The organism is Streptomyces sp. NPDC033165 (assembly GCF_055577965.1).
Genome location: NZ_JBVIPK010000009.1, coordinates 113,981 through 229,323 on the forward strand (window position 1 = coordinate 113,981; position 115,343 = coordinate 229,323).

Genomic DNA, 115,343 nt, shown 5'->3' on the forward strand with positions numbered 1-115,343 from the left:
GCCCACCCGCTGGGCTTCGCCCGGGAGGTCCCGGCGGGCACCGGACTGGACCGCGCCGCGGACGCCTGGGCCGAGACGCCGGGCGCCGCGATGCTGCTGCCGGTGGGCCGCACCTTCGACGTACTGGAGGTCGCGGAGCAGGCCGGGCGGCGGGCGCTGGTGCGGATGGAGCGGATGGGGCTGCCGCTGGGCCCGGTCGCGGTGACGCCGACGGGCCGGGCGCAGTTCCTCGTCGCCCCCGGGGCCGCCGCGGAACTGCCCGCGCTGCTCTACCGGATGGGCTGGGACGACGCGGACCTCGATCTGCGCGCCCTGGGCCCGGGCACCCACATCACCGCCCCGCCCTCCGACCTCGGCGGCCTCGGCCCGGTCCGCTGGCTGCGCCCCCCGGTGCTGGACACGGCGGCCGCTCCCCCGCAGGCGCGGCTGCTGCTGGGGACGCTGGCGTACGTCTGCCACCGCTCGTGACCCGGTGACCCGTCGACAGTCAGCGGCCGGAAACGGCGGACGGGCGGCAGGCTCCCCGTGGGAGCCGCCGCCCGTCCGCCGTACGGAGCGGTTCACGACCGCGCGTCAGTCGCCGATCAACGCGTCCACGAAGGCGCCCGCCTCGAACGGGGCCAGGTCGTCCGCGCCCTCGCCGAGCCCGATGAGCTTCACCGGTACGCCCAGCTCGCGCTGGACCGCGATGACGATGCCGCCCTTGGCGGTGCCGTCGAGCTTGGTCAGGACGATGCCGGTGATGTCCACGACCTCCGCGAAGACCCGGGCCTGCACGAGGCCGTTCTGTCCGGTGGTGGCATCCAGGACGAGCAGGACCTCGTCCAGCGGGCCGTGCTTCTCCACGACGCGCTTGACCTTGCCCAGCTCGTCCATGAGACCGGTCTTGGTGTGCAGCCGACCCGCGGTGTCGATGAGGACGACGTCGGCGCCCTCGGCGATGCCTTCCTTCACCGCGTCGTAGGCGATCGACGCGGGGTCGCCGCCCTCGGGCCCGCGGACCGTACGGGCTCCGACGCGCTCGCCCCAGGTCTGGAGCTGGTCGGCGGCGGCGGCGCGGAAGGTGTCGGCCGCACCGAGCACCACGCTGCGGCCGTCGGCGACGAGCACCCGGGCGAGCTTGCCGGTGGTGGTGGTCTTGCCGGTGCCGTTGACGCCGACGACCATGACGACGCCGGGGGTCTCGGCGCCGCCCTCGGTCTTGACCTCGCGGTCGAAGTCCGGGCCGAGCAGGGTGATCAGCTCTTCGCGGAGCAGGGCACGCAGATCCTCGGGAGTGCGGGTCCCGAGCACCCGGACGCGCTCGCGGAGCCGCTCGACCAGTTCCTGGGTGGGGGCGACGCCGACGTCGGCGGTGAGGAGGGTGTCCTCGATCTCCTCCCAGGTGTCCTCGTCGAGGTTGTCCCGGGACAGCAGGGCGAGGAGCCCCTTGCCCAGCGAGTTCTGCGAACGCGCGAGCCGGGCCCGCAGCCGGACGAGCCGGCCCTCGGTGGGCTCGGGGATCTCCAGCGCGGGCGGCGCGGGGGCCTCGGGTTCCTCGGTGACCGGGGCTTCCCCGACGGGCGCGGCGGCCTCCGGGAGGCCGACCTCGTCGATGGTGCGCCGCGCTTCGTCGCGCGGCGTCTCGGCCTCCTCGCCGACGTGGGGCTCGGCGGGAGGGGTGATGGTCGGCGTGCTCGGCGGAGGGGGCGGCAGCTGCTTCTTCTTGCGGCTGCTGACCACGAGCCCGCTGATCAGGCCGACCGCGACCAGGGCGATGACTACAGCAAGGATCAGGATTTCCATAACGGGTCCAGTATCGGCCACGCGTAGCGGGGAATCGCAGAAGCTGCGAACCCGTGACGATGCGCGTACGGGCGATCACGGGTCACCCGAGTCCGTCCGGCATGCCGCCTCCGGGCCGCCTGTCCGGTGGAGCCGAGGGTGCTCGCACCCGCCGGCGCAGGGCCGCGGCCGGTCCCTCAGCGTCCATGTGCGGCGGGTGCACGGCGGGTCCGGAACCAGTACGAGCGGGCGGCCGCCATCAGCGCGAGGCCGTATACGGCGAATGCGGCCATCCCGATCCAGCCGACGAGGTGCGCGTCGCCCGACGAGGGGAAATCGCCGGGCCGTATCGTCACCACGCCCGTCGTGGCCAGAGCCACGTAGCTGAGGCCGAGCACCCCGTACGGGGCGAGGGTGGCAGCACCGATCAGGGCGGGAGCCAGGGGGAGCCAGCGCGGCACGCGACGTCCGCGCAGGAACGGCGTCCAGCGCGGGAACACCTGGCCCCAGGGACGGACCAGGCCCCACAGCAGGAAGACGCCGAGTGCGGCCAGGAGCACGGTGGCGTCCAGGCCCCAGGACTCCAGGGTGAGCCAGATCCCCGAGGCTCCGTTGCGTTCGGAGATCGCGCGCATCTCGGCACCGGACATCCCGGCGAAGGTGCCGCCGAAGGCCCAGGTCAGCTTCATCACCGCATACGGGAGGAAGGCCACCGTGCCGGCCCAGGCGGCGAACTGGACCGGCCGGGACGCGGCGGAAGGCGCCCGGACCGGGGCCACGACGGGCAGGCGCCGATCGGAGCGGGCGGTCGCCGCGAGCAGGAGCGCCCCGGCCGCCGCCAGGGCGCGGTGCGAGGCCGAGGCCCAACTGTCCACGCCCTGGCCGAACATCAGCGTGATCACATCCATCAGCAGGCTGAACGCGGCGAGCCCGGCCACCCCGCACACCGTCCACAGTGCCGCCCGCAGCGCGGGCCGCATCCCGTACCGCGACACCGCCGCGCAGGTCAGCGCCGCCAGCACCCCCACCACCGTGACCGCCCAGCCGGGCGCGGAAGGCGCCAGGGTGTCGCCGACGGGGAACACCGGGGTCTCATGCAGCGCGCAGACCAGGCCGAAGCCGGCGTACGCCACCGCCCAGAACACCGCCATCCGGCCCACCCAGCGTGGCCACTGCTGCCACCACGCGCGCCATGACGTCTTCACCATCGGTATATCAGCGGTCATGTCCTCAACGTCGCATCGACGGCATCGGCCCGACGTCAGCCACGGGAACGATCTCCCTCCTCCTGCCGGGGGAACACCGTGAAGACTCCGGTGCGGCTCACCGGGCGTGAGGCATCAGCGGGCAATGCGCGGGGAACTCGAAGTGGCCGCTGCCGGCCGCCGAGGGCGTCCAGCTCAAACGCACGGAGGAGCCGGCGCGCCCCGGCCTACACTTCTGACGCTACGTCAGTTACGGTGCGCCCCGCCCTGCCCGCCCGGCGAAAGGGACGCCCATGGCCTTCACGGTGATCCGGTTCAATCTCGTCGATCCCGACGCCACCCCCGTATCGCACTCGGTCCGCTACCGCGCCGCCCTGGAGATGGCGGCGTACGCGGACGAGCACGGGATCGACACGGTCCAGACCGAGGAGCACCACGGGGCGGCGAACTCCTGGCTGCCGTCCCCGTTCACGTTCGCCGGGGCGGTCTTCGGCGCCACCCGCCGGATCGCGGTGACGGTCTCGGCGATCATCGGGCCGCTGCACGATCCGCTGCGCCTGGCGGAGGACATCGCGGTGCTGGACCTGCTGAGCGCCGGGCGGCTGGTGACGGTGGCGGGCATCGGCTACCGCCCCGAGGAGTACGAGCGGGCCGGGGTCGAGTGGGGGCGGCGCGGCCGGCTCCAGGACGAGCTGCTGGAGACGCTGCTGGCGGCGTGGACCGGGGAGCCGTTCGCGTACCGGAGCCGTACGGTACGCGTCACCCCGCGCCCGTACACGCGGCCGCACCCGATGCTGCTGGTCGGCGGCAGTTCGCGGGCGGCGGCGCGGCGGGCGGCCCGGCTGGGGCTGCCGCTGTTCCCGAGCGCGCATCTTCCGGAGCTGGAGGCGTACTACCGGGAGCAGTGCGCCGAGCACGGGACGGAGGGCTTCTGCATGATGCCCGCGGAGCGTACGCCGCTGCTGCACGTGTCGCAGGACCCGGAGCGGACGTGGGCGCTGCACGGCGAGCATCTGCTGCACGAGGCGCGGACGTACGCCTCCTGGCAGTCCGGGGACATCCGCTCGGCGGTGCGCTCGGCGGCGACCACCGTGGCGGAGCTGCGCGAGGAGGGGGTGTACCGGATGGTGACGCCGGACGAGCTGAAGGCCCTGGAGGCGGACAGCCTGGTGCTGCATCCGCTGTGCGGCGGGATGCCGGTGGAGGAGGGGTGGCGGAGTCTGCGGCTGTTCTGCGAGGCGGTGGGAACGCCGACTGCCCCGGCTCGGTGAGCCGGGGCAGCGCGGTGTTGAGGAGATGGGCAGCGGGGATTCAACCCATCTCCTCCAGCGCCTTGCCCTTGGTCTCCTTCACGAACTTGAGCACGAAGGGGATCGAGAGCACGGCGAAGCAGGTGTAGATGATGTACGTGCCCGACAGGTTCCAGTCGGCCAGGCTCGGGAAGCTCGCGGTGATCGCCCAGTTGGCGATCCACTGCGCGAAGACGGCCACGCCGAGGGCCGCGGCGCGCAGGCGGTTGGGGAACATCTCGCCCAGGAAGACCCAGACGACGACACCCCACGACAGGGCGAAGAAGAGCACGAACGTGTGGGCGGCGATCAGGGCGACGGCGCCCTCCGTGGTCGGCAGCTTGCCGTCGACCAGGTCGGCGGAGAAGGCCCACGCCTCGACGGCGAGCGCGATCGCCATACCGATGGAGCCGACGAGGGCGAGCGGCCTGCGGCCCACCCGGTCCACCAGCACCATCGCGATCACCGTTCCGATGATGTTGATGATCGAGGTGGTGAACGAGTAGAAGAACGAGTCGGTCGGGTCGACACCCACGGACTGCCACAGCGTCGCCGAGTAGTAGAAGGCCACGTTGATACCGACGAGCTGCTGGAACATCGAGAGGCCGATACCGACCCAGACGATGGGCAGGAAGAAGAAGCGGTTGCCGAGCAGGTCCTTGAAGACCGGCTTGTGCTCTCTGTGCATGGCCGTCTCGATCTCGGCCACCCGGGCGTCGAGGTCGATGTTCCTGCCCTCGACGTCTTCGAGGATCTTGCGCGCTTCGGCCTTCTTGCCGACCGAGATGAGGAAGCGCGGGGACTCGGGGATGGCGAACGAGAGCAGCCCGTACAGGATGGCCGGGATCACCTCCACGCCGAGCATCCACTGCCAGGCTTCCAGGCCCAGGATGTCGCCGCGCTGGTCGCCGTCGGCGATCTGGAGGATGGTGTAGTTGACCAGCTGGGAGACGGCGATGCCGATGACGATCGCGGCCTGCTGGAAGGAGCCGAGGCGGCCCCGGTAGGCGGGGGGCGAGACCTCGGCGATGTAGGCCGGGCCGATGACGGAGGCCATGCCGATGGCGAAGCCACCGATGATGCGCCACATCGCCAGGTCCCAGAGCGTGAACGGCAGGGCGGAGCCGATCGCGCTGGCCGTGAAGAGCACCGAGGCGATCTGCATGCAGCGGATGCGGCCGATCCGGTCCGCGATCCGCCCGGCGGTCGCGGCGCCGATCGCACAGCCGATCAGCGCGATCGCGATGACCTGGGCGAGCGCCCCGGAGCCGACGTCGTACCGGTCACGGACCGCCTCGACCGCCCCGTTGATGACGGAACTGTCGTAGCCGAAGAGGAAGCCGCCCATCGCCGCGGCCGCGGTGATGAAGATGACATGGCCGAGGTGGTCCGGATGGGCCGCTCGGGCTCCGGACGCCGGTCCGTTCGCTGTGCTGGTCACGTGAACTCCTGATGCCTGGCCGCAAGTCAGACGTGGGGGTGAGCCTTCCCAGTGGGGCACAACATCCGGCCCGCCACCACTTGAAGGCGAAATCAACTTTGGAGAGGTTATGCGTTCAAGAAGCGAAGTCAAACAGCGGGTCTGGTCCCGTGTACCCAGGAGTGCACAAAAGGTGCGTTGGACCTCTGATGGTTCGGTGGAGAGTCAGCGCAGCCGCTGGCTGATGACCTTCGAGACCCCGTCGCCCTGCATGGACACGCCGTAGAGCGCGTCGGCGACCTCCATCGTCCGCTTCTGGTGCGTGATCACGATCAGCTGGGAGCTCTCCTGGAGCTCCTCCATGATCCGGATCAGCCGCTGGAGGTTGGTGTCGTCGAGCGCCGCCTCGACCTCGTCCATCACATAGAACGGGCTGGGCCGGGCCTTGAAGATCGAGACCAGCAGCGCCACGGCCGTCAGGGACCGTTCGCCGCCGGACAGCAGCGAGAGCCGCTTCACCTTCTTGCCCGGCGGGCGCGCCTCGACGTCCACACCGGTGGCCAGCATGTTGTCCGGGTCGGTCAGGACGAGCCGCCCCTCGCCGCCGGGGAAGAGCCGGGCGAAGACCCCCTCGAACTCGCGGGCCGTGTCCCGGTACGCCTCGGTGAACACCTGCTCGACCCGCTCGTCGACCTCCTTGATCACCTGGAGCAGATCGGCCCGGGTCTTCTTCAGGTCTTCGAGCTGCTCGGAGAGGAACTTGTGCCGTTCCTCCAGTGCCGAGAACTCCTCCAGGGCGAGCGGATTCACCTTCCCGAGTTGCTGGTACGCCCGTTCGGCCGCCCGCAGCCTCTTCTCCTGCTCGACCCGGAGATACGGCTTCGGCAGGTTGCGCGGGTGCTCCGGGTCCTCCGGCAGCTCCTCGCCCTCGGCCGCGGGCGACGGCGGCACGGGCTGGTCCGGGCCGTACTCGGCGACCAGCCCCGCCGGCTCGACCCCCAGCTCCTCCAGGGCCTTCGTCTCCAACTGCTCGATACGCAGCCGCTTCTCCGCGCCCAGCACCTCGCCCCGGTGGACCGAGTCGGTGAGCTTGTCCAGCTCGCCCTTCAGCCCCCGGCCCCGGTCGCGCTCGGCGGCCAGCTCGCGCTCCCGTTCGCCCTTCGCCGCCTCGGCCGACGTGCGTTCCTGGTCGGCCCGTACGAGGGACACCTCGACGTGTGCCAGCAGCTGACGGGCGCCCGAGGCCACGGCGGAGGCCACGGCCGCCTCGTGCCTCAGGCGTGCCCGGAGCTGCTCGGCGCGGGCGCGCGCCTCCCGCTCGGCGCGGGCGGCCCGGTCCAGCGAGTCGGCGCGCCCGGCCAGTGCCTTGACCCGCTCCTCGTGCGTACGCGCCTGGAGCCGGGCCTCCATCTCGGTCTGGCGGGCGTTGGCCCCGTCGGCGGCGAGCCGGTCCCGTACGGAGGTGTCGGGCTCCTCCTCGACGGGGGCCTCCTCGGCCACCAGCAGCCGTTCGGCCAGTTCCTCGGCCTCCTCGGTCGCCCGCTCCAGGGCCTCCTGGGCGCGGGCCGCGGACGCGGTCATCCGCTCGGCCTCGCCCGCCGCGCCCCGGGCCTGCCCGGCGAGCCGCCCGAGCTGCTGGGCGACCCCGGACTTCTCCCGCTCGGCCGCCCGGCGGCGCTCCCCCAGCTCCTCGACGAGCGCGGCCGACTCCTTGCGCCGCTCCCCCGCCAGCCGCTGGGCCTCGGCCAGTTCCCCGCAGCGCACGGCGAGGTCGGCCAGCTCGGCGGCGGCCTCGTCCACGGAGGCCTGCACCTCCAGGAGGCTGGGCGCCCCGGCGGACCCGCCGTGCGCGAAGTGGGCGGAGAGCACGTCCCCTTCCCCGGTCACCGCGGTCAGCCCGGGGTGCGCGGCGACGAGGGCTTCGGCGTCCTCCAGGGAGGCGACGACGACGATGTCCCGTGCGAGGCGGCGTACGGCGTTCACCAGGGCGACCGGGCCGGAGACCAGGTCGGCGACGGCGGGGGCGGGGGCGGCGGTAGCGCTTCCGGTACGGCTCGGAGCGCTGCCCCCGGTCTCCGTACGGCCTCCCCCGCCACCCGGCGCACCGCTCTGCGCGGGCAGCGGGGCGGGGTGGGCGGCACCGGGCACGTGCGAGGGGCCGGCGCCCGGGGGACCGGACTGCCCCGGTACGTGCCCGGCCCCGTCCCCCAGGAGCATCGCCGCGCGCCCCGCGTCCCGTTCGCGCAGGAGCCTGATCGCCTCGGCGGCCGCGGCCGGGCCCGTGACCGCCACCGCGTCCGCCGCCGCGCCGAGGGCCGCGGCGACCGGGATCTCGTAGCCGGGCGAGACGGTCAGCAGTTCGGCGGCCGGGCCGAGGAGGCCGGTCAGCCGGTCCCGGGCCCCGAGCAGCGCCCCCGTACCGTCCTTGCGGCGCAGGCCCAGGGCCAGTGCCTCGTGCCGGGCCGCGACCGCCGCCCGGCGACGCTCGGCGGCGGTGGCGTCCTCGCGGGCGGCGCTGTGGGCGGACTGGGCCTCGGCCAGGGCCTTCTTGGCGGCCTCGTGGCGGGCGGCGAGCTCCTCGTCGTCCGCGTCCAGGCCGTCGACCTCGGCCTTGAGCTGTTCGTACTCCTGCTGGGCGGCTCGTGCCCGTTCCTGGGCCTCGTCGCGGGATGCGGCCAGGCGGTCGATCTCCGCCTGCGCCGAACCGGCCCGGCTGCGGGCAGCGTTGACCTGGCCGTTCAGCCGGGCGAGCCCCTCGCGGCGGTCGGCGATGGCGCGGGCCGCGTCCTTGAGGCGGCGCTCCTCGGCGGCCAGTTCGCGTTCCAGGTCGGCGCGGTGGGCGACGGTGTCCTCCAGCGCGTGTTCGGCCGCCTCCAGGGCCGCAGTCAGCTCCGCCTCCTGCTCACGGATGCGGGCGGCCTCGCGCTCCAGGTCCTCGGGGTCACGTCCCCGGCGCTCCTCGGTGGGGGCCTGGGTGGTGCTGCGGACCCGGGCGTCGGCCAGCGAGATCGTGCCGCGTACCCGCTCGGCCAGCTGCGAGAGCTCGTACCAGGTCTGCTGGGCGCGCTGGAGCCGGGGCGCGAGCCGGCGCACTTCGCCCTCCAGCTCCGCCTCGCGGTCGAGCGCCGCTTTCAGTTCGGCCTCTGCCGCGTCCTTCCGCTTCTTCAGCTCGGCCTCGTCGGCGATCTCGTCGCGCAGCGCGTCCCGCAGGGTCACCAGGTCGTCCGCGAGGAGCCGGAGCCGGGCGTCGCGCAGGTCGGCCTGGATGACGGCCGCGCGGCGGGCGACGGCGGCCTGGCGGCCGAGCGGCTTGAGCTGGCGGCGCAGTTCGTCGGTGAGGTCCTGGACGCGGGCCAGGTTGGCCCCCATCGCGTCCAGCTTCCGCAGCGCCTTCTCTTTCCGCTTGCGGTGCTTGAGGACGCCCGCGGCCTCCTCGATGAAGGCCCGGCGGCCCATCGGGTCGGCGTGCAGGACGGAGTCCAACTGGCCCTGGCCGACGATGACGTGCATCTCGCGGCCGATGCCGGAGTCGGAGAGGAGTTCCTGGATGTCCAGCAGTCGGCAGGTGTCGCCGTTGATCTGGTATTCGCTGCCGCCATTGCGGAACATGATCCGAGTGATCGTCACTTCGGCGTACTCGATGGGCAATGCGCCGTCGGAATTGTCGATGGTCAGCGATACTTCGGCGCGGCCGAGCGGGGGCCGTCCGGTGGTCCCGGCGAAGATCACGTCTTCCATCTTGCCGCCGCGCAGGGATTTGGCTCCCTGTTCCCCCATGACCCAGGAGAGCGCGTCCACCACATTGGACTTTCCCGATCCGTTGGGACCGACGACGCAGGTGATCCCCGGTTCGAACCGCAGGGTGGTGGCGGACGCGAACGATTTGAAACCACGCAGGGTCAGGGCCTTGAGGTGCACGCCGCCGGACTCTACCTTTCACTCTCGGTTTCACTGATGAAGGTGCAGGGCACATCAGACGGTAAGCGAAGGCCGGTACGCCCGGGGCGGGGTCGGGCGGAGGGGGACACGGCAAAGAAAAAGGGACGCCGAAGCGTCCCTGTAGATCTTGCTACGGTCCTGCGCGGCACATCTCTCTACCGTGACGCAGGACGAATCAGAGGTGTTCCGAGGCTACTGAGCCGTAGCCGACCCGACCGGCCCCCATGAGGGCCACCGCGGTCAGGTCAGCGCCGGCTCGCCCTGGGGTACGTCGATGTCGATGCTGTCGAGCAGTGACTCCTGGTGCTGAGCGGCGGCGTTCAGCGCGTCGTTCTCGCCCTGGATCCGGGTGAGCTCGGATTCCAGGTCCTGGACGCGCTGCTGGAGCCGTCGCATCTCGGCGAGGAGTCGCGGGTCGGAACCGCCGACGTAACCGAGAAGCGCCTTTGCCATGATGGATGGTCCTCCACAATGAGTGACCGACCGATGCGGTGTGGGTCGTCAGGGGATCGCACCCGCGGTGCTCGGCAGGGCTCTTCACTACTGCGGTTCTGCTGATTGTCAGCTCTACCGAACAGCTGAGGTGCGCGGGGTTTTCAGCGTCTCACCAAAAAGTTTGACGGTCAACACGATCACACCCTGTGGACTCGGGTGTCCCGGGGGCGCGCGGCCGGACGATCACGCGGCGCGGCTCTCCTGCGGGACCCCGAGGGGCGTGCAGATCTTCGTCAAGGCCGCAGCCTTGCATGACATTCGATATCTGGCAACCATCGGCCGTCGCCGGGTCCCTTCGCAGGTCATTTCGGGTGCGGGGGTCCGGGCGGGCACCGCGGTGACCGTTCGGCGCACTCCGTTCACCGAGCGGATCGACGGGCCCCGGGCGACGGGATCAGCGGACGGCGAATCCGTCGTATCCGCCGCGCGGCGTGTCCCAGATCTCAGTGACGCCGTCCACGCGCCCGGGTGTGTCGTCGGAGCGCAGCCAGTCCAGCAGACGGTGGCAATTCTCACGTGGTCCCTCGGCCACGATCTGCACCCTGCCGTCGTCGAGGTTGAGGGCGAAGCCCACGAGGCCGCCGACCTCCAAAGCATTTGCCCTGGTGAACCAGCGGAACCCTACTTGCTGTACTCGGCCGCGTACCCAGACGACGAGGCGCGCATCTTTGTCCATGCCCGAACGCTAACCGGCCAATTGCTCTCGAAGCACGCCGCCCCCTTTCACCCATGGGCTACAGTCCGGTCGCAATAGCCTCACTCGATCGGGTGAGTGGTGAGTATCGGATGGACGTCGACGAATAGTCGATCATCCGGCATTCGATCACCAGAGCAGTCGAACGGCGTCGCAGGGACGTCCGGAGCATCAGGAAGGCACAGCGCATGGGACGCCACCGACGATCCGCCGCAGGCCCCGCCGCTGAAGAACCCGTGACCCGGGACGCTTCCCGGCACAAGGGCGCGCGCCGCCGGAAGAGGTCCTCCGTCCCGGTGCGCACCGGCCTCCTCGGCGCCTCGGCCGCCGTGGCCGCCGGCGCGGTCGCCGTCGCCTCGGGTCTGCTGCCCGGCGGCGGAACCACCACCTCCGGCGGGGTCACCGCCGCCGACCAGGTGCGCACCGGCGTACCGGACCTCCTGACGCAGGGCGGCAGCTCCACCGCGCCCGCCGACCGGTCCGCCGCCCCCACCAGCCGGGGCGGCGAGCGCCCGGAGGCCCCGTCCGCCGAGACCCCGTCGAAGACGCCGTCCAAGAGCGCTTCCGCATCGCCCTCCACGAGCCCGTCGAAGACGCCCTCGAAGACCCCCTCGAAGTCGGCGTCGCCGTCCAAGGCCCCGTCCCAGAAGCCGTCCGCCACCCCGTCCGAGAAGACGAAGGCGCCCACCACGGCCCCGAAGAAGAGCGCTCCCCCGGCGAGCAGGGCCCCGGCGCCCCCGAAGACCTCCGCCGCCCCGCCTCCGAGCCAGAAGCCCTCCCCCTCGCCCACCGACGCCTCCGCCCGCTCCGAAGTGCTGGCCCTGGTGAACCAGGAGCGTGCGAAGGTCGGCTGCTCCCCGCTGGCCACCAGCGCCCCGCTGACCTCCCTCGCCCAGAACTTCAGCGAGGACATGGCGGCGCGCGGCTTCTTCGACCACACCGACCCCGACGGCGACACCCCCTGGGACCGCGCCGCGCAGGCCGGCGTGCAGGGGCTCGCAGCGGAGAACATCGCCCGCGGCCAGGCTGACGCGAAGGCCGTGATGGAGGCCTGGATGAACAGCGACGGCCACCGCGCGAACATTCTCAACTGCGACTACAAGACCATCGGCATCGGTGTGCACGAGGGCTCCGGCGGTCCCTGGTGGACCCAGAACTTCGGCTTCTGACCCACCGGCACCCCCGTAAGCTGGTGATATGGCCAGCGATACGGACAGCCTCGCCTTCGACGTCTTCTCCCGGCAGTGCCCTTCGCGCTCCACGCTGGAGGACGTCACCGGCCGCTGGGGCGCCCTGACGCTCGGCGCGCTGTACGAGGGCGGCTTCCGGTTCAACGAGCTGCGCCGCCGGGTGGACGGGGTGAGCGAGAAGATGCTCTCCCGGACGCTGCACGCGCTGGAGCGCGACGGTCTCGTCCTGCGGGAGGCCCAGCCGGTCAACCCGCCCCGCGTGGACTACGAACTGACCCCGCTCGGCCGCGAGGTCGCCGGACGGCTGCTCGCGCTCATCCGCGTCGTCGAGGACCGGATGGACGAGGTGCTGAGCGCCCGGGCCCGTTACGACGAGGCGCGCGGCGGCCGCTGACAGCGCGGGCAGTAGTAGCTGGACCGGTTCATCCAGGCGCGGCGGCGCATCGGCGTGCCGCAGCGGTGGCAGGGCTCGCCCTCCCGGCCGTACGCGTCGAGCGACCGGTCGAAGTAGCCGGACTCGCCGTTCACGTTCACGTAGAGGCTGTCGAAGCTGGTGCCGCCCTGGGCGAGCGCCGCGTTCATGACGTCCCGGGCGTGGCCGAGCAGCTCGGCCGACTTCGGGCGGGTCAGGGTCGCAGTCGGCCGGTCGTAGTGCAGCCTGGCGCGCCAGAGCGCCTCGTCCGCGTAGATGTTGCCGACGCCGCTGATGAGCGACTGGTCGAGCAGTGCGCGCTTGACGGTCGTACGGCGCAGGCGCAGCGCCTTGTGGAAGGCGGCGTCGTCGAAGAGCGGGTCGAGCGGGTCCCGGGCGATGTGCGCGATGGTGTCGGGCAGCCCGTCGGGGGTGGTGGCGTGGAGCGAGAGCCCGCCGAAGGTGCGCTGGTCGACGAAGCGCAGTTCGGTGCCGAGGGTGTCGTCGAACCGCATGCGAATCCGGAGGTGCTTCTCGTCGGGCGCGTCCGCGGGCTGCACCAGCAGCTGCCCGCTCATCCCGAGGTGGCCCAGCAGCGAGGCGCCGGCCTCCTCGATGGGCACCCAGAGGTACTTGCCCCGGCGCATCGCCGTACCGAAGCGGGCCCCGCGCAGCCGGGCGGCGAAGTCGACGCCGCCCGCGAGGTGCCGGCGGACCGATCGCGGATGCAGGACCTCGACCTCGGTGACGGTGCGGCCGCTGACCCAGCGCTCAAGGCCCCGGCGGACGACTTCTACCTCGGGCAGCTCGGGCACGATGCACCACTCCAGACACGACGACGGTGGTACGGGCGCGGCCTTGCGCAGACCGCGTCCCGGACGGGGGACCCCAGGACAGGGAAAACCCCCCGGTGCGCAGGGCACCGAGGGGTTCTCGTTCCGCTTCAGGCCGGAGCGGCGTCCGTGCTCGGCGACGGTTCGGCAGGGGTGTCGGCGGCCCCTCCGTCGGCCGCGGACTTCTCCGCGGCCTGCCGTGCCTCAGCGGCGGCGCTGATCTCGCGCCAGGCGGACTCGGCCGCCTGCTGCTCCGCTTCCTTCTTGCTACGGCCGGTGCCGGTGCCGTACGAGACACCACCGACGCGAGCAGCAGCAGTGAAGGTCTTCTCGTGGTCCGGGCCGGTCTCCGTGACGAGGTACTCGGGGACTCCGAGGCTCTCGCTCGCGGTGAGCTCCTGGAGGCTGGTCTTCCAGTCCAGGCCGGCGCCGAGGTTCGAGGACCTGTCGATCAGCGGGTCGAAGAGCCGGTGGACCAGCTCCGAGGCCGCGCTGAGGCCCTGGTCGAGATAGACCGCGCCGATCACTGCTTCCAGTGTGTCGGCGAGGATGGAAGCCTTGTCCCGGCCACCCGTGCCCTCTTCACCGCGGCCGAGCCGGATGAAGGAGCCGAGTTCGAGGCCGCGGCCCACTTCCGCTAGCGCACGCGAATTGACCACCGCGGCCCGCAACTTGGCCAGCTGGCCTTCGGGCAGGTCGGGGTGGGTGCGGTACAGCGTGTCCGTGACCACCAGGCCGAGCACCGAATCCCCGAGGAATTCGAGCCGCTCGTTGGTGGGCAGACCGCCGTTCTCGTATGCGTACGAACGGTGGGTCAGCGCACGCACCAGAAGGGCGGACTCGAGGTGATACCCGAGCCGCCCTTCCAGAAGCGTGTGGGACGAGGCTGTGTTGACGTTGTCTGCCTGCTTCTTGGCGTTGGACAACTCAGACATCGGGCCTCTCACCAGCCGCTCAGACCTCGAGGACCTGGCGCTTGTTGTAGGTGCCGCAGCTCGGGCACGCAATGTGCTGGAGCTTGGGCTCCTGGCAACGCTCGCACGAAACCAGGGTGGGGACCGCAGCCTTCCACTGCGACCGGCGGTGGCGCGTGTTGCTGCGCGACATCTTCCGCTTCGGAACAGCCACGGCTACTTCTCCTGCTTCTCGTCGACGCCCGGTTCGGCGCCGCCCATGTTGTCCTTCTCGCCGTCCTGAACGGTCTCGGCGAGTCCTTGCAGTGCCGCCCAACGAATGTCGACGGCATCGTGGTGGTGGCCCGGGTTCTCGTCCAGCCTGATTCCGCATTCGGAACACAGGCCGGCGCAGGTCTCCTTGCACACCGGCTGCATGGGCAGTGCGAGCACTACCGCGTCACGCAGCACTGACTCGAGGTCGAACAAGCCGTCCTCAAGGAAGAACCTGTCCTCGTCGTCCTCGGCGTCGTCGGCCGGGTCCGCAGTGCTGCGGCCCCGGTCATCGGCGTCAGGGTACGAGAACATCTCCTGGAAATCCGCGTCGACCTCGACGGTCAGCGGCTCCAGACACCTTACGCACTCCCCCTCGGCGGTTGCACGGGCGGTGCCTGTGACAAGCACCCCTTCCATGACCGATTCGAGTCGGAGGTCCAGCTCCACGGGTGCGCCTTCCGGCACACCGATGACGCCGTCGATACCGAGAACCGGTGAACCGGGTGCGTCCACCGAGCGGGTCAGCCGCTTCAGGGCACCGGGACGCCGACCCAGCTCGTGCGTATCGAACACGAGAGGGTTGCGGTGGTCGAGGTGGCCGTTCAGGGCTTTTCCTGCTTTCGAATCATGGGGGTCGTACTGCAAAGGGGAGGGCCGACCCGGTCCGGAGTCGAAACGGGCAGCCTGGATCGCGGACCTACGCGCGACCGAGGATTCAGGATACTGGACGGACCGCTCAGCACCCAATCGGACCAGCCCGTCCCGGGTCAGCGGCCTTCTTCGTACCGGCGCAGCTGCTCCAGGTCGATCATGCTGGTGTCGAAGAGGCTCGTCTCGTCCAGCGCCCCGCCGCCCTGCTGGCCGGGCGCCTGCGGGGGCTGCTGAGTCTGCTGGGGCCAGCCGTAGTCCGGCTGGGCCTGGGGCGGGGGCGGGTACGCGTTCGGGTCGTAGCCGGTCTGCTGGTAGGCCGCGTACGGGTCGGGTTGCTGCTGGTAGCCGTACGGGTCCTGGACGCCCTCGCCGCCTTGCTGGAGAGGCTGCTCCTGGTAGCCGTACGCCGCCTGCGCGTAGGTCGGCTCGGGCTGCGGCGGCTGCTCCTGGTAGTGCGGCTGCCGCTGGGGGGCCTGCTGCGGTTGCGGGGTGGCGAGCTCGGCGAGGCCGGCCAGATAGTCGGCGTCGCTGGTGTGGCCCTGGCCTGCCGCGGCGTCCTGGGCCGCGATGTGCGCGCCGAGGTCGTCGGTGGCGACCCGGCCGTGCAGCTTCTGCCGTCCCCGGCCGACCGCCTCCAGGGTCTTGGCGAGGACGGCTTCGAAGGCGCCGAACTTGGCGTCGACGTACGCGTCGGCCCGCTGCCGCAGGGTCTCCGGGTCGGCGCTGCGCTCGGGGGCTTCGGCGAAGTCGGGGTCCTGGTAGCCCTGCTCGTCCAGGCCCTGGCCGCGGCCGAGCAGCTTCTCGCGGCCGCGGTCCACGGAGCCGATGGTCTTGGTGAGGACGACTTCGAAGTTGGCGAGCTTGCTGTCGACGTAGTCGTCGGCCTCGGCACGCACCTCCTCGGCCTCGCGGCGGGCCTCGGACAGGATCCGGTCGGCCTCGCTCTGCGACTGGCGGGCGATCTCGGTGTCGGAGATCAGGGAGGCCCGCTGGGCGTGGGCGGACTCGATGATCCGCTCGGCCTCCTGCCGGGCCTGCTCGGCGAACTGTTCGTGGCCGCCGATCAGCTCCTGGGCCTGGGCGAGGGAGCCGGGCAGCGCCTCGCGTACCTCTTCGAGCATGGCGAGCAGCTCGGCGCGGTTGACCACGCACGAGGCCGACATGGGCATGGAGCGGGCGTTTCCGACCGCTTCGACGATCTCGTCGAGCTTCTTCTGCACGTCCACCGTGTGCTCGCCACTCTCTGCCGCTCTGCTGGAGCTGCTGTTCTGTTGGAGACGGACGGGACGACTGTAAGGCCAGTCGGCCGCCGTCCGACACCTCGTGACGGGCCGTCAGTTGTTCACTGTTCGCCCAGGCGCTCCGTGAGCGCTTCGTGGACCGTGGGCGGCAGCAGGTGGGAGACGTCACCGCCCCAGGTCGCGACCTCCTTGACCAGCGAGGACGACAGGAAGCTGTACGTCGGGTTGGTCGGCACGAAGAGGGTTTCGACGCCCGAGAGGCCGTTGTTCATCTGGGCCATCTGGAGCTCGTAGTCGAAGTCACTGACGGCCCGCAGGCCCTTCACGATCGCCGGGATCTCCCGCTGCTTGCAGAAGTCGACCAGCAGTCCGTGGAAGGACTCCACCTCGACGTTGCCGAAGTCGGCGGTGACCTCGCGGATCAGCTCGATCCGCTCGTCCACGGTGAACAGCCCCTTCTTGGACTGGTTGATCATCACCGCGACGTGCACCACGTCGTACAGCTTCGAGGCTCGGCCAATGATGTCGAGATGTCCGTTGGTGATGGGGTCGAAAGACCCCGGACAGACGGCGCGGCGCACAGTGATTCCCTCGCTCTCCGGTCCGGTCATCGTGCGTCTTCGCACGTAGCGGCGGCGCGACCGTACCAAAGCGTTCCCTCGCCGTAGCGACGGGCCCGCAGTGGCTCGAATCCGGCGGGCCAGCCGAATTCTCCGCCCCGGGTGCTGCGTTCCACGGTGACGAGCGCATCGCCGGTGAGCCACCCCTGAGCACGGAGTGTGAGCAGGATCTCGCGAAGATCGTCATCGGTGACGGCGTACGGCGGGTCCAGGAAGACGATGTCGTACGGGTCGGCGGGCGCCGGTCCTGTCACGATTTGTTCGGCTTTGCCGGTACGCACCTCGGCGCCGGGCAGACCGAGCGTGCGGACGTTGTCGCGGACGGTGCGGACCGCCTTCTGGTCGGCCTCGACGAGGAGGGCGTGGACCGCTCCCCGGGAGAGCGCTTCGAGGCCGACGGCGCCGGATCCGGCGTACAGGTCGGCGACCCTGGTCCCCTCCAGGGTGCCGAGCAGCGCCTGCCAGGTGGAGAACAGGCCCTCGCGCGCACGGTCGGATGTGGGGCGGGTGCCGGTGCCGGGCGGGACGGCCAGGCGGCGTCCGCCGGCCGAGCCGGCGATCACGCGGGTCATGGGTGTCGGGTCCTCGGGGTCGTGGGCGTGCGCGGGGGCCGGCGGCGCGCGGTGGGCGCGTGCCGTGTGTCCACGATATGGCGTGCGGCCCGCACCGGCCCGATCGGCGGGCCATCCCCCGCGCTCTCACCCCTTGTCGAGATACTCCTCGCGGTCCTTGTCCAGGAGGGCGGCCAGGGCGGTGCGCAGCTCCGGCAGCCGCTCCAGCTCCGGGTCGGCGGCGACGATCGCGACGGCCTCCTCCCGGGCGGCGGCGATGACCTCCTCGTCGTCGATGACGGTGAGCATCCGCAGCGAGGAGCGCACCCCGGACTGGGCCTGGCCCAGCACATCGCCCTCGCGGCGCTGCTCCAGGTCGATGCGGGAGAGCTCGAAGCCGTCGAGGGTGGCGGCGACGGCCGACAGGCGGGCGCGGGCGGGGCTCGCCTCGTGGGCCTCGCTGACCAGCAGACAGAGCCCGGGCGCCGAGCCACGGCCGACGCGGCCGCGGAGCTGGTGGAGCTGGGAGACGCCGAAGCGGTCGGCATCCATGATCACCATGGCGGTGGCGTTGGGGACGTTGACCCCGACCTCGATGACCGTGGTGGCGACCAGGACGTCCACGGCACCGGCGGCGAACCGGCGCATGACGTCGTCCTTCTCGTCGGGTGGCATCCGCCCGTGCAGCACCTCGACGCTCAGCCCGGCCAGCGCGCCCGTGCGCAGCTGCTCGGCGATCTCCAGGACGGCGAGCGGCGGCCGCTTGTCCCCGTCCGCCTCGGGCGCCGCCTTCTTGGCCTTCGCCTTCTTCACGCCCTTCCCCTCCGCCTCCTCGGCTTCGTCGCCGATGCGGGGGCAGACCACGTACGCCTGGTGGCCGTGTCCCACCTCCTCGCGGACGCGTTCCCAGGCGCGGCTGAGGAAGTGGGGCTTGTCCTTGGCGGGGACGACGTGGCTGGCGATCGGGGAGCGTCCGGCCGGGAGCTGGTCCAGGACGGAGGTCTCCAGGTCGCCGAAGACCGTCATCGCGACCGTACGGGGGATGGGGGTGGCGGTCATGACGAGGAGGTGGGGCGGCTGCTTCCCCTTGGAGCGCAGGGCGTCCCGCTGTTCGACGCCGAAGCGGTGCTGTTCGTCCACCACCACCAGTCCCAGGTCGTGGAACTGGACCTTGTCCTCGATCAGGGCGTGGGTGCCGATGACGATCCCGGCCTCGCCGGTGACCAGGTCGAGCAGGGCCTGCCGGCGGGCGGCCATGCCCATGGAGCCGGTGAGCAGGACGACCTTGGTCCCCCGGTCCGAGCCGCCCAGCATGCCCCCCTCGGCCAGCTCGCCCATCATCTCGGTGATCGAGCGGTGGTGCTGCTGTGCCAGGACCTCGGTGGGGGCGAGCATCGCGGCCTGGCCGCCCGCGTCGACGACGGTGAGCATGGCGCGCAGGGCAACCATGGTGTTGTGCGTGACGGTGAAGTGGTCGGTCACGTACGAACGGCTCGAGTCGGCGACGCTGATGCACTGAACCTGTTTGCGCCCCACGTACTCGACTGCCCGGATCCCCCGTCGGAAGGTGTTGCACTTCGGCCGGGCATACGTGCGACGCGCCTTCCTGGCGAGCCGGAACGGGCCGTACTCGTCGGGCAGTGCGACCGAGACGTTGAACGCCGCCTTCTTCGGCAGCACTCGCGCCCGTCCTCCCAGCGAGCGGACCAGCCATGCCACGTCGTCGGCCAGTCGTCGGGAGGCCGAGCAGAACGAGACACTCTGTCCCTGGGCGTTCACGGTCCCGTCCGTGTCCATGAGCCCCTGCAGAACGGCAAGGCGGTTCTTGATCGTCGTGTTCTTGAATTCCGAGGGCACGAACTTGTCGTGCGATGTGACCCCCCACAGGCCAAGTGACCGCAACACACTGATCACGGGATTCCGCCGTGTACCGCCCTTGGGGCCCAGCAGGCCGATGGTGTGGTCGCAGCGAGAGCCGGGGACCGGCGTCACCGCGCACTCCGGTTCCAGGATCGTGCGTACGGCCGCCAGGATCTCCTCGTCGGTGGTCGACAGGCGCAGATCGTGCCGGAAGGATCCGCCTCCCAGGAGCAGTCCGAAGAGGTAGGGGTCGAGCGGCGGCGACGTGCCGTCGGACAGGTCCACCGGCATGGCCACTGGGATGTACCACTTCGACGAACCGTCGGCCCGGAAAGTGTCCCCGCGGATCTCGCGGGTGGTCATCACCTTCGGCGTCTGTCCTCGGTCCCAGGCACAACTCGTTCCCACGATCCACAGATGTTCGTCATCGCACTCCACAGACGTGCCGTCGGACAGCACCAGGCGCCACACATCTCGCTCACCCTGGGGGTAGACCCCGTCGACCGGTGCGATGTCACCCCGGGGCACCACCACCCGGTCGCCCACGGAGATCTCTCCCATGGGCTTGAAGCCCTCGGGAGTCAATACGAGCGAGTCGAGGGGCTGTGCCTTGCCCGATCCCACCTCGCCCTGGAGGAGCCGGTGCATCGGGTGCTCGGTGGCCAGGTCGTCGAAGATCTCCTTGCTGACGTGTCGCTGGCCCTCGGTGAGGGTGAAGGGCAGCTTGGCGTCGAAGGCGTCGAGCAGGCCGTCCGCGACGGGGCGGCGGGCGACGGCGGGGAGTTGGGTGTCGGCGTAGCGGCGGCGGGCCAGCGCGACCTGGAGGACGAACGCCTCGTCCCATTTGAGGCGGGACCTGGCGTCCTCGATGTCCGCCTTGGTCTGCGGGCGGTGCACCTTCAGCAGGGCCTCGGGCAGCGGGGTGAAGCCCCGGCCCTCGCGCAGGGAGTCGGGCAGCGGGTCCACGGCGTCCCGCGCGCTGGGCAGCACGGCGTCCACGGCCTTGGCGATCCGCCAGGAGTCGAGCTGCTTGCAGGCGGGGTAGATCGGCAGCAGCCGGCCGGCGAAGGCGTCCACGGCCTCGGTCGCCTCGTCGGCGTCGGAGGCGTCGAGCAGCTGGTACGTGGGGTGGGCCAGCTGCATCTTGCGGTTGAAGACGGAGACCTTGCCCGCGAACATCGCCTGGCGGCCCGGGAGCAGCTCCTTGTGCGGCTTGTGGACACCGTGGCCGAAGAAGACGAGCTGGAGGCGGCCGCTGCCGTCGGTCAGGGTGACCTCCAGGCGTTTGCCCCGGCCGTTGTTGAACATCAGGACGCGGGCGTCGGCGACCTGGGCGACGACCGTGACGTGCTCGTCCAGCGGGAGGTCGGCCAGCGCGGTCAGCTTGCCGCGCTCCTCGTACCGCCGCGGGTAGTGGTGCAGCAGATCACCGACCGTGTGCAGGTCGAGGTGTTCGGCCATCACCTTCGCGGTGGCTCCGCCGAGCAGCTTCTTGAGGGGTTCATCGAACGAGGACACGCGATCCATTGCACACCACGGCACTGACAGCTGTCCGCCGGGCGCGGCCGCGAAGCGGATACGGGACTACTCGACGCCGATCAGCAGCGGCGCCCGCTGGTGGCCGCCCCGGTAGACGACCGTGTCCACGGCGAGATGGCCTTCGCGTACGTGTTCCTCCAGGGCGTCGGCGAGCGCGTCCGGGACGTCCTCGCCGAGGACGAGGGTGACCAGCTCGCCGCCCGCCGCCAGCATCCGGTCGAGCACGGTGCGGGCGGTGGCCGGGACGTCGGCGCCGATCACTGCCACGTCCCCGTCGATCAGCCCGAGGATGTCCCCGGCCTGGCAGACGCCCGCCATGGTCCACGACTGGCGCTCGGCGACGGCCAGTTCTGCGTAGCGGGTGGCGCCCGCGGCCGAGGTCATGGCGACCACGTCCTCGTCGAAGCCCCGGTCCGGCTCGTGGACGGCGAGGGCGGCGAGGCCCTGGACGGCGGCCCGGGTGGGGACGAGGGCGACCCGGACCCCCTCGGTCCTGGCCTGCTCGGCGGCGGCGGCCGCGGTGTGGCGCAGGGCCGCGTCGTTGGGCAGCAGCACCACCTCACGGGCGTGGGCCCTGCGGATGGCCTCGACCAGTTCGCCGCTGGCGGGCGGTTCGCCGGGGCGGGCGATCACGGTGGTGGCGCCGGCCTCGGTGCAGAGTCCGGCCAGTCCGTCGCCGGGGACCACGACGACGACGGCGCGCTGGGCGGGCTCGGTCGGGGTGCGCGCGTCGTGGCCGCTCTCAGTGGCGAAGTGGGTGATCCGGATCCGGTAGGGCCGCCCGGCCTCGACGCCCGCCTCGACGGCGGCCCCGGCGTCGTCGACATGGACGTGGACGTGCCAGAGCCCGTCGCCGCCCACCACGACCAGGGAGTCGCCGAGCGCGTCGAGCCGGGTGCGCAGCCGGGCCACCTGCTCGTCGCGGGCCTCCAGGAGGTAGATCACCTCGAACGCGGGCCCGCCCTCCCCGTCCTGCGGGCAGTCTTCGGCGTTGTCGGGCACATGGCCAGCTCCGGAAGCCACCGGAACGCCCCCCACCGGGAGCCCCACGGCCGATCCGCCGTCCACGGGAGCGGCCGCCCTGCCGGCTCCGGTGCGAGGCCCCCGTACGGGAGCCTGCCCGGTCACCGCCTCGACCAGGGCGCCCAGGACCGCGACCAGCCCCCGCCCTCCGGCATCCACGACCCCGGCCCGGCCGAGCACGGCGAGCTGGCCGGGGGTCTTCGCGAGCGCCTCGCGCGCCCCCTCGTGGGCGGCGTTCACCACGGCGCTCAGCTCCGGCTCCGCGCCCTGGGCCGCCTCGGCGGCCGCCGAGGCGACGGTGAGCACGGTGCCCTCCACCGGGTGGGCGACGGCCTGGCGGGCGGCGGCATCGGCCCGGACCAGGGCGAGGCGCAGCCGGTCCGGATCGCCGCCCTCCGCGAGTACCCCGGCCATGCCGCGCAGCAGCTGGGCCAGGATCGTGCCGGAGTTCCCGCGGGCGCCGATCAGGGCGCCGTGCGCCATGGCGCGTACGGCGTCGGCGGTGGCGGGCACGGTGGTGCCGGTCTCGTGGGCGGCGAACACGGCCTCGACGGCGGCGGCGGCGGACTCGACGGTCAGGTAGAGGTTGGTGCCGGTGTCACCGTCGGCGACGGGGTAGACGTTGATCGCGTCGATCTCCGCGCGCTCCCGGCCCAGGGCCTCCAGGGCCAGCGAGCACCAGGTGCGCACCGCGACGGCATCCAGGTCGTCGGGGAGCTGCGGCACCGATGGTCCTCCTTGAAGCGGCCGTGGCTACGGGCTGAACCGCAGGTTAGCCCGACTGCCCGGGCACCGGCAGGGACAGGGGGCGGGGCGGGGGCGGGCGAACCCGTGGTAGTTTCGTATCTCCGAAGCAGGCGTTGTATGCTGCTCCGGTTGCCCGATGAGAGTCGGGCCATTCCTCCGGTACCGCCACTTCAGTCACCTGATTCCGGCGCGCCGGATTTCACTGTAAGTGCATCTGAAGTCTTTGGAGTGACCCGTGGCTGCCAACTGCGACGTTTGCGGCAAGGGGCCGAGCTTCGGCAACAACATTTCGCACTCGCACCGCCGTACGTCCCGTCGCTGGAACCCCAACATCCAGCGCGTGCGTGCCGTGGTCGGTCGGACGCCGAAGCGGCTCAACGTCTGCACCTCGTGCATCAAGGCCGGCAAGGTCGCGCGCTGACGTTCCCGTCGTAGCGCAGCCTTCCGGTTGCCCAAAAAGCCGGTCCACCTCGGTGGACCGGCTTTTTGCTGTGCTCAGGCGGCTTGTCGGGGCGGGTCAGGAGGCCGGGCGGGCCAGCCAGCCGTGGTCGACCGGGCCGATGCCGCCGCCCAGCGGGAATCCGGCCTCGATCGCGCCGGTGACGTACGTCTTCGCGCCCCGTACGGCCGTGGGCACGTCCTGACCGCGTGCGAGCCCGGAGGCGATGGCGGAGGCCAGGGTGCAGCCGGTGCCGTGGGTGTGGCGGTTGTCGTGCCGGGGGGCGCGCAGCCAGTGTTCCGCGCTCCCGTCGGTGAGCAGGTCCACCGCCTCGCCGGGCAGATGGCCGCCCTTGATGACCACCCAGCGCGGCCCGAAGCCGAGGATCTCCTCGGCGGCCCGGCTCATTCCGCTCTCGTCGGTGACCTGCACCCCGGTGAGCTGGGCCACCTCGTCGAGGTTGGGGGTGGCGACGGTGGCGAGGGGCAGCAGATTCCGCCGTACGGAGTCGAGGGCTTCGGCGGCGAGCAGCGCGTCCCCGTGCTTGGAGACGCCGACGGGGTCGACGACGACGGGGGCGTCGGTGGTGGCGAGGAGTTCGGCGACGGTCTCGACGAGGGCGGCCGATGCGAGCATCCCGGTCTTCACGGCCTGGACGCCGATGTCGTCGACGACGCTGCGGTACTGGGCGCGTACGGCGTCCACCGGAAGCTCCCACGCGCCCTGGACTCCGAGGGAGTTCTGTGCGGTGACGGCGGTGAGCACACTCATGCCGTGCACGCCGAGGGCGAGCATGGTCTTCAGGTCGGCCTGGATGCCCGCACCGCCGCCGGAGTCGGATCCGGCGACGGTGAGCACGCGGGGCGGTACAGCGGTACGTATGGGCATACCCAGCAATCTAGCGGGAGCCTCCGGCCCGCGACCGGCTAGTGGGTGTCCTCGATGGAGCCGAAGTGGTCCCAGCCGCCCTTGCTGGTCCAGGGGGCGCCGTCGACGGTGACCTGGGGCAGGGCGGAGGGGTTGAGGACCTCCCCGATCACCTTCCAGCGGGCGGGGAGTTTCACGTCGGGCGGGAAGGTCGCCACGATCGCGTGGTCCTCTCCCCCGGTCAGCACCCACTGGAGCGGGTCGACGCCGACGGCCTGGCCGATGTCGGACATCTGTGAGGGGATGTCGATGAGGCCGGAGCGCAGGTCGATGCGGACCTTGCTGGACTCCGCGATGTGCCCGAGGTCCGCGACGAGGCCGTCGCTGACGTCGGTCATCGCGGTGGCGCCGAGCCCGGCGGCCGCCGGGCCCGCGTGGTACGGCGGTTCGGGGCGGCGGTGGGCCTCGACGAAGGCGCGGGGCGAGCGGAAGCCGCGGGAGAGCACGGCGTACCCGGCGGCGGACCAGCCGAGCCAGCCGGTGACCGCGACGACGTCCCCGGGGCAGGCGCCGGCCCGGGTGACCGGTTCGTGGTTGCGCAGGTCGCCGAGTGCGGTGATGGCGACGGTGATCGTGTCACCGCCGACCACGTCGCCGCCGACGACGGCCGCCCCGGCCACCTGGCACTCGTCGCGCAGGCCGTCCATCAGCTCGGCGGCCCAGGTGACGGGCAGGTCGGCGGGGACGACCAGGCCGAGGAGCAGCGCGGTGGGCACGGCGCCCATCGCCGCGATGTCGGCGAGGTTCTGGGCGGCCGCCTTGCGGCCGACGTCGTACGCCGTCGACCAGTCACGGCGGAAGTGCCGCCCTTCCAGCAGGATGTCCGTACTGGCCACGACCCTGCGGTCGGGTGCCGCCACGACCGCGGCGTCGTCGCCGGGCCCCAGCCGCACCGCCGGGGTGGTGGTGAGCCGGGACGTGAGCTCTCTGATGAGCCCGAACTCCCCCAACTCGCCCACGGTTCCCTTCACCGAGTCTCACCTCTCCTTTATCGCCCCGGACACCCGTCCGGGCCCCCGGTCGCGAGCCGTCACTGCTGTCGGTACCGTCAAGAGATACGTCAACTTCTGTGTCCTGTGCGCCACGCTGTGGACGTCATCCGGCTCGTAGGTCTCCCCGTCGCGCTCGGCAACGCGATAACGTGGCGTCCCTTTCCCCCACATGATCCTCGTGGCCGCCCTGGAGGTTCCGTGGTACAGGCGTACATCCTCATCCAGACCGAGGTGGGCAAGGCGTCGATCGTCGCCGAGACCATTTCCAGTATTCCGGGAGTCATCCAGGCAGAGGACGTCACCGGTCCGTACGACGTGATCGTGCGGGCCCAGGCCGACACGGTCGATGCACTCGGCCGCATGGTGGTCGCCAAGGTGCAGCAGGTGGACGGCATCACACGAACCCTGACCTGCCCGGTCGTCCACCTCTGACCCCCGTCTAGGCTGGGCCGGTGACGTCATCCGCCCGCCGGTCCCCTCGCTCGATATCCACCCTCGGTCCGTCCGCCGCCGTGCTCGTGCTGGCCGCGGCGGGCTGTTCCTCCAGCGACGCGCAGCCCTCGATCACGGTTCCCACGCCGTCTTCGGAGGCCGCCGCGTACTGCAAGGCCCTGGACGGAGAGCTGCCGGAGACCGTCCTCGACCGGGAACGCAACGACCCCTCCCCGGAATCGGAGCTGACCGCCGGCTGGGGGGACGGGGCGATCGTACTGCGCTGCGGCGTGCCTCGGCCCGCGAAGATGGACGACCCGCAGGCGGAGGCGGTCGAGGCGGACGGGGTGAACTGGATGCTGGAGCAGCCCGAGGACTCCGGGCCCCGGTTCACCACCACGTACCGCAAGGCGTATGTCGAGGTCACGTTCTCCCAGGAGTACGCGAACGACATCACCCCGCTCAGCGCGTTCGCCGGTCCGGTCGAAAGGACGATCCCGGACCGGCTCTGACGCACGGTTTCCGGCGGTCGCTCAGCGCAGTCCCGTGGAGCGGGTCAAGGCGGCCTGGATCAGCCGGTCGACCAGTTCCCGGTAGCTGACGCCGCTCTCCTGCCACATGCGGGGGTACATCGAGATCGGGGTGAAGCCCGGCAGGGTGTTGATCTCGTTGATGACGAAGGTGCCGTCCTCGGTGAGGAAGAAGTCGGCGCGCACCAGGCCCTCGCAGGAGGTGGCGTCGAAGGCGGCGACGGCGAGCCGCTGGACCTCGGCGGTCTGCTCCTCGGTGAGCGGTGCGGGCACCAGACCGGCGGCCGAGTCGATGTACTTGGCCTCGAAGTCGTAGAAGTCGTGCGCGGTGACCGGGGGGATCTCGGCGGGCACGCTGGCGCGCGGTCCGTCCTCGAACTCCAGCACCCCGCACTCGATCTCGCGGCCGCGCAGCAGCGACTCGACGAGGAACTTGGGGTCGTGGCGGCGGGCCTCCTCGATCGCCTCGTCGAGGCCGGAGAGGTCGTCGACCTTGGTGATGCCCATGGAGGAACCGCCCCGCGCGGGCTTGATGAACAGCGGCCAGCCGTGCTCACCGGCGAACTCCACGATCCGCTTGCGGACGGCCCCCGGGTCGCGGTCCCACTCGCGGGGGCGGACGACTTCGTACGGTCCGACCGGCAGTCCGAAGGAGAGGAAGACGCGCTTCATGTACTCCTTGTCCTGGCCGACGGCGGAGGCGAGGACGCCCGCGCCGACGTAGGGCACACCGGAGAGTTCGAGCAGGCCCTGAAGGGTGCCGTCCTCCCCGTACGGGCCGTGGAGCACGGGGAAGACGACGTCGACCTCGCCGAGCGCCTTGGGCACGGAGCCGGGTTCGCTGTAGAGCACCTCGCGGCTGCCGGGGTCCACGGAGAGCACGACGGTGCCGTCGGTGGACTCGGCGAGCTGGGCCACGTCGGGGACCTTGCGGTCGGTGATGGCCATGCGTTCGGGCTCGTCCGCGGTGAGCGCCCAGCGGCCGTCCGCCGTGATACCGATCGGCAGGACGTCGTACTTGGTCCGGTCGATGGCCTTCATGACGGCGCCGGCCGTGACGACCGAGATGCCGTGTTCGGAGCTGCGGCCGCCGAACACGACAGCCACGCGGGGCTTGCGGCGCTGCTGCTCAGGGCTCTCGGCGCGCTCAGGGCTCTGGGGGAGGTTCTCGCTGCTCATATCGCGATGAGCGTACCTGCTGGTAAGGGAGACGTCAGCGCCGCTCGGCCTTGGCGCTCCGCGACATCAGCTCCTTGACGGCGACGACCGGCGACTTGCCCTCGTGGACGATCGAGACGACCGTCTCGGTGATGGGCATGTCGACCCCGTGCCTGCGGGCCAGGTCGAGGACCGATTCGCAGGACTTGACGCCCTCGGCGGTCTGCTTGGTGACGGCGATCGTCTCCTGGAGCGTCATGCCCCGGCCGAGGTTGGTGCCGAAGGTGTGGTTGCGCGAGAGCGGCGAGGAGCAGGTGGCCACCAGGTCGCCCAAGCCCGCGAGTCCGGAGAAGGTCAGCGGGTCGGCGCCCATGGCCACGCCCAGGCGGGTGGTCTCGGCGAGGCCCCGGGTGATGAGGGAGCCCTTGGTGTTGTCGCCGAGGCCCATGCCGTCCGCGATGCCGACGGCGAGGCCGATGACGTTCTTCACGGCGCCGCCGAGCTCGCAGCCGACGACGTCGGTGTTGGTGTACGGCCGGAAGTACGGGGTGTGGCAGGCGGTCTGGAGGCGCTGGGCGACGGATTCGTCGGCGCACGCGACGACGGCGGCGGCCGGGCGGCGCTCGGCGATCTCCTTGGCGAGGTTGGGTCCCGATACGACGGCGATGCGGTCCGCGGAGACCTTGGTGACGTCCGCGATCACCTCGCTCATCAGCTTGGCGGTGCCCAGCTCGACGCCCTTCATGAGCGAGACGAGGACGGTGTCGGGGCCCAGGTGCGGGGCCCAGTCGGCGAGGTTGGCGCGCAGCGTCTGGGAGGGCACGACGAGGAAGGCGAACTCGGCGTCGCGCAGGGCCTCGGCGGGGTCCGTGGTGGCTCGGACCGTCTCCGGGAGCGTGATGCCCGGGAGGTAGTCCGGGTTGGTGCGGGTGGTGTTGACGGCCTCGGCGACCTCGGCGCGGCGGCCCCAGAGGGTGACCTCGCAGCCCGCGTCGGCGAGGATCACGGCGAAGGCCGTACCCCATGAGCCGGTTCCGAAGACGGCTGCTTTTACGGGGTGCGTCACGTGGTTCCCTTTCCCTGGGCCTTGCGCCGTTGTTCAGCACGGGCTTTGCGGTGATCGTAGAGCTCGGCGGGGGCCTTCTCGCCGCGCAGGTCCTCCAGCTGGCGGGTGATCGCGGCCATGATGACCTCGGTCGCCTCGCGCAGCACCTCGGGCGTCGGCTCCAGACCGTAGAAGCGGCTGAGGTCGACGGGCGGTCCGGCCTGCACCTGGAGCGTCTTGCGGGGGAACAGCCGGAACCTGTTCTCCTTGGCGTAGGGCGGCATCGCGAGGTTGGCGCCCCACTGGGCGACGGGGATGACGGGTACCTGGGTCATCAGGGCGACCCGGGCCGCCCCGGTCTTGCCCGCCATCGGCCACATGTCGGGGTCCCGCGTGAGGGTGCCCTCGGGGTAGAAGGCGACGCACTCACCGCGCTCGATGGCCTCCACGGCGGCCCGGAAGGCGTCCAGGGCGTTGGTGGTCTCGCGGTAGACAGGGATCTGGCCGGTGCCGCGGAGCATCATCCCGACGAACGGGGTGCGGAAGAGGCCGGCTTTCGCCAGGAGCCGCGGCACCCGCCCGGTGTTGTACTGGAAGTGGCCGTAGGAGAGCGGGTCCAGATAGGAGTTGTGATTGACGGCGGTGATGAAGCCGCCGTCGGCTGGAATGTGTTCCATCCCCCGCCAGTCGCGCTTGAACAGAACCACCAATGGCGGCTTGGCGATAACCGCCGCCAGGCGGTACCAGAAGCCGATTCTGCGGCGCGACACGAGGACACCTTTCTCTCTGACTTGACCTGCTGCCTGGCTACCGACGGTCAAGTCTCGCCCCAGGCCCCTGCTCTGTCGAGAACACCGTACGCCTCACCTTCGGGACCAACCCTCCGGGTTGTCGTACCGGCAGGCGAGAATAGGTCCCGATGCGTACGGAGGGGGAGATCGTCACGAACACCGATCCGGCGGGGTCCTGGTCCCTGGTCGTTCCGCTGAAGCCGCTCGCACGGGCCAAGAGCCGCCTGGGGCGGGCGGCGGGCGAGCAGGCGCGCCCCCGGTTGGCGCTGGCGTTCGCCCAGGACACGGTGGCCACGGCGCTGGCCTGTGACCGGGTGCGGGATGTGGTGGTCGTCACGGACGATCCGGCGGCCGCGGCGGCGCTCTCGTCGCTCGGGGCGCGGATCGTGGCGGACGCTCCGGGGGCCGGGCTCAACGCGGCGCTGGTGCACGGCGCCCGCTTCGTGCGGGGGCCGCGGCCGACCGCGCCGGTGGCCGCGCTGAACGCGGATCTGCCCGCGTTGCGCGGCGACGAATTGGCGCGGGTGCTCGATTTCGCCTCCGCTTTTCCGCGCGCATTTCTTCGGGATGCCGCAGGAATCGGGACGACATTTCTGTCCGCCGCCCGGGGTGCGGAATTCCGTCCGGCTTTCGGTGGTCCGTCCGGCGCCCGGCACCTGGCGTCGGGGGCGGTGGAAATCGCGCTGCCCGGTCTCGACTCGGTGCGCAGGGACGTGGATACGGGCGAGGATCTGCGGGTTGCCCTGGCCCTGGGCGCGGGGCCGCACACCGCGCGCCTGATGGCCGCGCTGACGCCGGCACGTGACCGATAGGCTGCCGCCCATGCAGGCGACCTCGTACACGTACGACCCCGAGACCCGGACCGGCAGTGTGCTGCTGGACGACGGCACGCCGGTGGACTTCGACGCCCCGGCCTTCGACGCGGGCGGCCTGCTGCTGCTGCGTCCGGGGCAGCGGGTGCGGATCGAGGGCGAGGGGACGGGCTCGGACCTGCGGATCACGCTGGTGACGCTGCAGACGTTCTGAGGGCCGCCCGGGACGGGGTCCGGACAGCCCGCGGGCCGGGGTCCCCCCGGGGGAGCCCGGCCCGGCGCGTGTGAGGAGCGAGCGGGTGCCCGGTCTCACTTCTTGCGTGCGGTGGCCTTCTTGGCCGTGGTCTTGCGCGCCGTGGTCTTCTTCGCGGGCGCCTTCTTCGCCGTGGTCTTCTTGGCGGGCGCGGTCTTGCTGGGAGAGGCCTTCTTGGCGGTCGTCGCGGCCTTCTTCGCCGGGGTCGCCTTCTTCGCGGCCGCGGTGGTCTTCTTGGCCGTGGTCTTCTTCGCGGTGGCCTTCTTGGCGGCGGCGGTGGTCTTCTTCGCCGGGGTCGCCTTCTTGGCGGTGGTCTTCTTCGCGGTGGCCTTCTTGGCGGCCGACTTCTTGGCGGCGGCGGCCTTCACCGTCGTACGGGCGGCGGAAGATCCGCCCGAGAGGCTGCCCTTGGGGGCCTTCTTGACGGCCACGTCGTTCTTGGGGAGCTTCTTGGAACCGCTCACCAGGTCCTTGAACCCCTGGCCCGCGCGGAAGCGGGGCACCGAGGTCTTCTTGACCCGGACGCGCTCACCCGTCTGCGGGTTGCGGGCGTACCGGGCGGGGCGGTCGACCTTCTCGAACGAGCCGAAGCCGGTGACCGAGACACGGTCCCCGGCGACAACGGCACGGACGATCGCGTCGAGTACCGCGTCGACGGCGTCTGCGGCCTGCTGACGGCCGCCGACCTTGTCGGCAATCGCTTCTACGAGCTGCGCCTTGTTCACGTCTTCCCCTTCGGAGACATTGCCAGAACGAAAGTGTTCAAGCTTTTTCGCACGTTAGGCAGATATATACCGCAAATCAAACACGAAACGGGCTAATCACCCTAGTGCCGCAACGAAGTCGACCGATGCGCAGTTCCACGTGTCAGTCACCTTCGGGGAATCGGCCCTCATCGAGGTCCTTCATCATCCGGTCCAGACGCCTTGCCGCGTCCGGGAGATCGTGCTTCGCCGCGGCCGTGACGACCAGCAGCTTCCGGGTCAGCGCCATCCGTACGCTCTCCGGGACTTGCAGTGCACGCACCTTCGCGTGCGCTTCCTTCAATCGGTCGGCGACTTGGCCATAGAGCTTGAGTTGGCTGTCGCGTTCCATGCACCGATTGTGCCATCTGGGGCGAGTTGTCGCCCGACGGGGTCTCAACAAGCGACTGCGCCCCCTGCCGGGAGGCAGAGGGCGCAGTCGTGGAAAAGCGCTGCTCAGGCGGCAATGGTACGCGGTTTGAAGGCGGGTCGGGCCGCCTCGTACGCCGCGATGTCCGCTTCGTTCTGAAGGGTGAGGCTGATGTCGTCGAGGCCGTTGAGCAGCCGCCAGCGGGCGTTCTCGTCGAGCTCGAAGTCGGCGGTGATGCCCTCCGCGCGGACCTGTCGGGCCTCCAGGTCGACGGTGACCTCGGCACTGGGGTCGGCCTCGGTCAGCTCCCAGAGGGCGTCGACGACCTTCTGCTCCAGGACCACGGTCAGCAGCCCGTTCTTCAGGGAGTTGCCCCGGAAGATGTCGGCGAAGCGGGAGGAGACGACGGCCTTGAAGCCGAAGTTCTGCAGGGCCCAGACCGCGTGTTCGCGGGAGGACCCCGTACCGAAGTCGGGACCGGCCACCAGGACCGAGGCACCCTGACGCTCGGGGCGGTTGAGGACGAAGTTCTCGTCCTTGCGCCAGGCTTCGAAGAGCCCGTCCTCGAACCCGTCGCGGGTGACCTTCTTCAGCCAGTGGGCGGGGATGATCTGGTCGGTGTCGACGTTGCTGCGGCGCAGCGGAACGGCCCGGCCGGTGTGGGTGGTGAAGGCTTCCATGGCTATCGGACTCCGGCGGGGGTACGGGTGTCGGACAGGTCGGCGGGCGAGGCCAGATGGCCCAGCACCGCGGTGGCGGCGGCGACCTGGGGCGAGACCAGGTGGGTGCGGCCGCCCTTGCCCTGCCTGCCCTCGAAGTTGCGGTTCGAGGTGGAGGCGGAGCGCTCGCCGGGGGCCAGCTGGTCGGGGTTCATACCGAGGCACATCGAGCAACCCGCGTGCCGCCATTCGGCGCCCGCCTCGGTGAAGACCTTGTCCAGGCCCTCGGAGACGGCCTGGAGCGCCACCCGGACCGAGCCCGGGACGACCAGCATCCGTACGCCCTCCGCGACTTTGCGGCCCTGAAGGACCGAGGCGGCGTTGCGCAGGTCCTCGATGCGGCCGTTGGTGCACGAACCTACGAAGACGGTGTCCACGTTAATCTCGCGCAGCGGCTGCCCCGCGGTCAACCCCATGTACTCCAGGGCCTTTTCGGCGGCGTTGCGCTCCGAGGCGTCCTCGTACGAAGCGGGGTCGGGGACGCTGGCCGACAGGGGCGCGCCCTGGCCGGGGTTGGTGCCCCAGGTGACGAACGGGGCCAGTTCCGTGGCGTCGATGACGACCTCGGCGTCGAACACCGCGTCGTCGTCGGAGCGCAGGGTCTTCCAGTACGCGACGGCGGCGTCCCAGTCCTCGCCCTCGGGGGCGTGGTCGCGGCCCTTCAGGTAGTCGAAGGTGGTGGCGTCGGGGGCGATCATGCCCGCGCGGGCGCCGGCCTCGATCGACATGTTGCAGATGGTCATCCGGGCCTCCATCGAGAGCTTCTCGATGGCGGAGCCGCGGTATTCGAGGATGTAGCCCTGGCCGCCGCCGGTGCCGATCCGGGCGATGATCGCCAGGATCAGGTCCTTCGCGGTGACCTCGTCGGGCAGTTCGCCCTCGACCGTGATGGCCATGGTCTTCGGGCGGGCCAGCGGCAGCGTCTGGGTGGCCAGGACGTGCTCCACCTGGCTGGTGCCGATGCCGAACGCCAGCGCGCCGAACGCGCCGTGCGTGGAGGTGTGGGAGTCGCCGCAGACCACGGTGGTGCCGGGCTGGGTCAGCCCCAGCTGCGGGCCGACCACGTGCACGACGCCCTGCTCCACGTCGCCCAGCGGGTGCAGCCGCACGCCGAAGTCCGCGCAGTTCTTGCGCAGGGTCTCCAGCTGGGCGCGCGAGACGGGGTCGGCGATCGGCTTGTCGATGTCGAGGGTCGGGGTGTTGTGGTCCTCGGTGGCGATGGTGAGGTCGAGGCGTCGCACCGGACGCCCGGCCTGGCGCAGCCCGTCGAAGGCCTGCGGGCTGGTCACCTCGTGGAGCAGGTGCAGATCGATGAAGAGAAGGTCGGGCTCGCCCTCCGCGCGCCGGACAACATGGTCGTCCCAGACCTTCTCCGCGAGTGTCCTACCCATCGCTTTCCCTCCGGCCGGCGTCTTCGCCAGCCCAACTAGAGATTCGGTGCGCCTCCGTCCGCACCCCCGAGCGGGGCGGTGGCTACGAGCCGTTGTGCGGCCGCCCCCAAAGGTTCGCAACTTCCGCGGAAAATTGAACTTGCGTTTCACAGAGTGAGACGGGAGTATCGTCGTATGGACAACTCTAGCGGCGTCGGCGTTCTCGACAAGGCAGCTCTGGTATTGAGCGCCCTGGAGTCCGGTCCGGCCACCCTCGCCGGGCTGGTCGCGGCGACAGGGCTCGCACGGCCCACGGCCCATCGACTGGCCGTGGCACTGGAACACCACCGGATGGTGGCGAGGGATATGCAGGGCCGGTTCATCCTCGGCCCCCGGCTGTCGGAACTGGCGGCCGCGGCGGGCGAGGACCGCCTGCTGGCCACGGCCGGACCGGTGCTCACCCACCTGCGCGACATCACCGGCGAGAGCGCACAGCTCTACCGCCGGCAGGGCGACATGCGCATCTGCGTGGCAGCGGCGGAACGGCTGTCCGGACTCCGGGACACAGTGCCGGTCGGCTCCACACTCACGATGAAGGCGGGCTCCTCCGCCCAGATCCTGATGGCCTGGGAGGAGCCGGAGCGCCTGCACCGGGGCCTCCAGGGCGCCAGGTTCACCGCGACGGCGCTCTCCGGCGTACGGCGGCGGGGCTGGGCCCAGTCGATCGGCGAGCGGGAACCGGGCGTCGCCTCGGTCTCGGCGCCGGTGCGCGGCCCCTCGAACCGGGTGGTCGCCGCCGTCTCGGTCTCCGGACCGATCGAGCGGCTGACCCGCCACCCGGGCCGGATGCACGCCCAGGCGGTCATCGACTCGGCAGCGCGGCTGAGCGAGGCCCTGCGCCGCAGCGGCTGACATCCCCTTCGTACGGAGCACGACGCGCCGCCCCCGCACGGGCCGACGCGCCGCTCACCTCCGTACCGCGGGGATGCGACCCGCTACTCCTCCCCTTTTCCGGAAGGCCGCCCCAGCGCCGTGGCAGCCGCTTTCCCCTTCCCGGGCTCCGGCCCGGACTCCTGCGCGGCCGACCGATGGGCGAGCCGGTCCGCCGCCCTGCGGCCCCGGGCCGTGACCGGCAGTACGCCGGTGGCCGCGGCCAGCCCGTACGCCGGCATATCGGCGTAGATGGACTCATAGCCGCCCTCGGGCACGATGTAGCTCTCGTGCCACAGCCCCACGTGCTGCCGGGACTTCTTCTCCTTGCGGTTGACCATCGCCCAGGCCTTGCGGTGGAACATGTCGGGAGCGGCCGCGTACGCGTACAGCTTCTCCTTCGACTCCCAGTACTGGACGACGTAGTACGTCCGGGGCGAGCCGGTGAGCAGCGTGTAGCCGAGCAGCCCCCGATCCTTGCTCCTGGTCAACTCCCGCAGCATGCGCGGCATCGCGGCGAAGACCGGCAGCCAGTGGTGCACGCCCCAGAAGTGGTTGATGCGCATCCCGATGAGCAGGACGACGACATCGCCCTCGGCCGCCGCCGTCGTCCGGCCCGGTATCGGTTTCGCGAACATGTGATGCCCCGTTTCGTTGGAGAGTTGCGCTATCCAATGGTGGGATAGTGGCACTGCCCAAGGCGTGGCGCAAGGGAAGGCACACGGAATGCGACTCTCGGAACTCAGCGAGCAGAGCGGCGTCTCGACGGCGACGATCAAGTACTACCTGCGTGAGGGGCTGCTGCCTGCCGGGCAGCGGGTCAGTGCGACGCAGGCGGAGTACGACGAGGCCCATCTGCGGCGGCTGCGGCTGGTGCGGGCGCTGATCCAGGTCGGACGACTGCCGGTGGCGACGGCCCGCGAGGTGCTCGCGCACGTGGACGACGAGTCGCTGGGCCGCACGATCCGTCTGGGAGCGGCGCTGTGGGCCCTGCCGCACGGGCCCGCGCCGGACGAGGACGCCCCGGAGACCGCCGTCGCGCGCAGCCATGTGGCGTCGCTGCTCGCGGAGTTGGGGTGGTCGACCGCGCTGGAGCTCGGTGACCTCTCCCCCGTCCACCGGTCGCTGGTCGCCTCGGTGGCCACGCTGGTCCGGCTCGGATACCCCTGTGACATCGGCTACTTGACCCGGCAGGCCCGGATCATGGAGCAGGCCGCCGTGCACGATCTGGACGAGATGGAGACGTACGGCTCGGAGGCCGAGCAGGTCGAGAAGGCCGTCGCGTCGGCGGTGCTCTACGAGCCGCTGCTGATGTCGCTGCGACGGCTGGCGCAGAGTGAGGAGTCGGCCCGCCGGTACGGTCTGTGACCCGGACGACGACAGCGGAAAGGCCCTCCACCGAGGTGAAGGGCCTTTCTGTTGTGCTCTGTTGTACCCCCGACCGGATTCGAACCGGCGCTACTGCCGTGAGAGGGCAGCGTGCTAGGCCGCTACACAACGGGGGCGTGGTTACTGCTGACTTGCGCTGGGCTACCAGGACTCGAACCTAGAATGACGGTACCAGAAACCGTAGTGTTGCCAATTACACCATAGCCCATGGTGGGACAAGTACCCCCGACCGGATTCGAACCGGCGCTACTGCCGTGAGAGGGCAGCGTGCTAGGCCGCTACACAACGGGGGCCCTAGCGATCCTGCATCGAAAACGTGGGTGCGACCCGGACGTTCCCGCGGGAAGGATCTGTACCCCCGACCGGATTCGAACCGGCGCTACTGCCGTGAGAGGGCAGCGTGCTAGGCCGCTACACAACGGGGGCTTGTCTTGCTTGTACTGCTGGTTACTGCTTGGTGTTGCGCTGGGCTACCAGGACTCGAACCTAGAATGACGGTACCAGAAACCGTAGTGTTGCCAATTACACCATAGCCCACTGAAATGCAACCCCTGGAGGGGGCTTCACCTCTTTCTGCGCTTCCCGGTCGGATCTTCCGTCCCGCTCGGGCGGCGCAGAAAGAACATTACCTGAAGGTGTCCGACGCTCCAAAACGGGTATTGCCTGCCAGCAGCCCGGGCAGCCGGTCGAGTCCGGTGATCGTCAGGAGATCCGGCCTTCCGCCCCGGCCCCGCCGGTCGAGCCAGATGCCGGTCAGTCCGGCGGCCACGGCCCCGCTCGCGTCGATGTCCGGCTCGTCCCCCACGTACGCCACCTCGTGGGGCTCCAGCCCGAGCGCCTCGCAGGCCGCGTGGAAGGCTCCGGGCTCGGGCTTGGAGATGCCGAGCTCCACGGCGCAGACCATCGCCTCGAACCGGTCGCGGACGCCCAGCGCGGTGAGCTTGCGGTGCTGGTGAGGGGCGCTGGAGTTGGAGAGGATCGCGTGGCGGTAGTCGGGGGCCAGCCTGTCCAGGGCCGGCAGCACGTCCGGGAAGAGCTCCCAGGCGGCCTCGTAGTGGACCCGGTGGCCGGCGAACCAGGCGTCGGCCTCGGCGTCCGTCATCGGCCGCGAGAGGAAGTCCCGCACCCGGTCCCGGCGCTGGCCGGCGAAGTCCGTCTCCCCGGCGGCGACGCGCGCCCAGTGCACGGCGGTGATCGCCCGCCAGGCGGCGAGGGCCTCGTCGACCGACGCGTACATCTCGGGCTGTCCCCTGCTCTCCAGGTGGAGCCGCATGCCGGTGTGGTCGGCACCCGTGTAGTCGAAGATCGTGTCGTCGATGTCCCAGAGCACGGCTCGGATCGGCATGTACGTCACGGTAGCCGCCCGGCGGCCGCCTCGGAGGGGAAAGCCGGGAAGGGCCGCAGCCGGTCGGCTGCGGCCCTTCCGGGGTGTCTGTCGCCTTACGCGGCCAGCTTGGCCAGGGCGGCGTCCACCCGGGCCAGGCTCTTCTCGCGGCCCAGGATCTCCAGGGACTCGAAGAGCGGCAGGCCGACGGTGCGGCCGGTGACGGCGACGCGGACCGGGGCCTGGGCCTTGCCGAGCTTGAGGCCGTGGGCCTCACCGGCGGTGAGGACGGCGTTCTTCAGCGACTCCGGGTCGTCCCAGTCGGCCGCCTCCAGGTTGGCGCGGGCCGTGGTCAGCAGCGCGGCCGGGTCGCCCTTCATCGCCTTGGCCCAGGAGGCCTCGTCCTCGACCGGCTCGTCCAGGAAGAGGAAGTCGACGTTGTCGGTGATGTCTGAGAGCACCGTGACCCGGGTCTGGGCGTACGGGGCGATCCGCGTCCACTTCTCCGCGTCGAAGGCCTCCGGCGCCCACGGGGCGAACGGGGCCTTCAGCCAGGGGCCGCAGGCCTCGGTGAAGGTCTTCACATCCAGCATGCGGATGTGCTCGGCGTTGATGTGCTCGCACTTCTTGAGGTCGAAGCGGGCCGGGTTGGCGTTGACGTCCTTGATGTCGAACGCGGCGATCAGCTCGTCCACCGAGAAGATGTCGCGGTCCTCGGCGATCGACCAGCCGAGCAGCGAGAGGTAGTTCAGCAGGCCCTCGGGGAGGAAGCCGCGCTCGCGGTACAGGTTGAGGGAGGCCTGCGGGTCGCGCTTGGAGAGCTTCTTGTTGCCCTCGCCCATGACGTACGGCAGGTGGCCGAAGGCGGGGGTGTCCTTGGCGATGCCCAGCTCGATGAGCGCCCGGTACAGGGCGATCTGGCGCGGGGTGGAGGAGAGCAGGTCCTCGCCGCGCAGGACGTGGGTGATCTCCATCAGCGCGTCGTCGACCGGGTTGACCAGCGTGTAGAGCGGGGCCCCGTTGGCGCGGACGATGCCGTAGTCCGGGACGTTCTCCGGCTGGACGGTGATCTCGCCGCGGACCAGGTCGGTGAAGGTGATGGCCTCGTCGGGCATCCGGAAGCGGACGATCGAGCTGCGGCCCTCGGCCTCGTACGCGGCGGTCTGCCCGTCGGTGAGGTCGCGGCAGTGGCCGTCGTAACCGGACGGCTTGCCCGCGGCGCGGGCGGCGTCGCGGCGGGTGTCCAGCTCCTCGGTGGTGCAGTAGCAGGCGTAGGCGTACCCGGCGGCGAGCAGCTTCTCGGCGACGTCCTTGTACAGGTCCATCCGCTGCGACTGGCGGTAGGGGGCGTGCGGGCCGCCGACCTCGGGGCCCTCGTCCCAGTCCAGGCCCAGCCAGCGCATCGAGTCGAGCAGCTGCTGGTAGGACTCCTCGGAGTCGCGCGCCGCGTCGGTGTCCTCGATCCGGAAGACCAGGGTGCCCTGGTGGTGCCGGGCGAAGGCCCAGTTGAACAGCGCCGTGCGGACCAGGCCCACGTGGGGGTTGCCGGTCGGGGAGGGACAGAAACGGACACGAGGGGGTACCCCCTGGCCGAGCGGAGCCGAGAGCTTGGGGGAGGGTGCCGCTGGTGCGTTAGCCACGCTTGATCACCTTGTTGGTGAGAGTGCCGATGCCTTCGATGGTGACGGCGACCTCGTCGCCGACGTGCAGGGGGCCGACCCCTGCGGGGGTCCCGGTGAGGATCACGTCACCCGGGAGAAGCGTCATGGCCTCCGTGATGTGGACGATCAGGTCCTCGACGGAGCGGACCATGTCGCTCGTGCGGCCGAGCTGTCGCTGCTCGCCGTTGACCGTCGCCTGGATGGTGAGGTCGTGGGGGTCCGCGTCGGTCTCCACCCAGGGGCCCAGCGGGCAGGAGGTGTCGAAGCCCTTGGCGCGGGCCCACTGCTTCTCGCGCTTCTGCACGTCGCGGGCGGTGACGTCGTTGGCGCAGGTGTAGCCGAAGACGACGTCCTTGACGCGCTCGCGGGGGACCTCGCGGCACATACGCCCGATGACCACGGCCAGCTCGGCCTCGTGGTGCAGCTCGCTGGAGAAGGAGGGGTACTCGATCGCGTCGCCGGAGCCGATCACCGAGGTGGTGGGCTTGAAGAAGGTGATCGGCGCCTCGGGGACCTCGTGGCCGAGCTCGGCGGCGTGCTCCGCGTAGTTGCGGCCGATGGCCACGACCTTGTTGGGGAGCACGGGGGGCAGCAGCCGGACCTTGTTCAGCGGGACCTTGGTGCCCGAGAGCTCGAAGTCGGCGTACGGAATGCCCTTGATGATGTCGAGGACGAGGTCACCGGATTCCACGGTGCCCTGTCCCTCGACGGCGCCGAAGGCGACGTTGCCGTCGATGGAGAACCTGGCGATGCGCACGGGATGCTGTCGCCCCTCACTTGCTGGCTGACTGAAGACTGACGCTCCAGGCTAGCGCCTCGCCCGGCGCGGACCGCCCCAGAAGGAGCGTCGTCCAGTGCGTGCGGCGGCAAGGCGGCCGAAGGCCCTGGTAGCGGAGCTACCAGGGCCTTCGGCCAACGCCGCGAGCGTGCGTGCTGGACGGCGTGACGGGGTGATCCGGGCCGGGCGAGGCGCTGGCGCCGTGAGGGGGCACAGCCTCGCCCAGCGCGGGGCCGCTACCGGGCGACCGTGACCGGGGCGTCCATGAGGATGGTGCGGCGCGGGTTGGCCGTCACGGCGGGCAGGTCGGCGGCGTGCTCCGGCTGGAGGGGCGTCTGCAGCGCTTGGGCGTCCTTGAGGTGCGCCAGCGTGGTGCGCCGGGGGTTGGCAATGTTGCGGAACATCGTCGTCGTCTTCATCTGCCGTCAGGACCCTGTTCGTACGGGCGCCGCATCGGCGGCGCCGGCTTGTCGGATTCGCCATCCCTGTAAAGCGTCAGGCTAAACATCCGGTTCCCCGCCGAAGCCGGGATGAGGCGACGATCATCATGTGAGTTTGCTCACGAACTAATCGACAATTAGCCCATTCCGGACAGCTGATCACGGCACAGGAAACGGACATTGCACCACTGAATCCACTATTCCGCTCCTGATCATCGCGACTAGGACACCCCCCACCCCTAAGGGACTCGTCCCTAATAGTCCGCTTTACCCACGATCTCTCTCCACTCCTTGTTACTCGTTCATCACAACGTGTCACCCAGGTCACAGCCCGGTACATGGGCCTTGTTGGAGATCCGGCACTGTGCTGGAATTCCACGCACCGCCGCGGGTTTCAAGTGCCGGCGCGCAGGGCGCAACGCAGCGCCGAGTGGCGGCGGGAGGGGGAGTTCGCCGGTCACTCAACGACCATCAAGGGGGCGCGTCCAGCGCCCCACGACGCCGACACCGTTCTGTCCGTTTACGCGGGTGGAACGCCTGGTCCAGAGGTTGCGACGCTAGTGCAGGGACGTTTCAAGAGGGATGGCAGCGCTCCGGCGGAACAGGAGCCGCGCGGCGGGACCGACCGCGGTTCCTCGCCCCAGCACGCCCAGAACCCCGGGCCGGCCGGCGCCGGCGACAACACCGACCGTGCGCAACGCCCGGGCTCCACGACGGACGGCGGTGCGGAGCCGAACACGTCCGCCTCCTCCCGCGGCCCGGTCGACACGGGCTCGCGAATAGCGCTCCGTAACTGGCGCATCAGTACGCGACTGGTCTCGCTCCTCGCCCTCCCGGTGGTCGCCGCGACCAGCCTCGGCGGTCTGCGGATCCAGGAGTCGATGAACGACATGCAGCAGCTGGAGCACATGCAGCTGCTGACGAAGATGACCAAGCAGGCGACCACGCTCGCCCAGGCGCTCCAGGTCGAGCGCGACCAGTCGGCCGGTCCGCTGTCCAACAAGTCCAAGCCGACCGACTACAAGGTCACCGGCCCCCGGGACAAGACCGACCGGGCCACGGACGCCTTCCTGAACGAGACCGACTCGATCGGTGACTCCGAGGGCGACGAGGCGCTGGAGAGCATCCACGCGAGCATCTCGTCGATCGCCTCCCAGCTCGGCACCATCCGTACGATCCGCAAGACGGCGTACGAAGAGGACACGCCGAGCCTCAACACCATCGACCGGTACAGCCAGCTGATCACCTCGCTGCTGAGCCTCTCGCAGGACATGGCCCAGGCGACCAGCAACCCGGAGATGATCAAGCGGACCCGGGCCCTGGCGGCGTTCTCCTCCGCCAAGGAATATGCCTCGGTGCAGCGCGCGATCATCGCCGCGGCGCTCCCGGGCGGCCAGGTCAAAGACCCGCACATGAACCCGAACGACCGGCAGTTCGGAAAGAACGCGCTCGAAAAGGAAGACCGGGCGATCCGCTCGTTCAAGACGATCTACGGGACGACCGGCGAGAGCGCCGAAGAGCTCATGAGGTCCCTGGACAACGGGAACCCGGAGATCAACGCCGGGAACATGTACGCCAAGCGCGTCCTCAACACCACGAACGAGATCGAGGGCAAGCTGGTCCGGTCGTACCTCGACTGGTACGACCAGAGCACCATCAAGATCAACGTCATGGAGAACATCGAGGCCACCCTCCTCAGCGACATGGAGGCCAAGGCCCGTGAGCTGCGGCAGGCCTCCCAGCGCGACGCGATCATCAACGGTGCGGTCATCCTCATCGTGCTCGGCGTCTCGCTCGTCGGCGCCTTCGTGGTGGCCCGCTCCATGATCCGTTCGCTGCGCCGCCTCCAGGACACCGCCACCCGGGTCGCCCAGGACCGGCTGCCCGAGCTCGTCAAGCAGCTCTCCGAGACCGACCCGCAGGACGTCGACACCTCCGTCGAGTCCGTCGGCGTGCACTCCCGGGACGAGATCGGCCAGGTGGCCGCGGCCTTCGACGACGTGCACCGCGAGGCCGTCCGCCTCGCCGCCGAGCAGGCCCTTCTGCGGGGCAACGTCAACGCGATGTTCACCAACCTCTCGCGCCGCTCCCAGGGCCTCATCCAGCGTCAGCTCTCGCTCATCTCCGAACTGGAGTCCCGCGAGGCCGACCCGGACCAGCTCTCCTCCCTCTTCAAGCTCGACCACCTCGCGACCCGTATGCGCCGTAACGGCGAGAACCTCCTCGTCCTCGCGGGCGAGGAGCCCGGCCGCCGGTGGACCCGCCCCGTCCCCCTGGTCGACGTGCTCCGCGCCGCCGCCTCCGAGGTGGAGCAGTACGAGCGCATCGAGCTGTCCGCGGTGCCCGCCACCGAGGTCGCCGGACGCGTCGTCAACGACCTCGTGCACCTGCTCGCCGAGCTGCTGGAGAACGCCACGTCGTTCTCCTCGCCGCAGACGAAGGTCCGGGTCACCGGTCACGCGCTGCCCGACGGCCGCGTGCTCGTCGAGATCCACGACACCGGCATCGGCCTCTCCCCCGAGGACCTCGCCGCGATCAACGAGCGGCTCGCGCAGCCGCCGACCGTGGACGTCTCGGTCTCCCGCCGCATGGGTCTGTTCGTGGTCGGCCGGCTGTCGCTGCGTCACGGCATCCGGATCCAGCTGCGCCCCTCCGACTCCGGCGGTACGACCGCGCTGGTCATGCTGCCCGTCGACGTCGCGCACGGCGGCAAGCAGCCGCCGTCCAAGCAGGGTCCCGGCCAGCAGCCCGGCGGCGCCCCCGGCGGCCTGCTCACGGGCAACGGCGCGGGCAACGGCCAGCGTCCGGGCCTCGGCGGCGGCCCCGGCGGACCGGGGTCCAAGGGCCTCGGCTCCGGGCCGGGCGCGCAGCGCGGCCAGGTCGGCGCGGGCTCGGGTCCGCGGGCGGCTCTGCCCGCCCGCGACAGCGGACCGGGCCGGGCGCAGGGCCCGCAGAGCGGCGGACAGCCGAACAACGGCGGCCGCGGCCAGGACTTCCCGGCCCAGGGCCAGGAGCCGCAGCGCCAGGGCGGCGGCCTCTCCGGCGCCTTCGGCAACAGCGCCCGGCTCGGCGCCCGAGGCGGCCAGGGCGGTGCCCACAGCGGTCCTCAGGGCGGCCAGGGTGACGCCCAGGGCCGCAACGACGCGGGCCAGCCGAACCTGTTCGGTCACGGAGCTCCGGCCGCCCCCGGCCAGAACGGCCGTACGAACCAGTTCGCGCCGCAGCCCCAGCAGCCCCAGCAGGGCCCGGGCGCGCCCCAGAACCAGCAGACCCAGCAGTCCCGCCAGGAGCCGGGCGGATTCCAGCAGCCCGGCGGCCCCGGCCGTCAGCTGCCGCCGCCCGGCGGTCCGCGTGCCGAGCTGCCCGGGGGCAACCCGCAGCCGCAGCGCCCGGCGGCCACCAGCTGGGGCGCCGACGCGCCGCGCGGTCACGACGAGCACGACGCGACGGGGCAGTTCGCCCGGCTGGCGGAACCCGGTCAGGACCAGGGGTTCCGTGCCCCGGGCGACCAGCCGAACCAGCGGCAGCCGCTGGACGACCACCAGGGTCCCGGCGCGACCTCCGAGTTCGCCCGGCCCGACTTCTCGGCGCCCCAGGGCCGTCCGTACCCGCAGCAGAGCCCGCAGGGCCAGGACCCGGCGAGCACCGCGCAGTTCGCGCGGCCCGACTTCGGTGCCCCGCTCCAGCAGAACCAGGACCAGCAGAACCCGGGCGCGTACGACCAGGGTCAGCAGCGGCCCGCGCCGCGTCAGCGTGGCCTGGACGGCAACGACTTCGGTGCGCCGCGTCCGGCGGGCGAGCCGACGAGCCGTCCCGCGCTGCCGGTCCAGCCCCAGCAGCCGGAGGCCCTGCCGCCCGCCGGTCCGGGAGACGGCCGTACGCCGCTGTACGACACCCTGGAGACCAACTGGTTCCACGGTCCGGGACAGGGCGGCCAGCAGTCCGCCGAGCCGCAGGCACCCGCGGCTCCGGAGTCCACCGGCGCGCCCGTTCCGCCGCTGCCTCAGCGCGGTGCGGACGACGCCGCGGTCACCAGCTCCTGGCGCGCTTCGCCCAACGACGAACTCGTACGACAGGCCGAGCGGGTCAAGAAGCCCGCCGCCGGCGGGGTCACCACATCCGGGCTGCCCCGCCGGGTCCCCCGCGCCAATTTGGTTCCGGGGACGGCTCAGCAGCAGAATCACCAGTCCGGACCACAGGTCTCGCGTGCGCCCGATGACGTACGCGGTCGTCTCACCAATCTCCGCCGGGGCATCCAGCAGGGTCGGCAGGCCAACAACGGCCCGTCGACCGGCAGTATCCATCTCGGCCCCACTCACCAGCAGGAGCGTTAGTTGAGCCCGATGAGTCAGGCCGCACAGAATCTGAACTGGCTGATCACCAACTTCGTGGACAACACCCCAGGGGTGTCCCACACGGTGGTGGTCTCCGCCGATGGCCTGCTGCTGGCGATGTCCGAAGGATTCCCGCGCGATCGCGCCGACCAGCTCGCCGCCGTGGCGTCCGGGCTGACGTCGCTGACCGCCGGGGCGTCCCGGATCTTCGAGGGCGGCGCCGTGAGTCAGACGGTTGTGGAGATGGAGCGGGGATTCCTCTTCCTCATGTCCATCTCCGACGGTTCCTCACTGGCCGTTCTCGCCCACCCGGACGCCGACATCGGTCTGGTCGGGTACGAAATGGCCCTCCTTGTCGACCGTGCGGGCACCGTCCTCACGCCCGACCTCCGCGCCGAGCTCCAAGGCAGTCTGCTCCACTAGGCGGCCTTCCAGCGGATTCACGACACGATCCCCCCAGGTAATGCCCACAACCCTCACCCGACGGGCCGCTTCAGTCCCCCCACCGGCCCCTTGCAGACGGCAAGCCGAGAACCTGCTGTCACGCCCGGAGGATTCATGACCCCGCCACCCGCCTCACCCGATCCGTACGGCGCACTGCACCACGCGTCGTACGACGGGGAAGGCGACCAGCCGCTGGTCCGTCCCTATGCCATGACCGGCGGCCGCACCCGGCCGCGCTACCAGCTCGCGATAGAGGCGCTGGTCAGCACGACGGCAGACCCGGCGCACCTGGGGACCCTGCTCCCCGAGCACCAGCGGATCTGCCACCTCTGCCGTGAGGTCAAGTCGGTGGCGGAGGTGTCGGCGCTGCTGTCGATGCCGCTCGGCGTCGCCCGGATCCTGGTGGCGGACCTGGCGGAAGCCGGCATGGTGGCCATTCACCAGCCGGGCAACGGAGAGACCGGCGGCGCGCCGGATGTGACACTGCTCGAAAGGGTGCTCAGTGGACTTCGCAAGCTCTAGCGGCGGTACGGGCCGCGCCACCACCTCGGCGAAGATCGTGGTGGCGGGCGGCTTCGGCGTGGGCAAGACCACGTTCGTCGGGGCCGTCTCGGAGATCAACCCGCTGCGCACCGAGGCCGTCATGACGTCCGCGTCCGCGGGCATCGACGATCTGACCCACACCGGGGACAAGACGACGACCACCGTCGCCATGGACTTCGGCCGCATCACGCTCGACCAGGACCTGATCCTGTACCTGTTCGGCACGCCCGGTCAGGACCGTTTCTGGTTCATGTGGGACGACCTGGTCCGCGGCGCCATCGGCGCCGTCGTCCTCGTCGACACCCGCCGCCTCGCCGACTGCTTCCCCGCCGTCGACTACTTCGAGAACAGCGGCCTCCCGTTCGTCATCGCCCTCAACGGCTTCGACGGACACCAGCCCTACACCCCCGACGAGGTACGCGAAGCACTCCAGATCGGCCCCGACGCGCCCATCATCACGACGGACGCCCGGCACCGCGCCGACGCCAAGAGCGGCCTGATCACGCTGGTCGAGCATGCCTTGATGGCACGCCTGAAGTAGCAGGTCAACCAGGCGTAAGTCGTTATCGGCATACGGAAGTTGCCGTAGTCACGCGGGGGTGGCCTGTGTCGTTTGACACGATCCGCCCCCGCGTTCATAACGTTTCGACAGAGAATTGATTGCGCACCGCCACCCGATGCATCCATTCGGTGCCGCTGCGCTCACATGAGCCCCGCCTTTTGACGGGGCTCGCTCTTTATGCCCGTTTTATCTGAGGTCTGGGCCACTCGGAATCATCGATTCCGAGTGTTTGGAACGGGGCACGTACCCGTGCTGCAATTCGACGAACTCCCGAGTAGTACGGCCCTGAACGAATCATCCGGCACAACGTAGGTGCCGACGCCGAGAGGTTGTTGGTCGAGTGAGGCGAAGCAACGAGGGCTCCGCGGCGCAGCCCGAGCGGGGCAACTTCACCCCGCCGTCGCGCGCTGGGGCGTCACCTGCCGATGTGCCCGAGACGGAACCGGCCGGTGGCAGCACCAGCCCGATGGCCCCGCGCAACTGGCGGGTGGCCACCCGGCTGAACGCCATCCTCCTGATCCCTGTGCTGGTCGGCCTGGTCATGGGCGGCTTCGAGGTGAAGGGGTCCATCGACACCTGGAGCGAGGCGCAGGAGGCCGAGAAGATCGCGGTCGTCGTGCGCGCCGCGTCCGGCTACGGACAGGCCCTGCTCAACGAGCGTGACCTCACCGCCCAGCCGCTGCTCTCGGGCGAGCGGGACGCCGAAGTCGTCGAGGAGACCCGCGCCGCCACGGACGAGGCCGCGAAGAAGTTCGACGCGGCGGTGGAGCAGATGCCCGCGAAGGCGGGCCTGGAGCGCCGTCTTCAGCTCTTCAAGGCCGAGGAGCCCAAGCTCCCCGAGCTGCGCAAGGCCGCCTACTCGCAGGCCCTGGATCCGGTGAAGACCGAAGAGGGCTACACCCAGGTCCAGCACTCGCTGATGCAGTTCGCCAACGAGCTCGGCCTCGGCACCGGCAACGTCACCAGCTACGGCCGTACCGTCTACGCGATCGAGCTGGCCAAGGCCGCAGAATCGCTTCAGCGCTCGATCGGCACGCACCTGCTGGTGCGCCCGAGCAAGAAGCCCGGCACCTACAACGAGCAGGTCAAGGCCTTCGGCTCGTACAACTACCTGGAGCAGATCGCGCTCGGCGAGTTCAACTCCGGCGGCACCCAGGCCGACGTGGACCGGCTGAAGCAGGTCATGTCCGGCAAGGCCGCCGAGGGCGCCCGCCAGCTCAAGGCCGCCAAGGACCAGGCCGAGGCCGCGGGCGAGCCGTTCGTGGCCCCGCCCAGCATCGACGGCTCGGTCTACGACGGCATGGCCCAGGAGATCGGCAAGGGCCAGGACCCCGAGGAGCTGGCCGCGAAGGGCATCACGCCCGAGACCTGGATGGCCGCCGCCACCGCCAAGTTCGAGGGGTACGCCACCGTCGAGGACGAGCTCGTGGCCAAGGCGGTGAAGGAGGCGGCGAACATCTCCTCCGACGCCAAGACCGACGCCATCGTCAACGGCCTCATCGTCGTCATCGCGCTGCTGGCCGCCTTCATCCTGGCCGGGCTCATGGCCCGCCAGATGAGCCGCTCGATGCGCCAGCTGCGTACCGCCGCCTTCGGCATCGCCGAGCAGCGGCTGCCCTCCCTGGTCGACCAGCTCTCGCGCACCGACCCGGGCCGGGTCGACACCCGGGTGCAGCCGATCCCGATCACCACGCAGGACGAGATCGGCGAGGTCGCCCGCGCCTTCGACCAGGTCCACCGCGAGGCCGTCCGGCTCGCCGCCGAACAGGCCATGCTGCGGGGCAACGTCAACGCGATCTTCACCAACCTCTCGCGCCGCAGCCAGTCCCTGATCGAGGGCCAGCTGACCCTGATCACCGACCTGGAGAACAACGAGGCGGACCCGGACCAGCTGGAGAGCCTCTTCAAGCTGGACCACCTGGCCACCCGTATGCGCCGCAACGGCGAGAACCTCCTCATCCTCGCGGGCGAGGAGCCCGGCCGCCGCTGGGACCAGCCGGTTCCGCTGGTGGACGTGCTGCGCGCCGCCTCCTCCGAGGTGGAGTCCTACGAGCGCATCGAACTGTCCGGGGTGCCGGAGGCCGAGATCCACGGCCAGGCCGTCACCGACCTCGTGCACCTGCTGGCCGAGCTGCTGGAGAACGCCACGACGTTCTCCTCCCCGCAGACCAAGGTCAGGGTCACCGCGACGCGGCTGCCCGACGGCCGCGTCATGGTCGAGATCCACGACAAGGGCATCGGCCTCACCGCCGAGGACTTCGCCGACATCAACCACAAGCTGGCCAACCCGCCGACCGTCGACGCCGCGGTGTCGCAGCGCATGGGCCTGTTCGTGGTCGGCCGACTGGCCGACCGGCACGGCATCCGGGTCCAGCTGCGCCCCTCGGGCGAGCAGGCCGGAACCACCTCGCTGGTCATGCTGCCGGACGCCATCACCCACGGTGGCGGTGGCGAACCCCTCGACGGCCAGGACGACTTCACCGTCTCCTCGATCATCCCCGAGCAGCAGCACGCCTTCGAGCCGTCCCCGCAGCAGGCTCCGATGCGTACCGCCGCGGAGCTGGGCTTCGACGACTCGCGCTACGAGGCTCCGGCGGATCCGGCGCAGCTGGACCCGGTCGGGCGCTCGCTGATGCGCGAGGAGCGCAGGGCGGCGCTGGAGGCCCAGGCCGGCGGCGACGACGCGTTCGGGGGCAACTCCCAGGAACAGCAGGGTTACGCTCCGGAGGCGTACGCCGGGCAGGACCAGTACGGCGGTCAGCAGGGCTACGCCGACGAGCAGTACGGCCAGGACCAGTACGGGCAGAACCAGTACGGGCAGCAGCCGCAGCAGGAGGCCTACCCGGCGTCCTACGGGCAGCAGCAGCACGACGGCGAGGACAGCTACCCGCAGCAGCAGGGGCACCAGCATCCCCAGCCGCGACAGCAGGACGGCTACGACGGCTATGCGGAATCGGCATATGCCACGCAGGACGGCCCCCAGGGTCAGTACGCCGACCCGTACGCCGCTTCGGCAGACCAGTCCCACCAGGACGATTGGCCTGTTCAGAGCGGTTTCCAGAACACCTTTGAGCCGACTGCTCCGGCCGAATCGGAATCTGTTCCGAGCGCTCCCGCGGAGCCTTCGGAGCGCGTAGGCTTCGACCGTCCGGGATCCACCCCGAACGTCGGCCCCGAGCTGACCGAAGCCGGTCTGCCGCGCCGCGGCGGTCAGCAGCACTGGCAGCCCGGCCCCGGCGGCCGCGGCGACGACCAGCCCGCTCCGACTCCGCAGCCGCAGCCGCAGCCGCAGCAGGAACAGCGGCAGGCACCGCAGACGGACGGGAACGGCACCGACGACTGGCGCTCGGCGAACGACGAGCGCTGGGAGCGAGCCGAGAAGCTCCGTGAGCCGAAGGCGGGCGGAATAACCCCCTCCGGCCTCCCTCGGCGCGTACCCAAGGCCAACCTGGTCGAGGGCACGGCGGAGCAGACCCAGCAGGGCGGCCCACAGGTCTCCCGCGCACCCGAGGACGTCCGCGGCAGGTTGAGCAACCTGCGGCGGGGCATCCAGCAGGGACGCAGCGCGGGGTCGGACACCAGTAATACCTACAACCAGGAGCGTTAGTGTGAGCCCGATGAGCCAGGCGGCGCAGAATCTCAACTGGTTGATCACCAACTTCGTGGACAACACCCCCGGGGTGTCGCACACGGTGGTGGTCTCCGCCGACGGACTCCTGCTGGCGATGTCCGAAGGATTCCCGCGTGACCGCGCCGACCAGCTGGCGGCCGTCGCCTCCGGTCTGACGTCGCTGACCGCGGGGGCCTCGCGGATCTTCGAGGGCGGCGCCGTGAATCAGACAGTTGTGGAGATGGAGCGAGGATTTCTCTTCATCATGTCCATCTCCGACGGCTCCTCGCTGGCCGTTCTCGCCCACCCGGACGCCGATATCGGTCTGGTTGGGTATGAAATGGCACTTCTGGTCGACCGCGCGGGCAGTGTCCTGACCCCGGACCTCCGTGCCGAGCTTCAGGGAAGTCTTCTTAACTAGTAGACAGGCAGTGCGTTTCTCGCCACCGCGCCATAAGGTGCGGTGGCGCGGCCCCACTGGGATCGGCGACCGGCAGTCGGAGGAGGAAACGTGGCAGCACCCACAGGCGGACACCCATACGACGGTGAGCAGCGGGTTCCGGGTGAGCACGGTGACAACCGTTTCGGCTTCCCCGGCGCGCCCGGCGGGCAGGGCCCCGGACAGTATCAGCCATACCAGCAGCCGCAGGACGCTCACGGCGCGCAGGGGTCCGAGTGGCCGCAGCAGCAGCCGGGGTCGGGCTGGCCGCAGCAGCCGCAGCAGCCTCAGCGATATGACGCACCCCAGCAGCAGCCCCGTGTTCAGCGGCAGGCCCCCAAGGCCGCCAAGCCCGCCGCGCACAACCCGCTCGTCCGTCCGTACGCCATGACCGGCGGCCGGACCCGACCGCGTTACCAGCTCGCCATCGAGGCGCTGGTCAGCACGACGGCCGATCCGACCCGGCTGCAAGGGCAGTTGCCCGAGCACCAGCGGATCTGCCGGCTCTGCATCGAGATCAAGTCGGTCGCCGAGATCTCGGCCCTTCTCTCGATCCCCCTCGGCGTTGCCCGGATCCTCGTCGCCGACCTGGCCGAGGCCGGACTCGTCGCTATCCATCAGCCCGGCGGCGACGAGGCCGCCGGCGGCCAGCCAGATGTGACACTGCTCGAAAGGGTGCTCAGTGGACTTCGCAAGCTCTAGCGGCGGAGCGGCCCGCTCCACTACCTCGGCGAAGATCGTGGTGGCAGGGGGCTTCGGCGTGGGTAAGACCACGTTTGTCGGTGCCGTCTCGGAGATCAACCCGCTGCGCACCGAAGCCGTGATGACGTCCGCCTCGGCGGGCATCGACGATCTGACCCACACCGGAGACAAGACCACCACGACGGTGGCCATGGACTTCGGGCGTATCACCCTGGACCAGGACCTGATCCTGTACCTGTTCGGCACGCCCGGTCAGGACCGTTTCTGGTTCATGTGGGACGACCTGGTCCGCGGCGCCATCGGCGCCGTCGTCCTCGTCGACACCCGCCGCCTCGCCGACTGCTTCCCCGCCGTCGACTACTTCGAGAACAGCGGCCTGCCCTTCGTCATCGCCCTCAACGGCTTCGACGGACACCAGCCCTACACCCCCGACGAGGTACGCGAAGCACTCCAGATCGGCCCGGACACGCCGATCCTGACGACGGACGCCCGGCACCGCGCCGACGCCAAGAGCGCGCTCATCACCCTGGTCGAGCACGCACTGATGGCCCGCCTGCGCTGAGCGGCCCCCTCCGGCACCGAGAAGGGCCCCGCACTCCCGAGGGAGTGCGGGGCCCTTCTTCGTGACCCTGGGAACGCCGGGGCGGCTGGTGTCAGCCCTGCCAGCTGTGCGGAGCGCGGAAGCCCGGCGTGCGCTCCAGGCGGCGCCAGCCCGCCGTGTCGCGGCCGCGGCGGGCGGGGGCGGCGGGCTGGGCGGCGGCGCGGGCCATCAGAACGGCGGTGATGGCGGCCAGCTCCTCGGGGTCGGCGTGCCCCTTCTCGACGCGCAGGACGGACTCGGCGGAAGTGAGGCTCATGGTGGGATGTCTCCGTCTTCTCGGCAGGTGGTCGTGGACCGGGCGGCGGATCGCGCCGCGGCGGCGGTGACTACTGCGGGGGGTTGCCGTGCTTGCGGGACGGCAGGTCGGCGTGCTTGTTGCGGAGCATCGCGAGCGAGGCGATGAGCACCTCGCGGGTCTCGGCGGGGTCGATGACGTCGTCGACCAGGCCGCGCTCGGCCGCGTAGTAGGGGTGCATCAGCTCGGACTTGTACTCCTTGACCATGCGGGCGCGCATGGCCTCGGGGTCCTCCGCGTCCGCGATCTGCCGGCGGAAGATGACGTTGGCGGCGCCCTCGGCGCCCATCACCGCGATCTCGTTGGTGGGCCAGGCGTAGGTGAGGTCGGCCCCGATGGACTGGCTGTCCATGACGATGTACGCGCCTCCGTAGGCCTTCCGCAGGATCAGCGAGATGCGCGGCACGGTGGCGTTGCAGTAGGCGTAGAGCAGCTTCGCGCCGTGGCGGATGATCCCACCGTGCTCCTGGTCGACTCCGGGCAGGAAGCCGGGGACGTCCAGAAGGGTGATGATCGGGATGTTGAACGCGTCGCACATCTGGACGAAGCGGGCGGCCTTCTCGGAGGCCTCGATGTCCAGGACCCCCGCCAGCGCCTGCGGCTGGTTGGCGACGATGCCGACGACCTGGCCGTCGAGGCGGGCCATGGCGCAGATGATGTTGCGGGCCCAGCGCTCGTGGATCTCCAGGTAGTCGCCGTCGTCGACGAGCTCCTCGATGACCTGGTGCATGTCGTACGGGCGGTTGCCGTCGGCCGGGACCAGGTCCAGCAGGACGTCGCCGCGCCGGTCGGCGGGGTCGTCGCTGTCGACGGTCGGCGGGTTCTCGCGGTTGTTGGAGGGGAGCATCCCGATGAGGTAGCGGACCTCCGCGATGCAGGTCTCCTCGTCGTCGTACGCGAAGTGCGCGACGCCCGAGGTCTCGGCGTGCACGTCCGCGCCGCCGAGGCCGTTCTGGGTGATCTCCTCGCCGGTGACCGCCTTCACGACGTCCGGTCCGGTGATGAACATCTGGGAGGTCTCGCGGACCATGAAGACGAAGTCGGTCAGCGCCGGGCTGTAGGCCGCGCCACCGGCGCACGGGCCGAGCATCACCGAGATCTGCGGGATGACGCCCGAGGCGCGCGTGTTGCGCTGGAAGATGCCGCCGTATCCGGCGAGCGCGCTGACGCCCTCCTGGATACGGGCGCCCGCGCCGTCGTTGAGGGAGACCAGCGGAGCACCGGCCGAGATGGCCATGTCCATGATCTTGTGGATCTTCGTGGCGTGCGCCTCGCCGAGCGCCCCGCCGAAGATCCGGAAGTCGTGCGCGTACACGAAGACCGTGCGGCCCTCGACCGTGCCCCAGCCCGTGATGACACCGTCGGTGTACGGCTTCTTGGCCTCCAGGCCGAACCCGGTGGCCCGGTGCCTGCGCAGCTGCTCGACCTCCTTGAACGAGCCCGGGTCCAGCAGCAGCTCGATCCGCTCCCGCGCGGTCAGCTTGCCCTTGGCGTGCTGCGCCTCGGTCGCCCGCTCGCTCGGTCCGCGCCGTGCCTGCTCGCGCAGGGCCAGCAGTTCGGCCACCCGGCCTCGGGCGTCGCTCGGCTCACCCTGGGTTTCGTCCACAACGGTCATGTACTGACCCTACGAACCCGGACCCAGAATTCGTGCCGTCGACTCCGTACAGTCTCCCGCCCGGTTTCGTGGTGGGAGTGGACAGAACCGTTGCAGCATGCAGGCGATCCACCAGCGAAACGCCGCCTTGTCTTGTAGAGACCCAACAAAGGGGAGGTGTGCGGTGGGCCACACGGCACGGAGGGGGCCGCTGGGCGTCCTCCAGTATGGCCCAGCCGCCCGGGGCGAAAGGCCGAAGGGGCGGCTCCGGTTCCGGACACCAAGGGTGTCCGACTCCGGCGCCACCCCTCCCCGTACCATCCCTCCGCGTCAACTTCCGCAGTGGAAACGGGCGTTGCCCCAGTCGGCGTGGTCGTTGCCGTTGCCGTCACCGCCGTCGTCGACGATCAGTTCGACGTACTTCGCGCCGGTGATGTCGGCGGTGAGCTTCCAGGCCGGATCGGCGGCGCCCAACACCGGTGACTTCACCCTCTCCGTGCCGTCGGCGGTGACCGAGAACCGCACACTCCCCCGGGTGGCCTGGACGTCGTCCACGCCCACCTCGGCGGTGAAGGAGGCGCATTTCCCGCCCAGGTAGTAGCGGATCTTCGCCGGGGCGTGGGTGCCCAGCCCCTTGGCGTACGCGACCCCGCCGATCTTCAGCGGGCCGCCGTCACCGGCGCCGGTCTCCCCGTTGGACAGGTCGCGCTCGACGGGCCCCCAGCCGTTCTGCGAGGCCGTCCAGTCGAGGTCACTGGCCCAGCTGTCCTCGGTGGGCGGCGGCGGGAGGGTGCGGACGGAGGTCCCCGCGCCGAGCGTGCGCCCGGCGCCCTCGACGGCGTACGTGGCCTTCGCGTCCAGCTGGTATGTCGCGTAGGGGGCGTCGGCCGGCGGGGTGACCCGCCAGCTGGCGGTGACCTTCGCGCCCGGGGGGACCGTGTCGAAGGCGACCGGGCCCGCGGGCTCGGCCCGCCACCCCTCCGGCACGGTCAGCGCGAGCCGCACGTCCGTGGCGGCCGTCGCCTCGTCGTTGCCGAAGGTCGCCTTGACCGTGTTCGCGGCCCCCGGCTCCAGGGTCTCCGCGTCGGCGGCCACGTCGAGCGTGCCGCAGACGGCCTCCTGCCCCGCGGGGGCCCGGCCCAGGTCGGTGACGGTGAAGTCGTCGAGCACGAAGTCCGCGCCCTCGGGTGCTCCGGCCCTCTTGCGCAGCCCGGTCCAGGTGTCGCCGCAGCCCGCGGTGAGCATCTGGCTGAAGTGGCCGGTGGTGCGCTGCTGTCCGATGGGGGTGGAGCGGGTCTCCGTGGAGGTGGCCCTGCCGCCCGCGACCCGGTCGTAGCCGTCGACCCAGCTGTAGGCCCCGGCGTGGCTGGACTGGTAGGCGAACTCCACCTGGTAGCGGTGGCCGTCCTTCATGGGGACGGTCCAGGGGGCGGTCCGGTGGACGAGCCCGGTGTTCTCCTCATGGGACTTCAGGGACTCCTCGCCCCCGAGCACGTCGTCGATCAGCTTCCCGTTCCAGCCGGACTGGGTGTATGGGGCGTTGAGCTGGGAGATGCTGGTGCGGGGGTCGGTCGAGCCGCCCGCGTCGCCCTTGAGGAAGGGGCCCCAGCCCTGGTCGACCGCCTCGAAGTCCTCGTACACCACCGTGCCGGGCCGGGTCGCGGGGGCGTTCTCCACGATCCGTACGTCATCGGCGCGGACCCTCGCCCCGCTGCCCGCGGCCGCCCCGATCCGCAGGGTGGTGCGGCCGTTCGCGGCGGCGGTGAAGTTGACCTTGGCGCGCTGGAAGTAGGTGCCGTGCCAGTCGGATGCGGCGACCTGGTCCTGCACCGTGGAGCGGTCGACGGCGACCGACGTCCCGCCCGCGCTCAGCACCGTACGCCGGGTCTTGCCGGGCTCGACCTCGATGAGGGCGGAGGCGGTGTAGCGCTTGCCGGGCTTGAGGCCGGTGACGGTCTGGGAGAGGGCGGCGTGCGCGGGGCCGGAGAGGGCGGCGCTGTTGCGCCCCTGCTCGTCGGTGTGCCGTACGGCGGTGCCGGTCTTCCGCCAGCCTTTCAGCGCACGGTCGTTGAAGCCGGGGTCCTTCAGGTGCGTGCCCTGTCCCCAGTCGGCGGCGGCTTCCTTCGGGGCACGGGCGTGGTAGAGGACGTACGGCTGCCCGGCGGTGGCGGTGAGCGTGATCTTCCCGTTCACCGGACGGACGGTGGCGACCTTCCCGCGGCCGTTGTCGCTCAGCTCGTAGACGGTGTACGGCCCCTTGCCGGGGACCTCCCAGCTGCTGGTGCCGCCGGACTCGCTGTAGTGGTAGAGCTTCTTGCCGGCGTCCCACGGCAGCAGGTAGCCGGTGCCGCTGAGCACCTTGCGGCCCTGCTCGTAGAAGGTGCGCTTCCCGTCCTCGACCGTGCCGCGCACCCCGCCGGTGAACGTGATGTCGTTGCCGTCCCAGCGGGTGATCCTCTGCTGCTGGAGGTACTTCGCGGGCAGGTTCTTCTGCCAGATGTTGGCGGTGAAGGCGTTCCAGTCGGTCTCGCCGGTCCAGCCCTCGAAGTCCTCCAGGGCGCTCTGGCCGAGGACCGGGTGATCGTTCCAGATGTCCTTCTCGCCGTTGCGGATGAACCGGATGATCTGCGAGTTCAGGCCCTTGTTGGTGGCCCCGCCGTAGTTGAGGTCGTTGGCCCAGTGCGACCAGAGCGAGGCGCGCTCGAACTTGTCGGACCACTCGGTGCCGACGGTCCAGCCCTGCTTCTGCACGGACTGGATGGTCTTGTCGGCGATCCAGCCGTGGGAGTAGTAGACGTCGATGTAGAGGAAGCTGAGGTTCCGGTCGGTCTCGTCGCGCAGCTGCTGGAAGCGCTTCTCCAGGTCCCCGCTGTTGATGTCGCGGCGCTGGTCGATGTAGTAGCTCTGGTTGAGCCAGTTCCAGCCGGGCTTGGTCTTGTCGACGAGCTGCTCGCTGAAGGCGTTGGCCTCCGGGTAGGACTCGGTGGCGTTGACGTGGACGCCGAAGGTGGCACCCCACTTCTGGCCTTTCCTGAGCAGGGTGTTGAGGTCCTTCAGCCCGCCCGCCCGCTTGTTGTAGTTGCCGCCGTAGTCCGGGTGGGCGGAGTCGTGGCCCTCGAAGCCGTACCCCTTGAGGACGGCGAGCTGGCCGAGGCCGTCGGTGGCCTTGGAGATCCGCTTGACGTCGTCCAGGGTGCGCAGGAAGGGGTGGGTGGCCTGGCTGGCGAAGTTGAACGGGATGTGGGTCACGACCCGCTTCGCGGTGTCCTCGCCGCCGGGCGCGGTGACGCCGATGGAGCGGAAGGCGATGGCCCCGTCCTGCCAGTCGACGGTCTTGTCGCCGTTGGCGTCGGGGGTGATGACGACCTTGGCCCACGGCAGGTTCTCGCCGCTCTCGGGCTTCGGCGCGCCCTCGCCCCGGTAGGTCCACTGGCCGGACCAGACGCCGACCCGCACACCGCCGCCCTCCTCGGTGCGCGCCTGGTGCCAGAAGCGGGCGTCGTCACCGCCGGTGGGGCCGGAGGGCTTGTCGTACGAGGAGTTGGACTCGATCGCGGCGGCCAGCGAGCCGGTGTTGAGGATCGCGTAACTCGCTCCGACGGGCGCGGCGTCGGGCCGTGTCTCCCCGGTGACCTTCGCGAACCGGTCGGCCGTCCGGGTGGAGTCCGGGTCGAGCGTCGTGAACGCGGTGGCGGCCCCGGTCTCGGCGGAGCCGACGGAGATGAGGTCGTGCCCCGGGATGTCGATCGTGCCGACCCGGAAGGCGGCGGTGTCCCGGACGGCGGTCACCTTGAAGGTGGTGGCCCGCCCGGAGACGGTGAGTGAGGCGTCGATCTCGACGCCCGGGAGCCCGTCGAAGGCGAGGGTGTAGCGGGCGGCGGAGGCGGTGATCTTCGGCGCGCGCTTGAGCTTCACCGGGTGGGCCGTGCCGTTGAGGGTGACGGCGGTGACCGGCCGGGTGGAGCCCAGGAGCCGCTTGCCGCTTGCCCTGTCGGTGTACGAGAGGACGCGCGGGAAGTCGTCGCCGACGGCGACCGTGAGCTGGGGGGAGCCGATGGTGGCGGAGCCGCTGGGCTTCGCCGCCCCGGCCGGTGCGGGGGACGGATCGGCGGCTGCGGCGGGGAGGGCGGTCCCCACGAGCGCCAGAACGGCTGCTGAGGCGACGGCGACCAGGCCGACGGAGGGGCATCTTGGCGACATGGCCCCTGAGTAGTCGCCGTGTCGGGACACCGTCAACGAACTTCGGCTCCGGGGGCCGACTCCGTCCAACAACCCCGGTGCGTAAGTCCAAGTGGGGGGGGCGCAGGCCGGAGCGGGGAGCCGGCGGGCCGGACCGGGAGTTCGTTCACCTCTTGTTCCGGGCCACTTCCGGGTGGTCATGGTCACGCTTCACACCCGCTCGGTTCCGGCAAGTGCCGCTTCCTGGCGTCGAGTTGTGAAGACCCGAAGTTTCTGAGAGCGCTCTCAGTCGCAAGTCTTGACGCTCACCCCGAGCCTCGCGAGAGTGGTGCGCACCGCAGGCACCCCACGGCCCGGCACCCCCACCCCCGACGCCCCCACTCCTCCCACCACGCCGCCCGGCCTGCGCCCCCACACACCCAGGGAGCTCCCTCGTGATTTCGCGCAGAATGTTCCTGACCGGCGCCGCCGCCACGGCCTCGGCGCTGACCTACCCCGCCTGGGGAACCGCTCTCGGCCCGCGCGCCTCCGCGGCCCCAGCGACCTGTGAACTGGCGCTGGAGAACACGTCGTTGCCGGGCACGGTGCACGCGTACGTCACCGGCCACGAGCTGGGCACCGGCCGCTGGCTGCTGCTGCGGCCGAACGGCGGGGTCTACCGCCCCGACTCCCCCAGCGCCCCGCAGACCCCGCTGCCCGTCGACTGCGCGATCCCGCTCAGAGCCGCGGGTGCGGGCCCGGTCGTGCTGACCCTGCCGCGGATGTACGGGGCACGGGTCTACTTCGTCCGCGACGACAAGCTGGACTTCTACCTCAACCCGGGCCCCGCGCTGGTGGAGCCCGCCTTCGCGACGCCCGCGGACCCGAACCACGGGCGCACCTGGTCCTTCTGCGAGTTCACGTTCAACACGGAGCAGCTGTACTCCAACATCAGCTACGTGGACCTGGTGACCGCCCTGCCGATCGGTATCACGCTGGAGGGCGACGGTACGCACACGGTGGCCCCGCTCCCGGACGGCGCGGTGCGGCGGATCGCCGACGACCTCACCGCCCAGGCCGCCGCCGACGGGCAGCCCTGGGACAGGCTGATCACCCGGGGCGACGACGGCAGCGTCCTGCGGGTCGTCTCGCCGCAGAACATCATGGCCCCGTACTTCGACCGCCCGGCCGAGATGCCGTTCCGGGACCTCTTCGCCGCCCAGATCGACGAGGTGTGGGCGAAGTACCGCTCCGAGGACCTGCGCATCGACCTCCAGGGCGGCCGGGACTCACTGGCGGGCCGGGTGCGCGGGGACGTCCTCACGTTCGAGGGCGGCCACACGTTCACCAAGCCGGAGTCGAAGGACATCTTCACCTGCAACCACGGCCCGTTCACCAACAACCCGGGCGACTCCGACGACAGGAAGGCGATCCTGGCCCGGCTGGCGGCGGGCTTCAACCGCTCGATCATGCTGAGCCACCCGAGCCAGCCGAACGGCGCGTCGACGGCGGACTACTACAGGACCGCGGTGACCAACCACTGGTCCCGGGTGGTGCACGCGAACAGCCCGATCGGTTACGCCTTCCCGTACGACGACGTCCGCCCGGACGGTGAGCCGGACGTCTCGGGCGCGGCACACGACGGGAACCCGCGCCGGTTCACGCTGAGCGTGGGGTCCTGACGGGCCGGGCCCGCTTGCCCCTTGCTCCCTTGCCCGCAGGCCCGCAGGCCCGCAGGCCCGCAGGCTCGGTGCCTCTGTTCGTCCGGGCAGGGGCACTCCTATGTCCAGGCGCAGTGACCTTTGGTCGATACCTCATTGATCGACACGGCGTGCGGCGTTCTTGACTTCGCGACGGCGCGTCGGGACGGTTCCGTATGCGAATGATCCGTATGCGGGAGATCCGTGCGGGAGAGGCCCGTATGGGCGAGGTCCGCACAGGAGAGGTCCGCGCGGGAAAGGCCCGCGAGGTCCGTACAGGAGAGGTCCGCGTGGGAAAGGCCCGTACAGGAGAGGTCCATACGGGCGAGCTCCATACGGACAAGGTCCGTGCGCGGACGAATCGGGGGAGGAGCCGACTCCCCCACCGCATGCTCTCCGCGGCCGTCGCCGGATTCCTGCTCACCGCGGCAGCCCCGGCACACGCGGACCCCGCCCCGCCGCCGTCACCCGCCCCCCAGGCCCCCGGCGCTCAGGGCCTGCGGGACTTCCAGCAGAGTTACGGGCTGCCTCCGACCGGCGAGGTGGACGCGGTCACCGCCCATCTACTCAAGACGGCCCCGGACAGCGAGCTGCGGGAGGCCTTTGCGGGCCCGTCCGACCTGGGTCGGGAGCAGCTGGCCCATGCCCGTACGGTGATCGGCGTCGGGAAGGGGGCGGACCTCTCCACGGAGGCCCAGGTGATCGCCCTGATGACGGCGATGCAGGAGTCGAAGTTCGTCAACTACACCTCCCCGGTCGACCACGACTCGCTCGGCGTATTCCAGCAGCGTCCCAGCATGGGCTGGGGCACTCCGGCCCAGATCACCCACGTGCCGACCGCGTCCAAGTCCTTCTACGGGCTGCCTTCGCCCAGCGCCAATCCGGGGCTGCTCCAGATCGACGGCTGGGAGTCGATGCCCCCGGGCGACGTGTGCCAGGCGGTCCAGGGGTCCGCGCATCCGGACCGGTACGCGCAGTGGGAGGACTTCGCCCGGGAGCTGCTGGAACAGGAGGGGCCGGACACCGACCCGATCCCGTGAGACCGGTGGCCGGCTCCCGGCGGGGGCCGCCCGCGCCTGCGCCGGGGGTGCAGCGGCTGCCGGTCCTAGGCGCGAAGAGTGAGCCCCCGAGATCCCGGAGATCCCGGAGACGTAAAAGTTGAACTTTGAACTAGATGGCGTTACAGTCGTTCTCGTTGAAGGTTAAACAACATCTTCGGCAGCCGTTCGATCCCGCCCCCGCAGGACACCCCCGAGGAGGAGCCATGGCTCTGTTCACCCGCAAGTCGACCGCCGCCCCCGTCGCCGCCGAAGCCCCCGCGGTGGACCCGGCGCTGGCCGCGCTGACCGGCACGTACACCCTGGATCCGGCGCACAGCAGCATCGGCTTCACGGTGCGCCACGCGATGGTCACCAATGTGCGCGGCTCCTTCGGCGAGCACGAGGGCACCCTGGTCCTGGACGGCACCGACCCGGCGAACTCCACCGCAGCCATCGACGTGAAGATCGCCAGTGTCGACACCGGCATCGCCGACCGAGACGGCCACCTGGTCAGCGGCGACTTCTTCGACGCCGAGAAGTTCCCCCTCATGACCTTCCGCTCCACGCGGGCCGAGCAGCTGGGCGGCGAGGCGTACCGCATCACCGGTGACCTGACCATCAAGGACGTCACGCGCCCGCTCTCGATCGACCTGGAGTTCAACGGTTCCGCCACCGACGTCTACGGCAACGAGCGCGTCGGCTTCGAGGGCAGCGCCGAGATCCTGCGCTCCGACTGGGGCCTGACCTGGAACGCGGCGCTGGAGACCGGCGGCGTGATGGTCAGCGACAAGGTGAAGCTGACGTTCGACATCTCCGCGATCAAGGCAGCGGCCCCGGGGGTCTGACTCCTCGCGCACACTACAGCGCCCCGCACCCGTGGAATTCGTCAGATCCGGAAGGGCTGGCAGCCTACTTCACTCGGCGATAGGTCCGGGGAAACGGACCGGGAGGAACCCCGGCACCGCGCCACGGGCCTACCCAGCGTCGAGGCCGACTTCTCCATGACGCCGCCGCACGCGAAGACCTGGTCCCGGCGCGGCCGGGCCCCGGTGGTGAGGGTCCGCGGACGCTCCCGCAGACGGACATCCATCGCCACCCTGGCCTGCTAAGACCAGCCACCAGTACCGGCTGATCTACCGGCCACGCCGGGACGACGACCGACGCGACGGACGCAAGAGCTCCGCGACCTACTGAGCTTTTTCAGCGTTGCCGCTGCAGGGTGAGGGCGGCTTTGGCGATTGACGTGATGCGGCTCGGACTGCACCGTGATCTGCGGGAGATGCGCCCGGATTTGAGGCAGGCGACGCCGCGTTCGACCGGTGCCCGTGCCGCGACCAAGGCCCGGTTGACGGTCTTCTCGGTGGGGTGAGGTCTTGCAGGGGCCTGCGTTTGATGCCTGTGGTCAGCCAGAGGCCGCAGCCCTGGCAAGCGAGATCGGCCAGGATGGGGACTCCCTGGCGCTCGCAGGTGCGGATGATCCGGTGGGTACGGGCGGCGGTCAGGTCGTGCGTACGGCCCGGCAGCGTGGGTGAGAGCCACAACAATCGGCCGCCGGGATTCGGTGGCCACCTGCACGTTCACTCCGTGTCGGCGGTACTTGTGGGAGCAGTCCGCGCGTGAGTCGCCGACCCGGCCGCACTCGGCGAGGGTGCCGTCCAGCAGGACGCAGCCGGAGTCGGTCTCGCGCAGGGCCTTCAGCAGACCCGGCGCACATGCAGCAAGCAGACCAATTACCGCGCTGGTGTAGGCGTGGGCGGTGGACTCGCTGATCCCGAACCCGGCAGCGATCTTCGCCAGGGTGGTGTGTTCGCGCAGGTACACCAGTGCCACGATCGCGCTGGGACGGGCGGAGCTGGCAGCGCCGGTCACCCTCCGGGGTCACGATGAGCATGGCGACCCACTCCACGAGCGCATGGGGCAGGTCGAGTGCGGCAGGATGGATGAACAACGCGGCCCCGAGCAGCGTGATTGAGATGTCAGATATCTCAATCAACAGCCCGGGGGCCGCGGTCGTTGCGGCCCGCAGGCCGTCACCTTATCGGTGGCCACCTCGAAGTAGCTCACTGAGCCTTTTTCATCCTGAATAGTTGCAGGTCAGCAGCGTGTGGACGGCTTGAACGATGGTGCCGATGCGGCGGGTGGAGCATCTGGCTCGCCGGAGCAGCCGCCAGGACGTCAGCTGCGCGAAGGCGCGTTCCCCGGGGGCTCTCAGCCGGGCATGGTCGCGGTTGAACTGCTGGTAGTGGTCGGGCTGTTCGCGGTGGTTCTTGTACGGGGTGCGGACCGTGGCGCCGGCACCCTGGTAGGCACAGTCGGCGAGGACGAGGATCTGCCGGGTCAGGCAGGCCTGGACAATGCCGTGGGCCCGGGCCGCGGTCAGATCATGGGTACGACCTGGCGTCGCGCGGGAGAACCACGGCGGTGTGCCGTCGGGGCGGGCAATGACCTGCATGTTCATGCCGTGCTTCTTGTGCTTCTGCGAGTAGTACGGTTCGTCCGCGGCAACGCGGTCGGTAGCGGTCAGGGTGCCGTCCACGATCACGTGGTCGCCCTCGCCCAGCCCGGTCGGGGCCTCGTGCAGCCCCGGAGCCCGGGCCGCGAGGATGTCCAGGGTCTCGTCGACGTGGTGCCAGGCCGTCGCGGTCGAGACGCCGAACCCGGCCGCGAGCTGGGCGAACGTCTCGTTCTTCCTCAGGTGGGCCAGCGCGAGGAGGGCCTGCTGAAGCAACCGAGCCGTCTCCACGGCGAGTTCAGTTCACGCCTTCGGGCGTAGATCAGCCAGGAGACATGCTCGACCAGCTCATACGAGACGTCGAGCATGGAAGGATACGGAACCAACAGAGCCCCCAGGCTGTCGGCAGTGTCGAGTGGAATCAACACCGCCAACGACCGGGGGCTCTGCCACGTCACCACCCCAGCTGACCAGGCCTTATAGCCCCTCGGAGATGGGATGAAAAAGGCTCACGGATCGCCACCCACCAGCAACTCGGCGGCCCGATCTTCATCCCGGTCTGGACGCATTTTCTCCGCCTGCTGCTGCGGACAGTACGTCCACGACGTTCGCCGATTCACGCCCTATCAGATCCCAAAGGGGGTCAGTTCCAGGGTTCTCACCAGTGAGCCCCCCATCTTCAATGGCTGTCTCAAATGCCGATCTCAGACGTCGGACAGCATCCACTTCATCCGAGTTCGCCAACGTAAGCCCAAGCGCGCCACGAGGATCGTGCAGGAGACCACTCGTGTCGTAGAGAAAGTTTACGAGATCATCAAAGTCCAGGTCTGACGAACTCGCCTTTTGGAGGTTCAGGGCACGCCAAGAGGGATCAGCCAACCTCGTGAGATACTCCAATATGAGCATCCTCATCTCCGGATACTGCACATTCGCGTCAGTCACGGCTCACTCCGGAGAATCCCAACTCTTCCAATTGATCCACTCACTGTACGGTATATGCCCTGCAGCGTGTCCACTCTTCAGAGTGCCACCTTGGACCTGAGGTAGCGGCCTGCCATCGCGGCCAATTATAGAGCCACCGCTATTAATCACAACATGATCTACCTTCTGAGAGTCCGCACCATTTGGATCACCTCTATCAATCCTAATACTTGCCTGCTTCGGCCCTCTCCAGACGAACCCGTATTTGATTGACCCGCCCTTCTTCACAGAAGCTCTCATGCTTCGAGTCATCTCAGGGCCGCTCCAACCGGCTCCACGCGGTACCTTCCCCGCGGCACCTTCAGGGAACCAACCGACGCCGTAAGACTTGGGGAGGCCTGCCGCGCCGCCCTTCACACCAGGTCGACGTGCTGCACCGCCCAAACCGAACACGGCAGCCAAAGCACCCGGAACCAGGTAACTATCGGACGTCGTATCCATCCCTTGTTCAGCAGCCCAAGCATCGTATTGGGCCCCGAGGTCACACCCTCCGGCCTCCTGGTTGTCACCCCAGCAGTCCTGATTCAACGACGTGTACAGAAGCTCCGCCGCGCCCGCCGCATTCCTCAGCAAGCCAAGAAGGGATTCTCCGACAGGGTCAGGTTTGTGTAGAGACACACAACCGTAGTTCCCGCAAACCATCCCGCCGGGCCCGACAACAAAAGGAGCATCGCCACCATCGCCACCGTTGGTCCCCCCGGAGCCGCCGGTAGGCACCGTGCCGTTGTAACCCGGACCGCCGTCTCCGGGCGGCGAGCTGCTGTTGATCGGGAACGACGGGTCGGGCTTGCCGCTGTTGTTGCCCGGCTGGCACCTGCCGTTGCCCGGATCCAGGCAGGTCCCGGTCGGGTCGGAGTTCGTGGCCGGGGACTGGCCGGCGTAGCTGTAGCCGTTGAGCGTCTGGTGCTTGTCGATTTCGAGCAGCGGGTCGACGCTGATGAACTGGCCGGTACCCGGGTCGTACTCGCGTGCGCCGATGTGCGTCAGGCCCGTCGCGGAGTCGGCCGGCTTGCCGAGGAACGCCTTGTCGTCCGGCCAGGTTGTCGGCTTGGCTCCGCGTGGAGCGCCGAACGGGGTGCTGTAGCGCTTCGAGACCGCCTGGGTGGTGGCGTCGGTCGCGACACTGCTGGTGCCGTGGTGGTCGGCGGCGAGGAAGCTGAGCTTGGTGCCCGCGGTGCCCGACGTGGCCGTGCGGACGGCGAGCGTCTGGCCCGCGGCGCTGTAGTAGCGGGTACCGGTGACCTTCTTCGCGGTGCCCTTGACGGTGAGGCGCACCTCGGTCGATCCGAGGTAGAGGACCGTGTCCCCGTCCCCGGTCGCGCGGCGGATCAGCAGTTCCCCGTCCGCGTCGTACAGGTAGCTGGTGCCCAGTGCGGGCTTGCCACCAGTCGCCGGTTCGGTGGTGGAGGCCAGTTTGCCCTCGGTGTTCCAGGCCAGGGTCTGGGTGGCCTGGGTGCCGGGGCGGGTGGTCGTGTTGCCGGCCTGGTCATAGCCGTACGTGGCGGCTTTCGCCCCGGTGGTCTTCACCAGCGGGTGAGGCTGGCCGGTCGGCGTCTTGTACTCGTAGCCGGTGGTCGCGGCGCCGGTTGCGGTGTGAGCGGTCTCGGTGCTGCGCTGGCCCGCGCTGTTGTACGTGTAGCTCGTCCAGTACGGTGCCGCGCCGTCGAGGTTGGCCGTGCTGCGGCCGGAGGTGGCACAGTCGGCGGACTTCGGGGTCCAGGCCTCGGTCATGCGACGGTGTGCGTCGTAGGTGAAGCACTGGTTGTCGGCCTTGGCAGTGCCGCCCAGCGTCGTGGGGTCGAGGATCGACAGGACGTTCCCGGCGTCGTCCCGGGCGAAGTTGAGGTCCTGGAGCATGTACGGGTGGGTCTGGTCCGTGACATGGCTGCGGGTGAGGCGGCCGGTGCCCGGTTCGTACTTGTTGGTGATGTAGGTCTTCTTCGCGCCCGCCCCCAGCGAGAGCTGTTCGACCTGGCCGATGGCGGAGTACGCCACGCCGAGGAGGTAGGTGCTGGCACCCGAGAGTTCCGTGACCAGGCCGGTGGAGTCGTACTTGGGCGAGATGATCTCAGCGGCAAGGCCCCCGGCGCCCGGCTCCTTGGTGTTGGCGATGCTCCCGTCCGGGAGGTAGGCCGTGCCGAAGGTGAGAGTGGACTTGACGGCCCCGGAGGTGACCAACGGATCGTCGGTCGGCAGCACGACGTCAGTGCTGGTGGCCCGGCCAAGCGTGTCGTAGGCCGTGACCTGTTTCGTGTACTTCCTGCCGGCGGTTCCGCCGACGTAGCGGGTGGACGCGTCCGGCTGTCCCTTGAGGAGCGTGTCGTACGTCCAGTCAGCGAGCTTGTTCGCGTCTGACTTCGCGGTCTGCCACAAACCCGTCTTGCGCCCCAGCTCGTCGTACTCGTACAGAAGCTTCGCGTTGCGCGAGTCCGTGGTGACGCCGATCTGGTCCAGGTCGGTGTACTCGGTGACGGTCCTGCCCTTGTCCGGGTCGGTCACGTTGGTCTCGCGGCCGAACAGGTCGTAGGAATAGGTCCACTTGGCGTCGTCGATACCGGTGATCACCGACGGCTTGCCGTCACGGGTGTAGTCGTACTTCACCCGGGTGTACGGGGTGCCAGTCGCAGCTCCGTACGCCGTGTCCGCCGGTGTCGTGCCCCCGTACGTGCGCGTTTCGGTGGTACGGCCCAGCGCGTCGGTGATGGTGCGCGTGGCGTTGCCGCCCTTGGCCGCGGTGGTGGCGATCGAGTCCCCGGTGTAGCTGGTGGTGGTGGACCACCGGTCCTCACCGAACACCGTGAACGTGGTCGTCGTGGGCCGGGCCGCCGCGTCGTATGCGGTCCGGGTCAGGGCCGGGGTGTGGGCGTAGGAGGCACGGGTGTAGGTGCCGTTCGGGCCTTTCGTGTTGTCGTAGATGTCGGCGTACGTCTCGTAGGCGAGTCCGCGAGAGTCGTAGCGGGTGTCGGTGAGGATGCGGCCGCCGAGGGGGGATTCGGTCTGGGACTGGATCGGACGCAGCAGGGCATCGGCGATGGCGAAGCTGGTCCGGTAGTTCTGGCCGTCGGCCCTGAGGGTGCTGACGGAGCTCCAGGGCTGGCTGCCACGCGCGATGTTGTAGTCGTACTTCGCCGATGGCGTGTCGATGCCCTTGGTCCGGTTGGGTGCCCAGGTGGCCGTGACGCGCCCGATGGCGTCGTAGGTGCTCTCGGTCTTCTTAAGGTTGGCGTCGAGCGTTCTGACGACCGATCCTCGTGCCGGGTCCAGGTAAGTGTACGACTTGTGGATCTTGCCGTTGGAGGAGGTGAGTTTGGGTGCCGAGACGATGGTGGCGGTCAGCGGACCTGCCGCGGCGGGGTAGTACGCGGTGGAGGTGACGTAGCCCTTGGCGTTGGTGACGGTCAGAGGGCGGCCGAGGGTGTCGTGGGTGGTCTTGGCGACGGTCTGCCAGCCGCCGTTCGCCGCGGGGTGTCGGTCACTGGTGCCTGCGGCAGCCGGGTAGGCCTTGGCCCTCCCGGACCACGTGGCGAGCCCGCGGGTCGGGCTCTGCGAGGCGGACCAGCCGGTCGCGGACGGGGTGTCATAGACGACCGCGGTGTCGGAGAGCACGTCTCCACGGGTCTTGGAGTTCGCGGGGAGGTTCAGCTTGTCATCGGTGATGGGCGCCCGTGCGGAGTCCAGGCAGGCTGATCCGACGACGCGTGTGCGGGAGACGAGGTTGGTCAGCCCCTTGGCGGGATTGCGGGCGTACCACGTACGACTGCATGTCTCGTCGCCGGTCTTGGCCTGGTCGCCGATGGCCTCGGTTCGAGTGACCATTCCGTAGGTGGCGTCGTAGGTATGGGCGGTGTAGCCGCGACGCCAGGTGTTGCTGACAGGCAGGTAGGTGTACTGGGTTGTGCGGGAGGTACGTACGAAGTACGCCTTGGTGTTGGCATAGGACCGCTGCTGGCTCGCGGTCACCTTGTTCCAGATGCTGTTGAAGGCTACGGACACCGGCTGGCTGCCGTTGTAGGTGATTTCCTGACGCAGGAATCCGGCGTACTGCTCATAGTCGGTGGCATCCGAGGCGTTCAGGCCCGCGACGTCGATTCCCAGGACCTTCGCGCTACGGGTCGTGCCGTCGAGGCGCTTGTCCTTGTGCATGCCCTGCATGTAGAGACGCACCGTCTTGGACTGCGGGTGGTCGGTGTCACCGGTGTACGTGGTGACCTTCTGGTAGCCGCGCCAGTTGGACCAGGTCCGCTCGTCCTCGGCGGTGAAGGGGTCGTTGTTGTAGTGCCAGCCGGGGTTCTCGTAGGTGTACGTGTTCTCCACCGCCGGGTTCTGGCCCGCGGGGTCGGATGTGGTGACGGCGAGGACGTTGTACTTGTGGAACCAGTCCAGTTGGGGGTCGCCGCCGTTGACCGGCCAGTACACCGGGTAGCAGGAGAGGTTGTTGTCGTCCTCGGCCTTCGGCATCTTGCTGCCCCGGACGCATTGCGGGTCGGAGAGGGTGACCGTGGTGATCGCGCCTGTCTCGGTGGTCACGGTGTTGATACGCGGGCGGGTCAGCGGGCGGATGTCGTCGGTGGCGTCGACCCGGTTGGGCCGCATGTGGTAGCCGAATTCCACCGGCGGCACGGTGACGGATCCGCCGTTCTTGCCGGTCCGCTGGAGCGACTTGAGGACCAGCGTCTTGTCCGAGAGGTTGCCGATGTCCCCGCCGTCCAGGAACTGGTACGCGAGCGCGTAGCTGTCCACCAGCTTGTACGCGTCGGGTTCGGCAGCCGTGGACCACACCCTCGTCTCGATGGAGGTGAGCATCTTGCGGGTGAAGAAGGACGGTCCGGTGGCCAGGCAGTCGGTCTCACCAGCCGTGCAGATGGCGTCGAACGGAACGTCCGGCCACCGCTTCGCGGTGTCCTCGGTCAGCGAGGAGCAGTCATCGGCGGTGCAGCGCTCGCTGTAGTCGAAGGACACCTTCCCGGACGCGTTGCCGGTGAACAAGGTGTCCGAACGCTGGCCGTACTTGATCTCGCGGAGGTAGCCGCCGCGCGTGTACTCGGCGAGCTTGGTCTTGTCGCCGTTCTTGGCGTAGTGGTTCGCTTCCGCCTTGTACCAGTAGGTGGAGGCGTTGCCGTGGACGTCGGTGACGAGGTCGAGGTTCCAGCGCCACGCCTGGGTCTTGGCACGGCCGGAGAAGCTGGTGCCGGAGGAGTAGCCGGGCTCGCCTGAGTCATCGCCGAAGACGGGGACGGTCCAGACGGAGTTTGTCCGCTCCGTGCCCGCACCGGGCAGCTTGTTCAGACCGAAGGTGTAGACCGTGCCGTCACCGGTGACGACCTTCCAGTACTCACCCTTGCCGTCGCCCTTGCCACCCGCGATGTCGTCGCCGTCGTCGCCGTTGGCGGCGCCCGTCTCGTGGGTGACCTGGGAGGCGTCATCGTTCTTCAGGCGCCAGACACCCGTGGTGTCGTCCTTGACGAGTTCGGTCGCCTTGCCGTTCAGAACGAGGGAGGCGTTCTCGTACTTCCAGCACTGGTCGGACTTGTCGTCCTGGCCGTCGTCCTCGCACGAGCCGTACTTGCGCTCGATGTAGGAGGAGGTGAGGTCGAATCCCTCACCCAGCATGGAACCCTGGTTGTTGGTGTTCGAGGTCCGGCCGTCGACGCTGCCCGAATCGTAGGAAACGGACAGCGAGGGCGCAGGACCGGCGGCTGCGGGCGGCACGCTCAGGGGGTAGGACCAGGTGAACGATCCCGACGAGCCGCCGGCCTCCCAACTGGAGGAGGAGGCGAGCGGCGTCGCCTTGTAGTCGCCCGCGCCGGACGCCGCAGTGGCGGAAGCCGTCACGGCGAAGACGGCCGCCGAGGACGTGCCGCCCTTGGCAGCGGCAGCCCGGGGTACGGCCACCTGTGCGGAGACCGTCTGCGCCACGGCGTCGTTCCGGGACGGCACGGCGGTCTGTGTTCGGCACTCCCGCTTCTGCGGGCTGGTCAGCACACAGGCGGGAAGGGACACGAGCCCGAGGCGAGAACCCCAGTTTCCGCCGATCGCGTCGGCGAAGGAGGAGTAGTCGACGGTCAGCCCGGCGGCGCCCGGCGAGTCCACCGCGGCGGTGAACACCACACCGGTGATGCCCGCGTTGCGAGCGGTCCTCTGGTCGAGAACGCTCACCTTGACGGTGCCGTCAGCAGTCGGTGCCGGCTTCGCCGCGCGGGCCGAGGCCTTGGTGAGGCGAGGCGCGGTCAGAGAGACGGGCCCGGCACCCGGTGCGCCCTGCTTGCCGGATATCTCCTGGTCGCTCCGGGAGGGCTTGGGCCAGCGAGCCGCGTGTTCACTGCGGGCCTGTGCCGCCTGCCTGGCGTTGAGGGCCTTGTTCTTCGCCACGCGCTCGCGCGCCTTGCTCGTCCCCAGGGCAGGGACAGCCGTGACCTTGCTGACCCGGGGTGCCGGAACGTCGGGACGTCCCAGGGGGTCTGCGGCTATCGCCATCGGCGTGAGTCCGGCGGGTACGGAGAGGGCGAGTGCCAATGCCCCGACCAGGGGTACACGGAACTTCCGGGTGCCACCGGAGCCGGAGCGGCCTGGCGTGGTGCGCCTCATGAAGGCGGGAAGGGATCGGGACACGGACACGTCTTCTCTCCGGGAGCGGCCGAACCGCTCGAAGGCGGGACAGCAGGGTGGAGTACGGGGAGGGAGGGCGTGGCCGGCTCGTACGGAGCCGGCCACGCCCGAGGTTTCGGGGCGCGGGGCGCAGAGTTCAGGTTCCGACGACGTCGGAGACCTGCTCGCTGTCGCTCAGCGCTCCCGCCCAGAGGCGGATGTCGCTGAGTCGGCCGGGGAGGAAATTGCCCCAGGATCCGAGATAGCCCTTGCCGACCGCGAGTTCACCGGTTCCGACCTGTGCGGAGTAGGCGATACCGTCGCTGGTCTGCTGGTCGGACGTGAGATACAGCTGGATCGTTCTGTCCTGCGCGTTGTAGACGCCGGTGAGGCGGGTCTCCGTATCCACCAGGGCTTCTTCCATGCTCTGCACGGATGCGCCGCTGCCGTCCGCGGTCAGGCGTCCGAAGTTCCAGCGGCCGACGGGAACGGTGACGGTCTTGGGGTTGCCGTTCTCGTCGATGACCGGATCGCCGTTCGCGTCGTACTACGGTTCCTGCCTCGTGCCGGTCTTCTCGAACCACAAGCTCCATGAGGAGCCGGTCGCGGTGCGCTGGCCCAGGACCTGGGCCTTGTAGCCGTTCGGCTTTGTCAGCACCTTCGCCCCATCCACCATCGCCTGTGTGGTCACGGTGAAGGAACCCGAGTCGTCGACCACCGGTCCAGGTGTCGTACCCGCTCCAGCAGTGCCGTCCAGCACCAGACCCTCATCGGTCAGCGAAGCGCCCGAAGAGAGGGCCAGGGCGCGGCCGTAGCCCGAGACACCGTCCGCGAGGGACGCCCCCGGCGCTCCGGCCGGGTTCCACGCGGCGACGAGTTCGACCGAGGCCTTGCCGTCGACAGCCAGAAGGGCGCTTTCCTGCGCTATCTGCGCCCCGGTCAGGGCCTCCTGCCATACAACTGCCTCGTCGATCACTCCGGGGAAGTAGTCCGTGTAGACGCCCGACCAGTGAACCCGGCCTATCTGCAAGGGTCCCTTGGCTGCCCATGGCGTGGTGAAGGCGGTGGATGCTTGCAGCTCGCCGTTGACGTAGAGGCTGATGGTCTTGTCGACGGCGTTGAAGACGCCCGCAAGGTGCGTCCAGACCTTCGGCACTGCCTCGTTCTTGGAAACGACGCGCTCGTACGGCCAGCTTCCTCCTGCGGGGGCGTCGACTGTGGCCTCCCTGAAGGTCCACTTCTTGAGGTTGTGCTCGTAACCCAGCAGGAAGGGGCTGCGGTTGACGCCGTCCTGGCCCATCACGGTGGCGTTGCGCGAGGGGGCGTCGATCCGGACCCATGCGGCGACGGTGTAGGAGGCTCGGGTGTCGATGACCGGTCCGGTGGTGGCCGCGTAGGACGTGGTGCCGTTCAGTTTGAGGCCGCTGTCGGTGGTCCTGACAGCAGGAGCGGTCTCGGTCGCGGGGGTGACGGTGACCTCGCCCCGGCGTCCCTGGTCGGCACGGGCCGCTCCACCGGTCAGGTTCGCGTTGTCCCGCAGACTCGGATCAGCGGTGGACGTGTCCAGAGCCGCGCCGGAAGCCTCGGCGAAGTTCCAGCGGGCGACGGGTCCGTCGCCTTCCTTCACCACGAAGTCGACGGAGTTGCCTGCGCCGGGGCCGTAATTGTCCTTCGCTTCGACGAACAGGGTCATCGTGCCGGAGACAGGAGGTACCGGGCTGATCTTCGCGGTGGCTCCCGGCAGGTAGGAGGACCAGCCCGAGCTGTAGGACCCGCTGGTCAGCTTGTAGCGGTAGCCGGTGTTCACATCGCCGGGCGCCGGGCCGAGCGTGAAGGAACCCGCCTTCCCCGGCTTGCCGTGCGGGACGCAGTCATTCGGCGTGCAGGGCGTGTAGGAGTCCATCCCGGTGCTGTTGAACGTGATGGTCGGTGGCTTCGGCGCTTTGCTGTCGATCTTGAAGTAGCACCAGCCCGTGGTGGACCCGTTGGAAGGCCCGGCCAGCCACTCGGAGCCGTAGTGGGACCGTGTCCATGCACGCATGCGCAGGAGTGTGTTCTCCGGCAGAGCAGGGGCAGTTGCTGTGACCTTCACATTGTCGCCGACGTATCCACTGCTGGGACGGACGATCTCGCTCATGGCGTTGACCCAGGTGCCGTCGCTCTGCTTCTTGTCCACGTCCATGGCCACCCGCAGCTTCGCGCCGGACTCACCGCCGGACACCGTCTGAGGTGTGGCTGTCAGATCGGGGGTGGCGTCGGTGACGATCGCCGGAGCGGACTCGACCGTGTTGCAGTCGTGGGACGTGCCCACCATGGGACCGATGTTGCTGGGCTTGGCCGGCTTACCCACGTAGTCGACGCTCAGGACGGCATCGTCGTCGAACCGCTTCCATGCGATCGTGTCGGACTCGTCCTTGGCCATCAGCATGAGCGTCAGCCGGGAGATCTTTCCGTCGGCGAAGCTGCGGACGGTCGGCGTCAGGTTCTCGTCGGGCTCCGGCGCGTAGTCGTGGAACTCGATGGGTGCGCGCGGCTGGGACGGTGAGCAACGGCTGCCACGGCCCGCCGACACCTTACGGTCGCCCATCTGGTCCAGCTTCTTGGGGCCGGGCCACTTCGACGACGACGAGATGTTGTTCGTACGCTCCAGGTCGACCCAGCGCGCGTCGCAGGAGAACGACCACGTCTCCGTGACGGCGAAGGTGGCGTCCAGGACGTGCTTGCCCTTGAGCTTTCCGGGGGCGAACTCGAAGTACATACGGTTCACATAGCCGTTGCCGCAGTAGTACGAGACGCCTCCGATGACCGCCGATCCGCACTTGCCGACGCTCATACCGTTCTTGCCACCGGAGAAGTTCCAGAACACATCACCGTCCGAGGAGAGCACCGTGCGCTCGGATTCGTTCAGTTCGACCGGCGGGTCGATGTAGAGGGGGAAGTCCTTCTCTTCGGTGCTGGACAGCATCTCGGCGTCTGGCTCGACCGTCATCGTCGAGTTCGTGAGCTTCAGGTCCATCACCGAGGAGTCGTCACCGGGCTCGGGACCGGCCAACCGGTCGCCCTCTTCGGTCGGGCCAGCAGCGACGGGCTGATCCGTACCGGATTCGGCGGGAGCGGCGAGGTAGAGCGAACGCCGGGCCGGGGCGGGGGCAGTGCCGTCGCCGGCGGAATTCCACATACGGGCCGCGGGTGAACGGAACACCGGTCGGCCGTTGCCGTCCAGAGCGTCCAGTCCCCCGCCGGCTCCGGCTTGGACCGTGAGGTTCTCCGCCCCGAACTGGTACTCGATGGCCTTGAGCGCCGGGTTCGCCGCCGCTTGGGGGGTCTTCACCTCCAGTACCTGCCGGAAGCCCTCGACCGTCGCGGTGAGAATCAGATTCACGTCCGGCAGGACGTCCTCGTAGACCGCGTGTTCTCCGTCGAGACGCGGCGCGGGCAGCGAGCCCGGCCAGCCGAGGGACACGGACTGCTCGCCCTTGGCGATGGTGACGAGGTCCGCGCCGTCGCCCCCGGCGGAGAACGAAACGTCCACAGCTGCCGCCGCCGGACCGACCGACCCGTCCGTGTCGCGTACCAGGGTCGGGTCGGGTTCAACCCATTTCCCTTCGCGAGCCACGCGGACCGGAGTGATCGACTTCTCCAGGGTGAACGTCGTCCCGTCCGGGTTGGCGAAGACCGTCTCCCGCTCGGAGCGCTCCTCCACAACCTCCACACGTTCGCCCGCCGTCACGGCAGCGGCCGAGGCGCGCAGCTCCGGCGACCCTGAAGGGGCTGGAAGGGCAGGCAACGCCACTGCCTGCGAGTTCAGCGCCGGCACCACGCTCAGCACAGTGGCCAGAACAGCCGTCACGCACACACCGTGACGCGCTCGACGCCACACCCCACCCGTCACAAACCCGCCCCGTTTCCCACATGGCCTTCACGAAAGTCAGCCAAATATCTGGGGTTGCAGTGGACCCGTCAAGTGTGATCCGGCTCACCATCACAATGCGTAGCGATAGCAAAGATGGGCGAGTTCGACCGAAGGGAGACGCTAGGGTCGCTTATGCGAAAACGGACCGGCCGGTTGGTCAATGCGGTAACTCGTCGTGAGGCAAGCAGATTTGACACGAACACGCGGATACGGATCTTGCGAGGCTTCCTCGTACCCATCACGCGGAGTTCCTGTAGGCAAACGTGGCCGGATGCGCCTGCTTGGCTCCCTCGCGCCGAGCCTGGCCATCGTCGAGGCTCAGGCTCGGGCACGTCATCGACCGGCGTGGTGCAGGAATCGCCGTAGCAGACGGTGATCCCTCGCGTTCTCAGAGGCTGTCGGTGGCCTCGGGTCGGACAGGGGGCGCGGTCCGGTGCGGGTGATTCCCAGGCGGAGGAGGGAGGCGACGCGGGGCGTCGTCGACTGACGACAACGCCACAAGCACGCGTGCTGGGACGTGACCGCACGGCCCGAGGCCACTCGCCAGCCTCTCAGGAGCGGGATGTGGCGAGCCCGCCCCGGCGCACCGTCAGTCGGCGAACGACGACCACGTCCGGCCGGACAGCACCAGCAGGTAGCCGTCCGGGGCCTGAAGCGTGACGCCCCAGGTGTCCCAGTACGGATTGTGCGCGGGCACCCTCGTGCCGCCGTGCTCTTCGAGCCGCTCCACGAGAGCGTCCGGCACCTCTTCGCCGAGGTAGACCACCAGCAGGTCCTCGGGGGGGGCGGGCGTGGTTCCACCGGGGCCGCCGGATGGTGGACGAGTTCCAGGTGCCAGGCGGCGTCCGGCCAGCCGACCATGAGCAGCGAGTGGTGGCCGGGAGTGCCGTCCGCCTCGTGGCGGTACTGGACGCCGAGGCCGAGCCCCGCGACCCAGAAGCGTTCGGCCGCCCCCAGGTCGCGGGACGGGCGGGCGATGCGCACATGGGCGGTGGCGTACTCCGGCATCGGATTCCTTCCGGTTCGACGCATGGCCTCCCGTGGACCGGCTGCTCGTCCCCGTACCGTACGAAGCGGACGACCACGCGCGCATCGGGCGCTCGTCCTGGGTCCCCAGTCGTATCTCGTCCTGGGTCCCGAGTCGTATTACGCGTCGGCCGGGCGCGGTTCGCGTCGCATGACCCACAGCAGCGGCCCGTCCCCCGGAAGCCGGGTCTCCCCCAACACCGTGAAGCCGAAGTGCTCGTAGAACGGCAGGTTGTCCGGCTTGGAGGACTCCAGGTACACGGGCAGCCCCGCCGCGTCGGCCTTGGCCAGTCCGGAACGCAGCAGAGCCGCCCCGTGCCCCTGGCCCCGCGCGGCCGGGTCCGCACCGACCACCGCCAGGTACCAGTGCGGTTCCTGGGGCCCGTGCTCGGCGGCCGCCGCGACCGCGTCCCGGAACAGGGGTGCCCGGTCGCCGAGGATCTCCTCCAGCTCCGCGACGGTCTCCACGTCGGGAACGGCCTTGGCCTGGCCCTCCGGGGGCACCCAGAACGCGGCCGCCGACGCGGTGCGTTCGCACACTCCGTGACGGGCGTACTGCCGGGTGAAGATCGTGGTGAAGTAGCGGACGAGGTCGGGCTCGCGCGAGGCCGCGCCGGGGAAGAACCAGCCCATCATCGGGTCGTCCGCGAAGGCGCGGGCCAGGGTGCGGCTGATCGGCTCCGCATCGTCGAGCGTGGCCGCCTGCGGCGTGTTCGTTATCGACATACAGGTCATTCTGCACCTCGATGATCTTGAGCGAGGGGGCGGGGCAGGAGGCGCCGTCGTCGCGGGCTCCACGATCACGCCCTTCATCGAACCGGCGACGCTTCCCCTGCGCTGGGCCTCCGCCTCGGTGCTCATCGTGCTTGCCCTCCGGGGTGCCGTCACGGCCGTACACCAGTACCGCCGACGGCGGACGACCCGCGCCGACGACAAGCCGCCCCTCACTCCCGTAAGGGCCTACACGGGGCTGCTGGCCATCACGATGATGAACCCGATGACCGTGATCTACTTCGCGGCACTCGTGCTCGGCAGCGGTACCACAGCGACTGCGGGACCCACGGAGAAGGCCGCATTCGTTCTCGCCGCTCCTACGGCGTCCGCCAGTTGGCAGGCGCTGCTCGCCGGTGGCGGAGCACTGCTGGGCCGCGCGTTGACCGGAAGCCGCGGGCGGCTCATCACCGCTGTGGTCTCCAGCGGCCTGATCACCGCGATCGCTGTTCACCTCGTCGCCTCGGCAACCTGATGCGGCCCACATCCCGCCCGCCCACGCGGGCTCAGTAGCGCGAGGCCACCCACAGAAGGATCGGCGTCACCAGCAGGACCAGAGCGACCACGGCCAGAGCGACGATCACCATCACCGTCACCCCGCAGCCCGTCACGATTCCGGCGTGCGCCTTCGCCTTGAGCACCTCGGCTTCCACGTCGGCGTTCCCATCGGCCCCATCGCCGTCGTACCAGTCGTATGGCCGCATCATCGCCCCCCCCTGCGGTTCACAGTAGAACCGGCGGCGATCACCGAAGCCTCCGCCCCTCCTCTCCTCTCCTCCGCTCACCCCCTGCGGGCCGCGACCGCCAGCCGGGTGTCCTCGGCGATCAGGTCCCCGTTGATCGCGCCCCCCCCCCGCGAAGGCCTGCCGCCGCCGCGCCGATGACCTGTTCGGTGAGGTTGGTGACGTTGCCCGCCGCCCAGACGCCGGGGGCCTCCGTCGCACCGGTCGGGTCGGCCGCGATGTACGAACCGATCACCGTGCCGCCCATCTCCTGCGCGACCGGCACCAGGCCCAGGGACTCCAGGACGGCCGAGCGGGCCGTGAAGCGGGCCTGAACCACCAGCGCCTCACGCGGAATCACCTGTCCGGACACCAGTCGTACGCCAGTGAGGCGGTCGTCCGTGATCTCCAGGCCCGCCACCTCCCCGTCCACCACCGCCACGCCCCGGGCCGCCAGCTGCTCGTACTCCTCGTCCGACGGCTCGGGACCCGTGTGGCGGAAGAGTGTGATGTCATCGCTCCACTGCCGCCACATCAGCGCCTGATGCACGGACAGGGGGCCTGCGCCCAGCACACCGACCGGGCGGTCCGCCACCTCGTGGCCGTGGCAGTACGGGCAGTGCAGCACCTCCCGGCCCCAGCGCTCCACCAGGCCGGGCACAGGCGGCAGTTCGTCGACGAGCCCCGTCGTCACCAGGAGCCTCCGCGCCTCCACCGTGCCGCCGCCGTCCACCCCCACCCGGAAGCCCCGCTCCCCCGGAAGCCGCTCGGCCGCGACCACCCGGGCCTCGACGACCTCCGCCCCGTACCCGGTCGCCTCGCCCCGGCCGATCGCCAGCAACTCCCCGGGCGGGGTCGACTCCCGGCCCAGGTAGTTGTGCACATGGGACGCGGGAGCGTTGCGGGGCGCTCCCTCGTCGATCACCAGGACGGAGCGCCGGGCCCGCGCCAGGGTCAGCGCCCCGCTCAGACCGGCCGCCCCGCCGCCCACGATCACCACGTCGTACCGCTGCTGCTTCACGTCGCTCCTCCTTCGTCACCTGCGGATCACCTCCGCTCGATGGCGAGAGTGCGCCCAGGGGGGCCGAAACGACAAACATCCTTGCCGAAACAGCAAGTCAGCCGATACTGAACTCGCACCACACGACCTTGCCGGGGTTCCGCTCGGCCACGCCCCACTGGTCCGCCACCGCCGCGACCAGCAGCAGCCCGCGCCCGCCCTCCTCGTCGACCCCCGGCACCCCGCCCACCGGGCGCACCTCGCCGTCACCGCTGTCGTGCAGTTCGACGCGGATCATGTTCTCGATCCGCTCCAGGTAGATGTGGACCTTGAAGCCACGCCCCGGCGGTACGCCGTGCCGGAGGGCGTTGGTCGCCAGCTCGGTTACGCAGAGCAGCACGTCGTCGGCGCGCTCCTCGCACTCCCAATCGATCAGCGCCTTGCGGGTGAACTTGCGTACGACCGGGATCGACCTGCGCTCCCGGCAGTAGAAGGCGGCGCGGTAGTACGGGAGTTGGGTTGCCTCGTTCATGCTTCCACGCTCACACGGTGTAACTAGGCTTCAGCAGAGCGGAGAGACGTACAAAAGCTTTTGTACGGGTTCTGACGGGTTGACAGCGGGACCGGAACGGGGAGAGCCAGGTCATGCAACCGGGAAAGCAGAGCAGCATCAGGCGAGTTACTTCGTGGCAGTTGGTCGGGGCGCAGCTGCGCCACTTCCGAAAACTCGCCGGGCTGACACAGGCCGCCCTCGCCGAGCAGCTCGGGGTGGGCGAGGACACCATCGCTTCGATCGAGCAGGGGCGGCGGGCGCTTCAGCTGGACCTGGCCGTCCAGCTCGATGAACTACTGGAAACCAAGGGCGTGCTACGGGTCGCGGTGGAGCGGATTCCTCGGAAGGAGCGCTATCAGGCGCTGGTCAAGGACTTCGTGCAGTACGAGCAGGCAGCGTTGAGCCTGCTCTGGTACGAGCCCCAGCTCGTCCCGGGACTGCTCCAGACCGAGGCGTACGCGCGCTTCGTGTTCGGCTGCAACTACCCGCCGATCGAGGAGGAGGAAATCAAGGAGCGAGTCACGGAGCGTCTCAGCCGCCAGAAGATTCTGGAGCGCAAGCCCAGGCCCGTCCTCCACTTCATCCTGGAAGAGAGCATTCTGCACACCGAACTGGGTGACCCCGGAATGATGCGGGAACAGCTTCTCCATCTGCGACGCTGCATGGATCTGCCATTCGTCAGCATCCAGATCATGCCTCGGAGCACCCCTCGGCACGCTGCGCTCGCGGGCCCTCTCGTCCTGCTGGAGACGCCCGATCACGATCAGCTCGCCTACATCAGCGGCCAGTTGCGCGCAGAGCTGTACGACGAGCCGGCCGATGTCAGCACTCTTATGCAGCGGTATGGGATGCTGCGCTCCCAGGCGCTCACCGTCGAGGCGAGCACCCGGCTACTGGACGCACTGCTTGACGCACTGCTTGGAGAAACATGTCCCGCGCAGCACACCCCGCCCCCGGGCCCATCGCCCTCCACTGGTTCAAGTCCAGCTACAGCGACGGCGACGGGGGCGCCTGCATTGAGGTCGCGTACCACTGGCACAAGTCCAGCTACAGCGACGGTGACTGCGGAAACTGCGTAGAGGTCGCCGCCCACCCCTCCGCCGTCCACATCCGCGACTCCAAGGTGACCGACGGCTCCATCCTCACCGTCGAGCCCGCCACCTGGGAATCCTTCGTGCGCGGCGCTCAGCTCAACCCGTAGGCTGCTCCGACCGTTCCACGGGAATCCACAGCTCCGCCTCCGCCCGCTTCCCATCCCCGGAGACCTGAACCCGCAGGATCTCCGGGCCCGGTCTGGAGGCGTACGGGTTCGACGGGAACCACTGCGTGAACACGTCCCGCCAGAGGTACTGAAGGGCGAGCGGGAACGCGCCCTCGTTCTCGAAGACCGCCCACATCCCGGCCGGTACGGTCAGGGCGTCCAGGTCCATCGGCGGCTCCGCGCTCGTCACCACCCCGTGGTAGTAGTCGAGTTCGGTGCCTTCCGCGCGGCTGGGATCGAGCTGGTCGCTCACGCCGACCAGCCCGGCCGGGTCCTGGTCGGAGAGGGCCGCGATGTGCTCCAGCGTCTCCTTGCCGATGCCCCGGATGAACTCCGCGATCGCCGGGTTAGGGCCCTCGTGGATCAGGGGGACCCGGGCCCTCTTCCCCACCACGCGGAATTCCTCTTTCTCCACCAGCTTGTAGTGCATGTCCGTGCTCCCTTCGACGACGAGTCGGAAGGTCAGGCGTTGCTGGGACCGCAGGGTCGCGCGGGTACGTCTCGCCTCGCCCGGTCCGATGCCGTGCACCGCCCGGAACGCGCGGGCGAAGCCCTCCCCCGTGTCGTAGCCGTACCGCACCGCCACTTCCAGCAGCGTGCGGTCGGGGGCGCCGAGCACCTCGGCGCCCGCGAGGGTCATACGGCGTCGGCGGATGTACTCCGCGAGCGGGACGCCCGCCAGCGCGGAGAACATCCGGCGGAAGTGGTACTCCGACGTCATCGCGATGCGCGCCAGCTCCGCGGCCTCGATGTGCTCACCGAGGTGCGCCTCGATGTGCTCCATCGCCTCGTTCAGTCGTTCCAGCAACCCGCTACCTTCCCCTTCTTCCTTTCTCGTTCACCGTAGGAAGGGTTCAGCCTGCCGCACCCGACAGATCCGGGCCCGGGTCGGTCGGGTAGGTCCGACCGATCCGGGCGCTGTCGACGGGCACCAGCATGCGATGGGCGCGGCACGTCCTCGCGCCTTGCCGGATTCCGGCAGTCTTCAGCGCGGAACGTGGTGAGTAGTCCTGCGGGGGCTCAGCTGAGCACGGGGGCTCAGCTGAACCGGGCCTCGGAGACCGTCGTGGTCACCGTGCCAGCGGTGGAGGTCGTCGTGTCCGCCGCGCCGTCGACCAGCTTGCCGAGGTCGCCGACGTTGTCGAGTGCGCCCAGCGAGACGGGCGGTTCGGCCGCGTGGGCCGAGTCCCCGCCTCCCGGGTGCGGGCTGATGGCGGCGATGACGGCCCCGGTGGCGAGAGTGACAGCGGCAAGTACGCTTCGCTTCTTCATGCCGGGTTCAACGGCTCCCCCCGGTAAAAGGCACGCCCGTCTTCTGTGCACGGTCCGCCCGGCGCAGTTCTCCGGCCGCCAGCACGGTGCAGGCCGCGGTGACGAGGAGCAGGCCGGGGATCGCGAGCATCATCCGGAGGCCGCTCTCCTGGAGGGCCCGGTACTCGCTCTCCGGGATCTCGACCGTGCCGCGCGGGCTCGTGTCGTAGGCGTAGTACCGGCCGTCCCTCGCCTCGGGGGCCTGGAGGTCCGTCCCCGCCATGTCGAGGGCCAGGATCGCCGCGGCCGACACGGCCAGGACCGCGAGTCCCGCCTGTGTCCTGGCGGGAAGGCACCGGAAAGCCCGCCACATCGTGCCCCGGTCCGCGCCCGTCAGGACAGTACGCGCCACGGCCGTTACGAAGATCAGGAGGGCGAGCGCGAATGCCGTCACCACCGGCCACTGCGCCTCGCCCCACGGCAGCGTTCCCGGCAGCCAGGTCAGTGCGGCCAGCGTCAGGATCACCGCGCCCAACCCCGCCGCGACGCCCCCGTGCAGTTTGCATGTCCACCCCATGCGCCGCAGCCTCGCACAGGGCCGGTCTCCGGCTCTCCCCCGGGGCCCGAGCCCCGAGCCCCGGGCCCCGGCTGAGGGGATCGGCCGGAACCCGGGACGCTTGGAATCCTGGACGCCTGGGCGCTCAGAAACCGCCTCCGTCGAAGCCTCCGCCCCCGAAGCCTCCGCCGTCGCCGAAGCCGCCCCCGCCGAAGCCGGAGGAGTCGAAGTCAGAGCCGGAGAAGTCGCCGCCGCCCCAGTCGCCGCCGGCGCCGCCGCCGAAGTCACCGCCGCCGTACTCGGAGGCGTACGCCGGGGTCGCGAGCATCGAGCCGAGCATGGTGCCCATGAGGAGGCCGGGGAGCAGGCCGCCGCCGAAGTAGCCGCCTGCCCAGGGGCCGTAGGCCGGGCCCGCCTCCCAGTACGGGCGGCGGTTGCCGTCGCCCACGTCGACCGTACGGCTCATGGGGTCCTCGCCCCGGCTCAGGCGCACCTCGTCCGCGCCGCAGACCGGGACCTCGCGGGCCGCGCCGCCGGACGGGGTCCACAGGACGTCCGTGACCGAGGGGCCGTGGCGCGGGTCGAAGAAGCACGGCGGGCGGCGGGCAGGGAGTTCCGCGCCGCTGCGGCGGGCTTCCAGGACCGCGAGGGCGTAGCGGCCGTCCTCCAGGGACTGGGTGACTCCGCGCACGTCAGAGGGGTGCGCGGCCTTGTCCATCTTGGTCTTGGCTCTCTCGTAGGAGTCCAGGGCCCGTTCGTAGTCGGTGCGCATGGTGTCGTCCGCGCCCGGTTCCGCGGGGTGGAAGTCCAGGCGCTCCAGGGTTTCGCCGTACGCGGTGATGTCCTCGTCGACGACGACCCGGAGCTTGTCGAGCGCGATGCGCTCCTCTTCCTCCTTGCGGCGCTTGTTGCGGCGGGAGATCGCGTACGCGCCCGCACCTCCCGCTGCCACCAGTGCGCCGAGCGTGATCAGGCCGGAGACCGGGGCTCCCGGGTCGTCGGCCGCGCCGCCGCCGGACCAGGATGCGGGGGCCGTGCCCCTGGCCTGTTCCACGGCTCTGTCGACGAAGGCGTTGAGCTGGGCGTTCGTGTCCGTGGCGATGGCGGGGTTCTCCACGGAGGCCGTGAGGTTCTGCACCGCCCGCAACGGCATGACCTGCGGGTCCGCGCCCGCGTCGAAGCCGTCGCCGAGCCGGACCGCGTAGACGCCGGTGATGCCGGTGTCGCTGCGCAGGGTCTGGAGAAGGCCTTCCTCAGGGAAGGCCTCGGTGTCGGGCAGTACGGCCACGAACACCGGCTTGTCGGCGTCCGTGATCTTGTCTTCCAGGGCCTTCTCGTCAGCGACGGAAAGCTGATCGCGGGCGTCCGGGTCCACATACACCGGGTCGTCGCGCAGGGCCTGGGCGGCGTCCTGGATGGTCGCGGCGGGGGCGGCGGCCGACGCAGGGGAGGTCAGGGCGAGTACAGCCGCTGCCAGGATGAGCAGCAGGCCCGCCAACAGCGAGGGGAAGAGCCTTTTCCTCATACTTAACGCTACTCCAGGCGGGCGAAGAACGGCGTCGCCCGCCTGGAGCACTCGGTCGTTACGCGGCCTACGCGGCTCGGTACGCCGTACGCAGCTTGGCCACCGCGCCCGTCAGATCGCCCGTGAGCAGCAGGTGGTCCGCCTCCGCGAACGGTTTCGACACCGCCTGGGTGAACTGCCCGTTGATCCTCTGCTGGACCAGCAGCCTCGCCCGGTCCACGATCGCCTTGCCCGCCGGGGTCCTGCCCAGTTTCGCCCTCTCGGCGACCTGGGCGGCCACGGCGAGGGCCGCGAGGGTCAGCTGACCGCCGGCCGGCGGCTTCCTCAGGGTGGTCAGGCCCCAGCCGTACGGGAACTGCGGGTCGTACGCCGTGTCCCCCACGTTGATCGGAAGCTGCGCCTCCGACTTCGGCCAGGTCACCGGGAGCTGCCCGGTGAAGGGGCGCTTGCCGTAGAGCACGTCGGCCACGCCGTCGCCCTCGGAACCCGGCAGCCAGGAGGCCACCAGCGCGTCCATGTCCCCGAGCTGGTCGCCGATGAGCTGCGGGCGGCCCGAGACGATCAGGACCGCGCATTTCATGGCCGCGCAGACCTTGTCCACCGCCGCCTTGTCGGCGTCGGTCAGCTCCAGGTCGTGTCCGTTGCCGACGTCTCCGATGCCTTCGGCGTACGGGGTCTCCCCGACGACGACCACGCCCACGTCGTGTCCGTCCGTGGCGGCGGAGGCGTCCCGCGAGTACGTGACCGAGTCCGGGTCGCTCGCCGCCTTTCTCATGCCCTCAAGGATCGTCGTGCCCGGGGTGATCTTCCCGGACGAGCCCTGCCAGCTGATCGTCCAGCCGCCGGCCTGGTTGCCGATGTCGTCGGCGTTGGACCCGGCGACGTACACCTTCTGGGAAGGCTTGAGGGGCAGGACCGCCCCCTCGTCCCCGTTGCCGTTCTTCAGCAGGACCTGCGACTTCGCCACCGCCTCGCGGGCCACCGCACGGTGTTCGGCCGAGCCGACCTCGTCCAGGTGGGTGGTGTCCGCGTACGGCTTCTCGAAGAGGCCGAGGCGGAACTTCTGGGTGAGGATGCGGGAGACCGCGTCGTCGATCCGGGCCCGGCTGATCCGGCCCGCCGCGACCTCTTCCTTCAGCGTCCTGGTGAAGTCCTGGTACGCCGTCGGGACCATGATCATGTCCAGACCGGCGTTGACCGCCGTACGGACGTCGCTCGGGTAGTCGCCGGGGATCTGGTCGATGGCCTGCCAGTCGCTGATCACGAAGCCCTCGAAGCCCATCCGGTCCTTGAGGACGCCGTTGATCATCTCGGCGTGGGCGTGCATCTTCACCGGGCCCCGGCCGTCGCCGATGATGTCGAGCGAGGAGTACGAGGGCATGATCGTGCCGACGCCCCGCTTGACCGACTCCGCGAACGGGGCCAGGTGGACCGCCTCCAGTTCCTGGCGGGTGACCTTGGTGATGCCCTGGTCGGTCGTGTACGAGCCGGTGGTGGATGAGCCGTATGCGGTGCCGCCGTCGCCGACGAAGTGCTTCGCGCTGCCGAGCACCTTGTCATTGCGGTGCAGGTCCTTGCCGGAGGGGCTGCCCTGCATGCCCTGGATGACGGTCTCCATGGCCTCGACGAGCGCCGGGTCCTCGCCGAACGCCTCGTACGACCGGCCCCAGCGCTCGTCACGGGTGACGCAGACGCAGGGGGCGAAGTCCCACGGGACGCCGGTGGAGCGCACTTCCTTGGCGGTGATCGCGCCGGTCCGCTCGGCGCTCCTGGGGTCGCGGCCCGCGCCGATGCCGATGTTGTGCGGCATGATCGTGGCGCCGACGACGTTGTTGTGGCCGTGCACCGCGTCGACGCCGTAGATCAGCGGGATCTGGAAGCGGGTGGCCCGGGCGCGCAGCTGGTAGGCGTCGACCATCTTCGCCCAGGCGGCGGCCGTGTTGGGGGTGGGGACCGAGCCGCCGCCGGAGAGCAGCGAGCCCAGGTCGTAGGCGGCGATGTCCCCGGGGGCGCGGAGCGCGTTGCGCTCGGCCTGGGTCATCTGGCCCGCCTTTTCGGCGGGTGACATGCGTGCCAGCAGGTCCGCGACCCGCTGCCGCACGGGCAACTCGGCATTCTGGTAGGGGAGTCCGTGGGCGTCGATGACGACCTGCGGGTTCTCCCGGGGAGCCTTCGCGCCGGTGACCGTCAGCTCCAGGGGGATCGTCTTCGCCTCGGAGGCTTCCGACGCCTTTGCCGTGCGGACGGCGAGCTTGTGCGTGGTGCCGGAGGGGGTGCCCGCGGGGAAGGTGTGGCTGCCGGTGACCGGGGTGTAGTCCTTGCCCGCCTCGGCCGTGCCGCCCTTCGTGGCGTAGGTGACGGTGACCGGTTCCTCGATGGGGACGGAGCCGGTGGTGGCGACGGAGATGGCCACCTGGGCCGTTTCGCCGTTCTTCAGCGGGTGGACCGCCGCGTCGGTGACCACGGCGGCCGTCAGGGCCGGGTCGGCCTTGCCGTACAGCTCGACGGCGTCGAGGGCGAATGCGCCGGGTGCGCCGCCGGGCAGTGTGAGGGCGTAGCCCCACATCTCGTTGAGGCCGAGGACCTGGTCGATGCCGCCGACGGGCTGGTAGTCGGTGCGGTATTCGAAGTCCGCGAAGGGGATCTCGACGAGCTGCCAGCCCTCCCAGTCATCGGTGAAGGAGGAGGTCCACAGCTCGGACGCGCCGCCGTTGGCTCCGCCGTCCTTGATCTCGAAGTTGATCCGCTTGCCCGAACCGGGCGGCAGGGGCGCGGTGTTCTGGCCGTACCACCAGAAGCGGATGCCCTGGTGCGCGGTCCAGTCCTGCGGCGGGGTGTCCACGGCGAACTCATGGCTGAACCCGCCGTACGCGCTTATGTCGTAGGAGCCTTCGAGGACGTGTCCGCCCTCGGGGGCGTCGGCACGCTCGGCGATCTCCAGCCGCGGGTGGTCGTCCGCGTCGCCGCCCCAGGTGAAGATCGCGTCGGCGGGCGGGGTGCTGCCGAGCGGCACCTCGCCCTCGAAGCGGTCGATGAGGACGGGGGCCGGGTCGTCGGCGGCCGCGACGGCGGTGCTGGTGGCCGGTCCGGCGAGCAGGGTGGCCAGGACGGCCACGGCGGCGAAGGCGGCCGTAGCGGGTCCGCTTCCGCGGGGGCGGGAGCGGGGGTGCGGGATGCGGGGCATGGGAGCGCTCTCTTCTCGGGGTGGAGTTGCTCGGGGAGTTGCCGGGCGTGCCCTGGCGCTTCTGGTGGGTCAGGCGGTCCCGGCGCGGGTGAGGTTGATCGGGTCGCGGTAGAGCCGGGCGGCCATGCCGTCGGCGCGGCGGCACGCCTCGCGGTCGGCCTCGCTGTCCGTCTCGGGCGTGGCGGTGCCCAGGTTGAGGGTGCTGCCCAGGGCCAGCTCCAGGGGGCTGCCGCCCGCCGCGTCCCGCGGCGCACCGGCGGCCGGTCCCTGGCCCAGGAGCAGGTGGTGGACGGCGTGCGGGGCCGCGCCGAGGTCGCGGCGCGGGTGCAGGTCGCAGTCGGCGGGCATCGCGGACAGGCGGGGCGGAGAGCCGGGGATACCGGTCGGTTCGCGACGGGGGCCGTGCGCGGCGGCGAAGGAGTGGAGCAGCCCGTCGCCGTGGCGGATCTCGCGGTAGATCTCCGCCGCGCCCGCCTCCTCCACGATGCGGCCCCCGTACATGATCGCGATCCGGTCCGAGAATTCGATCAGGAGCGGGATGTCGTGGGTGATGAACACGACCGAGAAGTCCAGCTGTTCCCTCAACCGGACCAGCCGCCGCGGGATCTGCCGCTGCGTCACGTCGTCCAGCGCGGTGGTGGGCTCGTCCATGACGACGATCTCGGGTTCCAGGGCGAGGGCCATCGCGATCACCACGCGCTGCCGCATGCCGCCGGAGAGCTGGTACGGGTAGCGGCGAGCGCCACCACGGCGGTGCCGGCGGCGACCGCCCTGAGGGTGGTACGACGGCGTACGGACATGGCGACTCCAGGAGGGGGCTGCCGGGTCGGGGAGATCCGGCGGGCGGAAGAGTGCGAAGCGGGGCGCGGCCGGGCGGCCGGGTCGCTCACGGCGCCGAGTGGCGCACGACCAGTTCGGTGGGCAGCACGGCCGGGCCGTCGGGTACGGGCGTGCCGCCGAGGCGGGAGAGCAGCATCCGGGCCGCCGTCTCGCCCATCCGGCGGGTGGGCCGGCACACGGTGGTCAGCGGCGGTTCGGTGTGTTCGGCCATCGGGATGTCGTCGAAGCCGACGACGGCGATGTCGTCCGGGACCCGGCGTCCGGCGGCCCGCAGGGCGCGGAGCACGCCTGCCGCGCTGATGTCGTTGTGCGCGAAGGCCGCGTCGAACTCGGCGCCCCGTGCGAGGAGTTCCTCGACGGCGCGGCGGCCGCCGCGTTCGGTGAAGTCTCCCTCGACGACGAGATCGGTGGGCAGGACCGAGCGGTGTCGACGACGCCCTGGAGCAGTTCGCCCATCCACGGCCAGGTCAGCGAGGGCACCAGCATGCCGACCGTACGGCTGGAGCCGCGGGCGAGACCGACGGCGCCGGAGCTGGGCACATAGCCCAGCTGTGCGATCACTTCACGAACGCGGGCGGCCGTGGAACGGTGCACCTCGCCCTTGGTGTTGATGATCCGTGACACGGTCGTCCTGCTGACGCCGGCCTCACGGGCGACATCGGCGATGGTGACGCGCATCTGGTCCTCCAGAGGGCCTGGCAGGGCGGCAGGGCAGGCAAGGGGCAGGCAGGTGCAGGGCGGCGGGCATGCCGGGAGAGGCGTTCGGTGTCGGTTCCGGAACCGGCACCGGCGTTGCGGCTGGAGTCAACCGCGCCGATACAGAGCCGTCAATACTTCACGCCGAGATTGGGCAGATCTCAACTGCCGGGCGGACAGACGGCGTTGTGCGTTCATCTCTTGAACGCACAAGAGCCGCCGCCCCGGGATCGGGGCGGCGGCTCCGGCATGCCGCGGTCCGGCCGGGCTACTCCGTGGGCTCGATGCCCGCGCGCAGCAGCCCGTAGGTGTACGCGTCCTCCAGTGCCTGCCAGGACGCGGCGATGACGTTCTCGGCGACCCCCACGGTCGACCAGTCGCCCGTGCCGTCGCCCGTGGTGATCAGGACCCGGGTGGTGGACTCGGTGCCGGTGCGGCCCTCCAGGATGCGGACCTTGTAGTCGATCAGCTCCAGCTTGGCGAGCTGCGGGTAGATCCGTTCCAGGGCGACGCGCAGGGCCCGGTCCAGGGCGTTGACCGGGCCGTTCCCCTCGGCGGTGGCGACGATCCGCTCGCCCTTGGCCCAGAGCTTCACAGTGGCCTCGTTGGCGTGCGTGCCGTCGGGGCGGTCCTCGACGATGGCCCGCCAGGACTCCGTACGGAAGTAGCGCCGGGCCCGGCCCTCGACCTCGCCGCGCAGCAGCAGCTCGAAGGAGGCGTCGGCGGCCTCGTAGGTGTAGCCCCTCAGTTCGCGTTCCTTGACGCGCTCCACGACCCGGCCGACCAGGGCGCGGTCGTCGCCGAGGTCGACGCCGAGCTCCTTGCCCTTCAGCTCGATGGAGGCGCGACCCGCCATGTCGGAGACCAGCATCCGCATGGTGTTGCCGACCAGCTCCGGGTCGATGTGCTGGTACAGGTCGGGGTCGACCTTGATCGCGGAGGCGTGCAGCCCGGCCTTGTGGGCGAAGGCCGAGACGCCCACGTACGGCTGGTGGGTGGAGGGGGTGAGGTTGACGACCTCGGCGATGGCGTGCGAGATCCGGGTCATCTCGGCGAGGGCGCCGTCGGGCAGCACCTTCATGCCGTACTTGAGCTCCAGGGCGGCGACCACCGGGAAGAGGTTGGCGTTGCCGACGCGCTCGCCGTAGCCGTTGGCCGTGCACTGGACGTGGGTGGCGCCCGCGTCGACGGCGGCCAGGGTGTTGGCGACCGCGCAGCCGGTGTCGTCCTGGGCGTGGATGCCGAGCCGGGCGCCGGTGTCGGCGATGACGGTGGAGACGACGGCCTGGATCTGGGCGGGGAGCATGCCGCCGTTGGTGTCGCAGAGGATGACGACCTCGGCGCCCGCCTCGTGGGCGGTACGGACCACGGACTTGGCGTACGCGGCGTTGGCTCGGTAGCCGTCGAAGAAGTGCTCGCAGTCCACGAAGACCCGGCGGCCCTGTTCGCGCAGGTGGGAGACGGTGTCGCGGACCATCTCCAGGTTCTCCTCCAGCGTGGTGCGCAGGGCCAGCTCGACATGGCGGTCGTGCGCCTTGGCGACCAGCGTGATCACCGGGGCCCCGGAGTTCAGAAGCGCCTTGACCTGCGGGTCGTCGGCCGCGCTGCCGCCCGCCCTGCGGGTCGCGCCGAACGCCACGAGCTGGGCGTTCTCGAACGTGATCTCCTGCTGGGCGCGGGCGAAGAACTCCGTGTCGCGCGGGTTGGCCCCCGGCCAGCCGCCCTCGATGTAGCCGACCCCGAAGGTGTCCAGATGCCGGGCGATGGTCAGCTTGTCGGCGACCGTCAGGTTGATGCCCTCACGCTGAGCACCGTCGCGCAGTGTGGTGTCGAAGACATGGAAACTGTCGTCGGTGGCGTTGGCCTTGGTGGTCATGCTGAATCTGACTCCTGTCGGATGAGTGGATCCGGACGATCGGGCTCCACTTGCCCCCATCATCCCGCGCGCTCCTCCCCGGCCCGGGGTGCGGGCCGGAAAACGAAAAAACCCCTCGCGGGTGCGAGAGGTCTGCGCGCGGGTCTGGGGCACGATGTCCGTGCCGTACGGGGTGGTACGGGACGGTCACTGCGGACCGGCGCGCCTGCTGCCAATAATCATGACGAACGAGGACACGGCAGAAGTCTCGCACAGTGACGCGCCCGTGACGGCGGTGTCTCAGGATGCGGTCGTGACGCTCGTCGCACCGCTCACGCGGCGCCCGCCGTCAGCGTCTCGTCCAGGAACTCCGCCGCCTGGGCGAGCACCTGCTCCCGGCCCGTCCCCGGAATCCCCACCGTCACATGGACGCTGAAACCGTCCAGCAGCGCCCGCAGCCGGGCGGCGAACCGGTCGGCGTCCACCGCCCGGAACTCCCCGCGCGAGACCCCCTCGGCGAGCAGCGCGACCAGGTCCCGGTGCCAGGCCCCCTCGATGGCGGCCTGCCGGGCCCTGGCCTCGTCGTCCGCGTTCTGCGAGCGGCCCCAGACCTCCAGCCAGAGCGTCCAGTGGGGGTCGCGGTGCCCGGCGGGCAGGTACAGGTCGATGTACGCGTCCAGCCGATCGCGGGCGTTCCCCGGTTCGGCGAGGAGGGCACGGCGCTCGGCCCCGAGGCGGTTCTCGCTCCACTCCAGGGTCTGGAGCAGCAGTTCGTCCTTGGTGCGGAAGTAGTAGAGCAGGTGCCCGCTGCTCATCCCGACCTCGCGCCCGAGCCCCGCCATGGTCAGCCCGTCGAGCCCGCGCTCGGCGATGGTGGCCATGGCGGCGGCGAGGACGTCCTCGCGGGGCGGGGCGGCGTGATGGGTGCGGCGGGGGGCGGGGGGCATGGGCGGGCTTTCGGGACGGGTCCGGGTTCAGATCCTGGGCTGCTGCTGCGTTCAGATCCTGGGCTGCTGCTGGGTGATGCAGTGGATGCCTCCACCACCGGCGAAGATCGTACGGGCATCGACCAGGGTCACCGTACGGTCCGGGAACAGGCTCCGGAAGATCGCCGCCGCCTCCTCGTCGCGCGGGTCGTCGAAGGCGCAGAGGACCACGCCGTCGTTGCAGAGGTAGTGGTTGATGTAGGAGTAGTCGACCCACTCCCCGTCCTCGTCTCGCAGCACGGTGGGCGCGGGCACCTCGACGACCTCCAGCGGGCGCCCCTTGGCGTCGGTGGCGGCCCGCAGCACGGCCAGGAGCTCCCGGCCGACCTCGTGGTCGGGGTGGGCCGGGTCCGGCTGGACGTGGGCGACGACGGTGCCCGGGCGGACGAAGGCGGCGACGATGTCGACATGGCCGAGCGTGCCGTACGTCCCGTAGTCGCCGGTCAGTCCGCGCGGCAGCCAGATGGCCTTCTCGGTGCCGAGGCGGGCGTGGATCTCCGCCTCGACCTGCTCCCGGGTCCAGTCGGGATTGCGCTCCTTGCCGAGCTGGACGGTCTCGGTGAGCAGGACGGTGCCCTCGCCGTCGACGTGGATCGCGCCGCCCTCGTTGACGAGCGGGGAGCTGTGCGCGGGGACGCCGGTCAGCTCGGCGACGGCCCGGGCGATGTGCTGGTCGCTCTCCCAGCGGGCCCAGCCCTGGGCGCCCCAGCCGTTGAACGTCCAGTCGACGGCGGCGAGCGCCCGGCCGTCGGTGACGAAGGTGGGCCCGATGTCCCGCATCCAGGCGTCGTCGAGCGGCCGTACGACCAGTTCCACGTCCGGCCCGAGGAGCGCCGCCGCCCCCTCCTCCTGCCCGGGCCCGACGACCATCGTGACCGGCTCGAACCGTCGTACGACCCGGGCCACGGCGGCCCAGGCGCGGCGGGCCTCGTCCAGCCCGGCGTCGGAGGCGAAGGTGGGGTTGGGTCCCGGCCAGGCCATCCAGGTGCGCTCGTGGGGCGCCCACTCGGGGGGCATACGGAAGGGGGCGGGGGCCGGGGTGAGTGGCATGGGGGGGGCTCCTGGACTCGGCGATTTGAGTGTCACTCTAACCGTGGCCGACGCTGGTACGGAAGCTTGCCCATGGCCTTTCGAGTGATGCTCTAATCTCCGGGTATCGAAAAGGCCGCACCGGCGGGAAGCCGGGTGCGGCCTGATCCTGGACGGAGAAGCCCCTAGCCGAGCGGGTGCATCCAGCCGTGGGTGTCCTCGACGACACCGCGCTGGATGTCGAGAAGACGCTCCCGCAGCTTCATGGTGACCTCGCCGGGCTCGCCGCCGCTCTGGGTCCACTCGCCGCCCTCGGACTTCACCAGGCCGACGGGGGTGATGACGGCGGCGGTGCCGCAGGCGAAGACCTCGACGAGGGTGCCGTTCGCGGTGTCCTCGCGCCACTGGTCGATGGAGATCCGGCCCTCCTCGGAGCCGTAACCGAGGTCGCGGGCGACCTTGAGCAGGGAGTCGCGGGTGACGCCCGCGAGGAGCGAGCCGGTGAGGGCGGGCGTGATGATCTTCTTGGAGCCGTCCTCCTGCTCGTACACGAAGTACAGGTTCATGCCGCCGAGCTCCTCGACCCACTTGTGCTCGACCGCGTCGAGGTAGGCGACCTGGGCGCAGCCGTGCTCGGCGGCCTCGGCCTGGGCGAGGAGGGAGGCCGCGTAGTTGCCGCCGGTCTTGGCGTCGCCCATGCCGCCGGGGACGGCGCGGACGCGGTTCTCCGAGAGCCAGATGGAGACGGGCTTCACACCGCCGGGGAAGTAGGCGCCGGCGGGCGAGGCGATCACCAGGAAGAGGTACTCGTTGGCCGGCTTCACGCCGAGGCCGACCTCGGTGGCGATCATGAACGGGCGCAGGTAGAGCGACTCCTCGCCACCGTGCGCCGGGACCCACGCCTTGTCCTGCTGCACCAGCGCGTCACAGGCCGCGATGAACGTCTCGACGGGCAGCTCGGGCATGGCCAGGCGGGCGGCCGAGCGCTGGAAGCGGCGGGCGTTGGCGTCGGGACGGAAGGAGGCGACCGAGCCGTCGGGCTGGCGGTAGGCCTTGAGGCCCTCGAAGATCTCCTGCGCGTAGTGCAGGGTCATGTTGGCCGGGTCCAGCGACAGCGGGCCGTACGGGACCAGCTCGGCGTCGTGCCAGCCGCGGCCCTCGGTCCAGCGGATCGTCACCATGTGATCGGTGAAGTGCCGGCCGAATCCGGGGCTGGCCAGGATCGCCTCGCGCTCCGCGTCGGACAGCGGGTTCGAGGAGGGCTTGAGCTCGATCGTGGGCGTCGTCATGAGTGCGTGTCCTTCACCGGTCTTGTGTGTGATGGACCGCGCCCACGCCCGTTCATGCCCGACGCTTTTCGGTCAGGTCCTAGGACGTCCGAGCTTTACCGCGAGCCACGGCCCCGCGTTCGATTATCACTCGCGGGGGGCCGTGCACGAAACGGTGTGAATGCGGTCCAGGGATCGATGGTGGCACCCGGTGGCCGCACAGGTGAAGCCGCCGGGCGCTGTTGCGACCCGGCGGCTTCGAAGTGGAGTCGTCGGGTCAGCTCGCTACGCGTACCGCGAGGGCGTCGCCGACCTCGTCGGTCGTACGCGTGGCGGCCCCGTCGCGCTCCGCGAGATCGGCGGAGACGGCGTCCTCGATGCGTACGGCCTCGGCCTCGTAGCCCAGGTGGCGCAGCAGGAGGGCGACGGAGAGGACCGTGGCGGTCGGGTCGGCCTTGCCCTGCCCCGCGATGTCGGGGGCGGAGCCGTGGACCGGCTCGAACATCGACGGGAACGCGCCCGTCGGGTTGATGTTGCCGGAGGCGGCCAGGCCGATACCGCCGGTCACGGCGGCGGCGAGGTCGGTGAGGATGTCGCCGAAGAGGTTGTCGGTGACGATGACGTCGAAGCGCTCCGGCTGGGTGACGAAGAAGATCGTCGCGGCGTCGACGTGCAGATAGTCGGTGCTGACCTGCGGGTACTCGGCGGCGACCCGGTCGAAGGTGTTCTTCCACAGGTGGCCGGCGTAGACGAGGACGTTGTTCTTGTGGACCAGCGTCAGCTTCTTGCGCGGGCGGGCGGCCGCGCGCTCGAAGGCGTCCCGGACCACGCGCTCGACGCCGTACGCCGTGTTGACGCTGACCTCGGTGGCGACCTCGGCGGGGGTGCCGGTGCGCAGCGAGCCGCCGTTGCCGGTGTACGGGCCCTCAGTGCCCTCGCGGACGACGACGAAGTCGATGTCGGGGCGGCCGGCGAGCGGGGTCGCGGTGTTCGGGAGGAGCTTGGAGGGCCGCAGGTTGATGAAGTGGTCGAAGGCGAAACGCAGCTTCAGCAGCAGCCCGCGCTCCAGGACGCCGGACGGCACGGACGGGTCGCCGATCGCGCCGAGGAGGATGGCGTCGTGGTTCTTGAGCGCCTCCAGCTCCGCGTCCGGGAGGGTGTCGCCGGTGCGGTGCCAGCGCTGGGCGCCAAGGTCGTACTCCTTGGTCTCCAGCTTCACATCCTGCGGGAGGACAGCGTTGAGGACTTTGAGGCCCTGGGCCACAACTTCCTGGCCGATTCCGTCACCGGGGATCACTGCGAGATCGATGCTGCGAGACATGCGGGAAGCCTAACGGTGCGTCCCACCCCATGACATCCGATGTCCACCATACGGACGCGGCAAGGGTGTTCGGGGTGGGAGCGGTGCGAGCGGGCGGTGCGCCTGCGACTCACGGCGCCGCCGGTGGACCGGTGGCGCGGCGGGCCGGTGGCTCAGTGGCCGGTCTCGCCGCCGTTGTCGCGGCGGTCGAGGGCGCGCTGGAGAGCGGCGGCGGCGTTCTTGCGCTCGGCCTCGGCCGGAAGGGAGCTGCGGCGGACGCGGCGGGTGGTGGTGTTGGCCATGATGGATCGACTCCTTGAGATCGCATGGATGCCGGGAGGGGCGGGCGGGCAGGCGCATCGCGATGCAGTGCCGTGCGGGGCATTGCGGGGCGGGGCGGTGCCGGTGCCGGGGCCGGGATCGGATTTCGAGGCGCCGGAAGGGGCGGGGAGCGTACGCCGCAGGGGTTACCTGCTTCGGGGCGTGCGCCCGCAACCGCCGCAGTCGCTCGATCGAGCGATTCGTTCGGCTTCTACCAAGCTAGGACAGCCGGGCCGCTCTGTCTCCACAGTTAGTCGGACTTCCTACTATCTGAGACGGCTTCCTCTCCGCGCTCCGCCCGCAGTTCCCGGATCAGCGCGCGTACGGCGAGGGATCGCGCCTGCTCAGGCGTGGTGGCATAGCCGATCGAGCGCGTGGGCCGGTCGGGTCCGAGAGCGGTGATGTCGATGCCGTCGGGTGCCCCGCGCAGGGACAGCGCGGGCATGATCGCCATGCCGAGACCGCGGGACACCATCGAGAGCACCGCTCCGTCGTCCTCGGCCTCGACGGTCGCCCGGGGAATCCACTCCTGGGCCGCCCACCAGTCGCGGGTGTACGAGGTGCAGTTCTCGGCCCAGTCGACCAACGGCAGGCTCCGGGGCGCGGCGTGCCCGGCCGGGTGCACCAGGGCGTACTCCTCCTCCAGCAGCACTCCGCCCACCAGCCCGGCCGGCAGGGGAGAGGTGGTCCCGAGCGTCGCGACCGCCACGTCGGCCCGCCCGTCCAGCACCTCGCCCGCCGTGCCCCGGCCCAGCTCGCGGACCATCCGCACCACCGGCTCGATGCCCGGATGGCGGGCGGTGAGGCGTTCCAGCGCGGGCGGCAGCAGATACAGGGCGGCGCTGCGAAACGCGGCGATCCGCAGCGGTCCGCTCACCGTGTCCGCGGAGCCGGGCCCCGCCGCGATCCCCCGGGCCTCGGCGCCCAGCACGTCGAGCAGCCGCAGGACGCGCCGGGCGTGACCGGCGACCGCCGCACCGGCCGGGGTGGGGGTCGCACCGAGGCGGCCCCGGTCGAACAGCACGGCGCCGATCTTGCGCTCGCTGGTGCGTACGGAGTGGGATACGGCGGACTGGGTCATGCCGAGGGCCTGGGCGGCAGCGGAGAACCCGCGGCCCTCGGCCACGGCGACGATGACGCGGAGTTCACGCGGGGCGAGATCGGTCATCGCGACCCGCCCCACCCGCCGCGCAACGCCCGAGACCTCCGCCTGAACGCCTGTGACCTCTGCCTATGAGAGCTGTTCATGGAAGCGATTCTTCCATCAACGCCACCCCCTGCCCGAACACTCCCGGCCCCTTCTACCGTCGGCGGCATGACGACACAGCGCACTGCCCGCACCTTCCGGCTGATCGCCCGCCCGGACGGCTTCCCCACGCCCGACCTCTTCGCCGTCGACGCCTCCCCCGCACCGGAGCCGGCCCCCGGCACCGCGCTGGTGGAGAACCTGTACCTGTCGGTGGACCCCTACCACCGGGAGGAGATGGACGGCGGCTGGGAGCTGGGCGTGCCGCTGGAGGGGCGGGCGCTGGGACGGGTGACGGCCTCGCGCGACCCGGGGCTGGCGGAGGGCGATCTCGTCCTGCACCGTGAGGGCTGGCGGACCCATGCGCTGGTCTCCCTCGGCACGGCCGGAGTGCGCAGGGTCCCGGCGTACGAGGGGGTCCCGCTCACCGCCCACCTCTCACTGCTCGGCGGCACCGGGCTCACCGCGTATGTGGCGCTCACTCGCACCCTGGAGTTCCGGCCGGGCCAGGACCTGTTCGTCTCGGCGGCCGCGGGCGGGGTCGGTACGGCGGTGGGGCGGATGGCCCGGCTGCTCGGCGCGGGGCGCCTGATCGGCAGCGCCGGGTCGCCCGCGAAGGTCGCCCGGCTGACCGGGGAGCTGGGGTTCGACGCGGCCTTCGACTACCACGAAGGACCGGTCGGCGAGCTGCTGGCGAAGGCGGCGCCCGACGGCATCGACGCCTACGTCGACAACGTCGGCGGGGACCATCTGGAAGGCGCGATCTCGGTGCTCCGCGAGCACGGCCGGATCGCGTGGGTGGGTGCGATCTCCCAGTACCACTCGGCGCACGAGCCGCCCGCCGCCCCGCGCAACCTGTTCGACATCGTGGGCAAGAGCCTGCGCCTGGAAGGGGTGATGGTCCGCAACCACTACGGCGTACAGCAGGAGTTGGACGCCCTTCTGGTGCCGCATCTGCGGAGCGGGCTGGTCGTGCCGGACGTCACCGTGGTGGACGGGTTCGAGCGGACCGTGGACGGGTTCCTCGGGATGCTGCGGGGCGAGAACACCGGGAAGATGCTGATCCGGATCGCCGACTGAGCGCTCCCGAGCGCGCGGGCCGCGCCCCCCTCCCCCGTCCCGGCGGATCGCCGTCACAGCAGGTCGCCGTCCCGCCAGTCGAAGGCGAGCGGGTGGGCGGGGGCGGGCAGTGGGCGTCCGGCCGTGGGGCGCACGTACGTGCTGCCCTCCTCCTCGGGGAGCGGGACCGGGCCCTCCGGGCCGAGGGCGGTGAGGCGGCCCGGCCACACCTGCCAGCCACGTGCCGCGTACAGGGCGGCGCCCGCGTCGGAGGCGGACAGGGCCCCGAAGTCGTGGGCCGTGTCGATGACGTGTTCCAGCGCGGCCATCACCCGGTGGCCGAGGCCGCCCCGGCGGTGGCCGGCTCGGACGGCGACGGCTTCGACGTATCCGACGCGGTAGGAGCGGTTCGCGTGCAGGACGCGGCGCTGGACGACGGCGCCGTGGGCGACCAGGAGGCCGTCCTCGTCGTGGATCAGTGCGTGGATGCCGCCGAGCGCGTGCTCCCAGTCCTGGTCCGCGAAGTCGCCGTCGAAGGCGGTGTCGAGCAGGGCGCGGATCTTCGCGCGCCCGGCGGCGGTCAGCTCGAAGGTGTGGACGATGCGCACGGCGGGGGCGGCGCCCGGCATGGGGGCAGTGCCCGGCCTGAGGACGGCATCCGGCCTGGGGGCGGCGTCCGGCCTGAGGACGGCATCCGGCCTGGGGGCGGCGGGGGCGGGCTCGGTCATGCCGCCCATCCTCGCGCGCGGTCGGCCCGGTCCGCACGTGAGAAACCGGCGGCCCGCCCGGATCCGGCGCATGCCGGTCCGGGCGGGCCGTGGAGGGTGGAGCGGGGAATCGGTGGCGGATCAGTACACCGTGACGCCGTACGCGGACAGCGCCTCGGTCACCGGCTGGTGGATGGCCGAGCCGTTGGTACCCGAGCAGCCGGAGCTGCCGGAGTGGATGCCGAGGGCGACGGTTCCGGCGAAGTGCGCGCCGCCGCTGTCGCCTCCGGCCGAGCAGGCGGTGGTGCGGACCATGTTGTAGACGGGCCCGTCGCTGTAGTTGACGGTGACGTTGACGGCGGTGACCGTGCCGGAGGTCACCTTGGTCGTGGACCCGCTCTTGCGGATCGCCTGGCCGACGACGGCGTTGCCCGCGGAGGTGATGTCCTGGGTGGAGCCGTTGTAGAGGTCGACGGTTCCGGCGGGCGACGAGCCGTCGGTGTAGCGGACGATGCCGTAGTCGTTGGTCGGGAAGCTGCTGCCCTCCCGGACGCCGATGACCGGACCGCCGGAGCGGGCCGACCAGTTGGCGGAGATGTTGGTGCAGTGTCCGGCGGTCACGAAGTAGCGGGCCCCGCCCCTGGTGACGTTGAAGGCCGCCGAGCAGCGGCTGCCGCCGCCGTAGATCGCGCCGCCGCCCAGCACCTCGCGGCGGAATTCGCCGGGGACGCGCTTGATGGCGGCCGCGCCGCCGAGCCGTTCGGCGACGGCCTCCAGGCGGGCCATGTCACGGGCGGAGACGGAGGAGTCGGCCTCGACCACGACCTGGTTGGTGCGCGGATCGACGCCCCAGGAGGTGCCGGTGATCTTCGCCTCGGCCTCCAGGGTGTCCATGGCCGACCGGAGTTCGGCGGCGCTGCGGGTCACCCGGCGGACCGTGGCCCCGGCGGCGCGGGCCTGCTCCTCGGCCCGGTCGGTGGTGACGGTGACGACCAGGTCGCCGGTCCTGCGGTCGAGGTAGCTTCCCGCGGTGTCGGCGCCGAGCACGCGTTCGACCTTGGCGTCGAGCGCGTACGCGGACGGGGCGGGGATCGCCGAGGGGGCGGCGGAGGCGGACGGGTCGGCGGCGGCGGAGGGGGCCGCGCCGAGGCCGAGGGCGCCGGCGACGAGCAGCAGGGAAACGCCGAGGCGCGCGCGGGAGTTGCGTCGCATGGGGGGGACTCCTTCTCGGGTGACGTGTGGGGACGTACCGAGAAGGAATTTGACATGTCCATTACCCAACCACAAGGGTGCGTGCCCCGGGGGCGTCCAAGGCCGCGCGCCCCAGGGGCACCGGCGGACGGCCGGTCCTGGTCACCGGACACCGAGAGGCAGACGGACGGCCGGTCCCGGTCATCGGACACTGACCGGGACCCGCTCCCGTCCTGTCCGAAGCACCGCTTCCCCCGGCCTCCGCCACCGCGCACACTGCGCCCATGTCCGACACGACACCCGCACCTCAGCAGTGGTCGCCCACCCATGGCGACCCGTACCGCCCCACGCCCTACCGCCCCGAACGGATCGCCCCGAGGGCGTCCCTGGCCCATGCCGCCCGGCTGCGCCGACGGATGGACGAGCGCAGGACCGTCCGCGCCTTCTCCCCCGACCCCGTCCCCGAGCAGGTGCTGCGCGACGCGATCGCCTGCGCGGCCACCGCCCCCTCCGGCGCCCACCAGCAGCCGTGGACCTTCGTCCTGGTCAAGGACCCGGAGGTACGCCGCCGCATCCGGGAGGCCGCCGAGCACGAGGAGAAGCTGAGCTACGACGGGCGGCTCGGCGAGGAGTGGCTCGCCGCCCTGCGCCCGCTGGGCACCGACGCGGTCAAGGCCCATATGACGGACGCACCCGCCCTGATCGTGGTCTTCCAGCAGCGCTACTGGCTGGGCGAGGACGGAACCAAGCGCAAGCACTACTACGTCGACGAGTCGGTCGGGATCGCGGTGGGCATGCTGCTCACCGCCCTGCACCTGTCCGGGCTCGCCGCGCTGATCCACACCCCGAGCCCGATGCGCTTCCTCGGCGAGGTGCTGGGCCGGCCCGAGAACGAGAAGGCGTTCGCCGTGATCCCCGTCGGCCATCCCGCGGACGACTGCGAGGTCCCCGACCTGGTGCGCAAGTCACTGGATCAGGTGCTGGTGGAGATCTGACGGGCCGCCTCGCAAGAAGGCCCTGCCATGGAAACCGCCCCCCGGCCGGTAGGGGGACCGGTCGGGGGGCGGTGCTCAGGAGGAGGCTCTCCCGCGGCGGAGAGCCCCTGGGGCCCGGGGCGGCGTGCTGCGGCGCCCCGGGGAGGGCGTCAGCCCTGGTGGGGGTAGGTGTAGTCGGTCGGCGGGACCAGCGTCTCCTTGATGGCCCGGGTCAGGGTCCAGCGCTGGAGGTTCTGCGGGGCGCCCGCCTTGTCGCAGGTGCCGGAGGCACGGCCGCCGCCGAAGGGCTGCTGGCCGACGACGGCGCCGGTCGACTTGTCGTTGATGTAGAAGTTGCCCGCGGCGTAGCGGAGCTTGTCCATCGTGTACGCGGCGGCCGCGCGGTCGCCCGCGATGACCGAGCCGGTCAGCGCGTAGTCGGACACCGACTCCATCTGCTCCAGCATGGCGTCGTACTTCTCGTCCTCGTAGACGTGGATCGCGAGGATCGGGCCGAAGTACTCGGTCGTGAAGACCTCGCTCTCGGGGTCGGAGCACTCGATGACGGTCGGACGGACGAAGTAGCCCACCGAGTCGTCGTAGGTGCCGCCCGCGACGACCGTGCACGCCGGGTCGGACTTGGCGCGGTCGATCGCGGCCTTGTTCTTGGCGAACGAGCGCTCGTCGATGACGGCTCCGATGAAGTTCGTCAGGTCGGTGACGTCACCCATCTTGATGGAGTCGACCTCGGCCGCGAACTCCTCCTTGAAACCGGAGTTCCAGATGGAGGCCGGGACGTACGCCCGGGAGGACGCCGAGCACTTCTGGCCCTGGAACTCGAAGGAGCCGCGGGTCAGCGCGGTCTTCAGGACGGCGCGGTCGGCGCTGGGGTGCGCGACGACGAAGTCCTTGCCGCCGGTCTCGCCGACGAGCCGCGGGTAGGTGCGGTAGTTGGCGATGTTGTTGCCGACCGTCTTCCACAGGTGCTGGAAGGTGGGGGTCGAGCCGGTGAAGTGGATACCGGCCAGGTCGCGGTGGTTCAGCGCCACCTCGGAGACGGCGATGCCGTCGCCGGTGACCAGGTTGATGACGCCCTTGGGCAGACCGGCCTCCTCCAGGAGCTGCATCAGCAGCACGGCGGCGTGGGTCTGGGTCGGGGACGGCTTCCACACCACGACGTTGCCCATGAGGGCGGGGGCGGTGGGGAGGTTGCCCGCGATGGCCGTGAAGTTGAACGGCGTGATCGCGTAGACGAAGCCCTCCAGCGGGCGGTGGTCCATGCGGTTCCACACGCCCGGGGAGTTCGCCGGGGGCTGCTCGGCGAGGATCTGGCGCGCGTAGTGCACGTTGAAGCGCCAGAAGTCGATCAGCTCGCAGGGGGTGTCGATCTCGGCCTGCTGGGCGGTCTTGGACTGGCCGAGCATGGTGGAGGCGGCCAGCGTCTCGCGCCAGGGGCCCGACAGCAGCTCGGCGGCGCGCAGGATGATCGCCGCGCGGTCGTCGAAGGACATCGCGCGCCAGGCCGGAGCGGCGGCGAGGGCCGCGTCGATGGCGTCCTGCGCGTCCTGCTCGGTGGCGCCCGCGAAGGTACCGATGACGGCCTTGTGGTTGTGCGGCTGTACGACGTTCACACGCTCGCCGCCGCCCATCCGCTTCTCGCCGCCGATGGTCATCGGCAGGTCGATCGGATTGTCGGCGAGCTCCTTGAGCTTCACCTCCAGGCGGGCGCGCTCCGGGGAACCCGGGGCGTAGGAGTGGACCGGCTCATTGACCGGCGCGGGGACCTGGGTGACGGCGTCCATGGTTGCCTTGTCTCCTTGGTGTCGGCGGGGATGGGTGTGTCGGCCGTGGCCGGTTCAGCCCGGGGTCGGGGCCGGGTGCTCAGCCCTTGGTGAGGACCGAACGGGCGAAGAACAGCAGGTTGGCCGGCTTCTCCGCGAGGCGTCGCATGAAGTATCCGTACCAGTCGGTGCCGTACGCCGTGTAGACGCGCATCCGGTGGCCCTCGGCCGCGAGCCGGATGTGCTCGTCGCTGCGGATGCCGTACAGCATCTGGAACTCGTACTCATCCAGTTTGCGCCCCGCCTGGCGGCCCAGCTCCTGGGCGATGGCGATGAGACGGGGATCGTGGGACCCGATCATCGGGTAGCCCTCGCCCTCCATCAGGATCCTGGTGATACGGACGTACGCCTTGTCGATCTCGGCCTTGTCCTGGTACGCGACGGCGGCGGGCTCCTTGTAGGCGCCCTTCACGATGCGTACGCGGCTGCCCGCGGCGGCGAGCCGACGGGCGTCGTCCTCGGTGCGGAACAGGTAGGACTGGATGACGCAGCCGGTCTGCGGGAAGTCCTTCCGCAGCTCCTCGTGGATGGCGAACATCGAGTCGAGGGTGGTGTGGTCCTCGGCGTCCAGGGTGACCGTGGTGCCGATGGCGGCCGCCGCCTCGACGACGGGGCGCACATTGGCGAGGGCGAGCTCGTGGCCGTTCTCCAGCGCCTGGCCGAACATCGACAGCTTGACGGACATCTCGGCGCGGGTGCCCAGGTCCAGGGCCTTCAGACGCTCGACGAGCTCCAGGTACGCGTCGCGCGCGGCCTCGGCCTGCTCGGGGGTGGTGATGTCCTCACCGACGACGTCGAGCGTGACCTCCAGGCCCTTGTCCGCGGCGTCCACGACGATCGGCACGACCTGGTCGACGGTCTCCCCGGCGATGAAGCGGTCGACGACCTGCTTGGTGCCGGGCGCGGCCGAGACGAACCGGCGCATCTTGTCGCTGCGCGATGCGGCGAGAATCACGGGACCCAGCACGGGGTACCTCCACGGATGAACGAACGAAGGGCCGTAACGGTACGTACATGAACGTAGGTGTACAGACATGAACACACTGGTACGGCACGGATAACCACCGTGAAATCTAGGCACCCCGTCGGCCCTGTGCCATCGACACCTGTCACGCATCCGTGGCCGCCATCTCAGACATCTGTCTGAAGATGGCCGGGAGGGGGTGCGAGAATGGCCGGGTGACAGGCGATTACCAGGAACTGGTCGACGAGATCTCCGCCCTCCTCGGCGCCCCGGCCACCCTGGAGAACCGGGACTTCGGACTGGTCGCCTTCGGGGCCCACGACAGCGACGACGACACGGCGATGGACCCGGTCCGCACCCGCTCGATCCTGACCCGCCGCTCCACGCCCGCCGTCCGCGCCTGGTTCGAGGGCTTCGGCATCACCCGGGCCACCGGCCCCGTCCGCATCCCCGCCGCCCCCGAGGCCGGGGTGTTCCGGGACCGCGTCTGCCTTCCGGTACGCCATCGGGGTGTCGTCCTCGGTTACGTCTGGCTGCTCGACACCGACCCGGGGCCGGCCGACGAACGGCTGGCCGCCGCGATGGAGGTCACGGCCCGGATCGGGGCGCTGCTCGCCGACGAGGCGCGGGCGGGCGCCGACCTCTCGCGGGAGTTCGGCGCGGTCCTGACCGCCGGGCCGGGGCGGCAGCACGACAGCGCCGCCGCCGCGCTGGGCGAGGCGCTGGGGCGGGACGCGGAGGGGCTGCACGCGGTGGTGTGCGTGACCCCGTGGACGGGCGACACGCCTTCGGTACGGGGCGTGGCCTCGGCGGCCGCGCTGGCGACGGTCGCCGCGCCCGGGGCCGCCGGGCCCGCGGCGCTGGCGGCGCTGATCCGGCTGCGCTCGGCGGACCGCCTGGACCCGGCCGTGAGTGCGGCGGGCCGGTTGCGCGCGAGTGGCCCGTCGGCGGCCACCGGGGGGATCTCCGGCCCCCGCCGCGGGCTGGACGAGCTGACGGTCTCGTGGCGGGAAGCGGTGGCGGCGGCCCGCGCGGCCCGGGCGGAGACCCGTCTCGGCCCGGTCGCCCGGTGGTCGGCGATCGGCCCGTACCGCCTGCTGACCGCGCTCCCGGGCACCGGCACGGACCCGGGGGACCCGGCGGTCGCCTCGCTGCTGACCCCGCCGCACCGGGAGCTGGCGCACACCGCGGAGGTGTTCCTGGACTGCGCGGGCCAGGCGAGCCGGACGGCCGCCGCCCTGGGCATCCACCGCCAGACGCTCTACTACCGGCTCTCCCGCATCCAGCAGATCACCGGCCTCGACCTCAACGAGGGCGAGGACCGGCTGCTGCTGCACATGGCGGTGAAGCGGGCGCGGCTGTAGTCCGCTTCACCGGGTCCCGTGACATCGGCCCTGCGGCGGACGGCGCGAGGCCGAGGCGGGGCGGCTCTCCTGCGGCTGCCGCGCCGACCACACGGCCCTGGCCGACAGCCCGCTGACCACCGCGGCCACCGAGCTGCCGGATCTGCCGGTGCTGCTCACGGTCGTCGACGGGCGGCCCACGCACCGCGGCGGATCGCTCTGGGACCTGAGTGCGGTGCGGGGAGCGTCACTTGCCGAAGCGGCGTTCCCTGTTCGCGTACGACCGCAGCGCCCGCAGGAAGTCCACGTGCCGGAAAGCGGGCCAGTAGCAGTCCACCCAGTGCATCTCGGCGTACGCGGACTGCCAGAGCAGGAAGCCGGAGAGCCGCTGCTCGCCGGAGGTCCGGATGATGAAGTCGGTGTGGTCGGCGATCGGCGAGTAGAGGTGCCGGGAGATGTCGTCGATCCCGAACCGCGCGACCAGCTCGGCAGGGTCGCCCCCGGCGGCCATGTGCTCCTCGAAGGCGGCCTTCACCGCGTCGACGATCTCGCGCCGGCCACCGTAGCCGACCGCCACGTCCACCTTGAGCCCGCCGCGCCCGCTCGTGGCGGCGGTGGCTTCCTTGAGCACCCGGGCGCTGGAGCCGGGCAGCATGTCGAGCGAGCCGATCACCTGGACCTCCCAGTCGCGGCCCTCGGCGGTGATGTCGCGGACGGTCTCCTCGATGACCTCGATCAGCGGGCCGAGCTCCTCGGCGGGGCGGCCCAGGTTGTCGTCGGAGAGCATGAAGAGGGTGACGTGCTCGATCCCCGCGGCGGTGCACCAGCCGAGGAAGGTGGTCACCTTCGCGCCGCCCGCCCGGTACCCCTCCCGGACGTCCGTGTGCCCGGCCTTGCGGGCCCACCGCCGGTTGCCGTCCACCATGATCCCGACGTGCTGCGGGCGGGGCAGCCCCACCAGGGTGGCGGCGAGCCGACGCTCGTACACCGCTTCGATCGGGCGTCGCAGGAACAGGGGGAGCAGCTTCATGGACCTTCTCCATCACGGGATGGGTGGTGCCGAAGGACCCTACCAGCGTCCGCGGCCACCCCCGGCGGGGTCGTACGGGAGCGCGACGGCGGGGCCTCGGAGCCTCACAACGGGCCGTCCACGCCCTCCGGTTCGGCCACCGGCCGGTCGCTGACCAGTGCGGCCAGCACCATCGGCGCGTCCGCGTCGCTGTGACCGACGGTCAGCGCGACCCAGCGGTCCTCCGGGGCCCCGCCGGAGCCGAGCGGGCCCCAGACGCTCAGGTCCCCGTACAGATCTTCCGCGAACAGCGCCTCGAACAGCGGCTCCACGGGCGAACCGCCCTGCCACCGCAGCAGCGGCCCGTGCAGCGGGACCGTGCGGCGCGGACCCCAGCGGGCGTCCAGCACTCGGGCCAGGGAGTCGAGGCGGGCGGCCGCGGCCTCCTCGGCGTCGTTCCACTCGGGGGCGTACACGCCGGTCAGCGGGTCGCCCTCCCACAGCGGCACGATCCGGAACCCCGCCCCCGCGGTGACCGTCCACTCGCCGGTGGCCGGGTCACCCTCGGCGGCGGTGGGGCCGGTGGCCGGTACGGGGGCGGCGAGGAGCTCCCCGACCTCGGCGGCCGCCCGGTCCGCGTCGAAGGCCTCCCCGGCCCGGGCGGTCACAGGACGGGCCGGTCCAACGGGCGGGGCAGCGGGGCCAGCGCCCCGGCCTCGCGCAGCCGTTCGTACACCCGCACCACCGTCGCGCTGTCGCCGGGGGCCGCGATACTCAGCAGCTCGCCGCCTGCCGGGAGTTGCTGCCGGACCACCTCCAGGCCTGCCGGGACCAGGGCGGCGCGGGCCGGGGAGAGGTAGCCGGTGCGGCCGACGACCGGGTCGCCGACGGAATACCCGGCGTCGTCCTCCAGGGCGTCCAGCACGTCGTCGTCGCTCACGTCACCGAAGTCCGGCTCCCACACCCGGGCCAGGAGGGACAGGATCTCCTCCTCCGGGACCACGGCGATGTCCGGTGCGTGGAGGACGATCGCGAGCGACTGGAGCAGGAACCGCGGTGAGCCCCCGGCCAGTCCGCTGACCTCCGCCTCCCAGCCGGGCGCCCCCGTACCGACGAGCCGCAGCCCGGTACCGGTGAGGTCCGACCAGTCGGCCGCGTCCTGGGCGGTCCGCAGCGCGCCGAGCAGACCGTCCCCTCCTGCGGTGAAGGCGGTCGCGGGTCCGTTCCCGTGCACCTGGCTCCAGACGTCGGCCGCCTGCGGGACCAGCTCGGCGAACCCGTCCAGGGTCCGCTGCCACCGGTCGGCCAGGGCCTCGACCGGTTCGGGCCTCGGGCCCCAGAAGCCCCGCACTACACGTCGCATGCTCGTCTCTCCTCCGTCGGCCGGCCGTCCCGCGTTGCAGGCTACTCGGCCGCCGAGGGCTGTCCGGTCATCCCTGGCGGGACAGCCCTCAGTCGAATGCTTCCGGTTTCCTGGTGCTGTCGCCGGGGTGCGGCTTGGTGTTGATCACCTTGATCGGCAGCCCCTCCTCGCGGAACGCCTTGCGGGCCGCCTTGGCCACGTCCGGGTCGGAGAAGTGCCATTCCACGGCGCGGCCGCCGGACGCCTCCACCTGGGCCCGTGCCTCGGCGACGAACTTGTCCTTGCCGGACGGGGTGAGGCTGGAGCGGTCGGTCTTGGACAGATAGCTGCCGTAACCGTTCTTGGCCTCCAGGTAGGTCTGCCGGGAGGAGTCCCACCCGTCGTATTCCACGGCCGGTTTGCCCTCGCGCGGGTGCGGTACGACGTACTCCTGGCCCCGGTTCGTCCCGGTGATCTGCTCCTGGTAGCGGAGCCAGGACTCGTTCTTCCAATTCGGCGCGGGGTTGCGGTCCCGGCTCGCCCAGTAGCCGTCGCCCGCGTCGGCGTCGCCGAGCGTACGGTCCTTGAGGCCGTCGGCCCAGGACGGCGGGTTGTAGTTGCGCGGGTCGGAGGTGTCGTTGCGCTGCGGCTCGGGGTACTTCTTCTTGTCCAGCTCGGCCTTCCGGGCCCGCTCGGGCTCCTCCAGCCGCTTCTGGTCCAGGTGCGCCTGGCGCTCCGCCGCCCGCGCCTCCTCGGCCGACTGCCTGGCAGCCTCGTCGCAGCCGCCCTCCGCGAGGATGATCCGCCCCGGCGAGCCGCCCGCCAGCACCCCGGTACCGGAGCCGGGCACTCCACCGGTGCCGCCTCCCCCGTACCGCACCGACGGTGTCCCGGACGCGATGGCGCAACCGGTCCGGCGCGCCGCGTCCTCGGCGCTGTCCGCCGCCTCGTCGGCCTCCTTCGCCGCCTTGCGTACGCCTTCCAGGTCGCCCGCCTCCGCGGCCTGCCGGGCCCGGCGGGCGGCCGCGCTCGCGTCGCCCGCCGCGTCGGCGACCTCGGAGGCCACCTTGCCGACCTTGCCGAGCTTCCCGGCCTTGCCGACCACCTTCGCGACGTTGTAGCCGGGGATGAACAGCGAGCCGACGTTCCAGATCACGTCGGTGACGGCCCGGGTCTTCTCCCCGTTGTTCCAGCGCTCACGGACCTCGTCCCCGACGAACATGTCGTCGCCGACCGTGATCACCGTGTTGACCGAGGCCCCGCCCCAGTCCCACAGCGCGCCCAGGTAGTCGCCGTCCGCCCACTTGTCGCCCGCGCCCGCGGAGTCGGCCGCCCACTGGTCGGCGAGCCGGCCGCCGTAGTCCACGAGGCCCGACCAGGTCTCGGGCTTGAACAGGTCGATGATCCCGGTGATGTCGCCCCAGATCCCGTCGACCACGACGCCCTTGAAGACCTGGGTCGTACGGTCCCAGGCGCAGCCGAAGAAGCCCCAGCCGCCGCAGTCCTCCTTCTCCTCGGCCTGCTCCCCACCGCCCTCGCCCTCGGCGGAGGCGGGCACGTCGTAGGCGGCCTCGGGCTCCTCGTGTTCCTCCGGAAAGGTGTCCTCACCGGTGCCGGGACGCCCGGTGTCGTCGGGCCCGCCGGTGCCGCCCCCGGTTCCGCCGGTACTTCCGGAGCCGCCGGTACTTCCGGAGCCGCCGGACGCGGTGCCGCCGGTGTTGGCCCCGCCCGTACCTTCCGTACCACTGGTCCCGCCCGTACTGCCGGTCCTGCCCGTCCCTTCCGTACTGCCGGTACCTCCCGTACCTCCCGTACCTCCCGTGCTCCCCGTCCCGCCCGTCGCATCGCCGCCGGTCGTCCCGCCCGTGGTTGTCGACCCACCGTCGGCGCCGCCGTCGGCACCGCCGTCCGCACCGGCATCCGCACCGGCATCCGCACCGCCGTCCGCGCTCCCCGACGTACCGCCGTCCGCTCCCCCGCCCGGGCTGTCCCCCGCCTCGACGGAGTCGCTGCCTCCGGACACCGGGCAGGAGCTGCCGGTCAGCGAGCAGATCGCCGACTGGAGTCCGTCGGTGATCCGGCCGCCGAGGCCGCCCACTGTCAGGGCCGCGATCAGCGCGACGACGATCAGGACGAGGCCCAGGTACTCCAGGGCGGTCTGCCCCCGGTCCCGGCGCCAGGTGATCATGTGCGGGAGCGAGAACTTCGGCGGCCGGCCCCGTTCGGCGGACGGCAGCCGGAACCACGCACGGCTCGGCGCCCGGCTGATCAGGACGATGATCAGGATCGGCAGGACCAGCTGGGTCAGCCCGTCCGGAGAACCGTTCCCGAGGTTGGCGAGCCCGCCGAGGATCAGCCACCCCTGAACGGCGACGATCCCCCACCGCACCCGCGTGCCGCCGGTCCGTACATGCCGGGCCAGCAGTGCGCCGAGCACCCCGGGCGCGGAGGCGTACAGCAGGATGCCGAGCACCTCGGCGCCCATCGCGTCCACGGCGAGCGCGGAGCCGGAGAGACCGATCGCGCCCAGGGCCGTCGCGCCGAGGAGGACGAGGAGCAGCACTCGTACGAGGACGAGGGGGCCCGGGAGTTCACGCCGCGGGGCGGCGGCCGGGGCCGGTCCTCCCGCTACGGGTATGCCACCGACAGCAGACATACGTGATCCGACCCCCGGTACCCCTGAGTGACCTGATAATCGGTCACCCTAGGGTCGGGGCCACCGCACGTCGTGGGCCCCAGGGCCCAACCCCGGGCCCACCCCGGCGGGTTGGCTGTCGGCGGAAAGCGCTGTACCCGGCGTCCGGGCCTCTCGTACGGGACGAGGGGCCCGGCCACCGGGTACAGGGCGGGATCGTGCGGGGTGTCAGTCGGTGAGGTTCACCGAGCGGGCCGAGGAGGCGCCGATCTCTTCGGCGATCTCGGTCAGCACCGTCTGCGGGACGGTGTCGTCGACGGTGAGGACGACGAGCGCCTCGCCGCCCGCGGCCGCCCGCGAGACCTGCATGCCCGCGATGTTCAGCCCGGCCTCGCCGAGGACCTTGCCGACCGCGCCGACCACACCGGGACGGTCCTGGTAGCGCAGGACGACCATGTGGTCCGCGAGGGCCAGGTCCACGTCGTGCTCGCCGATGGCCACGATCTTCTGGAGGTGCTTCGGGCCCGCCAGCGTGCCGGAGACCGCGACCTCCTCGCCGCTGGAGAGCGTGCCGCGCACGGTGACCACATTGCGGTGATCCGGCGACTCGGAGCTGGTGGTGAGGCGTACCTCGACACCGCGCTCCTGCGCGAAGAGCGGGGCGTTGACGTAGCTGACGGTCTCGTCGACGACATCCTCGAAGACGCCCTTGAGCGCCGAGAGCTCCAGCACCTTCACGTCGTGCTGGGTGATCTCGCCGTACACCTCGACGTCGAGCCGGGCCGCGACCTCGCCCGCGAGCGCGGTGAAGATCCGGCCGAGCTTCTCGGCGAGCGGGAGGCCGGGGCGTACGTCCTCGGCGATGACGCCGCCCTGGACGTTGACCGCGTCCGGGACCAGCTCACCCGCGAGCGCGAGACGGACGGACTTGGCGACCGCGATGCCCGCCTTCTCCTGGGCCTCGTCGGTGGAGGCCCCCAGGTGCGGGGTGCAGACGACCTGGTCGAACTGGAAGAGCGGGGAGTCCGTGCAGGGCTCCTTCGCGTACACGTCGAGGCCCGCGCCCGCGACGCGGCCCTCCTTGAGCGCGGAGTACAGCGCCTCCTCGTCGACGATCCCGCCGCGCGCGGCGTTGACGATGCGCACCGAGGGCTTCACCTTGTGCAGCGCCTCGTCCCCGATGAGGCCGAGGGTCTCGGGGGTCTTGGGCAGATGCACGGTGATGAAGTCGGCGACCTCCAGCAGCTCGTCGAGGCTGAGGAGCTTGACGCCCATCTGCGCGGCGCGGGCGGGCTGGACGTAGGGGTCGTAGGCGACGACCTTCATGCCGAAGGCCGACATGCGCTGGGCGACCAGGACACCGATGCGGCCCAGGCCGACGACGCCGAGGACCTTCTCGCTGAGCTCGACGCCGGTGTACTTGGAGCGCTTCCACTCGCCGTTCTTCAGGGCGGTGTTGGCCTGCGGGATGTTCCGCGCGGTGGCGACCAGCAGACCGCAGGCCAGCTCGGCGGCGGTGACGATGTTGGAGGTCGGGGCGTTGACGACCATCACACCGGCCTTGGTGGCCGAGGAGACATCGACGTTGTCCAGACCGACGCCCGCGCGGGCCACGACCCGGAGCTTCTTGGCGGCGGCGATGGCCTCGGCGTCGACCTTGGTCGCGGAGCGCACCAGGATCGCGTCGACATCGGCGATCGCGGGGAGCAACTCGGCGCGGTCCGCGCCGTTGCAGTGCCGGATCTCGAAATCCGGACCCAGAGCGTCGACCGTGGCGGGCGACAGCTCTTCAGCGATGAGTACGACAGGTTTCGAGCTCACGTGAGTCCTCACAAGTCCAGTGCGGACGGCCGTCCCGACGGCCGCAGGCGGTGGAGGGGCTAGCCGCGTGGTAGACGCACGACACTGTGGGCCCTGACGCGTGTATGTGTTGAGAAGTGTAGTCATGCGGCGGGCCTTCTACTGCGCCCTGATGGAAGGATCACCCGCACGGGGTGGACGTGGTGTACACCCGCACAGGACCCGCGCCTTCCGGCAGTGCTCCCGTCAGTGCTCCCGGTGATGCTTCCGGCGATGCTTCTGGTGATACGGAGCGGGGCGGGCCCTTCCGGACCCGCCCCGCTCCCCGAGGCCTAGGCCTCTTCGTCGTTCACCCAGCTCATGAGCTTGCGCAGCTCACGGCCGGTGGTCTCCAGCAGGTGGTCGCTGTCGGCCTTCTTGTACTCGTTGTACTTGGGCAGACCGTTGTGGTACTCGGCCATCCAGTTCTTGGCGAAGGTGCCGTCCTGGATCTCGGTGAGGACCTTCTTCATCTCGGCCTTGGTGGCGTCGGTGATGATCCGGGGGCCGGTGACGTAGTCGCCCCACTCGGCGGTCTCCGAGATGGACCAGCGCATCTTCTCCAGGCCGCCCTCGTACATGAGGTCGACGATGAGCTTCAGCTCGTGCAGGCACTCGAAGTACGCGATCTCGGGCTGGTAGCCCGCCTCGGTCAGCGTCTCGAAACCGGCCTTGACCAGGGCGGCGGTGCCACCGCAGAGGACGGCCTGCTCACCGAACAGGTCGGTCTCGGTCTCCTCGGTGAAGGTGGTCTTGATGACGCCGGCACGGGTGCCGCCGATGCCCTTGGCGTACGACAGGGCGAGCGCCAGGCCCTTGCCCGAGGCGTCCTGCTCGACGGCCACGATGCACGGGACGCCGCGGCCCTCCTCGTACTGGCGGCGGACCAGGTGGCCGGGGCCCTTGGGGGCGACCATGCAGACGTCGACGTCGGCCGGCGGCTTGATGAAGCCGAAGCGGACGTTCAGGCCGTGGCCGAAGAACAGGGCGTCGCCGTCCTTGAGGTTGTCCTTGATGGACTCCTCGTAGACCTGGGCCTGGATCGGGTCCGGGACGAGGATCATGATGACGTCGGCCTCGGCGGCGGCCTCGGCGGGGGTCACCACGCGCAGGCCCTGCTCCTCGGCCTTGGCCTTGGACTTCGAGCCCTCGTGCAGACCGACGCGGACGTCGACGCCGGAGTCACGGAGCGACAGCGCGTGGGCGTGGCCCTGGCTGCCGTAGCCGATGACCGCGACCTTGCGGCCCTGGATGATGGACAGGTCGGCATCGTCGTCGTAGAACAGCTCGGCCACTGGGTCTTCTCCTTGGTGTGCAGGTGTTGCGTCCCACCGTACGGCGGGGTGCGTCGTGAGTGTGGTCGGGTCTCGCCATCCGAGCGGGGCGGACGGCCGCCCCGCTCGGGTGCGTCGGCTCAGGCCGAGCGGTCGAGGGCGCGCAGGGACCGGTCGGTGATCGAGCGCGCGCCGCGCCCTATGGCGATGGTGCCGGACTGGACGAGCTCCTTGATGCCGTACTGCTCCAGCATCTTGAGCATCGCCTCCAGCTTGTCGGCCCCTCCGGTCGCCTCGATCGTGACGGCCTCCGGGGAGACGTCGACGGTCTTGGCGCGGAACAGCTGGACGATCTCGACGATCTGGGAGCGGGTCTCGTTGTCGGCGCGGACCTTCACCAGGACGAGCTCCCGCTGGATCGCAGCGGCGGGCTCGAGTTCGACGATCTTCAGGACGTTGACCAGCTTGTTGAGCTGCTTGGTCACCTGCTCCAGGGGCAGGTCCTCGACATTCACGACGATGGTGATGCGGGAGATGTCGGGGTGCTCGGTGGTACCGACCGCGAGCGAGTCGATGTTGAAGCCGCGTCGGGAGAACAGGGCGGTGATCCGGGCGAGGACACCGGGCTTGTTCTCGACCAGGACGGAGAGCGTGTGCTTGCTGGACATGGAGTCGTTCTCTCTCTGTCTCTCAGTCGTCTTCGTTGTCGCCGAAGTCGGGGCGGACGCCGCGTGCGGCCTGGACCTCGTCGTTGGAGGTGCCGGCCGCGACCATCGGCCAGACCATGGCGTCCTCGTGGACGATGAAGTCGATCACGACGGGGCGGTCGTTGATGGAGTTGGCCTCTTCGATGACCTTGTCCAGTTCGGCCGGGTCCTCGCAGCGGATGGCGTAGCAGCCCATGGCCTCGGACAGCTTGACGAAGTCCGGGACGCGGGTGCCCCTGGCCGGGCCGCCGTCGCTGTCGGGGCCGGAGTGCAGGACGGTGTTGGAGTAGCGCTGGTTGTAGAAGAGGGTCTGCCACTGGCGGACCATTCCGAGGGCGCCGTTGTTGATGACGGCGACCTTGATCGGGATGTTGTTGAGCGCGCAGGTGGTCAGTTCCTGGTTGGTCATCTGGAAGCAGCCGTCGCCGTCGATGGCCCAGACCGTGCGGTCGGGCATGCCGGCCTTGGCGCCCATCGCGGCCGGGACCGCGTAGCCCATCGTCCCGGCGCCGCCGCTGTTGAGCCAGGTGGCGGGCTGCTCGTAGTCGATGAAGTGGGAGGCCCACATCTGGTGCTGGCCGACGCCCGCCGCGAAGATCGTGCCCTCGGGGGCGAGCTTGCCGATGCGCTGGATGACCTGCTGCGGGGAGAGGCTGCCGTCCTCGGGCAGGTCGTAGCCGAGCGGGTAGGTGTCGCGCCAGCGGTTGAGGTCCTTCCACCATGCGGCGTAGTCGCCGGTGCGGCCCTCGGTGTGCTCGGCCTGGACGGCCTGGACCAGGTCGGCCAGGACCTCGCGGGCGTCGCCCACGATCGGGACGTCCGCGGTGCGGTTCTTGCCGATCTCGGCCGGGTCGATGTCGGCGTGGACGATCTTGGCGTACGGGGCGAAGCTGTCCAGCTTGCCGGTGACGCGGTCGTCGAAGCGGGCGCCGAGGGCGACGATCAGGTCGGCCTTCTGCAGCGCGGTGACGGCGGTGACCGCGCCGTGCATGCCCGGCATTCCCACGTGCAGCGGGTGGCTGTCGGGGAACGCGCCGAGCGCCATCAGGGTAGTGGTGACGGGCGCTCCGGTCAGCTCCGCGAGGACCTTCAGCTCGGCGGTGGCCCTGGCCTTGAGGACGCCGCCGCCGACGTACAGCACGGGGCGCTTGGCCTGGGTGATCAGCTTGGCGGCCTCGCGGATCTGCTTGGCGTGCGGCTTGGTCACCGGGCGGTAGCCGGGCAGGTCCTGGGTGGGCGGCCAGCTGAAGGTGGTCCGGGCCTGGAGGGCGTCCTTGGCGATGTCGACGAGGACCGGTCCGGGGCGGCCGGTGGAGGCGATGTGGAAGGCCTCGGCGATGGTGTGCGGGATGTCCTCGGCCTTGGTCACCAGGAAGTTGTGCTTGGTGATCGGCATCGTGATGCCGCAGATGTCGGCTTCCTGGAAGGCGTCGGTGCCGATGGCCTTGGAGGCGACCTGGCCGGTGATCGCGACGAGCGGCACGGAGTCCATGTGCGCGTCGGCGATCGGGGTGACCAGGTTGGTGGCGCCGGGCCCCGAGGTGGCCATGCAGACGCCGACCTTGCCGGTGGCCTGTGCGTACCCGGTGGCGGCGTGACCGGCGCCCTGCTCGTGGCGGACCAGGACGTGACGGACGCGGGTGGAGTCCATCATCGGGTCGTAGGCGGGGAGGATCGCACCGCCGGGGATGCCGAATACCGTGTCGGCGCCGACTTCCTCAAGAGAACGGATGAGGGACTGGGCGCCCGTGACGTGCTCGACGGTGGCGGACGGCTGTCCGCTGTTACGGGCGCGCGGCTGCGGGTGATGGGCCCCGGTGGCCTGCTCGGTCATCGGCATTCTCTTCTCGAAGCTGAGGGTTTTCGCGGGTGTTTTGCAGCGGTTTGAGCGTGTCGGTGCAACAAAAAACCCCTCGTGCCGTGAGGCAAGCGAGGGGAGCGCGCCGGGATGGTCCGCAGAGTGTCGTGGAGTGACTCTGCTTCAGCCGACGCGCTTTCCAAGTACGAGAATTCGGGTGCGCATGGCATTGACCCTCTCTCCGGCACGCATGACGTGTCAAGGGGGTGGGACGGGCGTCTCAGTATGTGATCCGGTGAGCAGTGGGATCGAGCCGCCCGCCATGGCCGGCCGGGGGCCCGGAATGCCCGGCACGGGGAACTCCCCGCGGACCAGCGCCCGCCGCAGCCGGTATTCGTCGAGCGGCCCGGAGAAGGCCATCCCCTGGCCGTGCGTGCACCCCATGGCGCGCAGGGCGAGGACCTGCTCGGGTGCGTCGACGCCGTCGGCGACGGACTGGAGGCCGAGGTCGCAGGCGATCCGCAGCAGCCCACTGGTGATCTTGTGAAGTCTGGCCGATTCGACCACCCCCTCGACCAGATTCCGGTCGAGCTTCAGTACGTCGATGGGGAGCCGCCGCAGGGCGTTGATCGCCGCGAAGCCGCTGCCGAAGCCGTCGAGCGCGATCCGCACGCCGAGCCGGCGCAGGGCCACGAGGCGCTGCTCCAGGGCGTCGAAGGAGACGCGGGGGTCGCTGTCGGCCACCTCGACCATCAGGGCGCCCGAGGGCAGGCCGTGCCGGGTCAGCAGCGCCTCGATGGAGCCGAAGGGCGCGGCGGTGTCCAGCAGCCGGGCGGCGGACAGCCGCACGGCGACCGGGACGGGGTGCCCGGCCCTGGCCCGGTCGGCGGCCTGGGCGACGGACTCCTCCAGGAGCCAGCGGCCGAGCTCGGCGGTGCGGTCGTCGTCGCCGGTGACCCGGAGGAACTCGGCGGGGGTGAACAGGATGCCCTGGGCGGATCTCCAGCGGGCCTGGGCGGCGACGGCGGCCACGGACCCGCTGGCGAGGTGGACCACGGGCTGGTGGAGCAGGGCGAACTCCCCGTCGCGCAGGGCGGTCCGCAGCCGGGTGGCCAGCTCGGAGCGGCGTACGACGTCGGCCTGCATCTGCGGGGCGTACAGCTCGACCCGGTCCTTGCCGCCCGCCTTGGCCCGGTACATCGCCAGGTCGGCGTTGCGCATGAGGTCGGTGGGGCTGATGGCGGGCTCGGCGAAGGCGACGCCGATGGAGGCGGCCACCCGGACCTCGCTGGGGCCGATCCGGTAGGGCTGGGAGAGGGTGAGGCGCAGCCGCTCGGCGATCTCGTGGACCTGGTACTCCCGGGCGCCCTGGTCGCGGGTGCCGTCGCCGACGATGAGCGCCGCGAACTCGTCGCCGCCGAGCCTCGCCGCGGTGTCCCCGGCCCGGACGGACTCCTGGAGGCGGCGGCCCGCCTGGACGAGCAGTTCGTCGCCCGCCTGGTGGCCGATGGTGTCGTTGACCGCCTTGAAGCCGTCGAGGTCGATGAAGAGGACGGCGGTGCCGGAGTCGCC

91 protein-coding genes, 5 tRNA genes and 8 pseudogenes (2 of these 104 running past the window's edge) are annotated in these 115,343 nt (G+C 70.6%); 29 read left to right on the plus strand and 75 right to left on the minus strand.

Annotated elements, in window-relative coordinates:
- Positions 1-468: the 3' portion of a bifunctional DNA primase/polymerase gene (locus ACZ5WC_RS21995; protein ID WP_468542387.1), read on the plus strand. Its footprint begins 180 nt before the window's first position; the window shows 468 of its 648 coding nt (coding positions 181-648); its start codon lies off the left edge, out of view; it ends in the stop codon at positions 466-468.
- Between the two features lie 105 nt (positions 469-573).
- Here ACZ5WC_RS21995 and ftsY read toward each other — a convergent pair whose 3' ends face one another.
- Positions 574-1,785, minus strand: coding sequence for a signal recognition particle-docking protein FtsY (gene ftsY / locus ACZ5WC_RS22000; RefSeq protein WP_468542388.1), 1,212 nt, complete (start codon positions 1,783-1,785; stop codon positions 574-576).
- 176 nt (positions 1,786-1,961) lie between these two features.
- Positions 1,962-2,990, minus strand: coding sequence for a hypothetical protein (locus tag ACZ5WC_RS22005; protein ID WP_468542389.1), 1,029 nt, complete (start codon positions 2,988-2,990; stop codon positions 1,962-1,964).
- Positions 2,991-3,262: 272 nt separating this feature from the next.
- Here ACZ5WC_RS22005 and ACZ5WC_RS22010 point away from each other — a divergent pair, with 272 nt between their 5' ends.
- Positions 3,263-4,240, plus strand: coding sequence for an LLM class flavin-dependent oxidoreductase (locus ACZ5WC_RS22010; protein WP_468542390.1), 978 nt, complete (start codon positions 3,263-3,265; stop codon positions 4,238-4,240).
- Between the two features lie 40 nt (positions 4,241-4,280).
- On the opposite strand, the gene ACZ5WC_RS22015 is transcribed toward ACZ5WC_RS22010, so the two are convergent.
- From ACZ5WC_RS22015 to ACZ5WC_RS22030, 4 genes are all read right to left on the minus strand, one after another.
- Positions 4,281-5,699, minus strand: a complete 1,419-nt coding sequence (locus ACZ5WC_RS22015) for a sugar porter family MFS transporter (RefSeq protein ID WP_468542391.1) — start codon at positions 5,697-5,699, stop codon at positions 4,281-4,283.
- 204 nt (positions 5,700-5,903) lie between these two features.
- The gene (locus ACZ5WC_RS22020) at positions 5,904-9,596 is read right to left on the minus strand and encodes a chromosome segregation SMC family protein (RefSeq protein ID WP_468542392.1); all 3,693 of its coding nucleotides are present in this window, start codon (positions 9,594-9,596) and stop codon (positions 5,904-5,906) included.
- A gap of 261 nt (positions 9,597-9,857) precedes the next feature.
- Positions 9,858-10,070, minus strand: a complete 213-nt coding sequence (locus tag ACZ5WC_RS22025) for a hypothetical protein (protein ID WP_073213902.1) — start codon at positions 10,068-10,070, stop codon at positions 9,858-9,860.
- Between the two features lie 436 nt (positions 10,071-10,506).
- Positions 10,507-10,788: an acylphosphatase gene (locus ACZ5WC_RS22030; RefSeq protein ID WP_468542393.1), complete on the minus strand. Its 282-nt coding sequence runs from the start codon at positions 10,786-10,788 to the stop codon at positions 10,507-10,509.
- A 206-nt stretch (positions 10,789-10,994) separates the two neighbouring features.
- Between ACZ5WC_RS22030 and ACZ5WC_RS22035 the strand changes: the two genes are divergently transcribed.
- Together ACZ5WC_RS22035 and ACZ5WC_RS22040 are read left to right on the plus strand one after the other, a co-directional pair.
- Positions 10,995-11,975, plus strand: coding sequence for a CAP domain-containing protein (locus ACZ5WC_RS22035; protein ID WP_468542394.1), 981 nt, complete (start codon positions 10,995-10,997; stop codon positions 11,973-11,975).
- A gap of 28 nt (positions 11,976-12,003) precedes the next feature.
- Positions 12,004-12,390 (plus strand): winged helix-turn-helix transcriptional regulator, encoded by a 387-nt coding sequence (locus ACZ5WC_RS22040; RefSeq protein ID WP_468542395.1) that lies wholly within the window; start codon positions 12,004-12,006, stop codon positions 12,388-12,390.
- Here ACZ5WC_RS22040 and mutM read toward each other — a convergent pair.
- From mutM to ACZ5WC_RS22085, 9 genes are all read right to left on the minus strand, one after another.
- Positions 12,363-13,223 (minus strand): bifunctional DNA-formamidopyrimidine glycosylase/DNA-(apurinic or apyrimidinic site) lyase, encoded by an 861-nt coding sequence (mutM, locus tag ACZ5WC_RS22045; protein WP_468542396.1) that lies wholly within the window; start codon positions 13,221-13,223, stop codon positions 12,363-12,365. The genes ACZ5WC_RS22040 and mutM overlap by 28 nt on opposite strands.
- 128 nt (positions 13,224-13,351) lie before the next feature.
- Positions 13,352-14,176, minus strand: a complete 825-nt coding sequence (rnc, locus tag ACZ5WC_RS22050) for a ribonuclease III (RefSeq protein ID WP_096626316.1) — start codon at positions 14,174-14,176, stop codon at positions 13,352-13,354.
- Between the two features lie 19 nt (positions 14,177-14,195).
- Positions 14,196-14,369 carry a 50S ribosomal protein L32 gene (rpmF, locus tag ACZ5WC_RS22055; protein WP_003965982.1) on the minus strand — a complete coding sequence of 58 codons (174 nt, stop codon included), beginning with the start codon at positions 14,367-14,369 and terminating at the stop codon, positions 14,196-14,198.
- Between the two features lie 2 nt (positions 14,370-14,371).
- On the minus strand, positions 14,372-14,983 hold the full coding sequence (locus tag ACZ5WC_RS22060) for a YceD family protein (RefSeq protein WP_096626314.1): 612 nt from the start codon (positions 14,981-14,983) through the stop codon (positions 14,372-14,374).
- Between the two features lie 194 nt (positions 14,984-15,177).
- Positions 15,178-16,287, minus strand: coding sequence for an ATP synthase F0 subunit B (locus ACZ5WC_RS22065; RefSeq protein ID WP_468542397.1), 1,110 nt, complete (start codon positions 16,285-16,287; stop codon positions 15,178-15,180).
- A 116-nt stretch (positions 16,288-16,403) separates the two neighbouring features.
- Positions 16,404-16,883, minus strand: coding sequence for a pantetheine-phosphate adenylyltransferase (coaD, locus tag ACZ5WC_RS22070; protein ID WP_468542515.1), 480 nt, complete (start codon positions 16,881-16,883; stop codon positions 16,404-16,406).
- Positions 16,884-16,909: 26 nt separating this feature from the next.
- Positions 16,910-17,494 (minus strand): 16S rRNA (guanine(966)-N(2))-methyltransferase RsmD, encoded by a 585-nt coding sequence (gene rsmD / locus ACZ5WC_RS22075; RefSeq protein WP_096626308.1) that lies wholly within the window; start codon positions 17,492-17,494, stop codon positions 16,910-16,912.
- A 126-nt stretch (positions 17,495-17,620) separates the two neighbouring features.
- On the minus strand, positions 17,621-20,860 hold the full coding sequence (locus tag ACZ5WC_RS22080) for a helicase-related protein (protein ID WP_468542398.1): 3,240 nt from the start codon (positions 20,858-20,860) through the stop codon (positions 17,621-17,623).
- Between the two features lie 57 nt (positions 20,861-20,917).
- A complete protein-coding gene (locus ACZ5WC_RS22085; RefSeq protein WP_468542399.1) occupies positions 20,918-22,621 on the minus strand; it encodes a DAK2 domain-containing protein in 1,704 nt (567 codons plus the stop codon).
- A 256-nt stretch (positions 22,622-22,877) separates the two neighbouring features.
- On the opposite strand from ACZ5WC_RS22085, the gene rpmB reads away from it, so the two are divergent.
- Complete coding sequence (gene rpmB / locus ACZ5WC_RS22090; RefSeq protein ID WP_026171429.1) at positions 22,878-23,063, plus strand: 50S ribosomal protein L28; 186 nt, start codon at positions 22,878-22,880, stop codon at positions 23,061-23,063.
- A 96-nt stretch (positions 23,064-23,159) separates the two neighbouring features.
- Here rpmB and thiD read toward each other — a convergent pair whose 3' ends face one another.
- Positions 23,160-23,969 carry a bifunctional hydroxymethylpyrimidine kinase/phosphomethylpyrimidine kinase gene (thiD, locus tag ACZ5WC_RS22095; RefSeq protein ID WP_468542400.1) on the minus strand — a complete coding sequence of 270 codons (810 nt, stop codon included), beginning with the start codon at positions 23,967-23,969 and terminating at the stop codon, positions 23,160-23,162.
- Between the two features lie 38 nt (positions 23,970-24,007).
- Positions 24,008-24,979 carry a thiamine-phosphate kinase gene (locus ACZ5WC_RS22100; RefSeq protein ID WP_468542401.1) on the minus strand — a complete coding sequence of 324 codons (972 nt, stop codon included), beginning with the start codon at positions 24,977-24,979 and terminating at the stop codon, positions 24,008-24,010.
- 219 nt (positions 24,980-25,198) lie between these two features.
- Here ACZ5WC_RS22100 and ACZ5WC_RS22105 point away from each other — a divergent pair, with 219 nt between their 5' ends.
- Positions 25,199-25,432 carry an Lrp/AsnC ligand binding domain-containing protein gene (locus ACZ5WC_RS22105; RefSeq protein WP_468542402.1) on the plus strand — a complete coding sequence of 78 codons (234 nt, stop codon included), beginning with the start codon at positions 25,199-25,201 and terminating at the stop codon, positions 25,430-25,432.
- Positions 25,433-25,452: 20 nt separating this feature from the next.
- Positions 25,453-25,944 (plus strand): DUF3515 domain-containing protein, encoded by a 492-nt coding sequence (locus ACZ5WC_RS22110; RefSeq protein WP_468542403.1) that lies wholly within the window; start codon positions 25,453-25,455, stop codon positions 25,942-25,944.
- 21 nt (positions 25,945-25,965) lie between these two features.
- On the opposite strand, the gene ACZ5WC_RS22115 is transcribed toward ACZ5WC_RS22110, so the two are convergent.
- From ACZ5WC_RS22115 to ACZ5WC_RS22125, 3 genes are read right to left on the minus strand one after another with little or no spacing between them, the layout of a single operon-like run.
- Positions 25,966-27,141: a D-alanine--D-alanine ligase family protein gene (locus tag ACZ5WC_RS22115; protein ID WP_468542404.1), complete on the minus strand. Its 1,176-nt coding sequence runs from the start codon at positions 27,139-27,141 to the stop codon at positions 25,966-25,968.
- Between the two features lie 34 nt (positions 27,142-27,175).
- Positions 27,176-28,186, minus strand: coding sequence for an NAD(P)H-dependent glycerol-3-phosphate dehydrogenase (locus ACZ5WC_RS22120; protein ID WP_311121714.1), 1,011 nt, complete (start codon positions 28,184-28,186; stop codon positions 27,176-27,178).
- Positions 28,183-28,935 (minus strand): lysophospholipid acyltransferase family protein, encoded by a 753-nt coding sequence (locus ACZ5WC_RS22125; protein WP_468542405.1) that lies wholly within the window; start codon positions 28,933-28,935, stop codon positions 28,183-28,185. The genes ACZ5WC_RS22120 and ACZ5WC_RS22125 overlap by 4 nt, the downstream gene beginning before the upstream one ends.
- Positions 28,936-29,084: 149 nt before the next feature.
- On the opposite strand from ACZ5WC_RS22125, the gene cofC reads away from it, so the two are divergent.
- Positions 29,085-29,768 (plus strand): 2-phospho-L-lactate guanylyltransferase, encoded by a 684-nt coding sequence (gene cofC, locus ACZ5WC_RS22130; RefSeq protein ID WP_468542406.1) that lies wholly within the window; start codon positions 29,085-29,087, stop codon positions 29,766-29,768.
- Between the two features lie 10 nt (positions 29,769-29,778).
- Positions 29,779-29,982: a hypothetical protein gene (locus ACZ5WC_RS22135; RefSeq protein ID WP_311121713.1), complete on the plus strand. Its 204-nt coding sequence runs from the start codon at positions 29,779-29,781 to the stop codon at positions 29,980-29,982.
- 95 nt (positions 29,983-30,077) lie between these two features.
- On the opposite strand, the gene ACZ5WC_RS22140 is transcribed toward ACZ5WC_RS22135, so the two are convergent.
- From ACZ5WC_RS22140 to leuC, 4 genes are all read right to left on the minus strand, one after another.
- Positions 30,078-30,746 (minus strand): HU family DNA-binding protein, encoded by a 669-nt coding sequence (locus tag ACZ5WC_RS22140; RefSeq protein WP_096626286.1) that lies wholly within the window; start codon positions 30,744-30,746, stop codon positions 30,078-30,080.
- Between the two features lie 142 nt (positions 30,747-30,888).
- Positions 30,889-31,116: an SCO5555 family protein gene (locus tag ACZ5WC_RS22145; protein ID WP_026291031.1), complete on the minus strand. Its 228-nt coding sequence runs from the start codon at positions 31,114-31,116 to the stop codon at positions 30,889-30,891.
- A 104-nt stretch (positions 31,117-31,220) separates the two neighbouring features.
- Positions 31,221-31,814 (minus strand): 3-isopropylmalate dehydratase small subunit, encoded by a 594-nt coding sequence (gene leuD, locus ACZ5WC_RS22150; RefSeq protein ID WP_096626285.1) that lies wholly within the window; start codon positions 31,812-31,814, stop codon positions 31,221-31,223.
- Positions 31,815-31,816: 2 nt separating this feature from the next.
- Positions 31,817-33,244, minus strand: a complete 1,428-nt coding sequence (leuC, locus tag ACZ5WC_RS22155; RefSeq protein WP_468542407.1) for a 3-isopropylmalate dehydratase large subunit — start codon at positions 33,242-33,244, stop codon at positions 31,817-31,819.
- Positions 33,245-33,418: 174 nt separating this feature from the next.
- On the opposite strand from leuC, the gene ndgR reads away from it, so the two are divergent.
- Positions 33,419-34,135, plus strand: coding sequence for an IclR family transcriptional regulator NdgR (ndgR, locus tag ACZ5WC_RS22160; protein ID WP_026237628.1), 717 nt, complete (start codon positions 33,419-33,421; stop codon positions 34,133-34,135).
- A gap of 83 nt (positions 34,136-34,218) precedes the next feature.
- On the opposite strand, the gene ACZ5WC_RS22165 is transcribed toward ndgR, so the two are convergent.
- Positions 34,219-34,791: a DUF4188 domain-containing protein gene (locus ACZ5WC_RS22165; protein WP_468542408.1), complete on the minus strand. Its 573-nt coding sequence runs from the start codon at positions 34,789-34,791 to the stop codon at positions 34,219-34,221.
- An 88-nt stretch (positions 34,792-34,879) separates the two neighbouring features.
- Here ACZ5WC_RS22165 and ACZ5WC_RS22170 point away from each other — a divergent pair, with 88 nt between their 5' ends.
- Complete coding sequence (locus ACZ5WC_RS22170) at positions 34,880-35,521, plus strand: MerR family transcriptional regulator (RefSeq protein ID WP_096626281.1); 642 nt, start codon at positions 34,880-34,882, stop codon at positions 35,519-35,521.
- Between the two features lie 64 nt (positions 35,522-35,585).
- Here ACZ5WC_RS22170 and ACZ5WC_RS22175 read toward each other — a convergent pair.
- From ACZ5WC_RS22175 to ACZ5WC_RS22215, 9 genes are all read right to left on the minus strand, one after another.
- Positions 35,586-35,658, minus strand: a tRNA-Glu gene (locus ACZ5WC_RS22175).
- A gap of 20 nt (positions 35,659-35,678) precedes the next feature.
- Positions 35,679-35,750, minus strand: a tRNA-Gln gene (locus ACZ5WC_RS22180).
- A 12-nt stretch (positions 35,751-35,762) separates the two neighbouring features.
- Positions 35,763-35,835: transfer RNA gene (locus tag ACZ5WC_RS22185), tRNA-Glu, on the minus strand.
- Between the two features lie 60 nt (positions 35,836-35,895).
- A tRNA-Glu gene (locus tag ACZ5WC_RS22190) sits at positions 35,896-35,968 on the minus strand.
- 39 nt (positions 35,969-36,007) lie between these two features.
- A tRNA-Gln gene (locus ACZ5WC_RS22195) sits at positions 36,008-36,079 on the minus strand.
- Between the two features lie 88 nt (positions 36,080-36,167).
- Entirely contained in the window at positions 36,168-36,887 is a 720-nt protein-coding gene (locus ACZ5WC_RS22200; protein ID WP_468542409.1) for an HAD family hydrolase, read from the minus strand.
- A gap of 95 nt (positions 36,888-36,982) precedes the next feature.
- On the minus strand, positions 36,983-38,506 hold the full coding sequence (gene gltX, locus ACZ5WC_RS22205; protein ID WP_468542410.1) for a glutamate--tRNA ligase: 1,524 nt from the start codon (positions 38,504-38,506) through the stop codon (positions 36,983-36,985).
- Positions 38,499-39,284, minus strand: a complete 786-nt coding sequence (locus ACZ5WC_RS22210; protein WP_096626275.1) for a fumarylacetoacetate hydrolase family protein — start codon at positions 39,282-39,284, stop codon at positions 38,499-38,501. Before ACZ5WC_RS22210 ends, gltX begins: the two co-directional genes overlap by 8 nt.
- Positions 39,285-39,541: 257 nt before the next feature.
- Complete coding sequence (locus ACZ5WC_RS22215) at positions 39,542-39,724, minus strand: hypothetical protein (RefSeq protein WP_096626273.1); 183 nt, start codon at positions 39,722-39,724, stop codon at positions 39,542-39,544.
- A gap of 581 nt (positions 39,725-40,305) precedes the next feature.
- Between ACZ5WC_RS22215 and ACZ5WC_RS22220 the strand changes: the two genes are divergently transcribed.
- The 8 genes from ACZ5WC_RS22220 (at position 40,306) to ACZ5WC_RS22255 (ending at position 50,941) form a co-directional block, all read left to right on the plus strand.
- The gene (locus ACZ5WC_RS22220) at positions 40,306-44,079 is read left to right on the plus strand and encodes a sensor histidine kinase (RefSeq protein ID WP_468542411.1); all 3,774 of its coding nucleotides are present in this window, start codon (positions 40,306-40,308) and stop codon (positions 44,077-44,079) included.
- Between the two features lie 9 nt (positions 44,080-44,088).
- A complete protein-coding gene (locus ACZ5WC_RS22225) occupies positions 44,089-44,502 on the plus strand; it encodes a roadblock/LC7 domain-containing protein (protein ID WP_006127850.1) in 414 nt (137 codons plus the stop codon).
- A gap of 135 nt (positions 44,503-44,637) precedes the next feature.
- The gene (locus ACZ5WC_RS22230; RefSeq protein WP_072487285.1) at positions 44,638-45,045 is read left to right on the plus strand and encodes a DUF742 domain-containing protein; all 408 of its coding nucleotides are present in this window, start codon (positions 44,638-44,640) and stop codon (positions 45,043-45,045) included.
- On the plus strand, positions 45,026-45,607 hold the full coding sequence (locus tag ACZ5WC_RS22235) for a GTP-binding protein (RefSeq protein WP_003966011.1): 582 nt from the start codon (positions 45,026-45,028) through the stop codon (positions 45,605-45,607). The genes ACZ5WC_RS22230 and ACZ5WC_RS22235 overlap by 20 nt, the downstream gene beginning before the upstream one ends.
- Before the next feature lie 361 nt (positions 45,608-45,968).
- Positions 45,969-49,235 carry a sensor histidine kinase gene (locus tag ACZ5WC_RS22240; protein ID WP_468542412.1) on the plus strand — a complete coding sequence of 1,089 codons (3,267 nt, stop codon included), beginning with the start codon at positions 45,969-45,971 and terminating at the stop codon, positions 49,233-49,235.
- 10 nt (positions 49,236-49,245) lie between these two features.
- Positions 49,246-49,659: a roadblock/LC7 domain-containing protein gene (locus ACZ5WC_RS22245; RefSeq protein ID WP_006127847.1), complete on the plus strand. Its 414-nt coding sequence runs from the start codon at positions 49,246-49,248 to the stop codon at positions 49,657-49,659.
- A gap of 90 nt (positions 49,660-49,749) precedes the next feature.
- Positions 49,750-50,379 (plus strand): DUF742 domain-containing protein, encoded by a 630-nt coding sequence (locus tag ACZ5WC_RS22250; RefSeq protein ID WP_468542413.1) that lies wholly within the window; start codon positions 49,750-49,752, stop codon positions 50,377-50,379.
- Positions 50,360-50,941, plus strand: coding sequence for a GTP-binding protein (locus ACZ5WC_RS22255; protein WP_014048542.1), 582 nt, complete (start codon positions 50,360-50,362; stop codon positions 50,939-50,941). Before ACZ5WC_RS22250 ends, ACZ5WC_RS22255 begins: the two co-directional genes overlap by 20 nt.
- A gap of 91 nt (positions 50,942-51,032) precedes the next feature.
- Here ACZ5WC_RS22255 and ACZ5WC_RS22260 read toward each other — a convergent pair whose 3' ends face one another.
- The 3 genes from ACZ5WC_RS22260 to ACZ5WC_RS22270 all read right to left on the minus strand — a co-directional run bounded on the left by ACZ5WC_RS22260 (position 51,033) and on the right by ACZ5WC_RS22270 (position 57,069).
- Positions 51,033-51,236 carry an acyl-CoA carboxylase subunit epsilon gene (locus tag ACZ5WC_RS22260; RefSeq protein WP_053559225.1) on the minus strand — a complete coding sequence of 68 codons (204 nt, stop codon included), beginning with the start codon at positions 51,234-51,236 and terminating at the stop codon, positions 51,033-51,035.
- Between the two features lie 70 nt (positions 51,237-51,306).
- A complete protein-coding gene (locus ACZ5WC_RS22265) occupies positions 51,307-52,890 on the minus strand; it encodes an acyl-CoA carboxylase subunit beta (protein WP_468542414.1) in 1,584 nt (527 codons plus the stop codon).
- 309 nt (positions 52,891-53,199) lie between these two features.
- Entirely contained in the window at positions 53,200-57,069 is a 3,870-nt protein-coding gene (locus ACZ5WC_RS22270; protein ID WP_468542415.1) for an endo-alpha-N-acetylgalactosaminidase family protein, read from the minus strand.
- Positions 57,070-57,497: 428 nt separating this feature from the next.
- Here ACZ5WC_RS22270 and ACZ5WC_RS22275 point away from each other — a divergent pair, with 428 nt between their 5' ends.
- From ACZ5WC_RS22275 to ACZ5WC_RS22290, 4 genes and pseudogenes are all read left to right on the plus strand, one after another.
- A complete protein-coding gene (locus ACZ5WC_RS22275) occupies positions 57,498-58,709 on the plus strand; it encodes a glycoside hydrolase family 64 protein (RefSeq protein WP_468542516.1) in 1,212 nt (403 codons plus the stop codon).
- 407 nt (positions 58,710-59,116) lie between these two features.
- Positions 59,117-59,767, plus strand: coding sequence for a peptidoglycan-binding domain-containing protein (locus tag ACZ5WC_RS22280; RefSeq protein ID WP_468542517.1), 651 nt, complete (start codon positions 59,117-59,119; stop codon positions 59,765-59,767).
- Between the two features lie 224 nt (positions 59,768-59,991).
- Positions 59,992-60,612 carry a YceI family protein gene (locus ACZ5WC_RS22285; protein ID WP_468542416.1) on the plus strand — a complete coding sequence of 207 codons (621 nt, stop codon included), beginning with the start codon at positions 59,992-59,994 and terminating at the stop codon, positions 60,610-60,612.
- A gap of 141 nt (positions 60,613-60,753) precedes the next feature.
- Positions 60,754-60,946, plus strand: a pseudogene (locus ACZ5WC_RS22290) (IS630 family transposase); the annotation flags it as partial.
- 21 nt (positions 60,947-60,967) lie between these two features.
- On the opposite strand, the pseudogene ACZ5WC_RS22295 reads toward ACZ5WC_RS22290, so the two are convergent.
- From ACZ5WC_RS22295 to ACZ5WC_RS22330, 8 genes and pseudogenes are all read right to left on the minus strand, one after another.
- Positions 60,968-61,715 (minus strand): annotated as a pseudogene (locus ACZ5WC_RS22295) (transposase).
- Between the two features lie 126 nt (positions 61,716-61,841).
- Positions 61,842-62,647: pseudogene (locus ACZ5WC_RS22300) on the minus strand (transposase family protein).
- A 121-nt stretch (positions 62,648-62,768) separates the two neighbouring features.
- Positions 62,769-63,161 (minus strand): SCO4402 family protein, encoded by a 393-nt coding sequence (locus tag ACZ5WC_RS22305; protein WP_468542417.1) that lies wholly within the window; start codon positions 63,159-63,161, stop codon positions 62,769-62,771.
- Positions 63,162-63,164: 3 nt separating this feature from the next.
- The gene (locus ACZ5WC_RS22310) at positions 63,165-69,809 is read right to left on the minus strand and encodes an RHS repeat-associated core domain-containing protein (RefSeq protein ID WP_468542418.1); all 6,645 of its coding nucleotides are present in this window, start codon (positions 69,807-69,809) and stop codon (positions 63,165-63,167) included.
- A gap of 133 nt (positions 69,810-69,942) precedes the next feature.
- Positions 69,943-70,308 (minus strand): LamG-like jellyroll fold domain-containing protein, encoded by a 366-nt coding sequence (locus ACZ5WC_RS22315; protein ID WP_468542518.1) that lies wholly within the window; start codon positions 70,306-70,308, stop codon positions 69,943-69,945.
- A gap of 24 nt (positions 70,309-70,332) precedes the next feature.
- A complete protein-coding gene (locus ACZ5WC_RS22320) occupies positions 70,333-73,635 on the minus strand; it encodes a LamG domain-containing protein (protein WP_468542419.1) in 3,303 nt (1,100 codons plus the stop codon).
- 652 nt (positions 73,636-74,287) lie between these two features.
- Positions 74,288-74,706: pseudogene (locus ACZ5WC_RS22325) on the minus strand (VOC family protein).
- Positions 74,707-74,844: 138 nt separating this feature from the next.
- Entirely contained in the window at positions 74,845-75,459 is a 615-nt protein-coding gene (locus ACZ5WC_RS22330) for a GNAT family N-acetyltransferase (RefSeq protein ID WP_468542420.1), read from the minus strand.
- Here ACZ5WC_RS22330 and ACZ5WC_RS22335 point away from each other — a divergent pair.
- The gene (locus tag ACZ5WC_RS22335; RefSeq protein WP_468542421.1) at positions 75,434-75,970 is read left to right on the plus strand and encodes a LysE family transporter; all 537 of its coding nucleotides are present in this window, start codon (positions 75,434-75,436) and stop codon (positions 75,968-75,970) included. The two genes, ACZ5WC_RS22330 and ACZ5WC_RS22335, sit on opposite strands and share 26 nt — an antisense overlap.
- 31 nt (positions 75,971-76,001) lie before the next feature.
- On the opposite strand, the gene ACZ5WC_RS22340 is transcribed toward ACZ5WC_RS22335, so the two are convergent.
- From ACZ5WC_RS22340 to ACZ5WC_RS22350, 3 genes and pseudogenes are all read right to left on the minus strand, one after another.
- Positions 76,002-76,202, minus strand: a complete 201-nt coding sequence (locus ACZ5WC_RS22340; RefSeq protein WP_468542422.1) for a hypothetical protein — start codon at positions 76,200-76,202, stop codon at positions 76,002-76,004.
- Between the two features lie 74 nt (positions 76,203-76,276).
- Positions 76,277-77,238, minus strand: a pseudogene (locus ACZ5WC_RS22345) (NAD(P)/FAD-dependent oxidoreductase).
- Between the two features lie 97 nt (positions 77,239-77,335).
- Positions 77,336-77,749, minus strand: a complete 414-nt coding sequence (locus ACZ5WC_RS22350) for an ATP-binding protein (protein WP_468542423.1) — start codon at positions 77,747-77,749, stop codon at positions 77,336-77,338.
- 113 nt (positions 77,750-77,862) lie between these two features.
- On the opposite strand from ACZ5WC_RS22350, the pseudogene ACZ5WC_RS22355 reads away from it, so the two are divergent.
- Positions 77,863-78,657 (plus strand): annotated as a pseudogene (locus ACZ5WC_RS22355) (helix-turn-helix domain-containing protein); the annotation flags it as partial.
- A gap of 41 nt (positions 78,658-78,698) precedes the next feature.
- On the plus strand, positions 78,699-78,971 hold the full coding sequence (locus ACZ5WC_RS22360; protein ID WP_468542424.1) for a DUF397 domain-containing protein: 273 nt from the start codon (positions 78,699-78,701) through the stop codon (positions 78,969-78,971).
- Here the strand turns inward: ACZ5WC_RS22360 and ACZ5WC_RS22365 are convergent.
- The 14 genes and pseudogenes from ACZ5WC_RS22365 to ACZ5WC_RS22430 all read right to left on the minus strand — a co-directional run bounded on the left by ACZ5WC_RS22365 (position 78,961) and on the right by ACZ5WC_RS22430 (position 95,010).
- Entirely contained in the window at positions 78,961-79,839 is an 879-nt protein-coding gene (locus tag ACZ5WC_RS22365; protein WP_468542425.1) for an AraC family transcriptional regulator, read from the minus strand. The two genes, ACZ5WC_RS22360 and ACZ5WC_RS22365, sit on opposite strands and share 11 nt — an antisense overlap.
- Positions 79,840-80,069: 230 nt before the next feature.
- Complete coding sequence (locus ACZ5WC_RS22370) at positions 80,070-80,303, minus strand: hypothetical protein (RefSeq protein WP_468542426.1); 234 nt, start codon at positions 80,301-80,303, stop codon at positions 80,070-80,072.
- Between the two features lie 7 nt (positions 80,304-80,310).
- Positions 80,311-80,859, minus strand: a complete 549-nt coding sequence (locus ACZ5WC_RS22375) for a hypothetical protein (RefSeq protein ID WP_468542427.1) — start codon at positions 80,857-80,859, stop codon at positions 80,311-80,313.
- A 124-nt stretch (positions 80,860-80,983) separates the two neighbouring features.
- Complete coding sequence (locus tag ACZ5WC_RS22380; protein ID WP_468542428.1) at positions 80,984-82,363, minus strand: hypothetical protein; 1,380 nt, start codon at positions 82,361-82,363, stop codon at positions 80,984-80,986.
- Between the two features lie 67 nt (positions 82,364-82,430).
- Entirely contained in the window at positions 82,431-85,547 is a 3,117-nt protein-coding gene (locus tag ACZ5WC_RS22385) for a glycoside hydrolase family 3 N-terminal domain-containing protein (protein WP_468542429.1), read from the minus strand.
- A gap of 231 nt (positions 85,548-85,778) precedes the next feature.
- Positions 85,779-86,342 (minus strand): annotated as a pseudogene (locus tag ACZ5WC_RS22390) (ATP-binding cassette domain-containing protein); the annotation flags it as partial.
- A gap of 91 nt (positions 86,343-86,433) precedes the next feature.
- Positions 86,434-87,065 (minus strand): annotated as a pseudogene (locus ACZ5WC_RS22395) (LacI family DNA-binding transcriptional regulator).
- 286 nt (positions 87,066-87,351) lie between these two features.
- Positions 87,352-88,959: a citramalate synthase gene (cimA, locus tag ACZ5WC_RS22400; protein ID WP_468542430.1), complete on the minus strand. Its 1,608-nt coding sequence runs from the start codon at positions 88,957-88,959 to the stop codon at positions 87,352-87,354.
- Positions 88,960-89,270: 311 nt separating this feature from the next.
- Complete coding sequence (locus ACZ5WC_RS22405) at positions 89,271-89,885, minus strand: TetR/AcrR family transcriptional regulator (protein ID WP_468542431.1); 615 nt, start codon at positions 89,883-89,885, stop codon at positions 89,271-89,273.
- Between the two features lie 51 nt (positions 89,886-89,936).
- Complete coding sequence (locus ACZ5WC_RS22410) at positions 89,937-90,974, minus strand: agmatine deiminase family protein (RefSeq protein WP_468542432.1); 1,038 nt, start codon at positions 90,972-90,974, stop codon at positions 89,937-89,939.
- Positions 90,975-91,138: 164 nt separating this feature from the next.
- Positions 91,139-92,242, minus strand: a complete 1,104-nt coding sequence (locus ACZ5WC_RS22415) for a branched-chain amino acid aminotransferase (RefSeq protein ID WP_468542433.1) — start codon at positions 92,240-92,242, stop codon at positions 91,139-91,141.
- Between the two features lie 256 nt (positions 92,243-92,498).
- Positions 92,499-93,542 carry a 3-isopropylmalate dehydrogenase gene (locus tag ACZ5WC_RS22420; protein WP_468542434.1) on the minus strand — a complete coding sequence of 348 codons (1,044 nt, stop codon included), beginning with the start codon at positions 93,540-93,542 and terminating at the stop codon, positions 92,499-92,501.
- A 152-nt stretch (positions 93,543-93,694) separates the two neighbouring features.
- Entirely contained in the window at positions 93,695-93,823 is a 129-nt protein-coding gene (locus tag ACZ5WC_RS22425) for a hypothetical protein (protein WP_468542435.1), read from the minus strand.
- Between the two features lie 269 nt (positions 93,824-94,092).
- Positions 94,093-95,010 carry a LysR family transcriptional regulator gene (locus tag ACZ5WC_RS22430; protein WP_468542436.1) on the minus strand — a complete coding sequence of 306 codons (918 nt, stop codon included), beginning with the start codon at positions 95,008-95,010 and terminating at the stop codon, positions 94,093-94,095.
- A 147-nt stretch (positions 95,011-95,157) separates the two neighbouring features.
- Here ACZ5WC_RS22430 and ACZ5WC_RS22435 point away from each other — a divergent pair, with 147 nt between their 5' ends.
- On the plus strand, positions 95,158-96,168 hold the full coding sequence (locus ACZ5WC_RS22435; RefSeq protein ID WP_468542437.1) for an NADP-dependent oxidoreductase: 1,011 nt from the start codon (positions 95,158-95,160) through the stop codon (positions 96,166-96,168).
- A gap of 53 nt (positions 96,169-96,221) precedes the next feature.
- Here the strand turns inward: ACZ5WC_RS22435 and ACZ5WC_RS22440 are convergent, their stop codons facing one another.
- Both ACZ5WC_RS22440 and ACZ5WC_RS22445 read right to left on the minus strand, forming a co-directional pair.
- Positions 96,222-96,776 carry a GNAT family N-acetyltransferase gene (locus tag ACZ5WC_RS22440; RefSeq protein ID WP_468542519.1) on the minus strand — a complete coding sequence of 185 codons (555 nt, stop codon included), beginning with the start codon at positions 96,774-96,776 and terminating at the stop codon, positions 96,222-96,224.
- 219 nt (positions 96,777-96,995) lie between these two features.
- Positions 96,996-98,066, minus strand: a complete 1,071-nt coding sequence (locus ACZ5WC_RS22445) for a S1 family peptidase (RefSeq protein ID WP_468542438.1) — start codon at positions 98,064-98,066, stop codon at positions 96,996-96,998.
- Positions 98,067-98,329: 263 nt separating this feature from the next.
- On the opposite strand from ACZ5WC_RS22445, the gene ACZ5WC_RS22450 reads away from it, so the two are divergent.
- The gene (locus tag ACZ5WC_RS22450) at positions 98,330-99,040 is read left to right on the plus strand and encodes a nitroreductase family protein (protein ID WP_468542439.1); all 711 of its coding nucleotides are present in this window, start codon (positions 98,330-98,332) and stop codon (positions 99,038-99,040) included.
- Between the two features lie 149 nt (positions 99,041-99,189).
- On the opposite strand, the gene pruA is transcribed toward ACZ5WC_RS22450, so the two are convergent.
- Entirely contained in the window at positions 99,190-100,821 is a 1,632-nt protein-coding gene (pruA, locus tag ACZ5WC_RS22455; protein ID WP_468542440.1) for an L-glutamate gamma-semialdehyde dehydrogenase, read from the minus strand.
- Between the two features lie 79 nt (positions 100,822-100,900).
- Positions 100,901-101,827: a proline dehydrogenase family protein gene (locus ACZ5WC_RS22460; protein WP_468542441.1), complete on the minus strand. Its 927-nt coding sequence runs from the start codon at positions 101,825-101,827 to the stop codon at positions 100,901-100,903.
- Positions 101,828-102,039: 212 nt separating this feature from the next.
- Between ACZ5WC_RS22460 and ACZ5WC_RS22465 the strand changes: the two genes are divergently transcribed.
- Complete coding sequence (locus ACZ5WC_RS22465) at positions 102,040-103,188, plus strand: PucR family transcriptional regulator (protein ID WP_468542442.1); 1,149 nt, start codon at positions 102,040-102,042, stop codon at positions 103,186-103,188.
- 226 nt (positions 103,189-103,414) lie between these two features.
- Here the strand turns inward: ACZ5WC_RS22465 and ACZ5WC_RS22470 are convergent, their stop codons facing one another.
- The 9 genes from ACZ5WC_RS22470 to ACZ5WC_RS22510 form a co-directional block, all read right to left on the minus strand.
- The gene (locus ACZ5WC_RS22470) at positions 103,415-104,197 is read right to left on the minus strand and encodes an isoprenyl transferase (RefSeq protein WP_096626693.1); all 783 of its coding nucleotides are present in this window, start codon (positions 104,195-104,197) and stop codon (positions 103,415-103,417) included.
- A 104-nt stretch (positions 104,198-104,301) separates the two neighbouring features.
- A complete protein-coding gene (locus ACZ5WC_RS22475; RefSeq protein WP_468542443.1) occupies positions 104,302-104,844 on the minus strand; it encodes a hypothetical protein in 543 nt (180 codons plus the stop codon).
- On the minus strand, positions 104,841-105,539 hold the full coding sequence (locus tag ACZ5WC_RS22480) for a hypothetical protein (protein WP_468542444.1): 699 nt from the start codon (positions 105,537-105,539) through the stop codon (positions 104,841-104,843). Before ACZ5WC_RS22480 ends, ACZ5WC_RS22475 begins: the two co-directional genes overlap by 4 nt.
- An 88-nt stretch (positions 105,540-105,627) precedes the next feature.
- Positions 105,628-108,174 (minus strand): Tox-REase-5 domain-containing protein, encoded by a 2,547-nt coding sequence (locus ACZ5WC_RS22485; protein ID WP_468542445.1) that lies wholly within the window; start codon positions 108,172-108,174, stop codon positions 105,628-105,630.
- Between the two features lie 207 nt (positions 108,175-108,381).
- Complete coding sequence (serA, locus tag ACZ5WC_RS22490) at positions 108,382-109,974, minus strand: phosphoglycerate dehydrogenase (RefSeq protein WP_468542446.1); 1,593 nt, start codon at positions 109,972-109,974, stop codon at positions 108,382-108,384.
- Positions 109,975-110,285: 311 nt separating this feature from the next.
- On the minus strand, positions 110,286-111,287 hold the full coding sequence (ilvC, locus tag ACZ5WC_RS22495; RefSeq protein ID WP_468542447.1) for a ketol-acid reductoisomerase: 1,002 nt from the start codon (positions 111,285-111,287) through the stop codon (positions 110,286-110,288).
- Positions 111,288-111,406: 119 nt separating this feature from the next.
- On the minus strand, positions 111,407-111,934 hold the full coding sequence (ilvN, locus tag ACZ5WC_RS22500; protein WP_468542448.1) for an acetolactate synthase small subunit: 528 nt from the start codon (positions 111,932-111,934) through the stop codon (positions 111,407-111,409).
- A gap of 22 nt (positions 111,935-111,956) precedes the next feature.
- Entirely contained in the window at positions 111,957-113,813 is a 1,857-nt protein-coding gene (locus ACZ5WC_RS22505) for an acetolactate synthase large subunit (protein WP_468542449.1), read from the minus strand.
- Between the two features lie 216 nt (positions 113,814-114,029).
- Positions 114,030-115,343, minus strand: partial view of a putative bifunctional diguanylate cyclase/phosphodiesterase gene (locus tag ACZ5WC_RS22510; RefSeq protein WP_468542520.1) — the 3' end only. The gene runs 1,509 nt beyond the window's last position; only the last 1,314 of its 2,823 coding nucleotides appear in the window; its start codon lies off the right edge, out of view — the gene reads right to left on this strand; it ends in the stop codon at positions 114,030-114,032.

Bases quoted from the DNA above. Each gene is read 5' to 3' on its own strand.
- ACZ5WC_RS22330 (WP_468542420.1), bottom strand. From the start codon at position 75,459: ATGACCTGTATGTCGATAACGAACACGCCGCAGGCGGCCACGCTCGAC.
- ACZ5WC_RS22145 (WP_026291031.1), bottom strand. From the start codon at position 31,116: ATGGAACGCGACAGCCAACTCAAGCTCTATGGCCAAGTCGCCGACCGA.
- ACZ5WC_RS22405 (WP_468542431.1), bottom strand. From the start codon at position 89,885: ATGCCCCCCGCCCCCCGCCGCACCCATCACGCCGCCCCGCCCCGCGAG.
- ACZ5WC_RS22080 (WP_468542398.1), bottom strand. From the start codon at position 20,860: ATGGATCGCGTGTCCTCGTTCGATGAACCCCTCAAGAAGCTGCTCGGC.
- ACZ5WC_RS22430 (WP_468542436.1), bottom strand. From the start codon at position 95,010: ATGACCGATCTCGCCCCGCGTGAACTCCGCGTCATCGTCGCCGTGGCC.
- ACZ5WC_RS22485 (WP_468542445.1), bottom strand. From the start codon at position 108,174: ATGTCTGCTGTCGGTGGCATACCCGTAGCGGGAGGACCGGCCCCGGCC.
- ACZ5WC_RS22245 (WP_006127847.1), top strand. From the start codon at position 49,246: ATGAGCCAGGCGGCGCAGAATCTCAACTGGTTGATCACCAACTTCGTG.
- ACZ5WC_RS22285 (WP_468542416.1), top strand. From the start codon at position 59,992: ATGGCTCTGTTCACCCGCAAGTCGACCGCCGCCCCCGTCGCCGCCGAA.
- ACZ5WC_RS22200 (WP_468542409.1), bottom strand. From the start codon at position 36,887: ATGCCGATCCGAGCCGTGCTCTGGGACATCGACGACACGATCTTCGAC.
- leuC (WP_468542407.1), bottom strand. From the start codon at position 33,244: ATGGGTAGGACACTCGCGGAGAAGGTCTGGGACGACCATGTTGTCCGG.
- cimA (WP_468542430.1), bottom strand. From the start codon at position 88,959: ATGACCACCAAGGCCAACGCCACCGACGACAGTTTCCATGTCTTCGAC.
- ACZ5WC_RS22005 (WP_468542389.1), bottom strand. From the start codon at position 2,990: ATGACCGCTGATATACCGATGGTGAAGACGTCATGGCGCGCGTGGTGG.
- ACZ5WC_RS22230 (WP_072487285.1), top strand. From the start codon at position 44,638: ATGACCCCGCCACCCGCCTCACCCGATCCGTACGGCGCACTGCACCAC.
- ACZ5WC_RS22440 (WP_468542519.1), bottom strand. From the start codon at position 96,776: ATGCCGGGCGCCGCCCCCGCCGTGCGCATCGTCCACACCTTCGAGCTG.
- rnc (WP_096626316.1), bottom strand. From the start codon at position 14,176: ATGTCTGAGTTGTCCAACGCCAAGAAGCAGGCAGACAACGTCAACACA.
- ACZ5WC_RS22270 (WP_468542415.1), bottom strand. From the start codon at position 57,069: ATGTCGCCAAGATGCCCCTCCGTCGGCCTGGTCGCCGTCGCCTCAGCA.
- ACZ5WC_RS22450 (WP_468542439.1), top strand. From the start codon at position 98,330: ATGTCCGACACGACACCCGCACCTCAGCAGTGGTCGCCCACCCATGGC.
- ACZ5WC_RS22275 (WP_468542516.1), top strand. From the start codon at position 57,498: ATGTTCCTGACCGGCGCCGCCGCCACGGCCTCGGCGCTGACCTACCCC.
- ACZ5WC_RS22135 (WP_311121713.1), top strand. From the start codon at position 29,779: ATGCAGGCGACCTCGTACACGTACGACCCCGAGACCCGGACCGGCAGT.
- ACZ5WC_RS22010 (WP_468542390.1), top strand. From the start codon at position 3,263: ATGGCCTTCACGGTGATCCGGTTCAATCTCGTCGATCCCGACGCCACC.
- ACZ5WC_RS22470 (WP_096626693.1), bottom strand. From the start codon at position 104,197: ATGAAGCTGCTCCCCCTGTTCCTGCGACGCCCGATCGAAGCGGTGTAC.
- thiD (WP_468542400.1), bottom strand. From the start codon at position 23,969: ATGCCCATACGTACCGCTGTACCGCCCCGCGTGCTCACCGTCGCCGGA.
- rsmD (WP_096626308.1), bottom strand. From the start codon at position 17,494: ATGACCCGCGTGATCGCCGGCTCGGCCGGCGGACGCCGCCTGGCCGTC.
- leuD (WP_096626285.1), bottom strand. From the start codon at position 31,814: ATGGAAGCCTTCACCACCCACACCGGCCGGGCCGTTCCGCTGCGCCGC.
- ftsY (WP_468542388.1), bottom strand. From the start codon at position 1,785: ATGGAAATCCTGATCCTTGCTGTAGTCATCGCCCTGGTCGCGGTCGGC.
- ACZ5WC_RS22225 (WP_006127850.1), top strand. From the start codon at position 44,089: ATGAGTCAGGCCGCACAGAATCTGAACTGGCTGATCACCAACTTCGTG.
- ACZ5WC_RS22340 (WP_468542422.1), bottom strand. From the start codon at position 76,202: ATGATGCGGCCATACGACTGGTACGACGGCGATGGGGCCGATGGGAAC.
- ACZ5WC_RS22025 (WP_073213902.1), bottom strand. From the start codon at position 10,070: ATGGCAAAGGCGCTTCTCGGTTACGTCGGCGGTTCCGACCCGCGACTC.
- ilvN (WP_468542448.1), bottom strand. From the start codon at position 111,934: ATGTCCAGCAAGCACACGCTCTCCGTCCTGGTCGAGAACAAGCCCGGT.
- ACZ5WC_RS22170 (WP_096626281.1), top strand. From the start codon at position 34,880: ATGCGACTCTCGGAACTCAGCGAGCAGAGCGGCGTCTCGACGGCGACG.
- ACZ5WC_RS22420 (WP_468542434.1), bottom strand. From the start codon at position 93,542: ATGTCTCGCAGCATCGATCTCGCAGTGATCCCCGGTGACGGAATCGGC.
- pruA (WP_468542440.1), bottom strand. From the start codon at position 100,821: ATGGACGCCGTCACCCAGGTCCCCGCGCCGGTCAATGAGCCGGTCCAC.
- ACZ5WC_RS22040 (WP_468542395.1), top strand. From the start codon at position 12,004: ATGGCCAGCGATACGGACAGCCTCGCCTTCGACGTCTTCTCCCGGCAG.
- ACZ5WC_RS22035 (WP_468542394.1), top strand. From the start codon at position 10,995: ATGGGACGCCACCGACGATCCGCCGCAGGCCCCGCCGCTGAAGAACCC.
- ACZ5WC_RS22505 (WP_468542449.1), bottom strand. From the start codon at position 113,813: ATGCCGATGACCGAGCAGGCCACCGGGGCCCATCACCCGCAGCCGCGC.
- ACZ5WC_RS22375 (WP_468542427.1), bottom strand. From the start codon at position 80,859: ATGGGGTGGACATGCAAACTGCACGGGGGCGTCGCGGCGGGGTTGGGC.
- ndgR (WP_026237628.1), top strand. From the start codon at position 33,419: ATGGACAACTCTAGCGGCGTCGGCGTTCTCGACAAGGCAGCTCTGGTA.
- ACZ5WC_RS22260 (WP_053559225.1), bottom strand. From the start codon at position 51,236: ATGAGCCTCACTTCCGCCGAGTCCGTCCTGCGCGTCGAGAAGGGGCAC.
- ACZ5WC_RS22030 (WP_468542393.1), bottom strand. From the start codon at position 10,788: ATGGACAAAGATGCGCGCCTCGTCGTCTGGGTACGCGGCCGAGTACAG.
- ACZ5WC_RS22165 (WP_468542408.1), bottom strand. From the start codon at position 34,791: ATGTTCGCGAAACCGATACCGGGCCGGACGACGGCGGCGGCCGAGGGC.
- ACZ5WC_RS22380 (WP_468542428.1), bottom strand. From the start codon at position 82,363: ATGAGGAAAAGGCTCTTCCCCTCGCTGTTGGCGGGCCTGCTGCTCATC.
- ACZ5WC_RS22410 (WP_468542432.1), bottom strand. From the start codon at position 90,974: ATGCCACTCACCCCGGCCCCCGCCCCCTTCCGTATGCCCCCCGAGTGG.
- ACZ5WC_RS22415 (WP_468542433.1), bottom strand. From the start codon at position 92,242: ATGACGACGCCCACGATCGAGCTCAAGCCCTCCTCGAACCCGCTGTCC.
- ACZ5WC_RS22350 (WP_468542423.1), bottom strand. From the start codon at position 77,749: ATGAACGAGGCAACCCAACTCCCGTACTACCGCGCCGCCTTCTACTGC.
- ACZ5WC_RS22370 (WP_468542426.1), bottom strand. From the start codon at position 80,303: ATGAAGAAGCGAAGCGTACTTGCCGCTGTCACTCTCGCCACCGGGGCC.
- ACZ5WC_RS22385 (WP_468542429.1), bottom strand. From the start codon at position 85,547: ATGCCCCGCATCCCGCACCCCCGCTCCCGCCCCCGCGGAAGCGGACCC.
- ACZ5WC_RS22215 (WP_096626273.1), bottom strand. From the start codon at position 39,724: ATGAAGACGACGACGATGTTCCGCAACATTGCCAACCCCCGGCGCACC.
- ACZ5WC_RS22115 (WP_468542404.1), bottom strand. From the start codon at position 27,141: ATGAGCAGCGAGAACCTCCCCCAGAGCCCTGAGCGCGCCGAGAGCCCT.
- ACZ5WC_RS22265 (WP_468542414.1), bottom strand. From the start codon at position 52,890: ATGACCGTTGTGGACGAAACCCAGGGTGAGCCGAGCGACGCCCGAGGC.
- ACZ5WC_RS22480 (WP_468542444.1), bottom strand. From the start codon at position 105,539: ATGCGACGTGTAGTGCGGGGCTTCTGGGGCCCGAGGCCCGAACCGGTC.
- ACZ5WC_RS22435 (WP_468542437.1), top strand. From the start codon at position 95,158: ATGACGACACAGCGCACTGCCCGCACCTTCCGGCTGATCGCCCGCCCG.
- ACZ5WC_RS22360 (WP_468542424.1), top strand. From the start codon at position 78,699: ATGTCCCGCGCAGCACACCCCGCCCCCGGGCCCATCGCCCTCCACTGG.
- cofC (WP_468542406.1), top strand. From the start codon at position 29,085: ATGCGTACGGAGGGGGAGATCGTCACGAACACCGATCCGGCGGGGTCC.
- ACZ5WC_RS22425 (WP_468542435.1), bottom strand. From the start codon at position 93,823: ATGGCCAACACCACCACCCGCCGCGTCCGCCGCAGCTCCCTTCCGGCC.
- ACZ5WC_RS22280 (WP_468542517.1), top strand. From the start codon at position 59,117: ATGCTCTCCGCGGCCGTCGCCGGATTCCTGCTCACCGCGGCAGCCCCG.
- ACZ5WC_RS22445 (WP_468542438.1), bottom strand. From the start codon at position 98,066: ATGCGACGCAACTCCCGCGCGCGCCTCGGCGTTTCCCTGCTGCTCGTC.